General features: G+C 54.6%; 92 protein-coding genes, 1 tRNA gene and 2 pseudogenes (2 of these 95 cut by a window edge). 51 read left to right on the forward strand and 44 right to left on the reverse strand.

Annotation, left to right across the window (positions count from 1 at the left end):
* Window positions 1–443: the 3' portion of a CvfB family protein gene (locus Pla52o_RS05360; protein ID WP_146593596.1), read on the forward strand. It extends 385 nt beyond the left edge of the window; the window shows 443 of its 828 coding nt (coding positions 386–828); its start codon lies beyond the left edge, outside the window; the stop codon is at window positions 441–443.
* Between the two features lie 298 nt (window positions 444–741).
* On the forward strand, window positions 742–1,236 hold the full coding sequence (locus tag Pla52o_RS05365; protein WP_146593597.1) for a hypothetical protein: 495 nt from the start codon (window positions 742–744) through the stop codon (window positions 1,234–1,236).
* A gap of 53 nt (window positions 1,237–1,289) precedes the next feature.
* Here Pla52o_RS05365 and Pla52o_RS05370 read toward each other — a convergent pair whose 3' ends face one another.
* A complete protein-coding gene (locus Pla52o_RS05370; RefSeq protein WP_231612174.1) occupies window positions 1,290–1,703 on the reverse strand; it encodes a CoA-binding protein in 414 nt (137 codons plus the stop codon).
* Between the two features lie 589 nt (window positions 1,704–2,292).
* Window positions 2,293–2,652 carry a four helix bundle protein gene (locus Pla52o_RS05375; protein ID WP_146593598.1) on the reverse strand — a complete coding sequence of 120 codons (360 nt, stop codon included), beginning with the start codon at window positions 2,650–2,652 and terminating at the stop codon, window positions 2,293–2,295.
* A 412-nt stretch (window positions 2,653–3,064) separates the two neighbouring features.
* Here Pla52o_RS05375 and Pla52o_RS05385 point away from each other — a divergent pair, with 412 nt between their 5' ends.
* Window positions 3,065–3,229, forward strand: coding sequence for an SEC-C metal-binding domain-containing protein (locus tag Pla52o_RS05385; protein WP_011123265.1), 165 nt, complete (start codon window positions 3,065–3,067; stop codon window positions 3,227–3,229).
* Between the two features lie 68 nt (window positions 3,230–3,297).
* Here Pla52o_RS05385 and Pla52o_RS05390 read toward each other — a convergent pair whose 3' ends face one another.
* Window positions 3,298–3,657, reverse strand: a complete 360-nt coding sequence (locus Pla52o_RS05390) for a four helix bundle protein (protein WP_146593600.1) — start codon at window positions 3,655–3,657, stop codon at window positions 3,298–3,300.
* A 274-nt stretch (window positions 3,658–3,931) separates the two neighbouring features.
* On the opposite strand from Pla52o_RS05390, the gene Pla52o_RS05395 reads away from it, so the two are divergent.
* Window positions 3,932–4,129, forward strand: coding sequence for an SEC-C metal-binding domain-containing protein (locus tag Pla52o_RS05395; RefSeq protein ID WP_146593599.1), 198 nt, complete (start codon window positions 3,932–3,934; stop codon window positions 4,127–4,129).
* Here the strand turns inward: Pla52o_RS05395 and Pla52o_RS05400 are convergent.
* Window positions 4,095–4,556: a four helix bundle protein gene (locus Pla52o_RS05400; protein WP_315852935.1), complete on the reverse strand. Its 462-nt coding sequence runs from the start codon at window positions 4,554–4,556 to the stop codon at window positions 4,095–4,097. The two genes, Pla52o_RS05395 and Pla52o_RS05400, sit on opposite strands and share 35 nt — an antisense overlap.
* Window positions 4,557–4,991: 435 nt before the next feature.
* On the opposite strand from Pla52o_RS05400, the gene Pla52o_RS05410 reads away from it, so the two are divergent.
* Complete coding sequence (locus Pla52o_RS05410) at window positions 4,992–5,354, forward strand: hypothetical protein (RefSeq protein WP_146593602.1); 363 nt, start codon at window positions 4,992–4,994, stop codon at window positions 5,352–5,354.
* A gap of 143 nt (window positions 5,355–5,497) precedes the next feature.
* Here Pla52o_RS05410 and Pla52o_RS27805 read toward each other — a convergent pair whose 3' ends face one another.
* The 6 genes and pseudogenes from Pla52o_RS27805 to Pla52o_RS05440 all read right to left on the reverse strand — a co-directional run bounded on the left by Pla52o_RS27805 (window position 5,498) and on the right by Pla52o_RS05440 (window position 12,939).
* Window positions 5,498–5,626 carry a four helix bundle protein gene (locus tag Pla52o_RS27805; protein WP_146593603.1) on the reverse strand — a complete coding sequence of 43 codons (129 nt, stop codon included), beginning with the start codon at window positions 5,624–5,626 and terminating at the stop codon, window positions 5,498–5,500.
* Window positions 5,627–6,363: 737 nt separating this feature from the next.
* Complete coding sequence (locus Pla52o_RS05420; protein ID WP_146593604.1) at window positions 6,364–7,101, reverse strand: hypothetical protein; 738 nt, start codon at window positions 7,099–7,101, stop codon at window positions 6,364–6,366.
* Window positions 7,102–7,353: 252 nt separating this feature from the next.
* A pseudogene (locus tag Pla52o_RS28000) lies at window positions 7,354–7,816 on the reverse strand (transposase); the annotation flags it as partial.
* Between the two features lie 544 nt (window positions 7,817–8,360).
* Window positions 8,361–9,470, reverse strand: a complete 1,110-nt coding sequence (locus tag Pla52o_RS05430; protein WP_146593605.1) for a DNA methyltransferase — start codon at window positions 9,468–9,470, stop codon at window positions 8,361–8,363.
* A complete protein-coding gene (locus Pla52o_RS05435; protein ID WP_146593606.1) occupies window positions 9,467–10,816 on the reverse strand; it encodes a DNA double-strand break repair nuclease NurA in 1,350 nt (449 codons plus the stop codon). The genes Pla52o_RS05430 and Pla52o_RS05435 overlap by 4 nt, the downstream gene beginning before the upstream one ends.
* Window positions 10,817–10,818: 2 nt before the next feature.
* Window positions 10,819–12,939 (reverse strand): ATP-binding protein, encoded by a 2,121-nt coding sequence (locus Pla52o_RS05440; protein ID WP_146593607.1) that lies wholly within the window; start codon window positions 12,937–12,939, stop codon window positions 10,819–10,821.
* Between the two features lie 370 nt (window positions 12,940–13,309).
* Here Pla52o_RS05440 and Pla52o_RS05445 point away from each other — a divergent pair, with 370 nt between their 5' ends.
* Complete coding sequence (locus tag Pla52o_RS05445; RefSeq protein ID WP_146593608.1) at window positions 13,310–13,612, forward strand: serine hydrolase; 303 nt, start codon at window positions 13,310–13,312, stop codon at window positions 13,610–13,612.
* Window positions 13,613–13,802: 190 nt separating this feature from the next.
* Here the strand turns inward: Pla52o_RS05445 and Pla52o_RS05450 are convergent, their stop codons facing one another.
* From Pla52o_RS05450 to Pla52o_RS05460, 3 genes are all read right to left on the reverse strand, one after another.
* Complete coding sequence (locus Pla52o_RS05450) at window positions 13,803–15,074, reverse strand: hypothetical protein (protein WP_231612122.1); 1,272 nt, start codon at window positions 15,072–15,074, stop codon at window positions 13,803–13,805.
* Window positions 15,075–15,149: 75 nt separating this feature from the next.
* Window positions 15,150–16,262, reverse strand: coding sequence for a squalene--hopene cyclase (locus tag Pla52o_RS05455; protein ID WP_231612123.1), 1,113 nt, complete (start codon window positions 16,260–16,262; stop codon window positions 15,150–15,152).
* 184 nt (window positions 16,263–16,446) lie between these two features.
* Window positions 16,447–17,445: a metallophosphoesterase family protein gene (locus Pla52o_RS05460; RefSeq protein WP_146593609.1), complete on the reverse strand. Its 999-nt coding sequence runs from the start codon at window positions 17,443–17,445 to the stop codon at window positions 16,447–16,449.
* 384 nt (window positions 17,446–17,829) lie between these two features.
* On the opposite strand from Pla52o_RS05460, the gene Pla52o_RS27820 reads away from it, so the two are divergent.
* Window positions 17,830–18,297: a c-type cytochrome domain-containing protein gene (locus Pla52o_RS27820; protein ID WP_390620840.1), complete on the forward strand. Its 468-nt coding sequence runs from the start codon at window positions 17,830–17,832 to the stop codon at window positions 18,295–18,297.
* 603 nt (window positions 18,298–18,900) lie between these two features.
* Window positions 18,901–19,941, forward strand: a complete 1,041-nt coding sequence (locus tag Pla52o_RS05470) for a hypothetical protein (protein WP_146593611.1) — start codon at window positions 18,901–18,903, stop codon at window positions 19,939–19,941.
* Between the two features lie 140 nt (window positions 19,942–20,081).
* Here Pla52o_RS05470 and Pla52o_RS05475 read toward each other — a convergent pair.
* A pseudogene (locus tag Pla52o_RS05475) lies at window positions 20,082–21,379 on the reverse strand (IS256 family transposase).
* A 66-nt stretch (window positions 21,380–21,445) separates the two neighbouring features.
* Between Pla52o_RS05475 and Pla52o_RS05480 the strand changes: the two are divergent.
* Window positions 21,446–22,009 carry a hypothetical protein gene (locus Pla52o_RS05480; RefSeq protein ID WP_146593612.1) on the forward strand — a complete coding sequence of 188 codons (564 nt, stop codon included), beginning with the start codon at window positions 21,446–21,448 and terminating at the stop codon, window positions 22,007–22,009.
* A 1,046-nt stretch (window positions 22,010–23,055) separates the two neighbouring features.
* Here the strand turns inward: Pla52o_RS05480 and Pla52o_RS05485 are convergent.
* Complete coding sequence (locus Pla52o_RS05485; protein ID WP_146593613.1) at window positions 23,056–26,550, reverse strand: hypothetical protein; 3,495 nt, start codon at window positions 26,548–26,550, stop codon at window positions 23,056–23,058.
* Window positions 26,551–27,534: 984 nt separating this feature from the next.
* Here Pla52o_RS05485 and Pla52o_RS05490 point away from each other — a divergent pair.
* The 3 genes from Pla52o_RS05490 to Pla52o_RS05500 all read left to right on the forward strand — a co-directional run bounded on the left by Pla52o_RS05490 (window position 27,535) and on the right by Pla52o_RS05500 (window position 34,397).
* The gene (locus Pla52o_RS05490; protein ID WP_146593614.1) at window positions 27,535–31,035 is read left to right on the forward strand and encodes a hypothetical protein; all 3,501 of its coding nucleotides are present in this window, start codon (window positions 27,535–27,537) and stop codon (window positions 31,033–31,035) included.
* Window positions 31,036–31,683: 648 nt separating this feature from the next.
* Entirely contained in the window at window positions 31,684–33,468 is a 1,785-nt protein-coding gene (locus tag Pla52o_RS05495; protein WP_146593615.1) for an exo-alpha-sialidase, read from the forward strand.
* An 80-nt stretch (window positions 33,469–33,548) separates the two neighbouring features.
* A complete protein-coding gene (locus tag Pla52o_RS05500; protein ID WP_146593616.1) occupies window positions 33,549–34,397 on the forward strand; it encodes an SGNH/GDSL hydrolase family protein in 849 nt (282 codons plus the stop codon).
* Window positions 34,398–34,759: 362 nt separating this feature from the next.
* Here the strand turns inward: Pla52o_RS05500 and Pla52o_RS26660 are convergent, their stop codons facing one another.
* Window positions 34,760–34,921: a hypothetical protein gene (locus Pla52o_RS26660; protein WP_197169023.1), complete on the reverse strand. Its 162-nt coding sequence runs from the start codon at window positions 34,919–34,921 to the stop codon at window positions 34,760–34,762.
* Between the two features lie 493 nt (window positions 34,922–35,414).
* On the opposite strand from Pla52o_RS26660, the gene Pla52o_RS05505 reads away from it, so the two are divergent.
* From Pla52o_RS05505 to Pla52o_RS05555, 11 genes are all read left to right on the forward strand, one after another.
* Window positions 35,415–36,500, forward strand: coding sequence for a hypothetical protein (locus Pla52o_RS05505; RefSeq protein WP_146593617.1), 1,086 nt, complete (start codon window positions 35,415–35,417; stop codon window positions 36,498–36,500).
* Between the two features lie 2,733 nt (window positions 36,501–39,233).
* A complete protein-coding gene (locus tag Pla52o_RS05510; RefSeq protein WP_146593618.1) occupies window positions 39,234–39,701 on the forward strand; it encodes a hypothetical protein in 468 nt (155 codons plus the stop codon).
* Between the two features lie 483 nt (window positions 39,702–40,184).
* Window positions 40,185–41,687: a type I restriction-modification system subunit M gene (locus tag Pla52o_RS05515; RefSeq protein WP_146593619.1), complete on the forward strand. Its 1,503-nt coding sequence runs from the start codon at window positions 40,185–40,187 to the stop codon at window positions 41,685–41,687.
* Window positions 41,688–41,782: 95 nt separating this feature from the next.
* Window positions 41,783–42,763, forward strand: a complete 981-nt coding sequence (locus Pla52o_RS05520) for a nucleoside 2-deoxyribosyltransferase (protein WP_231612124.1) — start codon at window positions 41,783–41,785, stop codon at window positions 42,761–42,763.
* On the forward strand, window positions 42,760–44,247 hold the full coding sequence (locus Pla52o_RS05525; RefSeq protein ID WP_146593621.1) for a type I restriction-modification system subunit M: 1,488 nt from the start codon (window positions 42,760–42,762) through the stop codon (window positions 44,245–44,247). Before Pla52o_RS05520 ends, Pla52o_RS05525 begins: the two co-directional genes overlap by 4 nt.
* The gene (locus tag Pla52o_RS05530; RefSeq protein ID WP_146593622.1) at window positions 44,244–45,455 is read left to right on the forward strand and encodes a restriction endonuclease subunit S; all 1,212 of its coding nucleotides are present in this window, start codon (window positions 44,244–44,246) and stop codon (window positions 45,453–45,455) included. Before Pla52o_RS05525 ends, Pla52o_RS05530 begins: the two co-directional genes overlap by 4 nt.
* Complete coding sequence (locus tag Pla52o_RS05535; RefSeq protein WP_197169024.1) at window positions 45,452–45,643, forward strand: hypothetical protein; 192 nt, start codon at window positions 45,452–45,454, stop codon at window positions 45,641–45,643. Before Pla52o_RS05530 ends, Pla52o_RS05535 begins: the two co-directional genes overlap by 4 nt.
* Window positions 45,634–47,043, forward strand: coding sequence for a phosphoribosyltransferase-like protein (locus tag Pla52o_RS05540; RefSeq protein ID WP_449289956.1), 1,410 nt, complete (start codon window positions 45,634–45,636; stop codon window positions 47,041–47,043). The genes Pla52o_RS05535 and Pla52o_RS05540 overlap by 10 nt, the downstream gene beginning before the upstream one ends.
* A complete protein-coding gene (locus Pla52o_RS05545) occupies window positions 47,044–48,231 on the forward strand; it encodes a reverse transcriptase family protein (protein ID WP_146593624.1) in 1,188 nt (395 codons plus the stop codon). It begins immediately after the preceding gene.
* Window positions 48,224–51,190, forward strand: a complete 2,967-nt coding sequence (locus Pla52o_RS05550) for a type I restriction endonuclease subunit R (RefSeq protein WP_146593625.1) — start codon at window positions 48,224–48,226, stop codon at window positions 51,188–51,190. Before Pla52o_RS05545 ends, Pla52o_RS05550 begins: the two co-directional genes overlap by 8 nt.
* A gap of 33 nt (window positions 51,191–51,223) precedes the next feature.
* Window positions 51,224–52,270: an FRG domain-containing protein gene (locus Pla52o_RS05555; protein WP_146593626.1), complete on the forward strand. Its 1,047-nt coding sequence runs from the start codon at window positions 51,224–51,226 to the stop codon at window positions 52,268–52,270.
* A 257-nt stretch (window positions 52,271–52,527) separates the two neighbouring features.
* On the opposite strand, the gene Pla52o_RS05560 is transcribed toward Pla52o_RS05555, so the two are convergent.
* Window positions 52,528–52,869, reverse strand: a complete 342-nt coding sequence (locus tag Pla52o_RS05560; protein ID WP_146593627.1) for a hypothetical protein — start codon at window positions 52,867–52,869, stop codon at window positions 52,528–52,530.
* A gap of 327 nt (window positions 52,870–53,196) precedes the next feature.
* Window positions 53,197–53,856: a hypothetical protein gene (locus Pla52o_RS05565; protein ID WP_146593628.1), complete on the reverse strand. Its 660-nt coding sequence runs from the start codon at window positions 53,854–53,856 to the stop codon at window positions 53,197–53,199.
* Between the two features lie 410 nt (window positions 53,857–54,266).
* Here Pla52o_RS05565 and Pla52o_RS05570 point away from each other — a divergent pair, with 410 nt between their 5' ends.
* The 5 genes from Pla52o_RS05570 (at window position 54,267) to Pla52o_RS05595 (ending at window position 60,118) form a co-directional block, all read left to right on the forward strand.
* Window positions 54,267–55,301, forward strand: a complete 1,035-nt coding sequence (locus Pla52o_RS05570) for a hypothetical protein (protein WP_146593629.1) — start codon at window positions 54,267–54,269, stop codon at window positions 55,299–55,301.
* A 254-nt stretch (window positions 55,302–55,555) separates the two neighbouring features.
* Window positions 55,556–55,846, forward strand: coding sequence for a helix-turn-helix domain-containing protein (locus Pla52o_RS05580; protein WP_231612125.1), 291 nt, complete (start codon window positions 55,556–55,558; stop codon window positions 55,844–55,846).
* 146 nt (window positions 55,847–55,992) lie between these two features.
* Entirely contained in the window at window positions 55,993–56,307 is a 315-nt protein-coding gene (locus tag Pla52o_RS05585) for a hypothetical protein (protein WP_146593631.1), read from the forward strand.
* Window positions 56,308–57,045: 738 nt separating this feature from the next.
* Window positions 57,046–58,365, forward strand: a complete 1,320-nt coding sequence (locus Pla52o_RS05590) for a replicative DNA helicase (protein WP_146593632.1) — start codon at window positions 57,046–57,048, stop codon at window positions 58,363–58,365.
* Between the two features lie 388 nt (window positions 58,366–58,753).
* Entirely contained in the window at window positions 58,754–60,118 is a 1,365-nt protein-coding gene (locus Pla52o_RS05595) for a tyrosine-type recombinase/integrase (protein WP_146593633.1), read from the forward strand.
* Here the strand turns inward: Pla52o_RS05595 and Pla52o_RS05600 are convergent.
* Window positions 60,092–60,165, reverse strand: a tRNA-Arg gene (locus Pla52o_RS05600). The two genes, Pla52o_RS05595 and Pla52o_RS05600, sit on opposite strands and share 27 nt — an antisense overlap.
* Window positions 60,166–60,256: 91 nt before the next feature.
* On the reverse strand, window positions 60,257–60,628 hold the full coding sequence (locus Pla52o_RS05605; RefSeq protein ID WP_146593634.1) for a DUF2237 family protein: 372 nt from the start codon (window positions 60,626–60,628) through the stop codon (window positions 60,257–60,259).
* Between the two features lie 805 nt (window positions 60,629–61,433).
* On the opposite strand from Pla52o_RS05605, the gene Pla52o_RS05610 reads away from it, so the two are divergent.
* From Pla52o_RS05610 to Pla52o_RS05620, 3 genes are all read left to right on the forward strand, one after another.
* On the forward strand, window positions 61,434–63,818 hold the full coding sequence (locus tag Pla52o_RS05610; protein ID WP_146593635.1) for an ATP-dependent helicase: 2,385 nt from the start codon (window positions 61,434–61,436) through the stop codon (window positions 63,816–63,818).
* A 93-nt stretch (window positions 63,819–63,911) separates the two neighbouring features.
* The gene (gene purE / locus Pla52o_RS05615) at window positions 63,912–64,418 is read left to right on the forward strand and encodes a 5-(carboxyamino)imidazole ribonucleotide mutase (RefSeq protein ID WP_146593636.1); all 507 of its coding nucleotides are present in this window, start codon (window positions 63,912–63,914) and stop codon (window positions 64,416–64,418) included.
* 7 nt (window positions 64,419–64,425) lie between these two features.
* Window positions 64,426–65,613 carry a 5-(carboxyamino)imidazole ribonucleotide synthase gene (locus Pla52o_RS05620; RefSeq protein WP_261343336.1) on the forward strand — a complete coding sequence of 396 codons (1,188 nt, stop codon included), beginning with the start codon at window positions 64,426–64,428 and terminating at the stop codon, window positions 65,611–65,613.
* Between the two features lie 296 nt (window positions 65,614–65,909).
* On the opposite strand, the gene Pla52o_RS05625 is transcribed toward Pla52o_RS05620, so the two are convergent.
* The 6 genes from Pla52o_RS05625 to Pla52o_RS05650 form a co-directional block, all read right to left on the reverse strand.
* On the reverse strand, window positions 65,910–66,818 hold the full coding sequence (locus Pla52o_RS05625) for a CBS domain-containing protein (protein WP_197169025.1): 909 nt from the start codon (window positions 66,816–66,818) through the stop codon (window positions 65,910–65,912).
* 309 nt (window positions 66,819–67,127) lie between these two features.
* A complete protein-coding gene (locus Pla52o_RS05630) occupies window positions 67,128–69,221 on the reverse strand; it encodes a TolC family protein (RefSeq protein WP_146593638.1) in 2,094 nt (697 codons plus the stop codon).
* Window positions 69,222–69,615: 394 nt separating this feature from the next.
* Window positions 69,616–70,146, reverse strand: a complete 531-nt coding sequence (locus Pla52o_RS05635) for a DUF6580 family putative transport protein (RefSeq protein ID WP_146593639.1) — start codon at window positions 70,144–70,146, stop codon at window positions 69,616–69,618.
* A gap of 292 nt (window positions 70,147–70,438) precedes the next feature.
* Window positions 70,439–71,449 carry a hypothetical protein gene (locus tag Pla52o_RS05640; RefSeq protein ID WP_146593640.1) on the reverse strand — a complete coding sequence of 337 codons (1,011 nt, stop codon included), beginning with the start codon at window positions 71,447–71,449 and terminating at the stop codon, window positions 70,439–70,441.
* A 585-nt stretch (window positions 71,450–72,034) separates the two neighbouring features.
* A complete protein-coding gene (msrB, locus tag Pla52o_RS05645; protein ID WP_146593641.1) occupies window positions 72,035–72,616 on the reverse strand; it encodes a peptide-methionine (R)-S-oxide reductase MsrB in 582 nt (193 codons plus the stop codon).
* Between the two features lie 307 nt (window positions 72,617–72,923).
* On the reverse strand, window positions 72,924–73,832 hold the full coding sequence (locus Pla52o_RS05650; protein WP_146593642.1) for a cysteine peptidase family C39 domain-containing protein: 909 nt from the start codon (window positions 73,830–73,832) through the stop codon (window positions 72,924–72,926).
* 309 nt (window positions 73,833–74,141) lie between these two features.
* On the opposite strand from Pla52o_RS05650, the gene Pla52o_RS05655 reads away from it, so the two are divergent.
* Entirely contained in the window at window positions 74,142–75,245 is a 1,104-nt protein-coding gene (locus Pla52o_RS05655; protein WP_146593643.1) for an ABC transporter ATP-binding protein, read from the forward strand.
* A gap of 15 nt (window positions 75,246–75,260) precedes the next feature.
* Here Pla52o_RS05655 and ilvE read toward each other — a convergent pair whose 3' ends face one another.
* The 4 genes from ilvE to Pla52o_RS05675 form a co-directional block, all read right to left on the reverse strand.
* On the reverse strand, window positions 75,261–76,121 hold the full coding sequence (gene ilvE, locus Pla52o_RS05660) for a branched-chain-amino-acid transaminase (RefSeq protein ID WP_146593644.1): 861 nt from the start codon (window positions 76,119–76,121) through the stop codon (window positions 75,261–75,263).
* An 87-nt stretch (window positions 76,122–76,208) separates the two neighbouring features.
* The gene (locus Pla52o_RS05665; protein ID WP_146593645.1) at window positions 76,209–77,048 is read right to left on the reverse strand and encodes an enoyl-ACP reductase FabI; all 840 of its coding nucleotides are present in this window, start codon (window positions 77,046–77,048) and stop codon (window positions 76,209–76,211) included.
* A gap of 170 nt (window positions 77,049–77,218) precedes the next feature.
* Window positions 77,219–77,647 carry a 3-hydroxyacyl-ACP dehydratase FabZ family protein gene (locus Pla52o_RS05670; protein WP_146593646.1) on the reverse strand — a complete coding sequence of 143 codons (429 nt, stop codon included), beginning with the start codon at window positions 77,645–77,647 and terminating at the stop codon, window positions 77,219–77,221.
* Window positions 77,648–78,037: 390 nt separating this feature from the next.
* On the reverse strand, window positions 78,038–79,855 hold the full coding sequence (locus Pla52o_RS05675; protein ID WP_146593647.1) for a phospho-sugar mutase: 1,818 nt from the start codon (window positions 79,853–79,855) through the stop codon (window positions 78,038–78,040).
* A gap of 255 nt (window positions 79,856–80,110) precedes the next feature.
* On the opposite strand from Pla52o_RS05675, the gene glmM reads away from it, so the two are divergent.
* The gene (glmM, locus tag Pla52o_RS05680) at window positions 80,111–81,463 is read left to right on the forward strand and encodes a phosphoglucosamine mutase (RefSeq protein WP_146593648.1); all 1,353 of its coding nucleotides are present in this window, start codon (window positions 80,111–80,113) and stop codon (window positions 81,461–81,463) included.
* Here the strand turns inward: glmM and Pla52o_RS27825 are convergent.
* On the reverse strand, window positions 81,457–81,678 hold the full coding sequence (locus Pla52o_RS27825) for a hypothetical protein (protein ID WP_390620837.1): 222 nt from the start codon (window positions 81,676–81,678) through the stop codon (window positions 81,457–81,459). The two genes, glmM and Pla52o_RS27825, sit on opposite strands and share 7 nt — an antisense overlap.
* A gap of 319 nt (window positions 81,679–81,997) precedes the next feature.
* Between Pla52o_RS27825 and Pla52o_RS05690 the strand changes: the two genes are divergently transcribed.
* Window positions 81,998–82,564: an OsmC family protein gene (locus Pla52o_RS05690; RefSeq protein ID WP_146593649.1), complete on the forward strand. Its 567-nt coding sequence runs from the start codon at window positions 81,998–82,000 to the stop codon at window positions 82,562–82,564.
* Between the two features lie 215 nt (window positions 82,565–82,779).
* Here the strand turns inward: Pla52o_RS05690 and ispG are convergent, their stop codons facing one another.
* From ispG to Pla52o_RS05705, 3 genes are all read right to left on the reverse strand, one after another.
* Window positions 82,780–83,916 (reverse strand): (E)-4-hydroxy-3-methylbut-2-enyl-diphosphate synthase, encoded by a 1,137-nt coding sequence (ispG, locus tag Pla52o_RS05695; RefSeq protein ID WP_146593650.1) that lies wholly within the window; start codon window positions 83,914–83,916, stop codon window positions 82,780–82,782.
* 55 nt (window positions 83,917–83,971) lie between these two features.
* Entirely contained in the window at window positions 83,972–85,690 is a 1,719-nt protein-coding gene (locus tag Pla52o_RS05700; RefSeq protein WP_146593651.1) for a hypothetical protein, read from the reverse strand.
* 258 nt (window positions 85,691–85,948) lie between these two features.
* Complete coding sequence (locus tag Pla52o_RS05705; protein WP_146593652.1) at window positions 85,949–86,839, reverse strand: serine/threonine-protein kinase; 891 nt, start codon at window positions 86,837–86,839, stop codon at window positions 85,949–85,951.
* Between the two features lie 670 nt (window positions 86,840–87,509).
* Here Pla52o_RS05705 and Pla52o_RS05710 point away from each other — a divergent pair.
* The 12 genes from Pla52o_RS05710 (at window position 87,510) to Pla52o_RS05760 (ending at window position 98,962) form a co-directional block, all read left to right on the forward strand.
* Window positions 87,510–88,949 (forward strand): Gfo/Idh/MocA family protein, encoded by a 1,440-nt coding sequence (locus Pla52o_RS05710; protein ID WP_146593653.1) that lies wholly within the window; start codon window positions 87,510–87,512, stop codon window positions 88,947–88,949.
* A 348-nt stretch (window positions 88,950–89,297) separates the two neighbouring features.
* Window positions 89,298–90,470 (forward strand): GTPase family protein, encoded by a 1,173-nt coding sequence (locus tag Pla52o_RS05715; RefSeq protein WP_197169027.1) that lies wholly within the window; start codon window positions 89,298–89,300, stop codon window positions 90,468–90,470.
* Window positions 90,467–92,011 (forward strand): GTPase family protein, encoded by a 1,545-nt coding sequence (locus tag Pla52o_RS05720; protein ID WP_146593655.1) that lies wholly within the window; start codon window positions 90,467–90,469, stop codon window positions 92,009–92,011. Before Pla52o_RS05715 ends, Pla52o_RS05720 begins: the two co-directional genes overlap by 4 nt.
* A gap of 385 nt (window positions 92,012–92,396) precedes the next feature.
* A complete protein-coding gene (locus Pla52o_RS05725; RefSeq protein WP_146593656.1) occupies window positions 92,397–92,963 on the forward strand; it encodes an RNA polymerase sigma factor in 567 nt (188 codons plus the stop codon).
* Window positions 92,956–93,390 carry a hypothetical protein gene (locus Pla52o_RS05730; RefSeq protein WP_146593657.1) on the forward strand — a complete coding sequence of 145 codons (435 nt, stop codon included), beginning with the start codon at window positions 92,956–92,958 and terminating at the stop codon, window positions 93,388–93,390. Before Pla52o_RS05725 ends, Pla52o_RS05730 begins: the two co-directional genes overlap by 8 nt.
* A gap of 20 nt (window positions 93,391–93,410) precedes the next feature.
* Window positions 93,411–94,379, forward strand: a complete 969-nt coding sequence (locus Pla52o_RS26665) for a hypothetical protein (protein ID WP_197169028.1) — start codon at window positions 93,411–93,413, stop codon at window positions 94,377–94,379.
* Window positions 94,380–94,408: 29 nt separating this feature from the next.
* Complete coding sequence (locus tag Pla52o_RS05735) at window positions 94,409–95,434, forward strand: type II secretion system F family protein (RefSeq protein ID WP_231612126.1); 1,026 nt, start codon at window positions 94,409–94,411, stop codon at window positions 95,432–95,434.
* Window positions 95,434–96,549: a type II secretion system F family protein gene (locus tag Pla52o_RS05740; protein ID WP_146593659.1), complete on the forward strand. Its 1,116-nt coding sequence runs from the start codon at window positions 95,434–95,436 to the stop codon at window positions 96,547–96,549. Before Pla52o_RS05735 ends, Pla52o_RS05740 begins: the two co-directional genes overlap by 1 nt.
* On the forward strand, window positions 96,549–96,962 hold the full coding sequence (locus tag Pla52o_RS05745; RefSeq protein ID WP_146593660.1) for a prepilin-type N-terminal cleavage/methylation domain-containing protein: 414 nt from the start codon (window positions 96,549–96,551) through the stop codon (window positions 96,960–96,962). Before Pla52o_RS05740 ends, Pla52o_RS05745 begins: the two co-directional genes overlap by 1 nt.
* The gene (locus tag Pla52o_RS05750; RefSeq protein WP_146593661.1) at window positions 96,959–97,492 is read left to right on the forward strand and encodes a PulJ/GspJ family protein; all 534 of its coding nucleotides are present in this window, start codon (window positions 96,959–96,961) and stop codon (window positions 97,490–97,492) included. The genes Pla52o_RS05745 and Pla52o_RS05750 overlap by 4 nt, the downstream gene beginning before the upstream one ends.
* A 77-nt stretch (window positions 97,493–97,569) precedes the next feature.
* The gene (locus Pla52o_RS05755; protein WP_146593662.1) at window positions 97,570–97,992 is read left to right on the forward strand and encodes a hypothetical protein; all 423 of its coding nucleotides are present in this window, start codon (window positions 97,570–97,572) and stop codon (window positions 97,990–97,992) included.
* Window positions 97,993–97,996: 4 nt separating this feature from the next.
* Window positions 97,997–98,962 (forward strand): DUF1559 domain-containing protein, encoded by a 966-nt coding sequence (locus Pla52o_RS05760; protein ID WP_146593663.1) that lies wholly within the window; start codon window positions 97,997–97,999, stop codon window positions 98,960–98,962.
* Between the two features lie 18 nt (window positions 98,963–98,980).
* On the opposite strand, the gene tmk is transcribed toward Pla52o_RS05760, so the two are convergent.
* The 3 genes from tmk to Pla52o_RS05775 form a co-directional block, all read right to left on the reverse strand.
* Window positions 98,981–99,601 carry a dTMP kinase gene (tmk, locus tag Pla52o_RS05765; protein WP_146593664.1) on the reverse strand — a complete coding sequence of 207 codons (621 nt, stop codon included), beginning with the start codon at window positions 99,599–99,601 and terminating at the stop codon, window positions 98,981–98,983.
* A 183-nt stretch (window positions 99,602–99,784) separates the two neighbouring features.
* Complete coding sequence (locus Pla52o_RS05770) at window positions 99,785–101,362, reverse strand: phytoene desaturase family protein (RefSeq protein WP_146593665.1); 1,578 nt, start codon at window positions 101,360–101,362, stop codon at window positions 99,785–99,787.
* A gap of 59 nt (window positions 101,363–101,421) precedes the next feature.
* Complete coding sequence (locus Pla52o_RS05775) at window positions 101,422–102,861, reverse strand: aldehyde dehydrogenase family protein (RefSeq protein WP_146593666.1); 1,440 nt, start codon at window positions 102,859–102,861, stop codon at window positions 101,422–101,424.
* Between the two features lie 42 nt (window positions 102,862–102,903).
* On the opposite strand from Pla52o_RS05775, the gene Pla52o_RS05780 reads away from it, so the two are divergent.
* Entirely contained in the window at window positions 102,904–103,527 is a 624-nt protein-coding gene (locus Pla52o_RS05780) for a nitroreductase family protein (protein ID WP_146593667.1), read from the forward strand.
* Between the two features lie 575 nt (window positions 103,528–104,102).
* The gene (locus Pla52o_RS05785; RefSeq protein ID WP_231612127.1) at window positions 104,103–105,377 is read left to right on the forward strand and encodes a PP2C family protein-serine/threonine phosphatase; all 1,275 of its coding nucleotides are present in this window, start codon (window positions 104,103–104,105) and stop codon (window positions 105,375–105,377) included.
* Between the two features lie 168 nt (window positions 105,378–105,545).
* On the opposite strand, the gene Pla52o_RS05790 is transcribed toward Pla52o_RS05785, so the two are convergent.
* A complete protein-coding gene (locus tag Pla52o_RS05790; protein ID WP_231612128.1) occupies window positions 105,546–106,211 on the reverse strand; it encodes an NAD(P)H-hydrate epimerase in 666 nt (221 codons plus the stop codon).
* A 94-nt stretch (window positions 106,212–106,305) separates the two neighbouring features.
* Between Pla52o_RS05790 and Pla52o_RS05795 the strand changes: the two genes are divergently transcribed.
* Window positions 106,306–106,533 (forward strand): FmdB family zinc ribbon protein, encoded by a 228-nt coding sequence (locus Pla52o_RS05795; protein ID WP_146593668.1) that lies wholly within the window; start codon window positions 106,306–106,308, stop codon window positions 106,531–106,533.
* A 93-nt stretch (window positions 106,534–106,626) separates the two neighbouring features.
* Here Pla52o_RS05795 and nadA read toward each other — a convergent pair whose 3' ends face one another.
* From nadA to Pla52o_RS05820, 5 genes are all read right to left on the reverse strand, one after another.
* Window positions 106,627–107,775 (reverse strand): quinolinate synthase NadA, encoded by a 1,149-nt coding sequence (nadA, locus tag Pla52o_RS05800; protein WP_146593669.1) that lies wholly within the window; start codon window positions 107,773–107,775, stop codon window positions 106,627–106,629.
* A gap of 279 nt (window positions 107,776–108,054) precedes the next feature.
* On the reverse strand, window positions 108,055–110,343 hold the full coding sequence (locus Pla52o_RS05805; RefSeq protein WP_315852936.1) for a multiheme c-type cytochrome: 2,289 nt from the start codon (window positions 110,341–110,343) through the stop codon (window positions 108,055–108,057).
* Between the two features lie 84 nt (window positions 110,344–110,427).
* Complete coding sequence (locus Pla52o_RS05810; RefSeq protein ID WP_146593670.1) at window positions 110,428–110,883, reverse strand: hypothetical protein; 456 nt, start codon at window positions 110,881–110,883, stop codon at window positions 110,428–110,430.
* A gap of 111 nt (window positions 110,884–110,994) precedes the next feature.
* Window positions 110,995–111,732: a HisA/HisF-related TIM barrel protein gene (locus Pla52o_RS05815; RefSeq protein ID WP_146593671.1), complete on the reverse strand. Its 738-nt coding sequence runs from the start codon at window positions 111,730–111,732 to the stop codon at window positions 110,995–110,997.
* Window positions 111,733–111,750: 18 nt separating this feature from the next.
* Window positions 111,751–112,299, reverse strand: a complete 549-nt coding sequence (locus Pla52o_RS05820; RefSeq protein WP_146593672.1) for a DUF2617 family protein — start codon at window positions 112,297–112,299, stop codon at window positions 111,751–111,753.
* A gap of 374 nt (window positions 112,300–112,673) precedes the next feature.
* On the opposite strand from Pla52o_RS05820, the gene Pla52o_RS05825 reads away from it, so the two are divergent.
* Both Pla52o_RS05825 and Pla52o_RS05830 read left to right on the forward strand, forming a co-directional pair.
* A complete protein-coding gene (locus Pla52o_RS05825) occupies window positions 112,674–113,252 on the forward strand; it encodes an anthranilate synthase component II (protein WP_146593673.1) in 579 nt (192 codons plus the stop codon).
* Window positions 113,253–113,274: 22 nt separating this feature from the next.
* A complete protein-coding gene (locus tag Pla52o_RS05830; RefSeq protein ID WP_146593674.1) occupies window positions 113,275–113,568 on the forward strand; it encodes a DUF167 domain-containing protein in 294 nt (97 codons plus the stop codon).
* Between the two features lie 53 nt (window positions 113,569–113,621).
* Here the strand turns inward: Pla52o_RS05830 and Pla52o_RS05835 are convergent, their stop codons facing one another.
* On the reverse strand, window positions 113,622–115,343 hold the 3' portion of the coding sequence (locus tag Pla52o_RS05835; protein WP_146593675.1) for a Tex family protein. Its footprint extends 450 nt past the window's final position; only the last 1,722 of its 2,172 coding nucleotides appear in the window; the start codon falls outside the window, past its right edge — the gene reads right to left on this strand; its stop codon occupies window positions 113,622–113,624.

Below are 115,343 nucleotides of genomic sequence, written 5' to 3' on the forward strand. Positions count from 1 at the left end.
CAAAGATTGATAAAGTTGTGCTGGAAGATGACGAACACGATTTTTATCCGCAGCAGAAGGTTGATTTGATTATCGCAAACAGTACAGAACTGGGGTTCAAAGCGATTGTGAATCACAGCCATTGGGGATTGCTGTACAAAGCGGACGTTGATCAACGGCTCAGTTTTGGGCAGAGCATTCAAGGCTACATCAAACAGGTTCGCGAAGACGGCCGAATTGACTTGAGCCTGAAAAGCGGTCAGGAAATCCGTGACAACTATAGTCAAGTGATTCAGGATTACTTACGCGATCACAACGGGTTTGCGCCCGTTCATGACAAGTCTCCTCCTGCTCAAGTTTCCAATCTGTTGGGGATGAGCAAAGGACAGTTCAAAAAAGCGATCGGTGCCCTGTATAAACAGAGGATCATTACGATTGAAAAGGAGGGAATACGATTGGTTTGATCAGCTTCTCAAAGGGACGGTGTCGAGAGCATTTTGCAAATGGATGTGGGATGATTGGCCGGTTCCCACCGGGCCATCACAAACGAGCCGGTTGAAACCGGAGCTACGATCTATTGAAACATGTTCGAGAGGGATGATCGGTTTACGTGGATCGGTAGCGGTGCTTATCCATCACGATATTTTCGCTTTTCGACGCGATGCAGAAAAGGAACGCGGACCTAATTGTTAATTCGAGTCCTGGAATCACTTTCCCATCGGACGACCGCCCGCCTCAATCTTTCACACGGCAATTGTCATCATGAGTCATTTATACCTTTACGAAAAAAGGCAGCGGCGAACCGCCATGCTGCTACTGCTCAACATGGGCGTACTGTTGGCAATGTATTTGGCAGCCCGTAAGTTTATTGAGCCGACCGAGGCGGGCGAACAGTTGTTTTATTGGTTGAACATTGCCTTGCCGTTGGCTGAACTCTGTCTGTTCGTTGTGGCCGTTCTCTTCTGGGTTCAAAATGGAACTTTCAGGATAGCGGTGGACGGCGACCGCTTTGAAATTTCCGATCCCCTCTCAAAGGCGGCTTCGTTTTCTGTCCCGGTAAGTGACATTGTTGAGATCAGTCAAACTCACCAGACGCATACCGGGTTCAGCAAAATCACGATGCACATGAAGTCGGGCGAAAGGATTCAGATCTTACAAAACTACAACTACAACCGAGGCAAGCTTTACGCAGCATTAGCGAAAGCAAATTCAACCATCCGTTTGCCGGAACATGCCCTTCGATTCAAGCAAGTGTGACGAAAAGAGTGTGTCCGGTATCGATCTGCGTTTAGCTGATACGAGAACACGAATTATAGAAAAACAGTTGCGAGGGGGCCCCAGCACAAAGAAATCAAAGTGGAATATTGGTGCCACGTGGCGTGCATCCAGATGCGTTTCACACCTGCCGCGGTCGCAACGATGGCGAATCGGCGAGTAACCTTGTCCGGTGTAATTATCGACGAGGCTTCGGGGACCAGAGGCAAGTCAGAGATCGACGGGGACTCTCGATGGCCTTCGATTTCGTCGAGGGCTGGATTGACCGGGGTTGGCTTCGCGACCGGAGGCGAGCAGGGCTTTGAAGACCTTGTATCCGTATTTGGGCATGCCGATCCGTGTGCAAACGCATCGGTTTTTGCAGCGAGAAACTTTTCAGTTGAAGTTATTGTGGCGAGTATCTTTTGACTTGCTCGGCGTTTGTGAAATAGGAACACGATTCCGCGCATCTCTATTTTTATGAATGCGAGATTTGACGCGAACCATTGCAACGCCAATGCGTCTATCTCTCCGAACACACAAGTCACATTCACGCCGCGAGCGAGTAACGAGCTTTCTGATGTTTTGCAAATGAAAATCCAATCCAGTCGACTCGCATAGATACACGAAGGCGATCCATTCGGCGTCCCTATCCATAGTGACAGCCCGTTGAATACAGATAATGCCCCGGCGTATCCGCGTTTGATGTGACACTCGCTTTCATTAGCGAACGACTTCTTTATGAAGGCACTGTTCCAAAAGGCGCGGGGGTCACGCCAGACACCTTAGCCTTTTTTCGTGTCTGCATCGAACGGCGGGCGACCCCACGACGAACCCAATTTGGGCTGGTAGCTGAGACGGTCTAGCGGCGGTCTGAAGAACCGCAGACGAGGATTCACACTTCACCCATCTTACTTCAAACTTCCTAAATTGTTCTCGGAGTGTGCCGGATTCGCACGCGACTTTGCGAAGGTCGTAGACCAGGTTCGATTCCTGGCGAGAGCACTTTGGAGTCGTGAGGGATGAGTCCTGAGGGATGAGTTCTGAGGGATGAGGGGATCAGGACGACGAGCGAAGTGAGCGGATGAGCCCAGCGAGCACCCTTGCTGTTTCATCCGCTTGGCTTGCAAGTTGTTCGGCGGTCTCGCCGGTCGTGTATTCGAGCCGCCGTGCGATTGTCAGCTGATACTCGACCTCGCGAATGGATCCGAATGCCATGTCGAGGAAACGCAGGAAATCTGGTTCAGAGTTCCGAGCGCAACCTTCGACGATGTTGGAGGCGATTGATACGGATGCTCGGCGAAGTTGCGACGTCAGACCGAACATTTCATCCTTCGGGAATGTCCTTGTTGCTGAGTAAATCAACATGACAAGTTCATCTGCCAACTCGAACGCTCGTAGCTTTCGATGATCTCGCATAACTTCCCCCTTCTTCCTCACACCTCACACCTCACACCTCACACCTCACACCTCACACCTCACAACTCACACCTCACAACTCACAACTCACAACTCAAGACTCAAGACTCAAGACTCAAGACTCAAGACTCAAGACTCAATACTCAAGACTCAAGACTCACCCCTATCTTAACGCTGAAGCCAGATGGCCAAGCAACCGGCCCCAACTCGGTTGAAGTGGGGGCAAATCCTACCAGCGATTCTGACTGATCGACTGCAGGCTCGGGTTACATCTTGAAAAGGTGAACCATCTGAAGTGTCCCTTCGTTGGTCCGCTTTTGCACAACCTCAACACTTTCACACTCATACTGGAGCAGACCAATGCGACACGACAACCAACATGACTGCGACGAAGACCTTTGCTTTCGAGCCGATGAGCAAACGTCGTAAGGGCTACCCGTCGGAAACGAAAGTTAAACGCGGAGTCCGAATCATCCAAGGCAAACAACTCGAGGAAAAGCTCGGGCGCAACGACCTTTGCCCTTGTGGCAGCGGCCAGCGATTCAAGCGTTGCTGCCTACGATCGGGGCGTCTGTGATGGCGTCAATCGCGATGACTACTTTTAGGGAATGAGTCGTGAGGGATGAGTCGTGAGTCGTGAGGGGATCAGGACGACGAGCGAAGTGAGCGGATGAGCCCAGCGAGCACCCTTGCAGTTTCATCCGCTTGGCTTGCCAGTTGTTCGGCGGTCCCGCCGGTCGTGTATTCGAGCCGTCGTGCGATTGTCAGCTGATACTCGACCTCGCGAATGGATCCGAATGCCATGTCGAGGAAACGTAGGAAATCTGGTTCAGAGTTCCGAACGCAACCTTCGACGATGTTGGAGGCGATTGATACGGATGCTCGGCGAAGTTGCGACGTCAGACCGAACATTTCATCCTTCGGGAATGTCCTTGTTGCTGAGTAAATCAACATGACAAGTTCATCCGCCAACTCGAACGCTCGTAGCTTTCGATGATCTCGCATAACTTCCCCCTTCTTCCTCACAACTCACAACTCAAGACTCGAGACTCGAGACTCACCCCTATCTTAACGCTGAAGCCAGATTGCCAAGCAACCGGCCCCAACTCGGTCGAAGTGGGGGCGAATCCTACCAGCGATTCTGACTGATCGACTGCAGGGTCGGGTTACATCTTGAAAAGGTGAACCATCTGAATTGTCCCTTCGTTGGTCCGCTTTTGCACAACCTCAACACTTTCACACTCATACTGGATCAGACCAATGCGATACGACAACCAACATGACTGCGACGAAGACCTTTGCTTTCGAGCCGATGAGCAAACGTCGTAAAGGCTACCCGTCGGAAACGAAAGTCAAACGCGGAGTCCGAATCATCCAAGGCAAACAACTCGAGGAAAAGCTCGGGCGCAACGACCTGTGCCCTTGTGGCAGCGGCCAGCGATTCAAGCGTTGCTGCCTACGATCGGGGCGTCTGTGATGGCGTCAATCGCGATGACTACTTTTAGGGAATGAGTCCTGAGGGATGAGTCGTGAGTCGTGAGGGGATCAGGACGACGAGCGAAGTGAGCGGATGAGCCCAGCGAGCACCCTTGCTGTTTCATCCGCTTGGCTTGCAAGTTGTTTGGCGGTCTCGCCGGTTGTGTATTCAGCCGCCGTGCGATTGTCAGCTGATACTCGACCTCGCGAATGGATCCGAATGCCATGTCGAGGAAACGCAGGAAATCTGGTTCAGAGTTCCTCGCACATCCTTCGACGATATGGGATGCGATTGATACGGATGCTCGGCGAAGTTGCGACGTCAGACCGAACATTTCATCCTTCGGGAATGTCCTTGTTGCTGAGTAGACCGACATAACAAGTTCATCCGCCAACTCGAACGCTCGTAGCTTTCGATGATCTCGCATAACTTTCCCCTTTTTCCTCCGGACTCACAACTCAAGACTCAAGACTCAAGACTCACAACTCAAGACTCAAGACTCAAGACTCAAGACTCAAGACTCAAGACTCAAGACTCAAGACTCAAGACTCAAGACTCAAGACTCAAGACTCAAGACTCAAGACTCCCCCATAACACGAATGACTGCCTAATTGGATTACACGGATGAAGTTTGAAGGGTGAGGTGTGAAGGATTGCGATTCCCGGTTTCAGACTTCTAACTTCACTCTTCAAACTTCCGATCGCTTTGTCAGCCGCGTTTTCAACAATCGTCTCGAGAGACTGAACTATGCGTGTTTTACATTCCTGTTTCGCCATTACGACCGGCCGCGAGTAATCAAAAACTCGCTGCCCAACAGAGAACACACATGCACAATTCATTCTTTCAACGACCAGCGGAAACATGAAAACCACAACCGAAACAAGATCCAAATCCGTGACCACCGTCGCGGCCCGGATCGCTGGCGAAGACATCGCCAAAGGTGACTACGTCACCATCCTCAGCGAGATCATTGAGCTTCCCTCCTACTTATGGAGCTGCTCGGGCATCTCACAACCCATCGACGAACCCGTACGGACTCGCTACCTGCCGCGTGCAGTTGGCGAACCGCACAAAGTCGTCGCGGTTTGCTTGCCATTCGTTTACGCAAAGCGACCCAAGGGCAACCTGGTCGCTTTCGACACACGACAGCAACAACTTGTCCGGCTTGACCGAGACAACGGTCGTTCGCTTTGGAAACAAATGCGAAAAGCAAAAAAGAAGTAAGAAGAGTGATGGGTGAATGGTAAAAGTTAGTCGCGAAGCTTTTTGACGATTGAAGTCAGAATCGCGACCAGTTCGTTGCATTCATCCATCATCGGTTGGAGTCGGTCAGCTGGAACCAAATCGGTTTCAGCGATAAGGCGGAGTCAATACAGCGTCTGGCGTGCTTCTTTGCACGCGATGTTGTATGTGAGCCGGAAATCTTTTCGGCTCTGGCACGCTTGACCCTCTTCAACATTCGCACCGACTGACGTGCCCGAACGGATCGATAGCAAGCCTCGGGGACAGCAAGCCTTGGGGGCAGAGCACTTTGTTGGCTGGTTTGAGGTCCACTGTGAATTGGGTCCAAGTCACACCGATTGGCAATGCCCCAGCCGTGCAAACGCCATCGCTGTCCCCAACCGGGCGTCGCTGACTTCCAATCAAGGGCTCTGTCCCTGGGGCTCAGTCCAGTGTTTTGCGAATGGTGAGTCACGAAGTGACGACATGCAAAAGCCACGGACGTGAGTCCGTGGTTTGGGAAAACCAAGCGAACCGGAGTCGCAACGCGACGACAGGAAACGCGGATGCCCGCGCAAATGGACCACCGGGAATCAAAACCGGTCGCCGCTTCGCGACTTGGATTGCGTCGGTGTCGCCAGTTACGCAGTGAGTTTCTTTTTCAGAGCAAGTCTATCCGTGACAACAACGACGGGGCGAAAAACACCGATCAAGAAGTTGGCAAAGCGCAAGTGGTTTCGCCGGTTCGTTCAAGCAAAAAAGGCGATTGCTGAACAGGAAACGAGTCCGCGTAACTTTTCTTTTCGTCGTGTTGATCACAGACGATGCGTGTCTGGAAAAGCGTCCCTTGCTTTTGTAGGTTCGCGTGTAACTCCAACGAGAAAATGGTACCTGTGCCTCGCTCTCACAATATTCGCAAACTGTGTGGAAAGGCTTAACGACGCTTGGACTTCAACATGGAAGAAACGAAAAACAATTTACTTAAGACGCATTGGGACGCGACTGAGTAAGCTTACTCAGCTTGCTTGCCGGCTCGCAGCTTGCGAAAGGCGACCACTCCGCCTAGGAAAGCGAAGATGCCACACGTTGCGGGCTCAGGAACAGGAACCGCGTCGCCAGTGAGCAGAATTCGGTCAAACGCGATGTCTTCGTCGCTACTCGTTAGGTTGTCCATCACAAAACGAATGTCTAAAGCTCTTCCGTTACCAATTGGCGCATTGAACTGCGTAAACACGTTCGTGATCGCGGCACCGTCGCCAGTTCCATCGAAATCGGTGTCGACCAGCGGTTCGGTATTGCCGCCAGTACCTTCGACTGCAAAGATCGGGAAGAATCCGCCACCATCGATATTCACTTCAACGCGAAAGGACGTATCCGAGTCCCAGTCCTCTCCGGAGATTGCGTCGTCTTCGGCGATAAAGAAGCTGAGGTTCAGGTTGTTAAAAGTCGAAATATCAATTCCAGCCCAATTCATCATGAACGGATTGGGGCCACCAGCACTGTCGATGTCCTGGGCAGCGTAGAAGTTGTTTTCGGTGTTGTTAAAGAAAATCGAATTTCCATTGCCCAACTCATTTTCATTAAACACGCCAAAATAGTCGTTGCCGGCTAGACTTCCGGCATCTGGTTGGCTGGTCGTGAATTGGACACCGACCGTTCCTCCATCAAAGTCCTCCGACAGGAGAATCCCAGCTTGTAGGTTTTGGCTTTGTATAAACGTGAGTAAAAGTGTTGCGAGCAAAAATCGCATCGAAAGATCCAGTTAAATGTTACGACCCACAATGTAGGGTGACAGGGATAAAGCTTGACAGCCTAGTCACTCTCCCTTCCCAGATCAAATTTTTCGGACAAATCCGCATTTTAATTGTGCAGACAATCACTTTCAAGTTGCACCGAACAAAAGTGGCTGGGCGTGCTAGAGCACGTCTCTATGGAGGTGGTGTCGCGTCGCAACTTTCAAATGCACTTCGTCTCTAACGCATCGGAAACGCAGTTGGGAAGTTGGGTTAGTCGTCCGAAGATGACTCCAGTGCTCCGCAGCGAAGTCGTAAAACGTCAATAAGATGTCGCGGTCTTTGCGGAAGCACTCGCATGCCGCTGCGTCCTTGACGCTGAATTTTTCTATGAACGCATCGAACTCTGTGTTGGCATCCTCTTTCGTTTCCGCTTGGCAGACCTCTGCAAATCGCCTTTCAATCTGGGCTGAACGCTGTTAGACACCTTGTTCAGCACATTGGCCGTCTTGTGTACCCAACAGCGTTTTCTTGAGTCTCAGAAAACACTTTACGAAGTGCCGCCCAGAAGCCCAGGGCACCGTCCCCCACGGCGATCTTGGGAGACGTCGCAAGTCCGCATTGCTTCAGATCGATCAGAAGTTCGCTCCAGCTTTGTTCACTTTCGCGGTAGCCATCGAGCACCGCAATGAGATCCTTTTGGCCAGTGGGAGTCGCGCCCATCAACACCAGCGGGGAGCCTCGGGGACAGTGCTCACTTTCACGTGGTTTGAGGTCCACTGAGAATTGGGGCCAAGTCACAGCGATTGGCAATGCCCCAGCCGTGCAAACGCCATCGCTGTCCCCAACCGGGCGTTGCTGACTTCCAATCAAGTGCTCTGTCCCTGGGGCTCAGTCCAGTGTTTTGCGAATGGTGAGTCACGAAGTGACGACCTGCAATAGCCACGGACGAGAGTCCGTGGTTTGGGAAAACCAAGCGAACCGGAGTCGCAACGCGACGACAGAGAACGCGGATGCCCGCGCAAGTCGACCACCGGGAATCAAAACCGGTCGCCGCTTCGCGACTTGGATTGCGTCGGTGTCGCCAGTTACGCAGTGAGTTTCTTTTTCAGAGCAAGTCTATCCGCGACAACAATGGCGGGGCGAAAAACACCGATCAAGAAGTTGACAAAGAACAAGTGGTTTAACCGGTGCGATCAAGCAAAAAAGACGATTGCTGAACGGGAAAAGAATCCGCGTAACGTTTCTTTCCCGATGTCGCTAGAAAACGTTGAAACTACCTTGGGTACAGCACCACATCTGTTTCCCCTCGCTCCGCCGGAAGGTTCGCAAACAAATCCGTCTGAGTCTTTTCAGGCGAAAGTCTGGTATAACTTCGCATCCGAAGATGTGGGAATACTTCCTGAAGTACTTCTTTTGTTATCTCCAGGGTCAATTTGCGCCTATCAGTTCTCACATAGACGATTGCATCGTCGGCAAGTGTCCGGCTTGCATTCCGAAACACATCGAGAAGCAGTTTTTTGTACTTTTCTCGATCAATAAACTTTCCGCGCAGCGAGTCTTGTGGCGCGGATGGCGAAGGCTCTCCACCAAGCATCCAAAGCCTTAGCCACTGATCGTAATGATAGTCAGTTACGCCACAGTATGGCGGCGAAGTAAAAAGCAACTTTACATTCTCGCTAGCGGCGGAGAGTTTCTTTGCGATGTGGCCGAGACGAACAATGCTGTTCCCAAGGTAGACTTCGCTGTTGGACGTGACCGGGCAGCCTCGCTTGTATCTCCAATCGAGTTTTTTCTGCATAAATTTGACGGGATCAATCTGCGGAGGCTGTTGGTTATTTTCCTTCCACCAGCGAATAGCGTATGGCGGAGACATCGACTTCGCCTGACGCATTTGGTTAGAAAATGAGTCAGTGCGTTTTCCATGTAGGTGCACAAGCAGAAGTGACATCAATGTCCAGTCTGTCTTAGACTGCCTCCAATTTAGCCATGAACGACATGTCAAGAGAAAAGAAAGTACATCCTCAGTGTAACAATGCCTGAAGAAAGGGGGCATTTCAGCAGTTGCCCGACGGTAGCGAAAAGCATTTCGACCAATTTCTTCAAGTCGATTCTGAACACTCGATTTGCCTGCGGGATTCAGCTTTGCTTTTGAGTACACCCACCCGACAGGATTGATCTCGATTCCGATTCCGATTCGCTGATTGATGGCCGCGCTGTAGATTGAGGTTCCGCGGCCTGCGAAAGGGTCAAGAACGCGGTCGCCGACTGATGTATACTTTAGTATTATCTGTTCCGCGAAGCTACTTGGGAACATTGCATAGTAAGGTCCCACGCCAGACCAACGTTTTTCAGCCGTGGAATATCGTCCAGTCAAGGTGGTCATCTATCTCCCATCAATGCATTCGCCAAACGCTTCAGTACTTTCGTGCCTAGATGCAGAGGTATCGCAGCGTGGGAGTGTGCAGCTACCAGTGGTGAAACGGCATTTTCAAATCGCGACGAAACCAACTTGTCGAGAAGCTTGCAGATGAGAGCAAACTCAGGATATTGGTCAATTGAGCCAGTTGCGATTGTATCTTGCTCCTCAGTGAGAAATGGCATATTCGCAACGATCCTCGCTCCGCATGCGGTTTTGTAAAAGAACTTTCGTCCGAAGTAGGTGTCAGCTCCAAATTGCTTTTCACTTTCGGAAAAAATTATCCTTCGCTTGATGTAACTGTCCGTCAGGAGTTGATAAGAACGCCGCGGGAATCGTTGCTCGCCAGGCTCTTCAGTAGTATCAATTTCCTCAAAGTGGGAAACAAAATTCCCGGATTTCTCAATCCCCACTATCAGCAGATCTCTTTGGGTTTCCTCCCGCACCTCGCGATTCAGCCTCATCAATTCAATCGAAATTGCTCGACTGAGCCATGCTGGTGGCCCGAATTGAGCAAGGGGCCCATCCATGAAAAAACCAAGCCGCGAGATCTTACCTAATATTCCTTGCCGCTCGAAACATTGGAGTAGGTGAATCATCAAAATTCGTTCCCATACCTGCATGACAAGCCCAAACGCTTCACCGTTTGTACCAACATCATTAAAGCGTTCGTGGATCCGAAGTGCATCCGTTGAATAAACGGGACGTCCACAGCAGGGTGTCGAACTGCACCCTGCGGCAACAATGAAGTTTCCATCACACCCATGAGACTCACGGTAGGGGCATTCTTGTCCTCTGCTTGTCGGCTTATGAGCGAGCAGTGATTCGTAAGTGCTTAACAGTCGCGTATGGTTGTCGTCATCGAACATTGTGTCGTGAAAACTCTCAAACAATTGCTGTCTGAAAGACTCTCGGGCGTTCGTGTGGCTAATCGTAACAACGTTGGAGCCTGGTAGTGCGGCGTCAATCGTGTCGGCCTGTTCCGTTTTCCGAAACTCACGTGGATCGACAGGCCTTTGTTCGTCAAGTTCAGTAATCTTTGCTAAATCAAGCAGAACACTCGCAACGGTTACATAGCCAACTTTCGCCCCAGGGTATCCAGTCTGCACATCAACCTCTTGGTAGCTTCCGTCGATGGCTAAAATATAGGCTGGCATAGGATCACAACACAAAGGTGCCTCACAGGGCTCTGTGAGCAGTTCGATCGGATGTTTGTTTGCAATCCGAGAACGATTCAAAAGCTTTTGGACCTGCTCCGCATCAGCGATTCGACGCAGCGATCGGTATCGCGCAAACTCTCCTTCGTACGGCATTATTAAGCCTCCGATTCGATGGCAAATTTTTCCACTTGAACTGGAACAACAAATGGGTTTGACAAAGTCTTAACGCGAAGGAACCCTTTGTTTTGAGCTCGCAGAATACTGCCTTCGAAGTCGGCGAAATCGTAAAATTTCCGAAGCTCCTTAGTTTCGTCCGTATTGTTTAGATGTCCGATAAACCAGTTTGATGTGTTTCGTAGAATGTTTCTTTGAATCGAACTCACTTCCTGTGTCGCATAGATTAGACCGATATTGTACTTTGCTCCTTCCTTTGCAGTTCGCACCCAGATATCAGTCGTGTCTAGCTCGCTTGATGATGGAAGAATATTGTGAGCTTCTTCTACGTAAACCAAAATATCGGGTGGAGTCTCCGCGTTACGGAATAGTTGCTGATTCGTCTCAAAAATGCGTCTGACGACACGGTCAGCCGCAGACTTATTCATCTCAGGGCTTCCGCTTGATTGGTCAACGATTACAAGTTTGCCAGCTTCAAGCGCACGGCAAATGTCTTCAGCGTAGTCTGATGAAGTCGTATGCGTATGCTGTTCGGCGATCCGTCCGATAAGTCGAGGACCATTACTATATTCCCACATGCCCAATACTTTGAGCAAATCTGGGTCAGCCCATGGCGTTGGGTCTTTTCTCTTGCGTTCCTTGTCGTCCATCTGTTCACGGTCAAACGCTTGGTAGCCGCTTGTCTTGTCGCTGATGAATTCACGCAGAGAACGAAGTGCGTTTGCGAGTTGCCGCCAATTGCTCGGTCGTTCTAGCGTGCCCGCCGCTGCAAAGTACTCATTTGCTTTTTCGGATTCTGAATTTCTCATCGCTTGAAGCAATGGTTTGCCAAACAGCCCTGTCGTTTTCGGCTGCATTGATGTCGGAGGTTTAAGGCCGGCGTCTGCGAGCAGCGCACGGTAACAGAGCGTCCGGCGATTAAATCTAGTCGCAGCTGATCTGTCCGCTTGATCTGGAGCGTCAAAGCTCACGTCGCAGAAGTTCTGGGCGTATTTCGATGCTTCCCCACGGAGGGCTTCGTCAATTATCGTCTTGCCAATTTCTAAATTGTCATCCAGGTAAAAGTTGAGCAGCATTAAGCGCCGGTTTGGATCACTCGGGTGCGATGTAATTCCGAATGTCTCCACATCGGTTTTGAGAGCATCTTGTTCCGCTGCGGGACCACACGCCCATACGTTTTTGATCGCCGTGGGCGTAAGCTTGCTCGACGAGTCTTGAACGTTCTCGTTTGCATACTCCCCATTTGGGTCGAAGACGATCTGGCCTATCCTTCGTGGCTCAGTGGCATCCCATCGCAACGCAAATATCGATTTTAAAATAATCTTGGTTGTATTAGACTTTCCCGTTCGCGTCATGCCAAACAAAGCCGACTTCTGACCGAGCAAGTCCGTCGGTGTTATTCCAAATTTGACATTCCCAACTTGCTGAAACGGCCGGTTTGTAGATGCGTACCGAATTGCTCCAATCGGAACAATAGTATTGCTCGATCTAGACGCCCCTTCACGAAAGTTGACGATTGCTTCCAAGACATCACCACGCGGTTTAAACACCTTCAGGCCGCGGTTCGGGTAGTAATTGCTCAAGTCGGACCCGAATGATAATTCGTAGCCGGTGCCTTCATCAGTTTCGGACTCTGCAACATAAAATGTCCCAACCACCCGACATCGAACCCCAGCGTAGCTGAGCAAATGATGCGTCGTGGAATCCATGACGTCGCGATGGTCCCAGTTTTTTGCAAGCTCCCCACTTACTTGCTGTGCGTTCTCAACGCGAACTCTTAGGGCTTCCGATGCATTCGGGAGGTCTGCTTGGTCGAGTACACGCAATAGAACAATCGAAGAGTCCTCTTTTGTCGGATCCGTTTCCTGCTGTCCATCAATCCTTGTCGCAATCAAAAACGACAAAGCTGGTATTCCACCCACATCCATCCGGTGGCGATCATGCACTTGGACCAAAGCAGATTCGTATGAGAGTGAATAAACTTCACCAACGTATGCAGTGTTTTCGACAAGCTGCGAAAGTAAGGAGCCAGCGGACTTTAGCTCTGCTCGCAATGGCTCAGAACCCAGCTGATCACCAACGGTACCCACGATGCCGCTCATTCAGATCTCCTTAATGTAGCGAAGTCACTTCGGCTGCCACCGCTCCAGAAAATAAGTACGACCGGAAAGCTCCGATCTAGGCCGTGCTCGATTCACCGCCATGAGGGGGAGATGATAACAAGTATATTGCTATCTCGTGAAGGACGGTGACCTCCCGATCAGTTCTTTGCAGGGAGTTGTGAAAATTGGTGCCACCAGTGAAAATTGGGAAAATTGGTGCTAAACACCCACCAACAAACACTCACCAACCTGTCCAACCTTTGCGGTTGCGCTGCAGAAAGGCGCCTCGGGGACGAGCCTCGGGGACAGGGCACTTTTTCGGGTGGTTTGAGGTCGACTGTGTATTGAGGCCAAGTCTCGCCGGTTGGCAATGCCCAAGCCGTGCAAACGCCATCGCTGTCCCCAACAGGGCGTTGCTGACTTCGGATCAAGTGCTCTGTCCCCAGGCTCGTTCCTGAAAGCTTGTGGTCTTGGATTCGATCTGGGAAGTGATTTAAAAGGCTCCGCCCGAGACAATGTCTTCGGGCACAGCGGTTCGACAGGTACGATTTGCTGGGCGGATCCCACCACCGATTCCGTCTGTGTCGTGCTGACGACGCTTCCTGGCCGTGCGATCACGCCGCAGCCTCGCGAACTGGTGTCCCGTCGTGTCGTCGAAACGCTGGACTCCTGATTTCAGATCTGACGGGTGATCTCAGGTCCCCATCGGTTTCACCCTTTTCCACTTCCGGTTATCTCCGGCGACACGGAGCAATTCGTCTCAAGCAGATTTCCCATTCTCGTTGGACAAGCAAACAGCCGTCCAGGATCGTGAAGGCAAAGTCATGCTCAGGGCGTTTGCGTGAGGGTGCCGCAACAGGCACTTAAGGTTTCGGTTTGATGAACAGGACATCCGCGTAGTCGATCCAGCCTTTCCTGAGATCGACGCGGAACCAGCCGTCGCTGTTTTTCTTTGAAAAGCGACATCCCGATCGTGGCCCGAGTTCTCGCAAGTCGTATTCTGCCCACGTTTTCCCCAGGTCCGGGGAATAGACAAAGCCGCAGTTCGATGTTGAAGCAGGCGCGTACAGCGCCGCCAGGATCACGTCATCCTGAATGATCATGGTGGCGGATTCGAATTCCATATCGTACACCCGTGTGTGGGCGGCCTTGTTCGCGATGTCCTCGGGAGCACAACGGAAAATTCCTCGATCATGTTTTGGGCCAACCTTGGGACCATTCGCGTCCGCCGCCCAATACAATTGGCCATCGACAAAGTTGATGCCTCCGGATTTGAAGCGAGAATCCGAGTTGACCGACACGAGCACCTTCCAATCCCAGCTATCGGACGCAGCATCATAGGTGCCACGCAGCCAGTGGCACTCGTTGCCAAAGCCGCGATCAATGTCACCGGTGCAGGTGTAGAAAGCGTTTTCCTCGGGATTGTAAGTCACCCCATGAATGTGGCGGGCGATGAGCGGATTCTTGGCATCACCGAGCATCGCGTTGGGGGCGGTTCCTTTTTGTTGAAACTTTGGATTTTGTCCGAACGAATATGCGATCTTGACCGTCTGTCCATTGTCGGTCGAGTAGTAGATATTCACTGGGACAGCGCCGCCGACGACGTTGCAGTAATTGCCCCACACCAGCATTTCCTTGCCCTCGACGTCCCAGGTGTGTTCGCCGTCGAGCGGATGGAAATACCAGCCGGGTTGATCGGGATCAACGGGCGTATGAGGAAGGTAGTCCTGGCCACTGGGATCCGTGACAGTAATCGGACGGTAGGTCGCGAGATTGTCGGTGCTGAGAAACAGTTTCTGGCGGGTCGCAAACAGAATGTTCCCGTTCTTGAGGATGGAACTGAACGTGATGTTTCCGGCATCCGGAACCGCCGCGTGGTGAGCCCACGTGTGGCCGTTGTCTTCGGACAGAAAAACGTTCTCCTGGTCAAATCCAAACGCCTTGTTATCCCGCTGTGAATCGATGTAAGGGGCGATCGGGGCCAGCCGGTACCAGAAGTGATCGGTTTCACCGGTCGCATTCGCAGGAGCGGCACGGAGTTGGGCGAGACTGGGGTTCAGCAGCGCGCCGCAGGTGGCGGTGGCGGCGGCGGTCGTCAAAAATCGTCGGCGATTGTGAGGTTGAGGAGGCATCATGATGTTCGCTTGGTAGGACGTTGAAGGAGGAAGGAAAGGAAAGGAGACGAAGTCGGAGGCGATTCTTGTTGCAGGTCACTGTCCGTCAGGTTGGGCGGAAGAGAACGGCCAACCAGGTAGCTCACCACACGCTTGCAACGCCAGGACGACATACGCACTGCCAACATTGGAGATCAGATTGCCGGCATCGTTGACGGGAGATTCGGTGAACCACATGCCGTTTTCTCGTTGATTGTCGTAAATCCATTGGATGCCCTTCCGCAGCCGAGGATCGTCGGCCGGAACACCAAGTTCCCGGGCAAGCACAATGTTCAGGCCAGTGCCATAGCCATCACTGGTTTTGGTCTTGAGTGGTTCACCGTCGCCTCGCGCGAGTCCTTTCCAATCGGTGAGGAAGCCGGCCGTCGACCAACCGCCGTCATCAAGTTGCAGGGCCAGCAGTTCTTTCAACGTTTGTTGCCGTTCTTCTTCCGTGGCGATCCCGTCAATTCGGACGGAACACCACGCCAGCATCGCTCGATGGTGCAGCGACAAAGGAGGATTGTTTTTGAAATAGGTCCGCATCTTGTCCAGACCCGCCACCGACTGTGCCGTGTTCTGATAGTCGTCCGGGGCGATTCCAATCGTCAGTGCTGCGACAGTCACACCATAGTGATCATCGATTTCCATCGGTGCGTAATCACAGTGCGGCCAGTTCCATCCGCCATCGGCGCGCTGCACCGTCCACATCAGATCCAACACGTCCTTGGCGACGTCGCTGAGTCGACCGGTTGTCTGAACATCGTTAAACGTCAGCCCGGTTCCGACCACGATTGGCCAGAAGCCCGCAGCTTCACTCGGTCCCTTCTTCTGCCAGCGAACCTTGCGATAGTCTTCGTAGAAGTTGCGGACCTCGCCCGAATCCGGCAGGATGGTGTGCAGCGCCGGTCGCGCCACCATGTAGAACAAGTTGGTATGGCACGTGGCACACTTTTTGGTTTTCACCCAGTTCAGAGCGGAACGATCCAAATACTCAGCCGCCTTTGCTGCGGAAAAATCGTCCGCCATCGGCTCGTCCGCCGAAATTTCCGGCAAGCCTTCTGGGACATCCTGTAGTGTAATGAGCTGCTTCTCTTGTGCTTGTTGTGCAAGTCCGATTGTTGGTTGCAAGACAGCCAACAGCAACAGGGTGCGAAAAATGACGCTCATTGATTTCCTTTGATCGCGGGCGGCAACTCTAAACTCAATTGAACGAGTATGATTGGGCATTCGCGAGGAACGTCAAATCAATGACTGGAGTAGTGGATCTTGTTAAAGATCCTATCGTGCAGGGATCTTTAGCAAGATCCACTACGTTGAATGTTTCAGAAATAAAATCGACGTCCCAAGCGAATCAAACTTGCGGTTCAAAGCGTATGTCCATGAACGCTCCAACGGCATTCGCATTGGTCACAAACTGAGGAATTCCGTTGACGACATCCACGGACTGCCGATGAATGTGACCGGCAAAGATTCCCATCAGGTTGTCGGCGTCAAAGACCTCGCGATGGAAGTCGAGCGTCGTCTGAGTATGCCCGGATTCCGGCCACTTGGGGCGGCGCTCGATTTCGAAGTTGCGATCCGTCGCGGCGGACCATTCCGGATTTCCGCAACCAAATCCCATGGAACGTCCCGGCGCCGATAACGGAATATGGATTAGTAGAACCAGAGGCTGGCCAAGACTTACCTGCGCCCGGAAGAATTCGAGCTGTTCCGGTAGAATCTCGTAGTTCGAATTATCGATCGCCAGAAAGCGAACTCCGTTGATATCGTATGTTGCCATCAGAGGATGTTTCCCCTGATACATTGGTTTCAATCGGCGTTCAATCCACTGGGCTCGCAGTTCTTCCAACGTCCCATCCATGCCTTCGTAGTGCCAGTCGTGATTTCCCGCCACATACAACCATGAAGTTTCAATAGCGGCAAGTCGCTGAGTAACCCACTGGATTGCAGCCTCCGATGGAAAACTGAAGATGTCTCCAACAAGTGCTACCAGATCAATGTCTCCTGTTTTCGTGCGGGCGAGAGCTTCTTCAAAACACTGTTCCGGATTGGTTGGCTTTCCGGTTCTGACGTGAGTCGTCGAATTGTACGCCTTCGCCATTCGGCCACTGAATTCCTGGTACGGTTGGCCCCGTTCGTCATCCGTGAACAAGTGAGTGTCAGCGACAATCATGACATTGACCGGGCGAGTCACGGCGTTGGTGAAAAACGTGACTTTGTTGTCGTCAATCGCAAACGATCCCCCACGGATTGCTTTGTGCCTGAGAGCCGGATGAGCAGCAGCACCCGTGGGCGCGAATCCGGCAACCGAAGCAGCGGCGGCTGTTTGAACGAATGTACGACGTTTCATCGAATGAACTCTCGATTGATTGGCTAGATCAGAGCGGGACAACGATCCTTGCGATTGCTTTTCAGCGAAGCTTGATCATTGCGGTCCGTACTATACCAGATCCTGACTGAGTTGGCGCACGACGATGGGGGGGCATCCGTGCTAAAGTGTTGCAGGAATGCTCGCTTGTGAAATTGAAAAGCGGAGTTGGAACTAGAACGGCCGTGATCGGTGTTTTACCGATATGGACGGCGATATCATCGTGGAGATACTCGCGTGCGAGGTAGCACAGACGTCGCCCAAACGAATTGCTTGAATTGCGGCCTATTGAATTGCGGCTTGTTGCTATTGCTCGGCATGCTGACGCAGTCGCTTGTTGCTGGCGACGTGCCGGAACCACTGGGCGTGATCATCGAAGACAACTGTCTCGACTGTCATGACGGGGCTTCGGCGGAAGGTGGTCTTGATCTGACGGCGCTGGATCGAAATCTGGATGACCGTGCCCTCCGCGACCGCTGGATTCAGAGGAAGCCTCGGGGACAGGAAGCCACGGGGACAGAGCATTTCTTTGGTTGGTTTGAGGTCAACTGTGGTTTGGGGCCAAATCACACCGATGGGCAATGCCCAAGCCGCGCAAACGCCATCGCTGTCCCCAACAGGGCGTTGCTGACTTCCAATCAAGTGCTCTGTCCCCGGGCTCTGTCTCCGGGCTCGCTGTCCAGTGTATTGCGAATGGTTAGTCACGAAGTGACGACATGCAAAAGCCACGGACGTGAGTCCGTGGTTTGGGAAAACAAAGCGAACCGGAGTCGCAACGCGACGACAGGGAACTTGCAATTTCTTTCCGGGCCAAAGGCCCAGCTCTTTACATAGCCCAGGGCAAGTCAACGCGAGTGGAGCGAACGTTGACGTCGCCCTGGGTTGCGTTTGCGCCGCACGCGTCGGCACCCGCGGTTTTGGCGGCTATGCCGCCAAAACCGCGGGTGCCGACCATGTACATTGGGCCCGAACCCAGGCCTGCACTTCGCTCGCAAGCTCGCTACATTTTGCCTGGCTATGCAAGCGGCTGGACCTTCGGCCCGCCAAAACTTCCGCAACTTATAAATCGCACGTTGCTTCGCGACTCGGAATGCGTCGGCATCGTCTGTTACGCAGTGAGCTTTCTTTTTCAGAGCGTGTCCATCCGTGACAACAATGGCGGGGCGAAAATTGCCGATCAAGAAGTTGACAAAGAACAAGTGGTTTGACGGGTTCGGTCAAGTAAATAAGGAGCTTCGGGGACAGGAAAAGAGTCCGCGTTCCTTTTCTTTCCGTCTAGTGCGGTGATGCGGAGCGTTGGTATTGGGGGCCGGGTGTCCGCTGTCGCGGTGATTCCGATCGGGTACACTAGTCCGACAGTACTCGACACCCACCTATTCGAACTGGCGCAACGACAAACCAGATCTGCGAAAATATTACCTTCTTGGCTAGACAGATATGAGTGACGCCGAAAGAGCTGCCGGAGGAGCGGCAGGGGGCTGCTTGACTTTGATGCTACTATGTGGCGGATGCCTTGGCATTTCCGCATTGTTCAGCCCAAGCGACTACGATCAGCATACTACACCAGTAACAACACAATTGCGTGTGGTTGACGAGGAAAAGGAGGAAAAGGAGGAACCCAAAGATGCGGCACAGATCTATGCAGAATCGATGTATGATCTTGAGGTCTTAACGTATGAACAGGAACACCGAGAGTGGGAGGAGCTCGCAAAGAACGAAGATGAACTAGCACAAGAGTTGGAGGTTAAGAAATACGAGCTAGATTCCCTCCCAGTTCCAGAAGCTCCAAAGCCGCAAACAGAACGAACGTGGACGGCACTGGGCTCCAACATCACAACCAAAGCAACCTTGGTCGATACGGACAACGAGAATGTCACGTTGCGGAAGACAGATGGTCAAACAGTTTCCGTAAAGAAAGAGATTTTAGTCGGAGGAGACAGGGCATTTGTCCAAAGCTTCTGGGAGAAGAGAAAAAAATCAGAGGAGTTGTTGGCCGAGTATCACACCGAATCGAATTCATTGTCAACGATGATCGAGGAGTTGGAAGCGAAGCTCAGTAAAGCCGGGTCCAAGCCCGTTCCGCCCGACAAAGAACGAATCTTCGAAGTAGTGCAAGCTGAATTTCGGGAGCGAGAACAAGAGGAAAGGAGACTCCAAGCAGAAATGAAGCGCGAGGCTGATGCGAGAATCGCCGTAAGGCAACGCGAGGCCGATGCAAGGAAGGGACGCGAAGACCGCATAACACGTCAGTTTAATTCCTGGAACGGTTCACATATCAATGTTGTGAAGGCCGTGAAGCGGCAGATGAATGACGCTGGATCATTTGAGCACGTCGAGACTCGCTATCGTGACCATGGGGATTCACTCACGATATTCATGGAATTCCGTGGGAAGAACGCCTATGGGGGAAAGATTCTAAGTAACGTAACCGCCAAAGTTGACATGAAGGGTAATGTTCTGTCGCTTAGCAGTTTTTGACGGTCGGAGGGGATGTCCCATTAATTGTTAAAACTCTTGATGGTCTCTCTGGTGAAAGCGTAGGTGGTTGGGTTTGAGTTTGCAACAAGTTCTCCCCTCGTGACTTCGCCGTAGGCGAAGTCACGAGGGGAGAAGACGGTTTACTTGGAAACGGCGATGGGGCGTGCCAGGGCTGCGATCAGTGCGGGCAAGGACGAGTGGCCAGAGATCCGACGGAAGCCCTTCTCCGCCTCCAGCAACGCATACGAAAGCCAACGACTTGCCTGATCCGTCTCAGCCCGAAACCGCGTCACACGGCCAAGCTTGCGACGCGTGTTCAAGAACGAGTTCTCGATTGCGTTGGTGCTCAGCAGTGAACGGTGAAGCGTGCTCGGGACGTCCAAGCGATGCAACGCTAACAGGTCATCACCGGCTTCGTGCAGGCTCCGATACGCTTCGGCGTTGATCGGTTTGAGAAACGACTTGAGCTCCCCAAAGACTTCCTCGGCAGCTTCGATTCCCTGAACGCTGCGAAGACGTGTGAACAGACGCGATAGCTCGCCCCAATGACGCTTCGAGAGTTTCCCTTTGATGTTTCGTTCCTTGTGGACCAAGCAACGCTGGACGACCGCATCGGCAAAGAACGCAACCACCGCTCCGCGAAGGGCATCGCTGCCGTCGAGAACCACGTACAAGCGGTGCTCACAAGTGAATCCGCGGTTGACGATTCGACTCATCAGTTCTCGCGAAACTACCAGGTTTTCGCTACTACCGAGTGCAAAGTCCAGGACATGCTTGCAACCCTCGCTATCGATCCCAGTGCCACGACAGCGGTCTGATCCTTGCTCAAACGGATGCCATCGAGCATCAATGCACACCAAGTGATTGTGCTGAGATCTTTACCTCGCAGCCGTTCAATGAACTTACTGCCAGCCTCTTGCCAAAGCCGCGAAACGTTGGACTTTTTGACACCAGGGGAATTTGGCTTGATCTGTTCGACGCCCCGGGCGCTGACGCCTGAGACGATCGCTTGAACGATCTGTTCCTGCAGCTGCTGGGGATCTTTAGCAACGCGGTAGGTGCTCAACTCGACTTCGTGACTGGAGCCGTCGCAGGACTTCTGACGTACTCGAGGCCGGACGACTTCTTCTCGCTGGCCCTCGTACAGAACGCGGCCTGAACTGGAGCCCGCACGATAGTGATCGCTCGATGATGGATCGTGCTTAGGGCCACAAAGCTCGGTGACTTCGGCGGCCATGACTTCACAGATCATTTCACGCACGTGACCTCGCAGGAAGTCACGAAAGATTTGACCGGTTTCCGAGGCAGAAACTTGCCCGAGTGATTCTAAATGACTAACTTCATTCATGATGGTCTCCCCGTCGGTTGCAGCCGACGAAAATTGGAAAGTTGCGGAGAGCAGAGTCTGCTCTCCGGGAGACCATCTTTCAACTTTCAATAATTATTGGGACGCTTCCCGGTCGGATTTGCGAACCGACGCGGGAAAAATACGGTCTATTGCCACATGAATATATCAGCAAACATTACTTTTGGAATTAGCGACTCATTTGATTCGGCAAACATAGCGTGCATTGGTTACGCACAAGCTGAGTTGATCGCGGAAGGATTTCGGGATGCTGCGAATATCCTCGCCTTTCAAGCCCTGGAAAATGAATCATCCTTGGACACACTAATCTTTCCCATAGCGTTCAGCTTCCGACATGCTTTTGAACTTAAACTTAAGACTGCGCTATTGCTCTCATCCTTGATCGAAAACTGCCCTAAGCTGCCTGAGATGAGCCACGATCTAAGTATGCTATGGCGTAGACTCAAACCACACGTTGAATCTCGATTTGTCTCGCACCCTGAATATCCAAGGATTCCCGAAATCGAGGAAATCTTGAAAGATTTTCAGACAGTTGATTCAGGATTCTTATTTCGTTACGCCACGGACCCGAAAGGAATTGCAAATCTTCAAAGGCTTCCGAACGTAGACATTGAACTCCTGCAAAGACGGGCGAACCTCCTTTATTCATTGCTGGACCAAATTGAAGGGGTGTTCGATGGCGATTGGAGCGGGTGTGACTGATCTGGCATGACGGCGTTCCGAAGGTTTCCGTTTTACCGGCTCCCGTGCTCATAAAAAAGGCTTCGCCGGGTGCAGGTCTTGTGTTCGGTGTTCAACGCTATGAAAATTGGACGCAGCCTCGGGACATAGCACTTTTTCGCGTGGTGTGAGGTCAACTGTGTTTTGGGGCCAAGTCACACCGATTGGCAATGCCTGAGCCGTGCAAACGCCATCGCTGCTCTTCAACAGGGCGTTGCGGACTTCCATTCAAGTGCTCTGTCTCCGGGCTCGCTGTCCAGTGTATTGCGACTGGTTAGTCACGAAGTGACGACATGCAAAAGCCACGGACGTGAGTCCGTGGCTTGGGAAATCCAAGCGAACCGGAGTCGCAACGCGACGACAGGAAACACGGATGTAGGCGCGAATGGACCACCGGGGATCGGCACCTGTCGTTGCTTCGCGACTCGGGTTGCGTCGGGCGGGCCTGTTACGCAGTGAGCCTTCGTTGTCAGAGCAAGTCTATCCGTGACAACAACGGCGGGGCGAAAAACGCCGATCAAGAAGTTGACAAAGAACAAGTGGTTTGACCGGTTCGGTCAAGCAAATAAGGCGATTGCTGAACAGGAAAAGAGTCCGCGTACTTTTTCTTTCCCGTGCCATTCGTGTCCGCCGCCGGGGCGTGCTAGTCAGCTGGCGAAGCCCACTGCGGCCTGAGAAGCTTGTCCAGTTCCGTCGGCTCACGGTGCCTTGCCTTAGGCGGATCCTCGCGTGATTGCCTGTTTTTGAGTCTTGGAACATTTTCTTCCTCAAGCTCAAGCGAATCCGAATTCCAGCGTTCACTTACTCAAAACACCTCATCGCTTGGATAGGTCAGACAACTGGCTGGGGTGTCAAGCAACGCGAGCGTGAAGTCGCTATAGCCATCCCAAAGGCGGACGAACAGTTTGCACCAGCGCGAGTGCAAGCTCGCCGGGATAGCTTCCCAGTTCGTCGAGAATCACGGCGTATTGTGGACCCTCACGCTCTCGGTGGACCTCAGGGCTCGATCACTAATTGTCGTGATTCTACTACGAGTACCTGAAATCACGTTCCTCTTCGATTTCTGCTTGTTCGATTTCATGATCGAGAGATTCGATATAGTCCTCGATCCAGCCGATGACGATTCGATCACGTTCGTCCTTGAGCCATTCACGGGCTTCGTCGCGTAGTTTGCGGCAGTTTTCGCTTGCCTTGCCACACCAACTTCTCGATCTAAAATGTGATAGGAGGGAATTGTGGTCGCTTTCGTCATCGCAATACCTCGCTACGAAGTCACGGGTCAAACGTCCAGCAGGCGACTTATCTAATGTCTTTGGCAAGGCTTGGCATAGCCAGTACGATCGACCGTCTCGGTCCACGTCAACCCACGAAAAAATATCGGCGGAAGGGAGGTGTTGAATTGGTCCGGAAACGCTATCTCCCCAACTGCTTGTCATTGCACCTGACAGCCACGACGTGATGGCCCATCTGCCGTCTTCATGCTTGTCGAGTACTTCGGTAATGCACTCCCATGCCTTGCTTGGATCGTCCGCCATCCACTGCGCCATCAATCCTTCACGGTGATGTTCGATGCAGCGCAGCATTCGGCGTTCTTGCGACAAAACTCCCTTGAAAATGTCCCATTTACGACTTGGGTAAGCCTCAATAAAACGCGTCGCTAACTCAGTCCAATAGTACCCAGCCGAATTGCCAATCCTTGAATCATTGAACTCTGGCTCAGCAAGCAACTCGAAAATGAGTGACTCTGGTAGCACCAGGTCATCGACGTAGTACTGATTGCACATTCTCAGTGAATTCTCCCAACGTCCCTCGGTCGCATTCGCAATCTGCATTTCAATGAGCTGGCGAAAGACGGGCTCGCTGATTGACTTGAGTGCATCTGTGAACCACCAGTTCTCAAGTTTCACTTTCGGCAAGATGCCAGATTCGCACAGTTCGATGACTTTTAGAACGACACCATCTGTCATTCCCGAGTGAATCACGATCTCGGAAAAATGCTCGGCGAAGCGCCGCTCTGCGGCGAGTTCAAGTACGATCGCCTCCCACTCGTCTAGGTTTGTCCAGCCGATCGAGGAGAGATAGCCGCATAGAAGCGTTGTCGACTCGATACGATCTTGCTTTCGATACGCATCAAGTATCAACGGCAACAAATCGCGATCCGGATCATTGTCGCACACGCGTCTTGCAAACCAGAATGCAGCGTTCGATGTCTCGCAAATCAGCCAAGGCAACTCCGCTTCGAGTTCCCTAGGGTTCTCGATCGCATGTGATGCAAGCCAGTCGAGCTTTTCGTCCAGACGTTTCTTCCCATCGTCGTCATGGCAGTCCTCCCAGGTCAAGTCGCGGATAAAACGCTTTGATATTGTTGGGAAATCGTCTCCATCAAGTCTTGCCAACAAGCTGCGGAACTGGGCGGCAACGCCGCTCGGCAGTTTTTCGCTGTTACGCTGCAAGTAGAATTGGAGAAACGCAATGATGTTCTTTGCGTCTGCGTCGTTGTCACGCGAAAGTTTGTCAAAGGTCGGTGCGATCTTCGATGCGAATCGCGGCAGGTGAGTCATCCAGTGGCTTCCCTTGACAATTGCCGAGACAACCTTTCCTCGCTCACTGCTTGGGCAACGCGAAAGGTAGTCGTTCAGCAGAGTCCAAACAGCAAAATAACTGTCCCAAAGCTCGCCATAGGTTTCAGGCATCCAAAACCGTATTTTTGGTCGATGCCCCTGGTGCTCTGGTCCGATAATTCGTGAATTAGGTCCAGTGGAAAGCGCCGTCTCGCATGCCTTCACGGCGATGTCGCTTTCCGCCTCGGATTTGGAATTCAGCGCAGACTCAAGAACTCTCAATCGCTTTTTCGGTGATGCTGCGGTTGCCCCAAGCCCCGGAGTGAGGCGGAACAAACCAGTAAAAGTTCCTACGGCGTTGTTCGAAAAATTGGTTTCATCAACGGAGGCAATCCGAAGCAGCAGTTCAGCAGCACGCGTGAAATGGTCGTCCCAAACGGCAATTCTCTCAAGTGTCCAGACAATTCTCTGTCGCACAGTTACCAGTGTCGCAATGGAACCGGAATCCATCTCCCCAATCGTGCGTCGAAGGCAGGAAAGCACTTGATCCGGACAGGACTCTGATAATGACATCAGCAGTTTTCCGTCGCTCTCGGTATCTGGGAACGAGCCGTCTGGGTAGATGCCTTTTCGCCCCAGAAGTTGGGATATCGAATCAATCGCTGGTTCGCATTCGTGGGCATGCTTTAACATTTCAGCAAACCAACGTTGAAGGGCCTCGGGCATCCGATTCATTTCGCCAGCAATGTCAAATGCATTGCCGTATCGCTTCCAAAAGTCTTTGAAAAGGAAAACGTGTAGTAATCGCGGTGTTATATAAAGTGTCGTCGAGCCTTGAATGACCTTGCGATCTCGCCAGAACTTGATGGCCTCACAAAACTTGCCCCATGTGACATCGCGGTCAGCAGTGCGTTGGATCATTTCCTGAATAAAGCGGGCTTCACTCTCTACAGGGGCGCTGAAGCCAAATCGTTCAAAAAGAGCAACGTGGCGTAAGATAAGCTTTCGCGTTTCGTGAAGATCGGTTTCAGTCTTTTCGTAGCCATCAAGGAATCGGTCCCAAACCAGTGACGCCGAGGGTGACGTCAACACGTCCCCGGACTTCGAGTGAAGGTTTGCTCCAACTGCATGCGCCACTCGTGGGCACCCGTCACAAAACTTCGCCCATCGACGTGCTTCGTTCTCCCCAACTCCGTGGTCCTTCAATATGGCAACGACTTCGTTTTCATCTGTCCGTGGTAGTTCGACACGGCGAGTCTGGTCGTCGCGGGTTCTGTCTTCGCCGTGGTAGATCGAGACTAGCTTAATGCGTTCAGATTTCGCTTTGAGAACATTCCAGATACTGGCAACGTCCGCCTGCGAGCATTCATCGACAACAAAAAGCACAACACGGTGATCGTCTGGCTGGATCAACTCACTAAAAAGCGAACTCTTCAACATTGCATCGCCGCCCCTCGCGAAAATCGTCACAGGGGCAAGATCGTCGGCACTGGTCAACTCCAGTGCAAAGCGAGTTTTACCGATGCCTGGTTCGCCTAGTAGTCGCAGGTGGCGCACCTCGCCACTGCGTAGCTGGTCCCGCAAATCTTCACAGAGTTGGGCCACATCAGGGCTTTGCCGAAGCGTTTGGCTCATGTCATCGAAATCGGCCCATGCGTCGCGAGAGCAAACTCCGTCAAACTCACGTCCGCGAAGGCGAAGGCAAAGCGACGGGTATTTTGCGAACAGGCCGAGTAGTTCGCTCTGGCCCCAAACGTCGACATTCGCGTTGGCGTATCCGCATTTTGCAAACGCCTTTTTGATGTGAAGGACGGCATCTGCACGCTCTTTCGCAAGCAAGTCAACTCCAAAGCAAACCATTACGTATCGCTGCCGCTTCTTTAAAAGCTTCTGAACTTCCGAGCCGAGGTTTTGAAGCTCAGCCTTGGTTTTGCTGGTTCCAAACAGTTCTTTGTAGATCACTGATGGCTGCCAGGGAGAAAAATCACCTGTTTTGATCTGAAAACCAGTGCTCACGCCGAAAATGTCGTCGCCCCTAACGTGTTTCTTATGCGTAGAGCGGACGGATGCGTCGACACCCCCGTCTGCTACGAATACTCGCTTAGAGACATTGACCGCAGTTGTGGGCAAACCACGGTCGTGCGCTCGTGCCCAACACAAAAGGCGAAACGCCTCAACGGCCCCAGTAGCTGAAAGTCGACGCAACGAGAATTCGTCGACATGAAACGGCGAGAGCAGCCGAGGCCCTTCAGACGCGTCGGCAAACGCGCTGCGTTCCTTTGCAATCCTGCGAAAGCTCGCACGCAACGCTTTCAGGTGCCCTGCAGTCGCAGGCCTTTCAAGCTTCTTGATTCTGCTCACGTGACTGGGTGACACCCTGAGAGTTCCTGCGATCTGCTCTTGGGTCTGCCCTAAATCCTTGAGTCTTTGAACAAGCTTGATGAATTCTGAGTTTCGTTCACCTTTAGCGGGGATACTCTGGCTCATTTCGCAATCTCAGGTTCGCTTGACAGATCAAATCCGATACGCAATTATTATTGCGGCACGACACCTTGCGTCAAGCCGGTGCGGTTCGCTTCGTGAGATTGGATGTGTAAAGACCGAAGGCAAGCCATCGGGAAAACGCGATCACCTTATACCCATAGCGAACCCACGCTCACGCGAATTGGTCCAACAATGGTGCTGATACCAAGGATGCGACGATAAGACCGCAAAAGTCGTCATAAACGTTTGTTGCCAAGCAATTCACAGCGAAACTTTCGCTATGATCGCACAAGCAAAAGGGTTTACATAATCACAAACAACCTATCTGAATACGACCTGCGCGACCTCGCTCAAAAGGTTGGCGGAGCGCAATTACTCCCGGAAAACGCAGACTACTACGTTGAGCTGACGCGTGCAGCAGCCGTCATTGGTTCGCTCAAGCACGAGTCTGCATTGTTCCAGATGACCAGCAACGATTGGCGGTCGTGGATCAACTCGGGCGAAGCAATGCACGGTGGTCCTGAAATGCCTGGCGATCCGCATGAAGGATTGTTCATCGCTGAAATTCCTTTCTACGGTGGAGGGTCCTTCACGATTCCCAGTGCGAATCCGGAAGACCCGTTTATTTTGGAACTGCTTGCCGAAGCGACAGTTGACACAACGCTCATAGGCGATTCGATTTTTAGGCGAGAGGCTGCGGGAATTATTCAAACCGGCCTATACCTTAGCCATCAGTGCATCGTCCGCGCCGGGCTGACGCGAACCACCAAACCAGCGGAATCCGAGAATGACGAAATTCGCTGGCCTAGCACGGAGTTGGCCTCGAAACTGCAGGAAGCGGTCACGTTCAACAGGGCAGAGGTTGTCGCCAAGCTGAAACGACGAGGATTTGGGCCGATAGGCATCGAGCGACTGGCATTCGAGCTTGGTATTATCTCCGCAGACTATGCACACTCGCTGGCCAATCCCACCCTTTCGAGACCTATCGCGACAACCGACGAAGAATTGATCGTTGTCGCTCCAACGAACTTCTTGCCAGCGATCCGTGATGCTGTGTTTCAATTGGCAGAGGAACGAGATGTTCTTGCGGAATTTATGAAATCCGTCGAGGTACGCGGTTGGACGCGACTCATGCGATTCTTTGAAATTCAAAAGTGGGCGATGGTTGGGCGGCTCCGTGCGAACTCAAACAACGGCCTAGAGGTTGGCGTTTTCCAATTCGATGACGACAAGATTGCTGTCGTGCATCTACTGGTCGATGACCTTAAGGAAGGAAGTCGAGAGCCTGAGAAATGTCATTGGGATTTATCACGCGAATTTGAACGAGTGCGGGCATCCGCTACAGGCGTGGAGAAAGACCTGCGAGCTCGCGCGGACGGCGTCACTGAGATTATGCACGTTGTGGTGATACATGGCTCCGGGCGATATCACATTTACTCGCCTCCGGAGTTATCGTCGTCTGGATGTCCTACCGTGTGTTTGACCCTCGATGAATTGCGGGTCTTTTCTCAACTTTCATCTGGTGACCCACTAGCGCTTTGGCAGTTTGCGCAAAGCAAGCAATCGAAACACGGTATGGTTAGCATGCTGGGAGGCGGATTCCTCGATCAGTATGCACAGTACCGACAACGCGATTCATTTTACTTTGGGGACGGTGGCACCCCAGACATGGTCATTCTTTCTGGCGCAGGTGTAAATGTGCGTCTTGAAGCTCAAAAGGCTCTCGACCCGCACTTGGTTCGGATGCCTGATCGAAACGCGCATGGACGAGTCTATCGAGCACAAAGCATTTCAGACTATCCGATTTTCATGACGGATCCTCTGCAAGCTGGTCCAGTTCGTTTGCTGGTCGAAGAGCTTCCGGTGCCCGTTTGGGTGATAGCGCCAGGAGATGGGGCAGACGTCACTGACGAGAACTCAAGCGTGTGCTTCCACTTGGCGGACGTGATCGCGTTCTGGATTTGGCAGCTTACACCAACGATCATTGAGTGGTGTGAGGCAGCAGATACCCTGCCGAATGAAATTGTGATTGGTGTCCATGTTGAGAGTCCGGAGGCATTCTTTGACACCGACTCGGCTGTTGGTGCGACCGGCTTTAGGTCATCCGTGGAGGAGAATCGAATTTCGATTAAATTCGATTCCGCGTTCGCCCTTGGTGCTTCTGAAGCGAACAATCGCGTGGAGCGAGAATTGGCGCGGAGCCTTCTTGTTGACGTTTCATCTTGTCTCGCCTGTCCCGTGAAACCAAGAGAAATTGACGAGGCGATAGCGACCCATGCACCACTTGGATTGAAACGCCGAATGAAAACGCTCAGTGAATCTGATGCATTGATCCTTGACAGCAGTGGGCTTCCTCAGGTTCGTCGCGTTCAATCGTTCGAGATGGAGAGAATTCGCGATGAGTCCGGCGAAGTAGCAACGAAGCGGGCAGCCGTAGACCAGCAACTTAGTACACGTGATTCGCACAAAATCCACAACGACATCGTGGGAGAGATGTTCAACAAGCTGGAAGCCGAAATCGCGAGATTTGATGACAAAGAATTGCTTCCCAATTTGATCTCGCGACACGAATCGCTTATCGCAGAACTCCGACGAACCGAAAGCATTGTTGGTTCGCATCTTTCCGCGATGGGAGACACCGTAGAAAATCGTCAGTCGTTGCAAAAGGACTTTGAAGAACTGAGAAAGGCCAGCTTGGCGAGTCGATTCTTGATGGAATACGTGTCAGCGATCCCACCTTCGGGTTCTGATGTATTCTCGACTTCTGCTTATGACCGCGTTCTGGCAATCGCGGCTGAGATTGTCGAGTGTGGCATGTTGAGCGATGGGCTGAACCACAATCTATCTGAGATCGAAGTCAATATGACCGCATCGCAACGACTGAAATTCGGCGAGTCGGCATACGCGAATGCTGCCGAAAAAATCCGCAACGACTTCTACAATTCAAAGGCGGATGCGAGCCTAAATCGAGACACCAAGGATCACGAAAGTGAAACGCAAAGACTGCCCGATGATGAAGACAAAATCGACAAACTGATTGACGACGCATCCTTGGCTGAGTTTGGCATGCTTCTAGAGGAAGTTGGAACCCTAATCGGTGGAATCGGCCGTTCGAAGTTCACCAACGCAAACGGCATTGGGTCGGCCAGCGAAGTGGAACTTATTGACTATCTTGACGGTGCGTCCTGTATAAGCCGAGATTTGATTGCGCAGGTCGTCGAACAATTTGCCGCTTCGCCGCGAAAGGCGTTCCTGAAGCCGCCTAAGCCATACACGACAAGCGAACTATGGCCCTGGAAATTCAACCGGGCACTATCCTATCTGCGAAAACCCTTAATAAAGCGGGGAGACACACTGACGTGGGGGCGACGGTCATTGATTCAATCTGTTGGCTACTTGTGCGATCTCGTCACGTCGGGCCGCATCAAATCGCCGAAGAGTGAAGCGATGGAGAAACTGGGCGGAACGCTCGCGAATCGGCGAGGAAAACAGTACGACCGAGAACTGGCGGGCAAAGTGTCAGCACTCAGCGGATATACGGCTCGGCCATCCATGACCGAGTTTAGTGGAAATCGCTTAAAACGCGCCGATGGAAATCCGATTGGCGATGTCGACGTATTCGTTCTTGACGCCAACACGCATACGATTTTTCCGATCGAGGCCAAAGCCTTTACTTTGGCCAAAACTCCGAGCGAAGTGAAGAACGAATTCGACGCGTTATTTACTGACACCGAAGATGAGATGTGCGCGGTCAGTCACCACCTTGAGCGCGTCGCTTGGTTGCAAAGCAATCTTGGCGACGTTCTTTCGGAATTTGGTGTCGATCCTGGTGAAGCTGACAGTTGGAAAATTGAACCGCTACTCGTGCTAGACTCCGATCTGCTTTCGCGTCACCTCACTGCCCCGCCGTTTCCTGTGATGACGGAGAAAGAGCTAATTCGATTCCTGACGTCGCGAGCGTAGTCGAAGCAACGCATCGGCGAAACTGCGAAGCAGATCGCTACCACCTTTTGATCCTGACGCACAATGCTCGGGGTCGCAACCGGATCGAGATTCGAGCCTTCGCCGGCACGCTCATCAAAACCAAACTGCTCGGCTACATCCAAATGGTATTGGGCTGTGAGTCTTGTTAACAGCTTCGGGGACAGAGTACTTCGTTAGGTGGTTTGAGGTCGACTGTGGATTGGGGCCAAGTCACACCGATGGGCAATGCCCAAGCCGCGCAAACGCCATCGCTGTCCCCAACAGGGAGTTGCTGACTTCCAATCAAGTGCACTGTCCGGGCTCGCTGTTGAAGCGAGCTGATTCTTATTCTTTGCCGGTGCGGGCACCGCGGGTTTTGGCTTTGGAGCCGCGGGCTAGCGGTAGTTTCCCTAGTAGCTCCTGTCCGATTGGGGATGCGTTACACTGCAGCGGTTCGAAAGCGGACCGATGACGCTCGACTTCGACCTTGAAAAGTCAATGCGTGACGGCATTTGATGATGCTGGTCGGCGGCTAACCCAGTAGGCGTTCGTGATCCGCCCGCTTGCTGAAACGCAACATGAATATTTTCCTGCCCCATTTCTCCCTGCCCAATTTCTTCCCTCCCTTTACCACCAGGTTCGAATCCGATGATGAAAGTGCGTCTCTGTTCAAAATTTTGCCTGCGTACGGTCGCATTGTGCGTCGTGATCGCCGCGTCATGTAGCATCAGCGCCGGCAGCGTGACGGCCGGCCCGCTGCAGCTGCATCCCAACGGCAAACCATTGCCAACGGATCAACAAGGGCCGTTCGTTACGACCGGTGACGGCGGCATCCTGTGCATCGATTCCAAGCAAGCCCATCACAGCGTCGACGAGGGAAAGACCTGGTCAGCGGTTCCGCTCTTTCAAGACCCGACGAAGTTTGACGTCAGCAATGAGCGAGCGCTGCTGAGAACCAAGGAAGGGACGATCATTTCCGCCTGGATGAATTTGAAGGAGCGGCGCAGTCCCGCGGGATGGGACTGGGGCGGGGCGGACAAGAAAATTACCGATTTCAATCTGCCGACCTACGTTTGCCGTAGTTTGGATGATGGCAAAACCTGGGAAGAGCCGATCCGGTTGCAAGATATCTGGTGCGGCTGCATTCATTCGCTGATTCAAACCCGCAGCGGACGCATTGTGTTGGTCGGTCAAACGGTCATTCCGCAGTGGCGTCATGCGACGGTGATCTACGTTTCGGACGATCAAGGGAAAACCTGGCAGACGAGCAACATCTTGGACTACGGCGCCGGCCGGCATGACCATGCAGGCTCTTGCGAAGCGACGGTGTTGGAACGTGCCGACGATTCATTGCATTTGTTGTTGCGGACGGAATCGGGCTATTTCTACGAAGCACAATCGGAGGACGGATTGAATTGGGTCGACCTCCGAAAGTCGAACGTGCCTTCGGTGACTTGTTGCGGAAATATGTACCGACTCGCGGACGGTCGAGCGGTGCTGTTGTGGAATCATCCGCTGCGGAGTCAGCCCACGAATCGTCGAAGTCGCGAAGAGCTTTCGATCGCCTTTTCAAACGATGACGGCAAGACCTGGGAAGATCGCACTGTGATCGCAACGCGGTATGAGCGCGGCGGCGAAGGCCCGAACGAGACGCGAGTCTCTTATCCCTATCTGTACGAACGACAACCTGGAGAACTTTGGATCACGACGATGCAGGGAAATCTGCGCATGAAGATTCAAGCAGCCGACATTACCAAAGCCGAATTTCCGCTACCGGAATCCATCGTGATGCTGGGCGACTCGACGACCGCCTTTCGTCGTGGGGTGAAGCTGGTCACGTCCAATCTGGTGTCCCAGGCATTGGGCAAAACGGGGTCTCCGCTGACCGTGATCAATCGAGGCGTGCCGTCTTCGACCACTGCCGGGGGCTTGGCGCGACTTCAGGCCGAGGCGAGTTCGCTAAACGCGAAATTGGTGGTGGTCCAATTTGGCATCAATGACTCGATTGTGGATGTTTGGAAGAATCCTCCGGCGACAGCACCTCGTGTGGCGCTGAAGGCTTACGAAGCGAACCTGCGGAAGATTGTCGAAGTGGCTCAGCAAAATGACTTAAAAGTGATCCTGATGACGACCAATCCGATTCGCTGGGGCGAGAAGATGAAGGAGCTTTATGGCAAGCCGCCGTATGACGTGAATGCGGAAGATGGTTTGGAGAGTCTGTTTCTGCCGCAATACAACGCGGTCGTCAGAGATCTGGCCAAGGAAATGCAGGTCCCCCTGATCGACGTGCATCAAGCCTTTCTGGATGCGGCGAAAGCGCAGGGGACGTCCGTCAGCGATTTGTTGCTGGACGGCGTAAATCCTAACGACGCGGGGCACGCCGTTACTGCAAAAGCATTAATCCCGGTGATTCAGCAAGTGCTGGAACAATAGCGGACGTCCGTGTCGTTGAATGCCGTTTGCTGACGGCATTCAACGACTTTAAAAAGTAACTCTGAAGAAAGACGTGACTCATGATTTGTCGTTTGCTTGTGACCCGGTGCCATTTTTCTCGGCTGCTGACGCTGTTCGCGGCGATCGTTATCGCAGCGGGGCTGTCGCTTCCTGCGCAGGCCGAGCACGAGGGAAAGCTGCAGATCCTATTGTTGGGAGATAGCACCACCGAAGGCGGGATTCCACGTCTGATTAAACCGACAGCGCCGCAGCTAGAGCAAGTGATCGAACAATTGTTGGCCGCCGAAGGGGATCTTCCCCCGACGCATGTCATCAACAACGGGCTGAGCGGGGATACGATCGATCGGTTCGTTGAGTCAGGCCGATACGCCGGAGAGGTTGCTGGATTAGCGGGGATTGATTACGTGTTCGTTCGCTATGGCATCAATGACTATGGTCGTTGCAAAAATTTCGCCACGGACTTTCCTCGCGATTATTACGGGCTAATCGCTCGGCTTCGCAAGGATCATCCGCACGCCAAAATTGTGCTGATGACGGTGATTCCTTACCAGAACGCTGCGATCGGCGAAGCGATCAACATGCGTATTCGCGAAGTCGCAGAGCAGGAACAGCTTCCGCTGTTCGACATCTACCCTCTGTATGACCAAGTTCTAAAATCGACGGGACACAATTCTCTGAATTACCGGCGTTATCCCATCGAGAACGTGCCTGAAAAGTTTCATGCCTTTGTCGCTCCTTACGTTCATGACGGCCGCGTCGTGGTTCTCGATAACGAACTGGACGGAATCCTCGGGCATTTACCTCGCTGGTACGGCGACCGCCATCCCAATCTGGCGGGCTACAATGTGATCGCCGCAGAAACGGCAAAGTACCTGGCTGAAGACCTGCGCAAGCGTAAAACGGATTAAAGACGCTGATGCAACGGTAGGTGACGGCTCTCCGAAAATTCGTGCCACCCATCAAACTCTTCAATTACTCCAGTCTCCTCTCAACCTGTCCAATCTCTGCGGTTAGCGCTGCAGAGGATGGATGAATCATGGGGCCCTGTGAGGCGAACGCAGCGGAGCTGGCACTCGACGATCTAGTGGGATGGATGGAGCAGGAATGGTTGACTTCGGGTGATGCTTCCAGGAATGGTTGCCCGCGAAGGACGCGAATCGACGCGAAGGGTTCTGTTCAGCCGGTTTGATTCGCGTTGGTTTGCGTCATAGGCGGGCCAACTGACTTTGAACTCTCAGTAGACAGCATCAGCCAAGAGGCAGCGTCGATATCAAATCGGCGATCTCTTGTCGTCGCGATGCGACTGGCGGACTGGAAATTCGCGAAAGCGATAACCGGCATTGGCCACGGCAAATGAAGTGTTTCGCTCGGTGGCCAATCCGTCGAGGTCTCGCGTGTACGGCGATGACTCTTGCCAGAAGCTTGCTCTCATGGATCGTAAAGGATCAATGAGTCAGGGGGCGCCGGGATAAAAACGGTTTCGGAATTGAGAGGAGTTGACCGAAAGGACTTTTTGCCGAATTGTTGCCGAAGTGCAGGGCACCAAACCAGATGACGCATTCATCCGAACATGCGTGGCAAATCACGACCGGCGCGTAGCGTCCATGTGATGCGATCGTTTGACCTAACGGAGCAGCCGTAAGGTGCAATCCTTCCAGTACGGATCTGCGTGGGGACGACTGACAACCGCCGTCCCTACCGTGAACCTCTTTTCCCGTTTCAGTTGGATTGACGCGAGACGACGTGATAAAATCTCACATCCCGAATGTCGCGTCATACAGCATCACAGGCGATTGCGATGAAGTGCAAAACGGAGCATACCGATCGGTGGTGTGCCGGTGTTGGGTGTCGGTTCGCTGCCAACGAACGACTTCCTTTGGTTGGTCAGAAAGGGGGCACGAACATCGCAAATTCGAGGAGCTGACGTGGGTGGTTTCAACCAGATCGAGTTTGTTCGCGATCGAATCAAAAACCTTCGACACATCGATGAGAAGCCGGTCGGCGGACTCGGAGCCTTTGGTTCACGAATCGGCGCCGCGCTCATGCTGATGATGAAAGAGCCGGAGATTCTCTTTTTTTGCCTGCTCCAATGGGCTTCGATCGGAGCCGCCTACCTGCTTTGGATTCAAATGCTCGACTGGATTCCAGAGGAAGTATGGCGGAGCACCGATGAATCGAGCGAGGGATCCATTGCCGATATCGTGTTGCTGGTTTGGTCGTTCATTTGTGTTGGACTTGCTGCGTTTCCGGTTGGCATTTTTACAGGATGCATCGGGGCGGCTCATTTCTTGCATCGGCAAGGGCGGGAGTCCAGCGTCGCCTCGTGCATGCGGTTGGTGCTACCGCAAAGTGGGGCCCTGTGGATGTTCCATTGGTTGGATGGCTGGATAACGGTGCGTCAGATCTTTCAGCGACTGCCGTCGGACGATGAACCGAATTCCATCGCGGATCGCGTGACGCGAGAAAGTCTGTACTACGCCTGGAAGCTTGGGGTTTCTGGGATTCTTCCCAGTATTGTGACGGGCAACAATCTGCGGCAGTCCGGCCTGAACTCGGTCGACTTCGTGAAGAAGAACTTCAGGGAAGTCGCCAAGCTCCGAGCTGGGTATTCAGCCGTTTGCTGGATTGTTGGAATCGGAACCTACGTCGGCACAATCTTGATGTTCAGTTTTTTCGATTTGGTACCAAGGCACGAGCGGGTCGAAAGCCATATCTATACGATTTACTTTTGGGTCGCAGTTCCTCTACTGACTGCCGTCGCTGTCGTGATGCTCTTCCTGAGACCCGTGTTCGTGCTGGCCCTCTGCGACCTCTATGCGGAGCATCTCAAGAGGCGACGTAAAGTTGCCGCGTTGCCCGAGAATCTGCCAAAATCGGTAAGCGTTTTGGTCGCGTTCGGTTGCCTGTGCCTGGTGGTTGCCGTCGTCTTCCTTCTCCGTGACACGCTAGGGATCACGGAGATGTTATCGACGCCGTACGGGGAAGAATATGGAGCCGACAAGGGAACATGATTCCCGTGCCAACCGCCCCGCGACTCCAGCCTGATCTGAGCTTTCGTTGTCATACGCTGCAGAGGATGGATGAATCATGGTTGCCTGCGAAGCGATCGCTGCGGAGCTGACGATCTGCGATTTTGCGGAATGGGTGGAGCAGGAACGATCGCTTTCGGGGAATGTTCTGAAAAGGATAGCCCGCGAATGACGCGAATCCACGCGAATGGTTCTGTTCAGCCGGTTTGATGCGCGTTTGTTCGCGTGATTCGCGGGTCAACTGACGTTGGACTCACAGTAGACAGCATCGGGCAAAGATGCAGCGTCGATATCAAATCGGCGATCTCTACTTGATACGATGCGACTGGCAGACCGGAGAGCCGCGAAAGCGATGGCCGGCATTAGCCACGGCAAATGAAGTGTTGCGTGCGGTGGCCAATGCGACGAGGCCTCACTCGAGTGGCAATCATTCCTGCCGGAGTCGTGCTCGATTGGACACGGGCACCGCAGCCGCTACGGTGCTTGCCAAAGGAGACGGGCTGGCATGGGATCTGATCAGAAAAACGGTTGATTCCCGGATGAGCGCACAAAAAAAGCCATAAACCGATTCGGTTCATGGCTTTTCAGCAAGTACACCCCAGAGGACGCGACGCCACAAACGCAGGCGTTGTCCGATATCGAAAAAGCGTGTTTCGAGGGGCAATGGGAGGGGCAATCAGTGGTAATCTTGAACGATCTGCAGTCTGAAACGCTTGCGATAATGAAGTCTATGGACATCGGCACTCAAGCCGATCTGCTGGCGGTCGCGAGGGGCTTAGCAAAGAGGCCTCCTCGATGACGCAGTTGCAACATCACGCGTCAGTCCACCAAAATTGTGGCAACTGACGCTAGGGAGTTTCACCGTAGCCCTCGATGCAGGCTGCGGAGCCTCGGGCGACTTGGGGTAACCAAACGCGTGATGGCGAACAAAGTGCGTTTGGGCGAAAACATGGGGCGCTGTGACTGCCGTGTCCGTCGATCGTGCATATGGATCCGCTTTGGGGTCGGGATGTCATCGACCTCCTCCCTTCCTTTGGTGAAGCGATACCCTGCTTCGATGGTTTAGGATTCTGGTCCCTTGAGTATCAGTCTTTGACCGCAGCCCCCAGCTAAGGATGCACTAGGAAGTTAGAACTACCTTGACGCTAGTTCTGCAGAGGGTGAGAATAGGATTCGCGATCGGCCGTTCTGAAAAGGGGGGACACCGCAAGATCAGGTCGTACTTCGTGGTGAGACCTCCCTACAACGACTTATTCTCACCCTCACCCACCGCAGAAATATAAATTCGCCGACTGAAATGATCGCTAATCGTGACCTGCTGGCTACCCTCCAATGACCGCTAGGCGTGCTCACAGGCGACGTGGCTGCGAAGTAAAACCCCACTGGCGAGGAAATGCCTGGATCAGGCCAAAGCGACGCCGCGGTTCGGTCGTCGCGGAGAGCGAGGAGATGGCTACCCAGCGGCTTACTGCTCAAGTTGGGAAAATCACTGATTTTTCCACTCCTTTGGCGTTCAATACCACATGTCGCAACTGTGGCGACAACGTATTCTTCTATCGTGATGAAAACGGTGGATGCGCAATGTTCGATTACCCCGGAAAGCCGTGGCCGATCCATGCTTGCTGGGAACGTTATAGAATTCACGTGACACGATCTGTTGCACAGGAACTTGCATCACTTGGGTTTAATGGCAAAGCATATTTCAGACCACGTGTAAAAACGCTCAAGAACCGGAACGAGGCTTTTCTGGAAGTCCGTGGGTTCGTCGACCTGGGCAATTACATTAACGCAAAAAAATTCCCATCAAATCGACGCGGAAAGACATGCGACTTCCACGAGATGCGGTTCGTTCCGTTCGATGATCCCGCACGATACTATCCTATCCTCTTTCCTACTTATCTAGACGACGCGATGTCACGCTATTCAATGCATGAGGTTGAATGTCAGTGGCTCAAGCATTCCGGACGATGGAACTGCTTTCTAACTTCATTTCGACGACTTCGTGGGCAAAAACGCGCGGATCGTGTTGTAAAAGATATCGTGTCATGGAGCAATTGCGGATACTGCGGAGAGGACCTTACTGCCGGGATACGCTGGGGTTTTGACACCGACTATCACGCTGAATGTTCATTTTGCGGCAATGCAAGAGGCGACCTAGACACCACACGGTTCCGCGAATATCTCGCTAAATGCCAAAAAATTGCGAGACGGAATAAACGCAAATAACCAATAGGCGATTGACTTCGCGTGCTGCGTAGATCGAGCCTCGATCTGATGAGATGGTTTGCGTCTGATGAGCATCTGCCGGCGGGAAATTCGTCGATAATCGGGCCCGGTGGGTCCACGGTTGGCCTTCATCCTTGCGCAAGCCATCTGCATGTTGAATTCATCGACAATCGCTTCCATCAGATTGTGAGCATCATCGCCAAGGCTGGTTTCTCGATGGCCGGCGGAGCTGAATCATCCTTCGGGATGGTTCTTGCCCGCGGATTGTCACCTCCCCGCAGTTGCCCTCGCCTCGTACTCTCTTTCTTTAGATGATCATTTGGTACACTGACTCCTTGAAAGAAACCGGAACTAAGTACAGGGGACTTTCACCCCACAAGATCACGCCCATGCTAGGCGTACTGCACCGGGGCCGGGCTTGCGGGCTCTTTTCTATTGGTTGACTTCACTCTCCCCGTCCAGTGAACGCGGACTTTCGCCGACTGAAACATGACACAATGGATTGAACTTACCGTTAAGCTTACGCCGGCGCTTATAACGTTGGTGTTGGGCTCTATAGGTGTATACATCGCGTGGCAGCAGCACAGAATAAATCGTGACAAGCTGCGATTCGATCTTTTCGAGAAGCGGATAGACGCCTACGAGATTTTGCAGTCGTTCTTCAACGAAATCGTGCGAGAGGGGACCGTCACTGCACAGACAATCTCGGTGCTTTCGGAAGCACGCTACAGATGCCTGTTTATCTTTGATGAAGACATTAATGGGCATATCGAAGAGGTGTGGGGCAAGGCGTTAGAGTTGATGGGAACGCGAGAGCAACTGTTTGGCGCCGAGGAATTGCCGGTCGGTCCAGACCGCACGTGTGTTTCCCAGCGAAATACGGATTTGCTGAAATGGTTTCGCGCGCAGCAGAAAGAATCACCGCGCAGATTCGCGAAATATCTACGATTCGGATAGTCCAGTGATACGGACTTGAAAGTTGTTATTCACCTTCGGATGGCACGATAAACTGAGTGATTGTTCGCTGCATCGGGTTGCGTAGTCCATAGCAAACGACGAGCCATGGGTATCGGGATATCCAAAAGGCAAGAAACGCGGTGTAAATTGTCGTAACGCTTGATCCAGGATTTGGAAAGACGCTACTTATTGACAAGTGCCGCAAAAAGCGTGGACAATGCCGCCTTGGGAGTACACGTCCCAAGAGGATGAGCTACACTGGTTCATCTTGTTGCAATGTCGTGCAAGACTAGCACGGCAAAACGCAACTGAGTAGCGGTTTCGAATCCCCCGAATCGTCTCTCTGTTTGCGAACGCAATATGGAAAGCTACCACCCCAAAAGAACGGCAAAAGCTCGCGATTGACGCGAAGCATGTCACCGTTCGTTGGATAATTCAATGACTATGGATTATTCCAAAACGAATCGAGAATGATCGACATCTGTGACTGGCAACGACCTAGAGCTGAAAACTCTTTGCAATCACCTTTGGGAATCCGCGAATATCCTTCGCGGGCCGGTTGATGCTGCCGATTTCAAGACCTACATCTTTCCGCTGCTGTTTTTCAAACGCATCTCGGACGTTTACGACGAGGAAATTCAAAACGCGCTTGATGAATCCGATGGCGACCAGCAATATGCTCAATTCCCCGAGAATCATCGCTTCCAGGTGCCCGAGGGATGCCACTGGGACGACGTCCGCAAAAAGACATCGAACGTTGGCAAATCCCTGCAACGTGCGATGCGAGAGATTGAAAAAGCTAACCCCGACACGCTCTACGGCATCTTCGGCGACGCCCAATGGACCAACAAAGATCGTCTTTCCGACGAATTGCTCTGTAACCTCGTGGAGCATTTTTCGCTGCTTCCGCTCGGTAACGATGCGGCCAGAGCCGATATCCTCGGTGGTGCTTACGAGTACTTGATTAAGAAATTTGCCGACGCGACTAACAAGAAAGCTGGTGAGTTCTACACGCCGAGAACAGTGGTCAATTTGATGATCCGCATTCTCCACCCAAAAGAAGGCGAGACGATCTACGATCCGGCATGTGGAACAGGGGGTATGTTGATCGAGGCAATTCAACATGTCAAAGAGCACGGAGGAAACGTTCGCAAGCTTTGGGGCAAGCTTTATGGCCAAGAGAAGAATCTGACCACATCATCCATCGCTCGTATGAATTGTTTCCTACACGGCGTCGAGGACTTTAAGATCGTTCGTGGCGACACGCTACGGACGCCCGCATTCCACAGCGGCGATGCGTTATCTAAATTTGATTGCGTCATCGCCAATCCACCCTTCTCGCTCGAGAAGTGGGGTGAAGACGTTTGGGCGAGCGATCCATACGGCCGTAACTTTGCTGGCATGCCGCCGTCCAAGAGCGGCGACTTCGCTTGGGTCCAACACATGATCCAGTCGATGTCACCTCGCAAAGGGCGCATGGCTGTCGTGCTTCCCCACGGCGCACTCTTCCGGATGGGCAAAGAAGGAACCATCCGCAAGAAACTCTTGAGCATGGACATCCTCGACGCCGTCATCGGCATGGGACCGAACTTGTTCTATGGAACCGGACTCGCCGCCTGCATCATGGTCTTCCGCAAGACCAAGCCGGCCAAGCGAAAGAAGCAAGTTCTGATCGTTGATGCATCAAGACAATTCAAGAAAGGCCGCGCCCAAAACGAGATGAATTCGAGCCATGTGGATCAAATATTCGAGTGGTATCGCGACTACAAGGATGTCGAAGGCGTTGCCCGCTGTGTCCCACTCGATGAGATCAAGGAGAACGATTGGAATCTGAACATCCCGCGATACATCGAACCGATCATTGAAGAGGAAACGATTACCGTCGCAGAGGCAATCAGGAACCTTAAGGCGAGTCTAGATGCCGCCTACGTTGCCGAGGACAAGCTCAAGGGATTGCTTAACAACGCTGGCCTGCTGAACAACTAAGAACTCCACCAATGCCAATCGAAATTCAAGACCCAACGCTGTTACCCGACGATTTTGCAATCTTTTATTGCTGGCAAGATCATCTTGATCGTGCATTGCACCGCTTTTTGATTCGTGACGCTCTAAACCGGGCGATCGAGCGAGTCCAAGAAGACATACCTTCAGATGTCAATTGCGTTTTGCGAGTAGACTCCGACACGAGTGGGCGAAGTGGAACTTTAGCAATCGCAGACACAATCATCGACAAGATTCGCGCCAGCTCGATGATGATTGCGGACGTGACGCCTTGCCTAAAAGATGAGGAGCACGGCAGATATTACCCGAATCCGAATGTCATGCTTGAGGTCGGCGTGGCTGCCCAGGCGCTTGGCTGGGGAAAAGTGGTTTGCTTGTTCAACGATGACGCGTGCACGACCGAGCAATTGCCGTTTGATATAAGACATCGGAGAATCAGCAAATATCACTGCGAGAGCCGCGAGCAGCGCAGCACCGCTAGGACCGAACTTGAAAGCCTGCTAGCCGCAGCGATTCGAGTAACGCTACAGGATGTTAGCCGCGGTGTGGTTGACCCAAGTCTTTCTGGTTCTCAGCTTCGGCATGAACGCGACTCCAGACTATTGAGAGAAACACTTGAAACAATACACACACCTACGCTATTCAGGTTTCTCGAGCGTGCCGCAAACTACAATTTGCATTACGACGTCATATTCTTTTGGCATTCGTTTCGCGCTCTAGTTTCATCTCCAGATTTTCGATTTTATGACCAAGTTCTCCAGGAACGGACACTTCACTTGTGTCGGTGCTGGGGCGAAGCGATCGACCTTGGCGATCAAGTCTTCCATCCAGGCGGCAATGGGCAATTTGCCCGACGAGAGATGGACCAGGAATTTTACTCGCGATATGACAATGCACACGAGCGTTTGGACGCAGCGTTGAAGGCGTTTCTTGAGAGAGTTCATTCTGATTTTCAAGAATTGGATACACGGGCAACAGATGAGGTGGCGTGGAATTATCACTATCGCTTCATCGCAGGTGAACTGACCGATGATCCTGCGGAGGCAACTGCGGAAGAATGACTCACATAACCCAATCCCAACTCGAATCTTACCTCTGGGGCGCGGCGACGTTGCTTCGGGGGTTCATTGATGCGGGCGACTACAAGCAGTACATCTTTCCGCTGCTGTTCTTCAAACGCATGTGCGATGTATACGATGAAGAATACGCGACTGCACTGGCTGCATCCGACGGCGACGAAGACTACGCCTCGTTCGCCGAAAACCATCGCTTTGTGATCTCCGAGGACGCCCACTGGAACGTCGTGCGGGAAACTGGCAAGAACGTCGGCAAAGCGATTCAGGACGCGATGCGCAAGATCGAGTCGGCCAACACCGACAAACTGTATGGCATCTTTGGCGACGCCCAGTGGACCAACAAAGACCGCCTGCCCGATCGCACGCTCAAGGAGATGATCGAGCACTTCAGTTCGCAAACGTTATCGATTGCCAACTGCCCCGAAGACGAACTCGGTGTCGGCTACGAGTACCTGATCAAGAAATTCGCCGACGATTCCGGGCACACGGCAGCCGAGTTCTACACCAACCGCACCGTCGTGCATCTGATGACCGAGCTGCTGAAGCCGAAACCGGGCGAGTCGATCTACGATCCCACCTGCGGCAGCGGTGGCATGCTGCTGTCGGCCATCACGCATCTGCAGCGTCAGAAGAAAGAGTGGCGGAACGTGCGGCTGTACGGGCAGGAGCGGAACCTGATGACATCGGCCATCGCCCGTATGAACTGCTTTCTGCACGGCGTCGAGGATTTCGAGATCGTCCGCGGCGACACGCTCTCCGATCCGAAGTTCGTCGAGGGCGACCGGCTGCGGCAGTTCGACGTGGTGCTGGCCAATCCGCCGTACTCGATCAAGCAGTGGGATCGCGAAGCCTTCTCCGCCGATCCGTGGGGCCGCAACATCTACGGCACGCCGCCGCAGGGCCGAGCCGACTACGCCTTCTGGCAGCACATTATCCAGAGCATGCATCCGAAGACGGGCCGCTGTGCGATCCTGTTCCCGCACGGCGTGTTGTTCCGCAACGAAGAACGCGAGATGCGGCAAAAGCTGGTCGAGCACGACGTGATCGAGTGCGTGCTCGGTCTGGGGCCGAACCTGTTTTACAACTCGCCGATGGAAGCCTGCGTGGTCGTCTGCCGGATGAACAAGCCCCGCAAGCGGAAGAACAAGATTCTGATGATCAACGCGGTGAATGAGGTTGGTCGCGAGCAGGCACAAAGCTTCTTGGCTTCGGAACACATCGCCCGCATCCTAAAAGCATACAAATCGTCAAATGGCATCGACCAGTTTTCCCGCTTCGTTGAAACAGGCGAATTGGAGCAACATGAATACAAACTAAGCATCCCCCTGTATGTCAGGCCCGATGATGACTCAACTGAGGTCGATGAAGTCGATGTCGCTAGTAGCGTCGCTATTTGGCAATCTAGTTCTGCAAAGCTTCGTTCGTCCATGTTTTCAATGATTTGCAGTTTGGAAAAAGGCCATTCATGACATCTGACACTACGATCGACCTAACTACCGACACTGAATGGAAAAGCGTCACATTTGGCGAAGTCGTAAAAGACGTCAAGGAATCAGAACGCGAACCTGTTGCTGCTGGGCTTGAGTTCTATGTCGGCTTGGAGCACATGACACCCAACAACCTCGAACTTTCCGAGTGGGGAAGCTTGTTTGAAGATGATGTCTCTTTCACGAAGAGATTTCGCAAAGGCCAAGTTTTATTCGGGAAACGTCGCGCCTATCAACGCAAGGTAGTCGTTGCGGATTTTGACGGCATTTGTTCCAGTGACATTTTGACGTTCAAGCCACTGAACGCAGATTTGATTCCAGAACTCTTGCCGTTCATCGTTCAATCCGATGCGTTCTTTGATCATGCACTTGATACGTCTTCTGGTTCATTATCGCCTCGTACGCGATGGAGCCAACTCAAGGATTTTCCGTTCCTGCTGCCCCCTAGAGACATCCAACATAAGATTGCCTCGATCCTCAACAACACTGAATTGACGATTCGCGGCTATGAACAATCCGCTGAAAGGCTGTTGAAAGTAATCGACGTCATATCGGTAAATTATTTGCGCCAAGGTTGGGACGGAGTGCAACTTGGCGAACTGCTGACCGACTTACAATACGGCAGCTCGAAAAAGATGTGTAGCGAGTCCGAAAAAACAGTTCCTATTTTGCGAATTCCGAATGTCGTTGATCGGTCGATTGATCTTTCCGACCTATCACACACAGAATTGTCGGATACCGACAAAGACAAGTACCACCTCGAAAACGACGATGTACTTATCGTCAGGACCAATGGAAATCCTGAATACGTGGGGCGTACTGCTGTCGTTCGAGAACTGCCTCCCAATACCGTATTCGCAAGCTACCTGATTCGACTTCGATGTGACAGTTCAAAACTTTTGCCTACTTTTCTTCATGTGGCACTGGCATCACCAAGAGTTCGACGCACGTTGCGACACGAAATACGGTCCAGCGCTGGAAACTACAATCTGAATACGAAGGGGATCAAACGTCAGGTGCTTCCGTTGCCGCCGCTAAAAGACCAGCAGGACTTCGTGGATGAAATCGAAGGACTTTACACTAAGCACGCCGAATTAAATTGTCATGCCGAGGCATGCAAGACACTTAAGCGTTCACTCTTGAACCATCTTCTTAGCGGCAATTGTGATCTAATGGGAGCCGATGCGTGAGTCGGTATCGCGTCTTCATCAGCTCGGTTCAAAAAGAACTCGAAAACGACCGGATCGGGGCGCAGGAAATTCTGTGGACCGATCCCTTCCTGAAAAATCACTGCGATCCAGTGATGTACGAGTTCGAGCCTACTTCACCCCACGATGCCAAGAGGGAATACATGGGAGTCGTCCGCAAATGTCACTGACCCCAAAGTCGCTTTCTTATTCGCAAGTCCTCGGAAGCGATGAAATACAGTCATGGTTGGATCAGTTTGACAGCGAATTTCGACCGGTTGCGATTGAAATGCTCTGTCGGCTTAATTTCATCTCTCGTGACACCTACTCATTGTGGCTCAAGAGTAGTCTCGAAGAATTTGCAGGTGAACCAATGGCATTGTTCGCCGTGCGGAAGTTCGATTCCGAAACGACGTGCATATGGGACGATGACGGCAACACTCAGCAACGACCGGCCGAGTCTCAGGGTAGCGAAGACCTCGTGCAATCCGTCGTCGCGAACTACCTGAAAAAGAACGCCCACACGGTGCTTGATCATCCAGGAATCGAGACAATCCGATCGAAGCGAATCAAGAAGATCGTTTTGCTAGATGATTCTATGGGCAGCGGAGATCGCGTTGCCGGATTCATTGAGCGAATGATGAATCACAAGTCGTTCCTAAGTTTGTGGAGCTACGGAAAGGTCCGCATTGAAGTGCTTTCGTATGCCCGAACGTTTGAGTCTGAAACGAGAGTTCTGGATTCCTTGATTGGCTCAGTTCACCATAAGCGAGTTTATCCAGCACATACAAAGATTCGATTTCACGGGCACATCGCATACAAACGAAACAACTACAGTCAGCGATGGGGGCATGGTTTTCGACGGATTCTGGATCTGTGTGACACAGTCAAGAAAGTGCGCCGGGACCGTCGCCGCGGATATGGTGAGACGATAGCGAACGTCGTCTTTTATCACAGCGTCCCCAATAACATCCCGGGAGTTTTCTGGTTTGACTCGCCTCGCTGGAACGCACTTTTCCCGAGACGAACGTTTCCATCTTGGCTGGATGAATTACTCGAAGGGAAAACGCCTACGCGGCAACTTAGAGATGATTCCGACGATGTTCGCGCGGAAAGTGAGTTGCTCATGATCCTCTCAGCCGTCCAACGAGGCGTACGCAACGAATACTCGATCGCCTGGAATATCGGTCTTGATCGGAAGGTGGTTGCAAACCTTATGCTTACATTGCGAAGTCGCGGCTTGCTAACCATCAAGAATCGGCTGACAAATGCGGGAAGAACTTATCTGCGCCGCAACAAGGATAAGCGAGAAGATCCTTCAACCGAATTTTCGTTATACATACCCAAATCATGGTGTGCTGGCCGGGAGACCGTTCAGCCGACTGGCTTGGATCGCGAAAGCGGGCAAGTTCAGTCAGAATCGGAAACTGGCTTGCCAGTGGAAGATGGGGAATCCGGAATGGGTTCTCTGGAAAGAACTGACGCAAAGACGGCTCCGCCGTCCTTGTCTGTCATGACGCAAGTTCCTTCGACGTTGCCTCCTCGGGAGCGCCATGACAGACATGGCCCTTTCGGCTCAAGTGAGACGTGAATGGAAACTTGGTCAGCACACCAGCTTTACACAGAAGCAGAGTCGTCGCTTGGCGAGGCTGCTGCGCGAAACTTGCAGGCGTATTCAGAGCAACTGCGCGCGAAAGGGCTCCCAGTCATTTTTTCTCTGCGGCATCTCGCGGAACTTTCGGGCGTTCGGTATTGGTTTCTTCACGAGACGGTCAATCGAATGCGGGAAGTCGCAAACTACAGGATGTTCGCGATCAAGAAGAGATCCGGCGGTCGACGGCATATTCACTCTGTGAGTAACGAACTCGGAAGAGTCCAGCAATGGATCAATCAGCATCTTCTACAAAATTGTAAACCTCACGCCGCGTCGTTTGCCTTTCACAAGGAGGGAGGCATACGCCAGTGCGCAGAACGCCACTGCGGTGCACGATGGCTGTTTCAGTTCGATCTCGTGGACTTCTTCTACGATGTCTCAGAAAGAGACTGCTTTAATGTGTTCAAAGGGCTGGGTTATCGTCCGCTTTTAGCATTTGAGCTTGCCCGGATCTGTACGACGACGCGTCTACCGGCGTGGTGTCCCCGTGCCGAATTCCATGGAGAACAATTGCGGTGGGAAAATATTTGGTGCGAGGATGACTTGAACCCGGTCAATCCCAACACGTCTAGGAACTTTCCCTACTATGAGCGTTTTGGACGATTGGGAGCATTACCTCAAGGGGCACCAACGAGTCCAATGTTGTCAAATCTTGCAGCAAAATACTTGGATGAGTCACTCCAGCATTTCGCAAACAAAAATGGGCTAATCTATACGCGATACGCGGATGACATCACGTTTTCGGCATGTCGCTTGGGCGTAGCGCGAGGACGTGTGCTGTGGCAGGTCAAGGACCTGATCAAACGCGCCCATTTCGCCGTGAACCCGAAGAAAACACGGATTGCTGGGCCTGGCTCTAAGAAGCTAGTGCTGGGCCTTCTAGTTGATGGAAGTACGCCACGCATTTCTCGAGAGACTTATAAGAGAATCGAGAGGCTGCTGTACGGTGCAAAGCAGTTTGGGTTTGAAGCGGCCGCGTCACACTTCAAATTTGATTCAGCCTACGGTTTCCACAATCATTTGTCAGGACTCGTCGCATTCGTAAAGGATGTGGATCGTAAACGGTGGCAGGAGTTCAATGCTGTTCTTTTAAATGCAAAATCGAGTTGGGGTAACGATGTTTGATGAAGCCAACACTGTCGAGCAGATGATCCTCGACGCCTGTCAGGGGCTCGGCTGGCAGTTCGTGCCGGGGCCGCAGTTGCCTCGTCAGGCTGCGGACGTGTTCGTCGAGTCACAGCTTCGCGATGCGCTCATCCGACTCAATCCGGAAATCGCCGCTCAGCCCGATCGCGCCGATGAGGTGATCTACAAGCTCAGGGCCACTCTGCTGGCAGTTCAAAACGACGGTTTGGTTCGTAGCAACGAAGCACTCGCCGAATGGATGCGGAACGACAAAACAATGCCGTTTGGCCAGAACGGCGAACACACCACGGTTCGACTGATTGATTTCGACGATCCCGCGAACAACGAATTGATCGCTTGCAACCAATGGACGTACAAAGTTGGCAAGCTAGAAAAACGCTTCGACATTGTCCTGCTAATCAACGGTTTGCCCGTCGTGGTCGGCGAGGCCAAGACGCCTGTGCGGCCGGCGGTAACTTGGGTCGATGGCGCCAGCCAAATTCACGACGACTATGAACAAAGCGTTCCAGCGATGTTCGTGCCGAACATTTTCAGCTTCGCCAGCGACGGACGGGCTTACCGTTACGGTTCGATTCGGATGCCGCTGACGATCTGGGGTCCGTGGCGAGTGGGCTCGCAGCCGGGTCAAGCGGGTGGCGTTCACGAAAAGCCTGCAGACTTTGCCAAGAGTGGCTTGCCCAAGACCGATGCCGCGTTTGAAAAGGGATCGCTGGCCGACGTTCGCAAAACGGTCGAAAGCATGCTGCGACCGGGAGTCGTGCTGGACATTCTGCAAAACTTCACGGTCTTCGCAACGGACAAGAAACACCGACGCATCAAGATCATCTGCCGCTACCAGCAATACGAAGGCACGAACCTGATCGTCCAGCGCGTGATCGACGGGCGGATCAAGAAGGGGCTCATTTGGCACTTCCAGGGCAGCGGTAAATCGTTGCTGATGGTTTTCACCGCACAGAAGCTTCGGATGCATCCCAAGCTCGGCAACCCGACTGTGTTGATCGTTGTCGACCGGATCGACCTGGATACGCAGATCACCGCGACGTTCAACGCGGCTGATGTGCCGAACACGATCAAAGCGGAAAGCCGCAGCAAGTTGCAACAACTGCTGGCCAAGGACGTCCGCAAGATCATCATCACAACGATTCACAAGTTCGGCGAGGCCGATGGCGAACTGAACGCCCGTGACAACATCATAGCTCTGGTCGACGAAGCTCACCGTACGCAAGAAGGCGATCTTGGTCGCAAGATGCGGGAAGCCCTACCTAATACGTTCCTGTTCGGTTTGACAGGCACGCCGATCAATCGAGCCGACAAGAATACGTTCTATGCCTTCGGTGCCGACGAAGACAAATCCGGCTACCTGACTCGCTACTCGTTCCAAGAATCGATCCGCGACGGGGCGACGCTGCCGCTGCACTTTGAGGCTCCCGATGTCAAGCTACGGATCGACCAAGCCGCCATCGATGAAGCCTATGCCGAAATCACCGGCCAACTAAGCGAACAAGATCGTGATGACCTTGGCAAGCGAGCAGCCAAGATGGCGGTGCTTGTGAAATCGCCTGAACGCGTCGACGGCATCTGTGAACACATCGTCAACCACTTTCAATCGAAGGTCGATCCGAACGGTTTCAAAGGGATTGTGGTCACATTCGATCGGCAGTGCTGCGACCTCTACAAGAAGGCGATTGACCGGATCACCGAAGACCCCGACATGTCGGCAGTCGTGATGTCGGTCAATTCCGGCGAGACGCAATACGACGACTATCGTCTCGACCGCGACGCCGAAGAAAAACTACTTGACCGTTTCCGCGATCCAACCGACCCACTGAAACTGCTGATCGTGACGTCGAAGTTATTGACGGGTTTCGACGCGCCGATCTTACAGGCCCAGTACCTCGACAAGCCAATGAAGGATCGCAACCTGCTGCAAACGATCTGCCGCACGAACCGTGTCGCCGATGGCAAGTCGCATGGCTTAATTGTCGACTACATCGGTATCTTCGACGACGTCGCCAAGGCACTCGCCTTCGACGAGAAAGCGGTCCAGTCGGTCATCACGAACCTGGACGAATTGAAAGCCGAGTTGCCCGAAAAGCTGAAGGTCTGCTTGGCGTTCTTTCCGAATGTGGATCGCACGCTCGATGGCTACGAAGGATTGCTGCTAGCCCAGGACTGCTTGCCCGACAACGAAACCCGCGACAAGTTCGCTGGCGAGTTTTCGGTTCTCGCACGTTTGTGGGAAGCCCTCTCGCCGGACTCATGCTTAACACCACACGAAGTCGACTACCGATGGCTTGGCCAAGTCTACGAGTCGGTGAAACCGGCCAGCGGAAACGGTCGCCTGCTCTGGCACGCCCTCGGTGCGAAGACGATCGAACTAATTCACGACAACACCCATCTCGAAAGCGTCACCGACGACCTCGACGCATTGGTCATGGACGCGGACCTAATCGAAGCCGTGGAAGAGGCCAAAGGCCGAGCCCGAAAGATCGCCCTGCAATTGGTTGCACGACTACGCAAGCACGCTGGCGACCCGAAGTTCGTCGAGCTAGGCGAACGCCTGGAAAAACTGAAAGAACGTCACGACCAAGGCCTCGACGACAGTCGCAAATTCCTCAAAGAGATTTTGCGTCTGGCTCAAGACGTCGTCCACGCGGAAAAGGAAACACCGCCGGAAGAAGTCCAAGGACAGGGCAAAGCGGCGTTAACAGAGTTGTTCGAAGAGATTCGTAACGACAAGACACCGATCGTGGTCGAGAAGATCGTCGCCGACATCGACGACATCGTACGAATCGTCCGTTTTGACGGTTGGCAAGCGGTCGGCGCTGGTCAACGAGAAGTCAAGAAAGCACTCCGGCGTACACTTCTAAAATACAAACTCCACGGCGACCAAGAGTTGTTCGACCGTGCGTATGGCTACATCGAGCAGTATTACTAATACATCATTTGGACACTTAACAGAAACGCAACTATGAGCGATGAGCCAGAACCGACATCGTATCAACTCGTCAAATGCAATACGGTTGAAGATTTTTATCGAACTGTCACAAGGTACATGGCTCCACGCGAGACGAATGCTGGCGGACGCTCCGTCTTTCGCGGGGTAGGAGACTCAGATTATCTTTTGTGCCCGTCAGTATTCCGCCAAGATCCTGCTCGAAGTGATGTCGACTTAGAAGTCAGTGACCTCATTTTTTTCCTTCGTCAGTGTTCTATTTCTGGCATGCCTTTGCCTCCAATGCACGACGACTTGAATTCAGCAATTTACGTCCACAACGATATTGCCTTCGATTGGAAGGCCAATCACGCATGTTCCTGGCCGTGTCAGCATGTGCTTCCATTCCTCGCATTGGCGCAGCACCATGGCGTTTCAACACGGCTTCTTGATTGGACGTACGATCCAATGATCGCAATATACTTCGCTGCAACGAGTTCAATGGAGCATGTCGCAACCGCCTTTAAGCTCAAGCACGGCGAAGACTTGCTAGGTTTCAATCGCGATCGTTTTGATCCATTGCAATTGGCATATAAAAGCTACCTTCCCTGGTCTGATTCGACTGTTCCGAAGTCACTCGCAGTGTGGTGTACTTCGGTTGCTGCCGTAAAAGCAACTGGGGGCAGTAACGAATCTAACCTCAATACGGTTGAGCTAGTTCATGTCCCTCGATCCTTGGCGCCGAATATTTTGGCGCAGAAAGGTCTCTTCACCTTAGTGCGAGGTTTTCTGGGCAACACACCCATTCTTTGTGTAGACGAAGCAATTGCTGCTTGGCGGTGTGAAAATGAGGATGCCTTCAATAAGATCCATCCAACAGAACATCGAGAAGTTGTGAAGGTAACACTTCCGACCAAATTGGTCGCTGGCCTTTGCGAGTTGCTCTGGCAGCTCGAGATCACACCCGCGACGGTAATGCCGGGCTTCGCTGGTGCTGCTAAGGCTCTACGTTGGGCGCAACTTGCTTATGCACTGGACAAGCGGGCGCAACCTTATCTTCAGAAGGGTGACTCACTACTCTGATTTTACTCTTAGTTGCATTAGCGGATATGTCACGGCTTTCTTCCAACCCATCGATTCACCCAGCCAGCCGACGCATGCGACGTTGCCGTCGTGCAGCCTTGTCGCGAGCATTTTTTTTGACCGTTGGCCTCCGTTTGCACGCGTTTTGTCTACGGCAATAAGTTCTGGGAATAACTCCAGAACAGCGCTGGATGTGTTTTCGAGATAACGGTGACTGTGTGGTCGCGTTGATCCACTAAGCCAAAAATTGCAACTTATCAGACGCGCCAACGCCCTACGATTACCATCGCGTCGACTACGACGGAGTGGGTAAAGGGATGCGCCGTATTGAACGCGGCGAACCACTCCATGAAAATGCCTCGGATGCGAATCCGGCTTGCGGGAATCGAGCGGTCGGCCACGACAAGGACTCTGTCGCATCGCGTAACGCGACTACGAGCCAAATCCGCGTCACTATCGAGCTGACCACTCGATGCGTTAAATCGCCGACAGGAATCATCAGGGCTAATCAAAGTACCCAAGTCGCCCCTGCGGTTCAGATGTGCCGGCGGAAAGTTGGCACGGTTTATTAATTCCAACGTCATAAGAACCGTTGCCATGCTTCGGCTCTTGCTGGACGCCGCTAGCTTCGGCTTCGCGAGCTGAACGAGTGCTGGAAACCCGTCCGATGCCTCAAGCTGCGTCTACGGAAGCAGCCTGACCAGTTATCGATGACGTCGAGCGTCACTCCCCGACGAGAATCCGTGTAACGCGATTAAAAAGTGGAAGGCTGGCGCGCGGGTAGCTGAACGAAACTGGAAAAACGTACGTCGCCACCAAGTGCGAGCGAAAGTGAATGGCTCGTGGTTGGGCCGTTAATTTGCGGGCTCAGGCAAGTCAGTAAGACTCCACTTGCTTAGGACGAATCCACTCCCGTTTAGCTTCATTCAGAGCTTCTCTCGTGTATTTGACTCAATATCCAAAAAAACGCGTACGAGCTCAGATAAAATTATCATTCCACCCCCGGTGACCAAGCTTGAGAAAATCGTAAGAAAAGCGCTTCCTATCAAAATTTCGTTTTCGGTTCCTAACCCTCGCATAAAGGCAAGTGATCCACCTAAAATCCCGAAAACGATTGTTAAAACACCGAGAATCCAAAGGAGCCTGATGTACGAATGGAGGGCCGGATACCGTTGTCGCGACGCCTGTTCCGCGTTGCTTTGCTTCAATCCTACAGTTGTTTTGGACTTACGCTGAGCCTCTTGAGCCTCTTTTTGCTCTTGCATCTGCGCTTCTAGGATTTGCCTCTCGTTTTCCTTCTGAAGAGCTTCTTTTTCGGCTTGCTCTTTAGCCTGTTCAGATGCAACTCGAAGTTCCTCTTGTTTGGCTGCTTCTTTCTTTTTGGCTTCCAAAGCCATTAGTTCTTTATGCCGATTCCACTCATCAAGTTTTTCTTTCCCGGGCACTTGGAACGACGCTGAGCACTCGGGGCAATTGTCTGGTTGACCAGCTTCTTCAAGCGCCGAGCTCAAGCCGATTTTGCATTTAGGACATTGATACTTGGTGGTGTATCTTCCCAATACCGATTTTTTTAATTGAAACTTCATTGGTTTGTTCTGCATTTCTTCGACGTATGGCTGGCGGGGGTAAAGGCGGGCACTCTCTGGATCACTAAAGGATACTTGCTGCGACCTGCTCTATTGCCAGACGTGTCTATTCGCCGCACGTGGAAACCGTCTCAGGTCAAAAGGCTTGCCACGCAAATGCTCAGATTCCAACTTGGCATCTAGGATCTCAAAGCAATCAGAATGACAAAGGTCGCACTTGCCACGGCCCTGGTGGCTTGGAAAATGGGTTCTGTGGTCCTATTAACCACACATAACCGCAATGTCACCACTGATCCGGTGACGCATGTGGGTAAGCGACTGATCCTCGCTGAACGACCTGACCGAGTGATGGGATTACCTTGCGTTCGCTCGGTTGGGTCGGCCCTTTCCTGAAACAAGGTAATTCTCTGATGGCTGACAATGATGTAGAGCTAAAACCGCGCGAACTGACGTGGCGAGACCTCGCTGCCGACGCATACAAGACTGCCGAACTCGTCGTGGAATCGCTGTCAAAAAACTGGATGCCCGAGCCCAACACCTGGTGGATGCGAGACGGTAAGCCGCTGTCGATCGACGAAACGGCTGAGCTACTCCAGGAACGCCTGGATTGGCTGGAAGGCCGGTACGCCCACCTGCGGAGCATGTTCGATCGCATGCAGCCGCTGTTAGACGATATGGATGAATTCACGATTCCGTCCCACCCTGTTTACTACACTTGGCACCCGGGGATGGAAACCGTCATCGTCCCTGAGTCTGAGTATCAAGCAGCATGGCAGGCTATCGCTGACGTAGAGAGCCGCATTGCGTTCTGGAACCTGATGGCGCCCGACCACTATCGTGATGCAAGCTACATCGCTGAGAAGCCGGAAGAGGAGCGAACACCGCAAGAGATCGACCGATTGCAGCGGTACCGAGACCGCCAATCCAATAAACCATTTCCGCCACACGTTCAGAAGTTGATTCTTGATAGGTTGCGAAAAGAGCAGGCCAAAATCAGAAGAGACTTTGCGATCGGACTGACTGATGAGCTACCACCGCCTGCACTGGATCCGATCTACGACACGCGACCGACGCGAAAAGGTGCGGCTAAGGCAGACGAGCCGATCGGCGATGAGTCGGGTGAGCCCCGACTAGAAACGCCAGAAGAGAAGAGGCTGGTCGCGTTACGCGAATTTGCAAGGCACAAATGGGCGGTCGGAACAGACAGCTATCGGCTGGCGGATTCAGTAGCGAATGGTGTGACTGACTACGGCGATATCTTGGATGCGTTAATCCCGGGTGTAGATCGATCACCCCAAACAAAGCGATTTGCCGCCATTAAGAAGGTCGTCAACGATGCGCTGCGAGAGAGCAAAAAGAACATGCACATCGACAAAGACGGAGCGAATGACGTGAGGCTCTGCTATGGCTATCAGGAGAAAAAAGCAAGGAAAAGAAAATCCTGATAACTCCGTGGGAAGATTCTGATAACTCGCCTGCCATAGCATTCCCCCATAACGCCACAGATGGAGGACACCGATGGCAAAAAATCAGAAAACCGGATGCGATATCGTATCGATCCCCAGCGAGCAGACGCTCCGATCCAAACTTAGGGTCATCGTTGCGGAGGCAAAGCGGCTAGAGCTACTGATTAGCACTGCACGTGAGCTTGAGCGCATCGAGCTAGAGGCAACCACCCCCGAGTCGACGGAGGTGCCCCGTGGCTGATCTATCTATCACTGCCAGCGTCAGTCCCGAGGACCGCGCGGCTATTGTGGCGGACGTGGTAGCTGCAATGCGTCCCCTGCTATCCGAGTCCCATGAGCCCAGGCTCGTGGACGGAGACCGTATGGCCGACCTGCTGGGCGTATCTCGTCCCACCGTGGACAGACTACGGGCTGCGGGAGAAATCCCCAGCGTACTGCTCGGCCGACGACGACTGTACCAGCCGGCCGCCGTTGTCGCGGCATTGGCGGCAGCCAACGAAAATGGGAGCGACAGCCCATGTTAGTCGACCGTCGCCCCCACAAAGATCGCTCTGGCAGGCGAGTACCCACAAATCATAGCGGACGATCTGACCGAGCCAAATCCAAAAATGGACCAAGCTCGGTCAGGATCGCAGGACGCGTGCGTGAAATCGCCCTTCATATAGCCGAAATGGAGGCATCTGATCGTCTCGCGATACGCCAGGCACTGCATCGCCGCCGACGGCAGCTACTGACCGAACAAGGCTATTCTTCCGACGAGATCGACCACATCGAGGACATTCGTTTGGGCGTCACGTATCACGTGCTTTGTGCGATGGCCCAATGTTCGAATGTTTGGGGCGACGATGAAGGCTTGCTACACGTAGAGGGCACCCGAGCTGAGCACTTTGCCAAACGACTGCACCGCTACAACACGGTCCCAACTGGGCACGATCACAGCCTAGCCGCCGTGGTCTATACACGACTGACTGGGGGTGAGGCATGAGCGACTACCCAGAGCGTCCGCCCTACTACGCAATGCGCTACATCCGGTGGATTAGCGAGTCCGGAATATCACACGAGATCGGTGTTAATGGGTTCGCTGTCCTCGTGGCAGTCGTGGCGATGGAGGATGAGCTGCGATACAGCCGACCTCCTAACTTTTACAATGACCAGCTTGCCCGGAGATGTGGCCTAGCATCAGAGCATGCGTTGATTCGCGCCAGAAAAAGGTGCGAGGCTGAGGGGCTGCTCGTCTACGAAAGGGGGGCAAAGCGTAATCCAGGGGTCTACTACGTAACAGGATTCACTGCGCCTAGCGCAGTGAAAGCGAAGGCAACGGACCAGGATTCACTGCGTCTAGCGCAGGGAAATCGCAGGCATAGCGCAGCGAAAGCGGCGCCCTCCATACCTAGTCCTATGCCTATGCCTAAGAAGAAGCCTGAGCCTACTTTTGATCCTGCGAAAATGGATCTGCCATTTAGCTCTGACGCGTTCCGAGAGGCATGGATCGACTTCTGCGATATGAGGCGAGAAGAGAAGAAGCCGATGACACCTACTGCCGCCAAAGTAGCGCTGAGGAAGTTACTCGGATGGGGTGAGGCTGTCGCGATTTCGTCGCTCGAAAACAGTACGGCTAATCAGTGGAAGGGATTGTTCCGACCGGACAAGCAAAGAGGACAAGCGGGCGACCACGAGCAGAGGACACCACCGACACCACCACCACGACACGCGAGAACCGACAATGAGTGACCATGACCATGTAGCAGAGACCGAGCAGTGCCTACTGGCTGCCATGATCTCTGATCCCGATACGATCCAAGAGGTATCCGCAATCGTCGATGCCAATGACCTCGCGAGCTATCACCATCGTCGGCTGTGGGGGATCGTCACGGCAATGGCCGACGCCAATGAGTCGACGGACGACATCCGACGGCTATTGTCTCACGTCCGAGAGACAGGGCTGATGGAGGCTCTTGGCGGCCCAAAATCATTCGCCAAACGATACGTGGATAACGAGGTGCCGGCTAACGCGACAGCCTACGCCCTGGACGTCCGTCGGCACTCGGTAAGCCGACAACTCAAGGCAATCGCCAAGCAATTTCCCGATGACATTGAGGCGGCCGACGATCCGATCAAGGTGGCCAACATCATCCGAGCCAAGATCGACGATGTGGTAGCCTACGCATCGACGACCACGGACACGATGAGCCTGTACGAGGCGGCATTGCAGCGGCTGCAGCTGATCGAGAACCCAGAGGCATCAGAGCTTGGTCGACTGGTCCCGACTGGCATACCTTGCCTGGATGAGTCGTATGGAGGACTGCGGTGTGGTGGGTCCTACGTGATTGCCGCTAGACCGGGGCGAGGCAAGTCGGCACTGCTGAAGCAAATCCTCAACGCGCTCGATGACAGCGGCAGGGCTGCTCTGTGCGTTTCGCTGGAGATGGAGCCTCATGAGTTTGCATCGCGAGTCCTCTCAGAGCGTGCGAAGATCGACGGACGACTACTAGAGGTGGACGACACCGGTCGCTGCCCCTTGGATACCGATGACCTCGATCGGCTGCGCGCGACTGTCACCGACACACAGCACAGCGTGCTACACATCGCCGCGCCGAAAGGCAAAGCAGCAACGATTGAGGCCATTTCAGCGCAAGCCCGATTGGCCAAAGCAAAGTGGGGCATCGAAGTGCTGGCGGTGGACTACCTGCAGATCATGGCCAAGTCATCGCCACGACAAACAGACTACGAATTCGTCACAGCCAACTCGAAGGCGTTCAAGCAGCTTGCCCGCGAGCTTGGCATCGTCGTGATTGTCTTATCGCAACTGAATCGAGGCGGTGAAGCGGGTGGCAAGGCAAGACTTCCGAGACTGTCGGACCTACGAGACAGCGGGGCGATCGAGCAAGATGCAGATGGTGTGATCATGCTCCATCAGACCAAGGAGGGTTCGGCAGACTATCTGCTGATCGTCGCGAAAATGAGAAACGACTCAGAGGGCTCGTTCCCCGTTGAGCTCGTCGGCAAGTACACCATGTTTCGATCGCGGGAGGTGTCACGATGACCATCGCCGCAAGCACAGAGACCGACGAACACTCGCAGGCTAGCGTGGGCAATGCCGGCGGACAACGACGCAGAGCGACTCTTGGCAATGGATGAAATGGATCCGGCTGAGATACCAACATGTCCACGATGCGCCCCCTAGGCCCGGGATATATGCCTGTGAGTACAGCGAATTTTGGTTTGGCCACGACGCAAAAGTGATTGCTACATTTCTCGCGTGCGCGAGAAATTCCGATTTCGGCCAAACACTAACCGAAATACGAGCGGGCCTTTGGCTTGCTAGACGAACCAGCACAACGGCTAGGGCATGCATCCCGAAAACCGGTTTTCATCCGCCGGCCCGCCGTTGCTTTTTTCTTCTTTTGGATGATCGTGGGAGATGACACGAGATGGCTGCATTGGAGCATGTTAATAAAGGCGGACGCGACCACTACCGGTTGCGAATTCTTCTAGACAAACGCCGCAAGGCAATCGGATTGAGTGATCTTGATGAAGCGGGGGCGACCGAGGCCAAGCGGCACGTTGAGCATTTGGTGCTACAACGCAAACGGCAACGATCACCGCTGGGGCCTGCTCTCGATTGGCTAGAGTCGATCGATACCGACATTCATGATCGCCTTTCGAAGTTGGGGTTATGCGAAGCACGGCAACGATCCGAGCTGCCTCGCGACATGCTTGGCTACATGCGGGCTTACGTTAAAAGCCGGACGGACTGGAAGAAACCGGAGAACTACAAACAGTCGGTTGACCACCTTGAGACGTTCTTGAAGCGTGACATTCCGTTGGCGGCCATGACCAAGGGCGAGGCGGAGCGATGGCATCGGTGGATGATGGACGCCGAGAATGGCCCAGGCTTGTCGCCTAATACGGCTGGCCAACACATCAAGCGATGCCGGCAGATGACGAAGCAAGCGATTGACGATCGTTTGATTGAATCGAACCCGTTCAAGGGGATAAAGATCGACCTGCGGAGCGACACATCAAAGAATCGGTTCATCGATGAGATTTCCGCCGTAGCAATCTTGGAAGCTTGCCCTGATCAGGAATGGAGAACGCTCTACGCGCTAGCCCGATACGGTGGACTCCGCTGTCCGTCCGAGGTGCTGCGATTGCGATGGAGCGACATTCAATGGGACCGCGGCCGGTTCAAAGTGACGGCCCCCAAAACCGAGCGATATGGGAAGGGGCAACGCATCGTGCCCTTATGGCCTGAACTGCTGGCGGAGCTTGAAGATCTAGCAACTATTGCTCAGCCAGGCATCAACTGTGCGGTAGATGCCTATGTGATCCAGCGTTACAGAGATTCCGAATCCAACCTACGGACGACGTTCAACAAGATTGTTGAGCGGGCTGGCGTTGCCGTGTTCCCCAAGCCGTTTATGGCGCTGCGGGCCAGTCGCCGAACCGAGCTCGAACGAACCGGGCGGTTTGCGAACCATGTGCTAAATGATTGGTTTGGGCACTCTGGGGCGATCGCCGAGACGCACTACCTCCAGACGACTGAGGCGGACTATGCAGAGGCAACAGGCTTGGAGCGTCCAACGCCCTTAGCGATCCCAGCGAAAACTCAAGGACCGCCCCCGCCCGAGGAGCAATCTGGTTCGGAGGGGCAACGTGAGGGACAATCCCGAGGGCAGCAGGAATCCCCTACGCCGATCAAGACACAAAAAAAGCCCGGCAAAACCGGGCGTTTGATCGGTGCTTATGGTTGTAGAAGCACGCAAGAATACACCCCAGAGGATTCGAACCTCTAACCTTCGGTTCCGTAGACCGATGCTCTATCCAATTGAGCTAGGGGTGCCCAAGTCTGCGAGACACGCCCCGAAGGTGTGTCCTCGTCAGATGTCAGGGATTCTAGCAATCGAGCCCGTCGCTGCAAGCCCTATCTGAAATCATTTTTCTGCTGAGATCGCGTGCTCTTGAAGCTCTTCCAACGAAGCAAACTCCAACGTGCTGATATGACACGCTTCTAACACCACCGCCGGGGCCTTGCCCGCGTCGTAGGCTTCTTTCCATCGCGCCGCACACAGACACCAACGATCTCCCGGCTTTAAGCCCGGAAATTGAAACATCGGATTGGGAGTGCTCAAATCATTACCCCGAGATCGGCTAAATTCCAAAAAATCTGCCGTCATCTGTGCACAGACCACGTGTAAGCCCGTGTCGGAGCCTCCCGTGTTGCAGCAGCCGTCACGATAAAATCCCGTCATCGGGTCGGTGCTGCAGGCAGCAAGCTCGCCACCTAAAACATTCTTTCCAGCCATTGTTGTGTCAATTCCATTGCGAGAGGTTGTCGATTCACACTCAGCCAGCCCTATTGTAAGGATAATTCCAAGCGGACGGGGCGAGCCTTGCGGACAACGCCTAGATCCTAGCCGCCACGCTTGCTGCGAATAGCCCCGACCGGTTCGCCCCGACCGAATAGCCCCGACCGGTTCGGCGGACGAGCACCTCGACGCGGTCTTCACTCGACTCCCCCGCCACTCACCAATCTCTCCCCCCGTCCGATCGCGATTTCCCCCCCAAAGCCGGCGTTCGGTTATGGCGTTTGGGTATTTTGCCCCCTGGTCCGGAATGGGCTCGCAGCCGAAGCAATAGCGGAGCTGCGGAAAGAACGTCGCCATTTCGCGGCGGCTAGTGCCTTTTCACTTTTGATCTAGCCAGTGTCGCCGACGGTGGGCCGCGTGCTTGCGAACGCAGCTACGGTCTGAACCCTATGTCATTTTTCAAAACACTGCTGTCCTGCTCTGATTTTCCTGACTCGCCGACAATCCCAATCAGCCGACTTGCCCTGCGTGGCTGCCTCGTCGAAATGTGGCGGTGATTTCCACACGATTTCGACGAAAACGGGGCCGATTTGCGGTTTGCTTTATGTCACCATGGGACATCCCGCGGTGGCGGCGACCGATCGTGAGTTCGGGGGCGGTGGGTAACGTTTTCCGCTTGATTCGGTATCATAGGCGACACGGGAAAAATCCTCGGGCTTTCGCCGTTTCGGTCGCCTGAATTCGGTTCCTTTTTCGCACGCTCTCCTCACGTTTTACGCTTTTCCACCGCGAGATTTCTGACATGGACGCCATCTTGAAAGGACTCACTGAGTCGCAAGTTCAAGCGGTCACGCATATCGATGGTCCGCTGTTGATTTTGGCGGGCCCTGGCTCGGGAAAGACTCGCGTGGTCACGCACCGCATCGCCTACATGATCGCCCAGGGGGTTTCGCCGTCACAAATCGCGGCGGTCACGTTTACCAACAAGGCGGCTGATGAGATGCGGAATCGCGTCGGCGAGCTGGCCCCGGGCAAGCCGGTTTGGATGGGCACGTTCCACCGATTTTGTGCTCAATTGCTGCGTCGCTACGCGCCGTTGGCCGGATTGTCAGAGAACTATTCGATTTACGACAGCTCGGATTCGAAACAGGCGATGAAGCGGGCGATCCAGGCCGCCGAGGTCTCGATCAGCCATACCTCGCCCGAGCAGATCGCGTCGACAATTAGCAACGCAAAGAATCGCTTGGTCACTCCCGAGATGATGGCCTCGGGTTCAAGCCGCACCGGGGACGTGGTCGCCGCAAAGGTTTACCCCATCTATCAACAGCAGTTATTGACGGCCAACGCGGTCGACTTTGATGATTTGCTTTTTCATGTGGCAATCATGTTGCGAAACAATCCGGAGCTGCGCAGCGATCTGGATGCCCGTTTTCGCTATATCTTGGTCGACGAGTACCAGGACACGAACTTGGCTCAGTATGCGATCGTGCGAGGATTGTCGATCGACAACGCAAACTTGGCGGTGACCGGCGACCCGGACCAATCGATCTACGGTTGGCGGGGAGCGGATTTGAACAACATTCTCGATTTCGAAAAGGATTACCCGGCGGTCAAAACGGTTCGCTTGGAACAGAACTATCGCAGCACGCCGAATATCCTGCGTGTGGCGGACCAATTGATTCGCCACAACCGTCAACGAAAACAAAAGGATCTGTACACGCACAACCAGGAAGGGGACGCCGTCGTACTGAGGATCTTCGAGGATGGTTACCAGGAAGCGGATGGAATCGCCGACGAAATTACCAATGCGATCCGTGCCGAAGGGATGCGGCCTCGCGATTTTGCGATCCTGTGTCGCATGAACGCATTGACGCGATCGTTGGAGCATTCGATGCGCAGCCGCGGGCTGCCCTACCAAATCATTAACGGGGTGGAGTTTTATCAGCGAAAAGAAATCAAGGACTTGTTGGCCTATTTGCACCTGATCAACAACCCCAGCCACGATGTTGCCTTCCATCGCGTCGTGAACGTGCCCACGCGTGGCATCGGTGCGAAAACGATCGAGCGATTGCGGCGTTACGCCGACGTCAACCAAGTGCCGATGTTGGAGGCGGCTCGAAACGTTTACCAGGTCGAAGGGATCGCGAAACGTTCGGCAACCTTTGTGACCCGCTTTGTGGAGATCTACGACCGGTTGAGCAAGAAGGCGTCAGCCACGCTCGAAGATTTGCTGCGTTACCTGGTTGAAGAAACCAAGTACGAAGCGTTTCTCGAAAAATCGACGGTCGATCAACAAGACAGTAGTGCGATCGCGAACGTGGACGAGTTCATTTCGGCGGCGGTCGAATTCGACCGTCAACATCCCGAGGACGGGACACTCGAAGCGTTCTTGGAACAGGTCGCGTTGGTCGCGGATACCGATGCGTTCGAAGATTCGGATGACCGGGTGACGTTGATGACGTTGCACGCCGCGAAGGGGTTAGAGTTTCCCTGCGTCTATATCGTCGGCGTGGAGCAAGGTTTGTTGCCGCATTCGCGTTCGATGGATACCGATGCGGGGTTCGAAGAGGAACGGCGACTGTTTTTTGTCGGGATCACCCGCGCGATGCAGCGGTTGCAATTGAGCATTTGCAAGCGACGGACGGTGCGTGGGGATACTCGGCCAGCGGTTCCGAGCCCGTTTCTGAACGAGTTGCCATTGGACGAGCTACGGAAAGTGGAAAGCGTTGTCGATCGGGATTGGTTTGACGAAGATCCCGATGCCGACAACCAATATCCCGAGTCCTGGGATCTGGCGGACGAGAGTGATGACATCGTTATGAACGGGGACACGGGGAATGGCGACACTGGGAATGGCGACGCGGGAGAAGTGCACGAGACCGCGGCCCCGTTTTTTGACGAAGCATGTCAATTGCCCGAGTCGGAGTTGGCCGAAATTGTGCAAGTCAAGAAACGAAAACCGGCAAGCGTCCCAGGGCTGAAGACGGCCGCCGACATGCTTAACGGCGGGATGACTCCGGTGACCGCGTATCGCGAGGGAACTCAAGTGCGGCACATCGAATACGGCGAAGGCACGGTGATCTCGATTACTGGGCGAGGTCCGAAACGGACTGCGACGGTCCGCTTTGATGATGGCGAGCATCACTTTCGGCTGGCCTTTGCCAACTTGGAAGTCATTGACGTGTGATTGAAGACGGTATCTGAAAACGAGTCTAATTGCGGATCGACGGGCTGGCTGCCTGTTGCCCCGCAGAAACATCTTTACGAATCGAAGTGCTTGATGAACGAAAATGAATTTGAGCCGACCGAGGCTTTGGTTGGCGTGATCATGGGCAGTCGCAATGATTGGGAAACCATGAAAGCGGCAGCAGAGATCTTGGACCAGTTAGCCATTCCGAGCGAGCGTTTGGTGGTGTCGGCCCATCGCACGCCGGCTCGGATGGTCCGTTATGCGACAAGCGCCGCGAGCCGCGGTTTGAAGGTGATCATCGCCGGCGCCGGCGGGGCCGCCCATTTGCCTGGCATGGTAGCCTCGGAAACGAACCTGCCCGTGATCGGGGTACCGGTGCAAAGCCGCGCCCTGCAAGGACTGGATTCGTTGCTGTCGATCGTGCAGATGCCTGGCGGTATTCCGGTGGCGACGATGTCGATCGGCGCCGCGGGGGCAAAAAATGCGGGGATCATGGCAGCACGAATCTTAGCGTTATCGGATCCCGGATTGGCCGCACGTTTGGCGCAGTTCGTTGAAGAACAAACCGCCGCCGTGCTCGAATCAGCGGAGCTTTGAGACGAACGTGAGTGACACAACTACAAATGAAAAATCTAGCACCGGCGTGATCTTGCCGGGCGGGACCATCGGGATGGTCGGCGGCGGCCAACTCGGCCGCATGTTCGCGATCGCCGCAGCACAATTGGGCTATCACGTGGTCGTGTTTTGTGGCGACGAGAATGAACCCGCCGCGCAGGTCGCCCAACGCTGTGTGGTGGGGCGATTGGATGACATGACCGCGATCGAAGCGTTTGCGACACAGTGTGATGTGATCACGTTGGAGTTCGAAAACATTCCTGCCCAAACGATCGCCAAATGCAAGACCTACGCCCCGACCTATCCGTCGTCCGAAGTGCTGGCAACGGCGCAAGATCGACTGCGTGAGAAAACGAGTTTACAAAACGCGGGGCTTCCGGTGGCACCGTTTGCACGCGTGGTCGATGCCGCATCGCTTGCCGAAGCGGTCGCGATCGTGGGCTTGCCACTGATTCTGAAAACCACGCGTAGCGGCTACGACGGCAAAGGCCAGCATCGTTTGGAATCGCTCGAGGATGCCGCCAACGTGGATTGGTCGAACTGCGACGAATGGGTTGCCGAAAAACTGATCCGGTTTGATCGCGAGGTGTCGGTGATGGTGGCGAGAACGGTCGACGGTAGCACTTCGACCTTTCCTGTGTTCGAGAACGATCACGTCAATCATATTCTCGACATTACAATGGTGCCGGCAACCTTGTCCGAGTCGGTTCGTCAGCGGGCGTTGCAGATCGCAACGACCGCAGCGGAGACGCTCGACGTGGTGGGATTGTTGTGCGTGGAGATGTTCGTCAGCTCGGATGAGGACGGTGTTGAGAGTGTGTTGATCAACGAAGTCGCACCTCGACCGCACAATTCGGGGCACTTGACGATCGAGGCATGTCATACAAGCCAGTTCGAACAACATGTTCGCGCGGTTTGTGGACTACCGCTGGGCAATACCGAGCTGGTAAGCAACGCGGCGGCGATGGCGAACCTATTGGGCGATGTTTGGGGCCCCGATGGCGCGTCGCCAGCGTGGGATCAAGCGTTGGCAGTGGACGGCGTTGAATTGCATCTGTATGGAAAAGCCGAGGCCAAGGTCGGTCGCAAAATGGGGCATCTGACTTGCGTGGGCCAAAGCCGCGACACGGTCGTTGCGAAAGTGCGTGAAGCGCGTGAGCGTTTAAACGGCAAGTGATGCTTGTACCGTTGCCGTTTTCCCCAGCCAATCACAACTCGTTGTATTAGCGAGGGACGGTTTGCGAGAGACAGTTAGCGAGGGACAGTTAGCGAGGGACAGTTAGCGAGGGACAGGGTCAAGATTAACTTTCCCTCGCTCAGGCATTTTGAAGTTGCGATTTTCTTATGTGCTCCGGGCCGTCTTCGTGTCGCCCGACGATGGATCGCGTTCTTGCGAACGCAGCTACGGTTGGGGCAAACGCGATGCTGGGGCGGTTGCAGAATCGCAGACCCCCGGCCTATCCGCAGGAGCGTTTAGGGACGAATCGATTCAGGAGCCGTGCTCGAGACAAGGCTCAGGTAGAGGGTCTCGGCGCCGCGGCGTTTAGGTTTGGGGCGTAGGATTGCGGCGGCGACTTCCAGCAGGTCCCGACGGCTGATTTGTCCGACCAGTTTTCCATTATCGACGATCGGCAAGCGGCGGTACGGAGAATTGAGAAACATTTGGGCAATGCCGAGCATATCGGTGCTCGGAGATGCGGTGAGTGCGGCTTGGTCCATGTAGGGGCCAATCTTTCGCCGCGCCGCAGCCTTTCGCAACGTATGGCTGCCGCGATTCTCTCTCGCTCGCGTTACGACCTCACATGCCAAGCGATACTCGGCCCGCAGCACGTCACGCCGACTCACCTGCCCAATCAGCTTCTCGCCGCGGAGTACCGGCAGACGGCGATAGGGGGTTTCTTGGAATTTGTGAGCCACATCCAAAAGCGAATCATCTTCATCAATCAGCCGATTGCGATCGATATTCATGTATTGATGAACGTTCGTCCCCGGCATTTGGTCGTGCAGGGCGCCGATCAAGACACGCATCGCGGTCTTTTCTGAAAAGATACCGAGGTATTGTTCATTTTTGTCGACCACGGGTGCACCGGAGATGCGACGGCTGAGCAGATGATCGATCGCTTCAAAGACATCGATGGCGGGATCGAGCGTCACCAAGTGACACATCATGAACTCGCGAACTCGGATCAAATGGATACCATCGGAGTGGGCGGCTTCGACTGGTTCGGTTAATGCGTTCATGCAACATTTTTCGCTGAACACGCCGACATAGTTGCCGCCGGCATCAACGACGGGAGCCCCGGATATATTCTCTTTTAACAGACGTGCGACACTTTCCATTACATCGCAGTTCGGTGTCAGCGTCACTAGATTGCGACGCATGATGTCACTTGCAGTCTTCATATGAATCATAACCAAGCCCGTAGAGTGAGAAGAGTGACGAACACCAGAAGGGGGTTCAAGTCGAGGGTGCTTGGGTTCAACGTAACGCGTGCGAAGGTGTGAAGTCAAACTTTTAGCGTCATTCTGCTTGTGAAAGTTTACGCAAGCAACATCGCATGTGAGCTGGGAAAACGGGTGATTGCGAAGCGTTGACTGCAACGCAGGATCCAAACGCACACCAGCCCCGGCGAACGCCAAGGTTCGTCGGGGCTGGTGTGATTGCAAACGGAAAAGCGTAGGGATGAGACGCTATTCGGCTGCGGGTTCCGTCGGTTTCGCGGCGGGGTGGCTAGGCGGATTCGATTCTAACATCGCGTCCGTCGCCGGGGCGGTGATGAACGACTCGGCCTGTGGTGCCGAGGGATCAAACGGGCCGGTTGTCAGCGGTGCGGGAACGCTGACGTTGCCGGGATTGCGACGAGGAGTCAAGTGACGTCCGGTTTCGTAGGCATCCTGGTAAGCTCCCGCCGCCCATTGACCTTCGGCAAGTTGGACTTGGTTGTAAGCCAACAACGAACCTTTTTGGCGATGGAAGTCTCGGATCGCTAGGTTGTAGTTGGTAAGCGAGCGATAGAACTCGGCCTCGCTCGTTACGACTTGGCGTTGGGCTTGCAACAAGAAGTTGATGTTGTCGGTTCCGTCGCGGTAACGACGACGCAGCACATCGACTTGACGTTGGTCCGCCAGATAACGGTTGTAGTTGGTTTCGAGCAACTGGTGCGTCAACATGATTTGACGAGCGGCGTCCGAGAGATCGTGACTGACCCGCAGTTCGGTTTCCGCAAGCACCGCTCGCTCGCGACGCAAGTTCAACGTCGCATGGGCGACCGCCACACTGGCGGCTCTCAAGCCCACGGGAAAGTCCATTTCCACACCGGCTTGCCATTCTTGGAAATTGCCGCCGGTGATATCGCCGTACAGGTTATCAAATTCCCCATTGTCACCATCGCCAATCAGTTTATCACCCAATCCACGAAAACGGTATTTGCCGAGGAAGTCGAGACGCGGACGTCGGTTCAGACGAGCTGCCGTGAGTTCCATTTCACGACGCTTGGTGTTGAAACGTTGGCGGCGAATTTCGACGCGGCGACTGAGCGCTTGTCCCAGTGCACTTTCCCAATCGAAGACGACGCGAACGTCCGTCGGTGTCGTGGTTGGTTTTAGCAAACGTCCGTCGGTGGCGGGCAGTCCGATCAGATAACGAAGTCGTTGCTCACGGGCGTACAACCCTTCGGGGCCGCCGAGAGATGACTCGACTTGAGCTCGGAATTGGTAGTACTGAGATTGGGCTTGGGCTTCTTCGTCGCTTCGCCCTGCACCGGCTTCGAGTCGTACTTGTTGATACTGGAATGTTTGTAGCGCCGCATCACGTCCTTTGACGTTCGCTTCGAGGACCCGATAGCCCAGCGACAAATCCCAATAGGCTTGTTCGACATCGGCAACCAAGTTGAGAACCGCAGCCTCGAAGTCGGCCAATGCGACGTCTTCGTTGACCCGTGCGATCAAGACACCGTTGTATTGACCGATGCCGGAGTTGGGGCCGGCGATGCGGTTGAACGTCGTCCCCGCACCCTGCATCAACGGTTGACGATATTCCGCTTCGAGGAAGCCAACAAAGTCACTGCGAAACGCTCGGTTAGGCCGGTTGCTGTGGTTGTAGTCGACGTTGTGCCGCAACGCAAAACGAGCACCTTGTGCGGTTTGTTTGGACAATTCGGCGATGTACGTGCCGTGCGATTCCTGCAACGTCGTTGGGGTGAAAGCGGCAATGACGGGATTGATCGCAACGTTCTGGGGCTGGTCGACATTGCTCCAGAAAAGTTGTTGCGAGAATTGAGCGTCGAACGCGGACAAGGCCGCTTCGGTACCCGAGAGTGGATTGGCATGTGCCAATGCGGGGTCAAACGTCGTGCTAGTCCCCTGCGGATTCGAGACCACGGTGCCGCCGATCGATCGTAGCACCGGGCTTTGTTGAACCGCTAACTGAATGGCTTGCTCAAGTGTCAATTCAAACGACGGAACCTGGGACGGGTCTTCCAGAGCCAGAGGTTCGGTGGCTTGTTGTGCGGCTTCGGCGGGAGCCGTCGCACATTGCTGGACTTCGGGGTACTCGATTCGCATCGCGGCGTCATCATGATACGACGCTTTGGTATCGTGCGGTCCATCCTTGATTCGATCCATCACACTACAACCGACACTGGTGATGGAGGTCGCTCCGAGCAGCACGGCGAGTAGAGCGGCACGGCGGGATTTACGCCACGAGGATTTAAGACGATCGCTGGCTTGGCAAAGGGGGGATGCCGCAGCTTGCGTGGCTACTTGTTTGTCTCGGTTGCGTCGCATGACCAGGTTCACTTGAGTACGCCGCACCCTCTTTCGTCACTCGTACAACACGGGCGATCGCGCGAAAGATCATTGGCGGTACGAGTGATATCGACCGGATTGCCGAAACATCTGGAATGATCGGGCGATGAAATGCACCTGCAAATAGCGAAGAACCCTCACAGCCATCAAGGTCGTGTTGAACCTTGACGGTTAGCGAGACGCTCGCGGCATCCCTAAGAGTAGGGGGCGGCGTGGGGGACCCTAAAACCGACGTTTTTACGCGGGATTAGTTATTTGATCCGCAGAAGCAATCAAGCGTGCAAGTTAGGGTTCGCGTCGAAGATTGCTTTTTTGATGCCAACGGAAACGGTTGCCGAGTTTGGCAACGCGCCGATTTCAATGCCGCAACAGCTTAGGCTTGGGCAACCGCGGGAAGGCGCAAACGTGACTGAGACAGTTCCCAGGCACCAAAGACGACGACTGAGAAACACAGATCGCCTGCGATTGTGTAGCCGAAAAAGGGGATCGCGTTGACGTAACAGGCTGTGACGCCAGCAACCGTCATGGGATACCAACCGGCCACCAATAAGCCAAAGTTACTAAGTAAGAAGAAGACGCCCGAGGCGGCCAGCGATGCCGCAGGGACTTTCCACAGTCGGCTCTTTCCGCTCGCGTTGCGGAGCATACGACCGATTGGAACCGAAGCGGCAATCCCGAGGTAAACCAGCGCCATCGCAGCGGGGCTATAGAATCCCAGTCCGGGAATCCCCAGCGTGTGGCCCACTAGGTCACTGAGTCCCATCACCGCGATTGGCACCAAATAAGCTCGACGCCCGCTCAGGTAACTGCCGGCAAACAACCCCAGCGCGGCGACACAGGCAACGTTCGGGGGATGGGGGAGGAAGCGGCTCGCAGCAACGGCCAAAATCATTAGGTAAAACATCGGGCGAGTCCAAGCGTTGGTTTGGAAAACAGTCTAGGGATAAGCTTGTTTTAAACGCTTTGCCACGAAATCACCAGAGGGGAAAAGTGAAGGGGGGCGGGAAGGGCGTGATGGAACGGTGAGGTCGGTGTGATGGCGACGGCCGACCGCAGCGGATCGATGTGAACCGGTTCCTTTTGCTGTGGGATTAACGAAAAAAGGCCAGACTTCTGGGGGGAAACGCCCCCTCGAAGTCTGGCCCTTTGAATCAAGTGCGGCTTTTTAATGCACGGAATCGTGGATTCGCTATGCACTAAGGAAAAGCGATGATTGCGCCCGATACTGCGGCGGCTTCGGCGATCACGGCGCGACGCTCATACGGAGGGCGTTGCAAGTAGGCCGGCACACACGTACCGCTGCGATAATACCCCAACGTATATTCACAATCCAATGGATGATTGACCGTTGCCAGGTAGGGCAGCATTGGCACCGTGGTGAAGAATCGCATTCCCGCAACGACCGGGGTTAGGTGCGGGAATCGCTCGTGCCCGTGACGCTCGAGCATACGATCTTCGAAGTATAGCGGGTGGGAAAAAGTATTTGGGGCGTTCCAGGCCTTGAATGACCATCCCCAAGTCGGGGAGCGTTGGATGCCTTGCTCAGGGAGCGGCGAGACAGGCGAATCCTCCGTCGAGCGGAATCCGTCGGGGGCACGACCGTTGCCCACACTCGTGATCGAAGTGCTGGCGGCTTCGATCGCGGGCAGCTCGAGTCGACCGCCGACCACATCGGGAGTTCGGTGGGACATGTCGCTGTCCATCAAATTGATCCGTTTGGTCGACGGCTTTGTTTTGCTATCTTTTTGGTCAGGCTTCTGAAATGCGATTCTCGGTGACGTGAGATCGATGGGCGTGGCAGGGTTCAGGTGATTGATGGTGGCCGGTTGGAGCGGCGTTTGCGCCGTCGCCGCGTTCGCGGTCATCTCCGTGGCGGGGTCGAGGTCGCTGGGGACAACGACCCCTTCGTTTCGCTGTGCGATACGCGGCGACTCGGGGAAATAGGCCGGTGCTTCGAAATGGGCCGGTGCTTCGAAATGGGCCGGGGGCTCTGCGTCGGACGCTTCTTTAACGACCCCACTGCCAAACACCTCATCGGTCCAAGCGACGAAATCCTCATTGCGGCTGTCGTCAAAGGTAGGCAAGCCCTCCAAACCAGTGATTTGGCGCGGTTGAGGTTGATCAGCCACGGCGACGGAGCAAGCCATCATCAACCCTGACATGAGACTTTTGGTAAATAGGTTCCGCTTTGATCGTTTCGAATTCATCGGCTCGTTCCTTCGGCTGATTCGTTGACGGGCCAGTCCGTTTTGGCCTCGTTGAAACCTCCGCTTAAACGATAGGAGGTCCAGTTGTATGGATTCGACCTCTGGGAGCAAAAACAACAGTCGCACCGTGGTGTGTCGGCATAACCGGCACGATATGTACGAGCCGAACGGGGGCAGACGAGTGAGTCGGATTGCAGCGTTTCCGCTGACGAGCGAGCATTCCGGCGAAAATCGGGGCCGCGGTTGGCAGCGAGCGAGAAGTTGTCGCTTGCTCGCGGAGTAGGCTGTGAATTGATTCCGCGTGAGCGTCCGGACACTTGCCGCCGGTAGCGTGACGGGGCCCTTTGCCCAGGGAAAAACAACGGCTAGAGCAATTTGAGAAATGACGTCGGTCAAAAAAGTCGCTGCGTTCACCAGAACGTGGTCCACCACGAACGTGACGGTAGCTACGTCAAAGATGAAAATACGCCAGCACGCAGCTTGCACCTTCTGATTTGATTACGCCCCCCGAGCGCGAAAGCTCCTCCGCCGATCACAATTGGGGAGCGAAACGCGGCGACAGCGGCAATCCCAAATCGCGATCGTTTACTCAGCCTTCGCATCCTTGGGGAGCGGCGAATCACTTGGCGTTGCCGAGTCGGCTGGCGTTGCTTCAACAAATTTCAACGACGCACTGTTCATACAGTACCGCTTTCCCGTCGGTTCAGGGCCGTCATCAAAGACATGGCCAAGATGAGCGCCACAACGTTTGCAGTGGACTTCGACGCGTGTGTAGATCAGCCGCCAATCGTTGCGAAAGCCAACGACTTTTTCGTTCAAGGGTTGATAGAAACTGGGCCAGCCGGTTCCCGATTTGAACTTCGTTTCGCTGGCGAACAACTCTCGATCACAAACGATGCAGTGATAGGTCCCCGTTTTCTTGTTGTCCCAATACTTGTTACGAAATGCGGGCTCGGTAGCTTCGTTCTGAGTCACCTCGAATTGGATCCGCGATAGCGAGCGACGCAGTTCCACTTTGGACTTCGGGGTGTATTCGGCCTCGGCGTCGGATTGCTCCGCCGCAGCGGTCTCTGTCTTGCCACCGGAGTCATCGGCGAAAAGCTTGGGTGAAACGAGGCTCAGTAGTAGCACGGCGAGCGTGAGGGGAAAGGTGAGGTGGGGTTTCATCGCTGGGACTCCTGAAGATAGAAAGCAACCACCACCATTATCATCAAGCCGCTCGGTGAATGGCAACCTTTTCTGGCTGATTCCTCGCGGTTACCGGTGAGTCGTCGGAGCAATCGGTCGTAAATCAAACGTCATCCAGCGTTGGATCAGCTACTCCTGTGAATGGATGGGGGAATGAATGGATGGGAGCCGAGCGATCGTAGCACGCTCGGTCATGGTGCGGGCAGGAATTCGCCTCGGCCGGCCAATTGAACCGTGCGTGGGGACGCCAAGGCCAGAAAGAGAGAGAGGACGTCAGGACGCGTGGTCAGCGTTCTACCAATGCGATCCCTTCGCCTCGCCACAGGACTCGTAAATCGTCGTCGCTCCATCTTGCATATCCCGCGGAGGGGTCACCGATGCCGAGCCAGGCATCGTTGCAACGTCCGAATAACACAATCGAATGCCGGTAGCCAGGGTCCCAACCGTACTTTTTCGCATAGCCTGAATCGGCGCCAAAGCGGGGCACCCCGACGACCAACGCCACCGGCCAAGGGCCTTGGGTCAGAAGACTTTCGATGTCCGTGTGGATCACTTTCGGTTTAAGATGGCTTGACGATGTCGCGATCGACAATCCTCGCCACAACCCCAACGAGGGTGTGCCATGCGAGTTGGTTAAACACAACTTAACCATCTCGGCTTCGCTAAGATCGAGGCCATGGGCTTTGAGTAAGGTGGCGCCCGCGGCGGCGCTACACGTGTTGGCATTGGTTTGCATGCACACGCATTCTGCTTCCCAATGGTGGGTTACCATGACGGGACGAAGGAACCGCTGAACAAGCGGTTCATATAACGTCCCCAGGGTTAGGACCGCCAACAACGATCCGCTGATCACACGCCGCCATGAGGGGCGGTTTGGCAATCGAAATGCAGCACCACTGGCGACGGCCAAGGCAACGGCCGTCACTTCGGACCAGATAATCACTGCCGAAAACGGCAGGAACCGCGCCCAAAAAAGTCGGTCGTGCGTTGCGTACAAGATCACAAGGGCAGCCAGCACGGCGGCCGTTAACACGATCGAAGGGGCGCGGGACACCACCGCGGTGGTGCGCTCAGGGGGAGTGTCCAAGTTCATCTTGGTGGCGGTGGTTTGCGGCGGGCGCAGACGCCACGCAACCCATGCCATCACGCTGACACAGAGCAGTGTCATCACCGTCAGGGCGAATACCAAATCCATCAGCCGCTCGCTTGTTTACGGTGAAACGAGTGAGTTGAATCACGCCGTACATCACTTCAGCGGACAGGCTATTGAGCAGATAGGCCGTTCAGTGGATGGGCCATTTCGCAGGCAGGAAACTCCGCACTTTGAAACTCTGTACCCGAGACCTCCGCACCCTGAAACTCCGCACCTGAAACTCCGTAACCTGGCAATTCGGCGTCGCGAGGCGCCATCGCCGTTGTCTCTGCACGGCATGCCTTTTATTCTAGTGCATTGCGACTTCGTCACGACCCCAAAACGTTTCCTCATTGAAAAGCTTTCCACGTCATGCTAGCGGTTCAACTCGTCGACATCGAGAAACGTTATCACGATCGTGACGTGTTGCAATCGATTTGCTTGCACGTTGAGGCTGGCGAGTACATGGTGCTCCTTGGTGAAAGTGGCTGTGGCAAGACGACGATGCTGCGCACGATCGCTGGTCTAGAGTCTGCGGATGGGGGACGGGTGGAATTCGGCGGTGTGGATGTGAGTCGCATTGCAGCGCGAAAACGAGATGTCTCGATGCTGTTCCAACGCGATGCGCTGTACCCTCACATGACGTTACGTCAAACGATGGCCTTCCCCATGAAGGGGCTGGTATCCGACTCCGAAACCCAGCAACGGATCGAGCGTGCCGCGAAATTGCTTGGTCTTGACGCGATGCTCGATCGTCATCCGGAGCATTTCAGCGGCGGCGAACTGCGACGTGGAGGGCTAGCAAAAATGGTCGTGCGTCAAGCATCGATCCGATTGTTGGACGAACCGCTTTCGGCGCTCGACGGACCTGTTCGTCATCAATTCCAACAGGACCTACAGCGTTGGCACCGCGAAATACCGGGGACCACGATCCACGTCACTCACGACGGTGATGAAGCGATGCGGATGGCGGATCGGGTTGCCGTGATGCATCAAGGCCAGATTGTGCAAGTCGGGACTCCCGAGGAGATTTTTCATCATCCCTGCTGTCTCTCGGTGGCGAAATCGATCGGGTCGCCGCCGATCAATGTGCTCGGCGGCGAGCTGCGGCAAGGCGAGCTACGCGTGCATGCGAGTGATGACCCCATCGAACTGAATCCAGCGGTGGGGCCACGACACGACGGCCACGTGTTTGTGGCGATCCGGCCGGAAGGGTTTGGGATCGTCGCGTCCAGTGGAGCTAACGACGCAATCGCCTCGACCACCTCGGCAATCCGCTTTTCAGGCGTCTGCCGCTCGAGTTTGGTGTATGGCGGTCAATGCCACGCGAGTTTCGAAACGCAGAATGAGATCCTCGATGCCACCTTGCCGGCCGATTGTGGCGTGCAGCGCGGTGATCCGGTGACGATTGCCGCCATGCTTGCCGATGTGCATCTGTTTGATGGCGAAGGCAAGCGGATCGAAGTGGCGCGGTAAGCTCTGCGAGTGCGATTAGCGTTGGCGGACCAATTTGCGAAACGCTTCGTTTAGCTTCTGTGTCACGGGGCCAGGTTTGCCGTCACCAATCACTCGGTTATCGATTTCAACCGCGGGAATCACTTCGGCCGCACTGCCGGTCAAGAAGCACTCGTCTGCGATATAGATGTCGTGTCGTGTGAGCGGGATCTGACGCGTTTCGATGCCCGCGTTTTCGGCCAATTCCAAGACGGCATTGCGGGTAATGCCTTCGAGAATACCGGCGTCAATTGGCGGAGTGCTCAAGACGCCGTTTTTGACCAAGAAGAGATTATCTCCGGTGCATTCGGCCACTTCGCCTTTGTGGTTAAGCATCACCGCTTCGATACATCCGGCATTTAGACCTTCAATCTTAGCCATGATGTTGTTGAGGTAGTTAAGCGATTTAATCCTTGGGCTGAGCGCCGCGGGATGATTGCGAATCGTCGATGCGGTCACCAATTTCAAACCATCGGTGTAATGGCTTTCTGGGTACAACGAGATCGTGTCGGCAATGATAATGATTTGCGGATCGCTACAACGAAACGGATCGAGCCCGAGCGGTCCGGCTCCACGCGTGACGATCAAACGAATGTAGCCATCCTCGAGTCCGTTTTCTTTCACGGTGGCGTCAACATCCTTCATCAATTGCTCGATCGTGATGGGGATCGTCAACGCAATCGCACGCGCGGATTCCCATAAACGCTCAAGATGCTCGAGCAAGCGGAAGACCTTGCCGCTGTAGATTCGCATCCCTTCAAAGACACCATCCCCGTAGAGCAAACCATGATCAAAAACGCTGACTTTTGCGTTTTCGCGGTCGAAGTATTGGCCGTTGATATAGATTTTGCGATTCATAGATAGGAGCGCGAAAGGGAAGGGAATCAATGGGAGCGAAAATGAAATGGCACAGGGTAAATCTGGCGACGCGATGCCACCGTCATGCTAATCAATATCTTGGGCTGTGACAGCGCTGACAATGTCGGCATCGAAATAATTGATTTCCATCGCGGCATCGACGACGAGCGATTGGGCGGCGATACCACTGCTGCGCGGGCTCAACAAAAAGGCGGCGGTGTTGGCGACTTCGTCCGTGGTGATCGCGCGGCGACGTGGGATCACTTTCTCGGCGTACAGGTAGGAGTCGACATAGCCGGGAATTCCAGCCGACGCGCTCGTTTTCAACAGCCCGGCGGAAACGGCGTTGAATCGCACCTCGCTGAAACGGCTAAACGATTTCGTCAAAAACGCCAGCGATGACTCGAGCGCCGCCTTGATGGGAGCCATGAAGCCGTAGCTCTCGCTCGCCATCCGTGTCGTACTGATGCCAATCGTGACGACCGAAGCGTCTTTGGCAAAGCGATCGCGAAGTGCATTGCAAACACTGATCAACGAGTAAGCCGAAATATCGACAGCCTGCAAGAATTGTCGACGCGTGGTTTCGTGGAACGGACGAATACCCTCGGGGTAATCCGCAAAGGCGATGGAATGAACCAAGCCATCGATTGTAATGCCATCCGCGACGAGTTGAGCGGCGAGTTGGTCGATCTGGGCTTGATCTTCGACGTCGCAAACCAAGACGGTTTCGCCGTGAAGCAATTTTGCCAAACTTTCTTTTCGCGATTCACTGCGCACACTGTAGATCACGTTCGCCCCAGCACCACGAAGTACCTTGGCGATCGCAAAGGCCACGCTCTTTTTATTGGCCACCCCCATGATCAATATGGTCTTGTTGCGCAGAGACAAAAAATCCGCGACGGCGTCGTTTGAATCAGTCGAATTCACAGTGATTCTCGGAGGGAGGGTGAGAATGAATTGGGGAGAACGTTGCAAACAGGTTGCCGCTCGCCGAGTGGAGCGAGGTCAATCCGTTCAGAGCCGTTGCGTTTGAAATCGAGGCAGTGGATGGGGCGGCAGTGGATGGGGGCCATTGCTGGCTCCGTGGCGTGTCCCTATTATCCGGGTTGGGCCACGGTACAGGCAAAGTTCAATCGCGCCGTGAGCTTTCCCTCTAGCAGCATCTTTCCCGTCATGAAGAATGCATTACTGACCTGTTCGTCCAACGTGGCGTGAATTTCGACGGTATCGCCGGGGCGAACCATTTTCTTGAATTTGACGTTGTCGAGTCGCGTTGCCACGGGGACCGCCCCTGGGGCCATCTCAGCGATCTCCGCCAACAGAATCGCGCCGGCTTGCAAACAGCACTCGCATTGAATCACGCCGGGAACAATCGGATGCCCCGGGAAATGGCCTTGCACAAAGAACTCGTCTTCGTGGAACGTTTTACGGCAAACGATCTGGGTCTCGGTACGTGAAACGATTTCATCGACCAAACGCATTGGCTTGCGATGCGGAATCAGGCTCTCAATTTGTTCGATTGTCATGAAGAATCGTAGTGTTTAGATCCAATAGCGGAAATCGCAGCGACGTCGGACATTCGCTGTCATGGCGCCTCGGCCGTTGAGGGGGACCGGAACCGGCAAGCCCAAGGCTGCCCTGCCGAACGACAGAATACCAGCGAAAGCCGGGGCAAAGTAGCCCCATACTCGCGGCCGACTCGGCACCGTTGCTCCCCCGCAATTCGCTTGACGCAACTGGGGGGGAATTGGGCGCCATTAGGAATGGGATGCCACCGGGATTGGGACGCGTCCAGATTGGGACGCGCCGGGATTGGGACGCGCCGGGATTCGCGTTTCAAACTCTGGGCGATCTCGAAAGGACGCTTTTGAAACGGCAGTTTAGAGCACGAGTCCAGAGCAAGCGGGCCACGCCGCTTAGCCGTTCACTTGGGCAAACGCCCGCATGTCCTGTTCGATCCCTTGCAGACGCCGAGCGATCGTATCGGCGGCGGCATCCAAATCGAGCGACTCGGCGGGGGAGACTCGTGTGAAGACGTATAGTTTGATCTTCGGCTCGGTTCCGCTGGGCCGCGCCGCGACGTAGTTTCCTTCCTCATCCAAATCCAGGATGATCAACTCGCCGTGAGGTCCCTCGAGCGGTTTCGAATCGCCGCTGTTGGCATCGGTACAGGTTTGGTTTGAGTAGTCTCGGATTTGCGAAACCGCGATTCCGGCGAGCGACTTTGGCGGGGTTTCGCGAAATGCTTTCATCAGCCGCTGCATCGCTGCCATGCCTTCGCTGCCTTCCATGACCAAATTGATGAGCGTCTCTTTATGAAAGCCATGTTTGCGATGCAGGTTGGCAAGATGCGTATGCAACGAGATCCCTTGGGCCTTCATTTCGGCGGCCAATTCGCTCATCAACATACAAGCGACCGCGCCATCTTTGTCTCGCGCATATTGGCCGACCAAGTAGCCGTGGGACTCTTCGGTTCCGAACACGAAGTTATCGGGACCTTCGCGATCGATGACTTCGGCGATGTACTTGAAACCGACCAACAGATCACCAACGCAGCGGACGGAATAGCTTTCAGCAATCCGGCGAATCAGCTCGCTCGTGACAAGCGTCTTGACGACGTAATGAGCTGGCGACAACGTTCCCGCTGCCTGGCGTTTGCTGAGGATGAAGTCGGTGAGCAACGCCCCGATTTGATTTCCATCAAAGGTCGCCCACTCGCCTGCCGGATCGGTCGTCAGCGGCGCGGCGACCCCCAGCCGGTCGCAATCGGGATCGGTCGCTAAAATTAGATCGAAATTCGCTCCTTGGGCGTATTCGATTGGGGCGGCAAAAACCGCTTTGTTTTCGGGATTGGAGACGTGCCCGGGGACGTTGGGAAAGTCGCCACTGGGTTCTTTGTGAGGCCCGTAGACTTCGACATCCTTGAATCCGTCGCGTGCCAATAGCGGCATGACGGCGGCGGTTCCCACGCCGTGCAGTGGCGAATACAAGATTCTGGCATCGCGTGGTCCCGCAAACGCTTGTGCCGCAGCGGCCTCCAAAAACGCTTGGTCGATCTCTTCGGTCACCACTTCGACCCGGCCGTCGGCCAACGCCTCGGCGAACGGAGTGACCTTGATTTCTTGGCACGACATCACCCGTTCGATGATCGCCTTGTCATGCGGCGGCAATACTTGGGCGCCGCTTGACCAATAGACTTTCACGGCATTGTCGCTAGGTGGATTGTGGCTGGCCGTAACCATGATTCCACAATCACATTTCTTGTAGCGAACCGCGAACGACAATTGGGGCGTCGCGCGGTAATCGTCGAGCAAGTAGACCTTAAAGCCGGCGGCCACCATGATTCCGGCGCACAATTCAGTGAAGTGTCGCGATTGGTGCCGCGTGTCATAGGCGATCGCACAAGAGAGTTGCCCGCTACGGCCTTCGCGTTTTGCATACTCGAGGACATAGTTGGCGAGTCCTTGAGCGCTTTCGCCAATCGTCCGGTCGTTGATCGCGTTGGACCCGATCGGGTACATCCGGCCTCGACGCCCACCGGTTCCAAATGGAATGATCGTCCAGAATACGTCGTCAAGCTTTTGCCACTGGCCGTCGCGGATATGCTGGGCAACTTGGTCGCGATAGGGAGCATAGCGTTCTTCGGTTAACCATGACCGGATGTGGCCAGCCGCGGAGTTGCTAATTTTTGAGTCGCGTGCGGCGGAATCAACAGCGGATAAAAGTTCTTGCACGAATCGCTCCGGAAAGTATCAGTAGTCAAACGGGGAAGGCGAGATGCCGAGTGTGCTTTACAATCGACAAACGAATTGGCAAAGCACGCCTTAGATCGCTACGAGGTAGGAATCAGGCCCATTGAGTGTGCCCAGCAACCTTGATCGACTCGCTGGTTGTGATTCTATTTGTTTTCCGGGCTTACTGGCAACGTGGGGCGTCAAAATCGAGCCTCATTCTCTTTCTCGAACATTCACTCCGAACGAACTATCCTCATGAGCGATCTTATCATTAGTGTCAGCGGACTTCGTGGTATCGTGGGCACTTCCTTGACTCCGGAGGTTGCCGTTCGCTTTGTTGCTGCGTTCGCGTCAAAGTTGCCCGCGGGCCCGATCATTGTGGCCCGCGATGGGCGTGGTAGCGGTCGGATGCTGAAGCAGGCGATTATCGCGTCGCTGACCGCGTGTGGCCGCGATTGTCTGGACGCCGATGTGGCGGCAACGCCCACGGTGGGAGTGCTTGTTGGCGAGCGAAACGCCGCGGGCGCGGTTCAGATTTCCGCCAGCCATAATCCGCCGCCTTACAACGGGATCAAGCTTTTTGGCCCCGACGGACGTGTGCTCGACGCGGTGAGGGGAGCTTCGATTCGAGACGCCTACTTCGCCGGTGAAGCCGCTTGGTGTGCGTTTGACCAGATTGGCAGCGCCACGCTCGAAGCCGATCCCCACTCGGCGCACCTCGATAAGGTGCTCGCGACCGTCAATGTTGATGCAATCGCTAAGGCGAAACATCGTGTGTTGTTGGACAGCAACCACGGCGCGGGCGGCTTACTCGGCAAGCGGCTTTTAGAGGCATTGGGCTGTGAAGCGGTGATCGTAGGAGACGAACCGGACGGGAATTTTGCGCATGTGCCTGAACCCACGGCTGAAAACTTGACCGAGATCGCCGCCCAGGTTCGCAAGCACCAATGTAGCGTCGGCTTCTGTCAAGATCCTGACGCGGACCGCTTGGCTTTGGTCGACGGTGAAGGCCGCTATATTGGCGAAGAGTACACGTTGGCGTTGTGCATTAAACACGCGATGAGTCATGCAGCGACACGTGGAAGCATCGTGATTAACGGCGCGACCAGCGGCATGAGTGAACGATTGGCGGCCGCCGCCGACGTTGAATCCTTTCGCAGCAGTGTGGGCGAAGCGAATGTGGCTGACATGATGATCGCGACGCAGGCGAAATACGGCGGCGAAGGAAACGGCGGCCCGATCGATCCACGCGTCGGCTACGTCCGGGACAGCTTTGTCGGGATGGCCCAAGTTTTGGACTTGATGACCGCGACCGGACAAAGCTTGGCCGAATTGGCCGACGGATTGCCAAAGCTGCATATTCACAAATCCAAAGCAGAGGTCTCGGCCGAGAAATTGCCCGAGCTGTTCGAGGCCTTGATTGCGTTACATGACGATGCCTCAGCCAGCACCGGTGACGGATTGCGTTTAGCATGGGCCGACAAATGGTTGTTGGTGCGAGGTAGTAACACCGAGCCAATCGTGCGTTTGATCGCGGAAGCTGAAACCGAAGCGGAAGCGAAATCATTGTGTGATACCGCCGCGGCCAAGTTGGCCGAGATTCAATAGATCTTTGCGACGGGCGATTGACCGCACGCGCCGAGCCGCGTGCGATGAAGCATTGAGAATTGGGAGAATTCGTGCCGCCCGCCCATTCTGCCGTCCCCGCCGCAGTTAAATGCACTCGCCGCGCGACGGTCGATCTTGCAACGCACGCGACGAATGTACTCGCGTTGTTCCAGCAACTTGAGCATCGCTGGCACCGTGTTTCCGTCCGAAGCCATGTGGTCACTGAGTTCCGACTGCGTGATCCCATCTTCCTGCTGCCAGCAGCGACAGCAACGCAAATTGGTCAGCCGTTACATCGAATCGGGCGAAATTTGCTTGAGCCACCCGATGCATCGTCAGGTAAGCTCGTCGCAATTCGCATTGGGATGGATTCTGCAATGGTCATTTGTCATGTGTTCGTTCGTGAACAGGGTGTTCCGACGACGTCAAACTTGTCAGCAATCTTGGCCGTCCCACTTGAAACGTTACTACGTCCACGTGCTAATGGAGAGGAGATCGCTTGATAGCCCCTCTAATTGAACTGGAAACCCGTCCATGGCGTCACAAGAATCTGCCACGCCCATCGTCCGCAAAATCGAAGAAGCCTCCGATCCCGATGAGCATGGATCCAGTCTGAAGCCCGTTCAGAAGCGAGAAGTCGTATTGCGATTGGAGGCCGAATCGCTGGACAACATGCGGAAGCGGGCAACAGTTCGAGTTGATCAACCCAAAGGCAGCACCTTCGAAATCATCTGCGACGAAGGCCCGTACTTAGGCGGCGACGATTCCGCGCCACCGCCACTGGCCTACTACAGTGCCAGCATCGCGTTCTGTCTGTTAACTCAGCTTTCACGCTACGCGAAGGTCAAGAAACTGAATATCAGCAGCATGAAGCTTGCCCAGGAAACGCGATTCACGATGGAAGGATCCGTTATCAAAGGAACGCTAGAGGGCCGAGGCGTCGAAGTTGTCACTCATCTGGACATCGAATCTGACGAACCTGAAGAAGTGATTCGGCAGATGATCGAAGTCGGAAAAAACAGCTGTTTCATCCACCAGTCGATCATGAATCCAGTGCCATCAACGATTCAAGCAAAGGTCAACGGACAGCTATTGAGTTGATCGTGAGCTTTGCGAGCTCATGCGGAAAGCAACAAGAGGGTGCAAACGGAATTCCGCGTGGAAAGCGGCCAAAACCCTACCCTTAGTCGCAACTGCTTTTTGTGGACGCAACCAGGGATGGGCGATGGGGGCATTGCCGTGGGCCGCGTCCTTGCGAACGCAGCGACGGTTTGAATCCCACGTCATTTTTCAAAAGGCGCTCACGCGAGCGCCAGCTAGCTTTTGCTTGCGATCAAATTGTCGAGCTCTTGCTTTAACTTTGGCAGAATTTCGTCGTAGCCAAAGGCTCCCAACGCTTCGGTGCCCCGTTTGAGGTTGACCTTTGCCGGGCCACACCATAATCCGAGGTCGGCGTCGTCGGTTTCACCCGGCCCGTTGACTCGGCAACCCATCACGGCGATCGTAATCGCATAATCCTTCGCATATTCGGTCATCTCCTTGACGCTGGCGGCCAATTCGATGAACGCTTCGTTTTCGACGCGCGAACAACTGGGGCAACTGATGATATTCAGCGACGTGTCGTCAAAGACGACGACGCTTCGCACGCGGCCGCTGTAGATGTCCTCGACGATCGAATGTCCTGCGTCGATTTCTTCGGGCTTGCGATCGTTGGGAAGCGTCAACGAAACACGCACGGTGTCGCCGATGCCTTTGCCGATCAATTGCTCAAACGCGATGCGTGTTTTGACGATACCGTCGGGTGGCATCCCGGCTTCGGTGACGCCTAAATGCAACGGCACATCGGGACGAAGTGCCGCGAATCGTTTGTTGACTTCGATGACTTTGCGGGGATCGCTGTCTTTGAGCGAAACGACGTATCGCGTGAAGCCTAGCGAATCGACAAGCTCGCAATGTTCCCGAGCGCTTTCGATCATGGGCGTGATCGAATCGGCGGGGTCGTACATCTCTTTTTTGGCGGGATCCATGCTGCCACAGTTGACCCCAATGCGAATGGCACAGTCATGCTCTTTCGCTTGGTCGATGATAAAACGTACTTTGTCTTGCCACGGTTTATCACGTTGATGGTGATAGAGGTGACCGGGGTTGTAGCGGATCTTGTCGACAAACGGCGCGACCTTTTCAGCGAGCCGGAAGTTCTCTTGCAAATCGACGGCCAAATTGGCGGTCGTTTGTTTGCGAATTTCTGCGAGCGCCTCAGCATCTTTGTCACTATCGACCGCGATGCGAACGACGCCGGCACCTTGCGCTCGTAACGCCTCGGCCTGGGCGACGGTGGCATCGATGTTTTGAGTCTTCGTCGCGGTCATGCTTTGCACCGCGATCGGATGATTGGCTCCGACCGTGATCGAGCCGATCACGACAGGGCGAGTGGGGTTGCGTTGAATCGTCATCTATTTTGTTATCAGCAGTGAAGCAATGGGAAGTGGGGTCGACGCGGCTTGAGCACTAGCGTTCCAGTAGTGCCGCTCCCAACTGAGCCACAAACGGCACCATCTCGCGATGCGCCCGCTGCATCGACTCGGCCGATCGTGTGGGGATTCCGTTTCGTTGTAAATCGGTGATCTCGCGACTCAATTGTTCCCAGCCATCCATCAAATGACTTGCCTCACGTTGGAGTTCGCCGAAATCGGCTCGTGCGGACAACTGGGAATGGAGTCGCTTGGCGTGAATATAGAAGTCTTTGGAGCCATCGACCAGGGATTCACGTCGCGGTTGTGAGCTGATATAGCGACTAAACCGCTGGATATCGGCGTCGAGATATGCCGCTTCTCCCTCGAGCGACGCGGCGGCTTGGACTAAATTCGCTAAGTCGACGGGGGCTCCGCCAGCAGCGGAAACGTTCAGTGCGACGCGCAATTGTTCGCAAAGTTTATCGATTTCAAAGATCACGCCGTTGGCCAGCGTCCCCATTTGCAAGAACGAGTCTCGCAGCGAGTTCCAATCGCGATCGACGGTCTTAAAGATCGACGCCAATTCACTCACTGGTGCACTTCGGGCCGTCGCGGTTTGCAATTGACGACTTTGGTCATATAGACGTCGACTCGACTCCATCACGCGGATTTGATCGGTCGGTCGCAACGTCCCCATCGCGCGGAGTGTCAGTTGATCGAGCAGATTGCTAATGTTTGATTCCAAACGCAGCGAGGCGGCGCGCACGTCGACCGCCGTCGTCGGCGGCGGTATCCAAAGCAACGCGTAGGTCTGGTTCCCGACGTCGCGAATGCGGTCCAGGCGGCGATGCAGATGCCGGTCATCGATCGCCGAAATACGGCGGCCGAGGGAACTCCACTGGCCAACAAACTCGCTAAAACGCGAAACGACATCCTCGTAGCTGCCCCCGGCCACGTGCTCCGCTTGGCTCAACAATTTTTGTTGTAACAAACGGCAATCATGCGTCAGTTCTTCGGCCTGTTTACTTGGAATCGAGGCCAATTGAAGGTCGTCGATCAGTGTTTCCATACAGGTCGAACCGACGATCATCAAATCGCGCAACCGCGATCGATCAAATTGGGGGCCCATTTGCAGTTGTCGCTCCATCGCGGACACCAATTGGTCGCCGCGGCGAATCGAACGTTGGCAGGCTTCGTCGAGTTGATCCAGCGAACGCAGACTGAACGACAATTGTCGCCAACGAGTGTCCAGTTCTGCGTAAGCCGGCACGATGGGTTGCAGCGACGCGAGTTGGTCACAACTTTGAATCAAGGTCCGCGCGTCCGCGGAAATCCGATAGGCCTGAGGGAGCAGCGGTCGAAGGTTCGGATTCCTCGCGGAGTGTTCACGCAGATCGACGACCAAACGTTCCATCGTGACGTAGAAATCAACCAACTGTTGAGCAAAATCGGCGGCTTCACGGCTGCGCACGTTGATCGTGGGCACCTGAGCTCGAGCGATTGTCGGGTTGCCGTTGGGAAGGGGCGAAGGCGCGATGGGCACATTCGTCGGCCGGGCGGCATTGCCCGGCGGCCGAGGAGGCGGTTGCTGCGGACGCGTCGATCGCTCCTTTTGCTGCTCTCGTTCGAGTTGAGCTTCGGCGATCGTGCGAAACAGACTCTCAATCAATTCGCCCCGTTGCGCCCATCCGGTTTGTGGGAACAGCCACAACGTAGCCATGATCAAGCCAACGGTTGCCGAGCGACAAAACAGGGGGCGGTGGTACGGTGACATAAAAAATCCAGCGAAAAGAGCCAAACGGAGTCTTTGGATTGTAGCGCAATCGGCTCCAAAAGCCCAGTCGACGAGCGTTCTTTCCCCTCGGAAACATTGCCACAGTGCATGCAAAGTGGAGCCGAATTCGCGTGATTTTAGCGTGCTGCGGGCCGCCGTGGTTGCCCGCGTCAGGTCGCATCTCGGTTGGGGGGCGACGACGACAATCCCCCCACGCGGCCGGTTTCGAACGCTCCTGCCTTCGAGCGAGGGCTGGCGTTACGCGACTCGACGATGGCTGATTCGTGACGTCGTTTCCGAACGACCCGTTTGCGTCACGCTGCGGTCGCTTAACGGAAAGCGAATCCGGCGGACCGCATTTTGCATCGCAATCGCATCGCGAAAGCGGCGTTTGGGCGAGGGATCAATCGCCTTGCGAATCAAAGCGACAAACTCACTCGACAATCCGCGGCGAAGCTTTTGGTATCCCGGCAAGGGAGCTTCGAATGGATAATCGGGCAGCTCGCCTGAGAACAAGCGGTACAGCACCAAACCGAGCGAGAACACGTCGCTGCGGAAATCAGGATGCCCCATCGCTTGTTCTGGGGCCATGTAGCCGAGGGTTCCCGATGCCGACACGTGCTTGCCGGTGCGTTGCACGCGAGCCAAGCCAAAGTCGGTCAAGCGAACGATTTGATTTGGGAACAGAATGAAATTCTCGGGTTTGATGTCGCGGTGCAGGACGCGATGCTCGTGTGCGTATGACACCGCGTCAATCATTTGCAGCGCATAGTCGACCGCGTTGGCGCGAGCGATGCGGCGGCTGAACCGATCCAACAACGTTTCCTCCCCCATCGGGAACACCATCACAAAATGTCCCTCGACGAAGCGAGCATCTCGTAAGGTCAAAATCCCAGGATGGTTTAACATTGCCATGATCCGCACTTCACGTTGCAGATCGTCAACCGATTGCGGATTCGAGACATATCGGCTGTCAGGAATTTTCAACGCCACGCGGCGATCTTCGATCGTGTCGTGAGCGGCATAAACGGTCGCGAAGCCTCCTTCGCCCAACCGCCGGACGATTCGGTATTTGTCCAAGCGACTGCCGATGCGCAGCGTCTTGGGAACGCCCGATTCCTCGCTGAATAATTTTAACGACGATGCCACGGGCGTCCTTTCATGCAAAGCGGGGGGGCGTAAGTTTTAACGTCGCGCGATTGCCGATTTCTCGGCAATTCGTCGCCCGCAACGTCAGCGAGGGCCTGAGTCAAGCGTGATTCTCCCTTGCTAACGCGTCGGGTTCCAAAAAACACGCCACTCCAAAACGCGTAAGCTAGGCTGCGAGCCGGGACGTGTGACCGATCGAGCTCAAAACCGATCAAGTCCAGGTTGGCTGCTTAGACTACGCGTAAAATGCTCTACTTCGATTCCATTGCCAGCGAGCCAAGGCTCCGTGGCCAGCGGAAAAAACGGGGGGCAATCGCGAGCCCCCTTGGACGCGGTCCCCGTTGGGATCGTTGGCCGCTCGAAACCTTTTTTCTGAGCGGCAATGGAGGGTCATCCCTTGCCGTTAGCGAAGACTTCCTCGTCCACTAATTGAGATCATCGTCATGACCTAGGCATCTGGCACAATAATCCCGACCCCCATTGACCCTACTTTCTAACTGACGGCCACCGTAGCCCCGTTATTCGGCACAGTTTCGCCAGACCCCCTACTGTTCCATTCGCAACGCAGTCGAAGTGATACAATGAAAGCAGCCGCTCGATTCGGCAAACTTCTCTGGCAGGAACGGACTGCGACCTGCCCTCATTCTCCACCCCGTTCGAAGACAGACTCATGCAATTCAATCGACGCCAAACCTTAATCGCAGGCCTTGCCGCTGGAGTGACGACGGCAATCGCCCCTCAAACGCTACGGGCTGCCAACGCCAACGACGAGATCAATCTCGGCTTCATCTCTTGTGGCGGTCGCGCCGGCGCATTGATGGGGCAATTCAGCAAAGTGCCGGGCGTCAATATTGCCGGACTGTGCGACCCCGACGCCAAGCGACTCGGGCTTGCCAAAGAGCGTTTCCCCAAGGCACAAGGTTGGGCTGATCTTCGTGACTTGATCGCGAGCGATTCGATCGATGCAATTGTCGTGGCCACCTGTAATCATTGGCACTGCTTGGCCGCGATCTGGGCGATGGAAGCGGGCAAGGACGTTTATGTCGAAAAACCCTTGTCGCACAGCCAATGGGAAGGCCGACAAACGGTCGCCGCCGCGCGTAAGTACAATCGCATTTGTCAAATCGGAACCCAACAGCGTTCGGATCCGATGCAGGCGGAGATCAAGGAATTCCTGCACGGAGAAAAGGCTCTCGGTGAGATCACCTCGGCTCGGGTGAACCGATACGGGATCCGACCCTCGATCGGCAAACGCGACACGCCATTGGAGATCGATAAAAATCTAGCGTACGACCTGTGGCTCGGACCGGCGCAAGACGAACCGATTTATCGCAACGCACTGCACTACGATTGGCACTGGGATTGGAATACCGGTTCAGGCGAAATGGGCAACTGGGGCGTTCACGTTCTCGATGATTGTCGCAACAACGTTTTCCAAGACTCGATCGCGCTACCGAAACGAATCGTGGGTGGCGGGGGACGCGTGGCATTGAACGACGCCGGCAACACGCCGAATGTCCATTTTGCGTATTTTGATACCGGTTCGATCCCGGTGGTGATCGGGTTATCTAACTTGCCTTCGGCACCGGGTGCCAAACGCAGTCCCCGACACCCGGGACCGAGCAGCGGCTACGTCGCGTATTGCGAAGGCGGTCGGTACGAGGGGCAACGCGGTGGCGGAACCGCCTATGATGAGCAAGGCAAAGTGATGAAGAAGTTCAAAGGCAACAACGGCGACGTGCTTCATCAAGCTAACTTCATCGACGCCGTGCGTACGCGTGATCGCGATTCGTTGAACGCGGAGATCGAAGTCGGTAACGACAGCACCGGTTGGTGCAACCTTGCCAACGTCGCTTTTCGCTCTGGGGAAAATTATACCGCGGCGGCTGCGGCGGAACTTGACTCCCCGCTCTGGAAATCGTTGCTCGCCGAAATGGACACCCACTTGGCCGCACACGGGATTGCGATGCAAGGCGACCAAATCAAACTGAGCCCGATGCTCGAACTCGATCCTGGGACCGAGCAATTTGTGGGCGATCATGCGGCCGCGGGTAACGCGCTGCTGAAACGCCAATACCGCAAGGGTTACGAAGTCCCAGATTTGAGCTAGTTTAAAGGCGGGCGTATCGATGATGGGTTTGGGGGCGCGGGTGAGACGCCGCGCTAGTTTGGCCACGCTGGTTTACCATGCTGGTTTACCACGCTGGTTTGATCGTGTGGGGGCGAGACGCCTGCGCACCGTTTAGCCCAATCCCCCCTGAATGACACTGGATCCCCGGGACGAGACGGGCTTAGTGCGTCATGGAGGATCGGCGACTGCCATGTCGCCTTTGCCCATCCGCGGTGCGGTCAAATTCCCCCTTCGCATCCCTGATCGAACGTGGTCGCCAATTCCGTTACAATTCGCGAGAACCGTTGTCCCTTTTTCCCCGCACGCACCCGAATGGACGCGGCCCGAATGTCACTGGCACGATGGAATTGGCGTCGCTCGCAGCCGAGCAACGACGCGGACTATGAAAAGCAGATTCAGGAACTGCGTGAAAAAACGCCGGCGCCGGCGATTTGGTTGTTTGGCAAAACGGGCAGTGGCAAAAGTTCGGTGGTTCGCTTTTTGACCGGCGCCGAGGCCGCGACGATCGGCGAAGGCTATCGCCCGGAGACACGGACATCACGGCGATTCGATTTTCCCGACTCGCTCGAACCCTTGATGTCGTTTCTCGACACGCGTGGATTGGCCGAAGCCGACTATGATCCGAGCGAAGACATCGCGACGTTCTCCGAATCCACTCAATTAATGATCATGACGGTTCGCGTCACCGACCAAGCACTGAGTCGTGTGATCGAGCCGCTCCGACGGATTCGCAAAGCGTCTCCCGATCGGCCGATCATGTTGGTGTTGACGTGTCTGCATGAAGCGACCGGAGATCGCGATTTGTCGGACGGGCCGGATCCCTTTGTGCCCGACCGTGACGGCGAAGCGAGCAACGCGATCCCCGATTCGTTGCAGGCGATGATCGACCACAAGGTCCAACAATTCCATGGCTTATACGACCTCGTGATCCCCGTTGATTTGACGCAGTTGGAAGACGGATTTGCGAATCCCGATTTCGGCGGCGACCGACTCAAGCATGCCATCCTCGAGCAATTGCCGCATGCGTATCGGCAAGCGATCCTAACGCTCAATGAGGGAGAGTCCGACAGCACGAGCGCACGACAACAACGATCGCGATGGCAAGTCCTCGCATCGAGTGCGTTGGCGGGTACCGCGGGTGCGGTGCCGGTTCCCTGGGTCGACATTCCTGTCGTGCTTGGCATTCAAACGCATTTAGCCATGAAAATTGCCAAGATCTACGATCAAGAGATCACCCCCGCCCGTTGGGCTGCGCTCAGCAGTGCCGCTGGGACCCGCATCGCGGCGCGATTGGCAATGCGTGGCGCCTTGAAATTCATTCCCTGGGTCGGCATGGCTGCCAGTGCGGCGACTTCGTTCGCGTTCACCTATGCGCTGGGCATGTCATGGGATTGGTACTTCGCCGATTTACGCCAAGGAAATGTCCCCACCGCCGAACAGCTCAAGGAGATCTTTGCCGAGGAACTTAAACGCGGACACCAGTTGTGGAGAGCCCAATGAATTGGATGCGTGGCTTCAGTCTGCGATTCGTCGTGCTGTTCTTACTATGGACGTTGCCGGTACTTTGCTACATCGTGATCGGATCGGTTGCCATTTATCAAACCGGTTGGTTTTACAAGATCGTTTGGTTTTTGCCGGCGATGTGGGGATCGGCATGGATGATCGGAAAGATCTGGACGCCTCCGAAAGTGAACCGCACGTTCGAAGACAAGCCGCTGACGGCGCCCGCGTTTTGGACTCCCCAAGACAGTTCGGCGATTCAAATCGTGGAAACGTATCGCCGCGAGGTCGAGGACATCGACCAGAACTCGATCCTCGATTTCAATCGCTACATGGGTGATGCCCAAATTTTGGCGGAGCGTTTAGCCAAACATTATCACGACAAGAGCGGCGAGGATTTTTTTCACCCTTTGACGTTGGTGGAAATTTTGGCGGTGATTCATTTGGCGGTCGAGGATCTCGAAGCCTGGGTGATCAGCTCGGTGCCCGGCAGCGGGCTCGCCACGATCGGGCACATGAAGCGTTTGCCCAAAGTCGTCGACGCGTTTGATGTTATCCAGAAAGTCGTCTACGTTGGCTCGGCGCTACTGAACCCCGCGAAGATGCTCGCCTATCCGTTGTGGCGTAAATCGGCCAACGTCACGGTCGAACTCCAAAAGGAACTCGTACGCGGCTTCTACCAAAAATTCCTCGGCCAGCTTGGCTATTATTTGATCGAAATGTATAGCGGCCGACTGCGACGTGGGTCTCGCCAATATCGCTTGGAGTTTTCCGAGATGGCGAGCGTCGCTCACGTGTTCGATCGCGACAGCACCTCGATCAAAGATTTGCGTGACCTGTCCACGACCGTTGCGGTGATGGGGCAAGTCAAAGCAGGCAAGTCGAGCTTAGTCAACGCGTTACTTGGAAATCAAGTTACGACGACCAGTGCCTTTCCGCAAACGCGCCGGATCACACGTCATCAATACACGTTGCCGGGATCAAGTAACCAAATCACCCTGCTCGATACTCCCGGCTACGACGAAGCCGATGTCAGTCGTGCTCAATTGCGAGAGATCCGAGTGGCTGCGGAAGCCGCCGACATTGTGCTGTTAGTGATGGCAGCGAACGTCTCCTCCCGCGATGCGGACCGACAAATGTTAGAACAGCTAGCCAGTGTTTACGAGGCAAAACGCAGCCTGAAGCCTCCCGCGGTCATCGCCGTGCTGACTCACATCGATTTGCTTCGTCCGGTGCGCGAGTGGGAACCCCCTTATGATTGGCGACAACCTCACACCTTAAAAGAGGAGTCGATGGCCGCGGCAGTTCAGTACGTTGACGAATTGTTCGGCGATGCGATCTCGGGCTATGCCTGTGTCTACACCGGCGACACCCATCGCAGTGATCCAACCTCGCTCGATGACGTGGTTTCTGAAATGGTCGCTCATCTTGATCAAGGTCACGGGGCAGCGATTCTGAAGGCGTTCTATCAAAAGTTGAGCCGGGACCGTTTGTCCAACCTTAAAAAACAGGTGCTCAAGCTGATAAAAACGGTGCGTTAGGTTAAGAAATCGGCTGTTTCAGCAATGAAGATCGTTCGCTAATGGGGCGAGTGCCACGCTTTAGAGTGGCGTGTTCGTCATCGCTCGACGCGTTTTTCATAACCCGAAGGCTTTCATGACCCGAAGGCGTTGGTTTTGAAGTTGCGTATTTGTCGTTTTCTTTGCAAGTCATAACCCGAAGCGTTAGCGAGGGACTGCGTCAAAAGCGATATTCCCTCGCTTACTCGTCGGGTTGATGATACGCAGGAAAAGCTGCAATAACGCCAATTGCGAAATGCCGCTTCAGGGGGGAAATTGCCCCGAGGCCTCTCCAATACCCAAAAACTTTCCAAAATCATCGTGGAAGATTAGACAAATTCGCTGTCACCGCGCATCCTAACGCGTGATGGCTACCTACGATTCCTTTTCCGAACACGTCCGCCTCTGTGCGGTGCGGATTACCGAAAGCAGTGCTCCGGCATTGTCGGGGTTGTATGATCTGACCAGCACGCGGTTGGTGCGGTATGCCACCACCATTACTCGTCATCAACACGATGGCGAAGACGCGGTGCAGGCCGCGCTTGTGCAAGTCGCGTTGGAGCCCGAAAAATTGGCTCTGGCCGACGCGCCTTGGGGGTACTTGTTGAGGATGGTTCGTAACGAATCGCTGCTGATTCTAAGACGAAAAAAACGATGGTCGCTGGTCGGCAGCCTGTCGGATCTTTTGACGCGTCATTTCGTCGACAAAATGGAAACCGAGGATCAGCATCGCGCCGTATGGGCGGCGATGCGCACCTTGCCAGCCGAGCAAAGCGAAGTGGTGGTGTTGAAAATTTGGGAAGGGATGACGTTTGCCCAAATCGCCTCGGTGCTGGAAATTACGCCGTCGACGGCCGCCAGCCGATACCGTTACGCGATCGAAAAATTGTCCGTTAAGCTACATGCCTGCGACACGGAGGTGACTCATGACTGACTCCCCCCGCGATGGGAACGAGGATCACTTCTACGATCAGCCCGAGCTCGGCGATGGGTTTCAAAACGGTGACGACTTTCAGTTCACGGAGCAGATGATTCAAGCGGCAGGTGACTTTATTTGTCCCCGTGACGATCATCGACCGCGCACGCTAGAAACGGCTCGCCGAGAATGTGACGACTCGCTGTTGGAGCGGCGTGTGGGCGGATTCTTTGTCGCTGCGATTTTGTTGCTCTCGATGGCGTCCCCGGTCGCGGATTTGATTCGCGAGTATCCATCGCGATCGCCCGATAATTTGTCATCCGAGATACAGCAAAAAGCATCGGAGCTTTCACGACATTCCGGCATCGGCCCCCAATGGGCTACGTTTGAAGTGTTCAGCCAACTTCGGCAATCACAAGCGAGTCGTCTTCAACCACCGCAATAACTCTCGTGGTGATAGCCCCAATGTCCATGTCTGCCCTCGATCAAATCATCGCATTCAACGAGCAATTGGTACTCGTCGCTGCAACCGGGTTGCCAATCGATCTGGACCAGGACGGCGCGGGACAAGCGGTTGAAGAAACCACATCGCAATTCGCTGCACGCATGGGATTGCGTGTTGCTCGAGGAGAATCGGTGCGTCAAGCGATCGATAACGACATCGAGATTTCGCCTCGCTATCGTCAAGCATTGATCTCGTTATTGACCACGGGCGATACGGCCGTCGCATGGGAAGTCGCCAGCGGTTCGGCCTGCTCCGAACGCAACTTGAAACGGAATGTCGGCCAGTGGTTGTTTCAAACCGCAATTTTAGTCGTGCTAACTCTGATCGCGTTCCTCTTCACGCTGAACTTTACCAGCCCCAAGTTGGAGGCGTTCTACGATGAGATGTGGCTTGAGAAGAGCCGCACGTTGGATGGGTTGGTTACCATTCGCCACGGGTTGCCGATTGCGTTGCCGGTGATCGCGATTGGATTCGGCTTGGGATGGATCGCATGGACGCGTTACGGCAACCGGCTGCGATGGGCCCGCATCCCGGGCGGAACGAAGTATGCGCACATGGAAAAAAACGCGGTGATCGCCGGCCAATTGGCTGGCTTGATGGAACACGGAATTTCCCCTTCCGAAAGCCTAGCGGTGTGCGGCTTCGCGAATCCAGTCGCCGATACGGATGTCCCTCCCGAGCGGATGACCGTAGAGTCCTTGCCTCCATTGTTGCGTTGGGCAATCACAGGCACGAGCCACAGCGAATCACGGTCCGCTGTGTTGCGGCATATCGCTGGAATGTATCGCCAGAAAGCCGACCGCTACGCGACGCGTTGGCGGTATGTGGTCCCTGCGATTTTAACGGCCGCGGTCGGTGGCATCGTGGTGCTGCTCTATGCGTTAGCACTCTTCCTGCCCTGGGTCGGATTTCTCGAAACGCTCTCCTAAACCAACTCGGATGCAAACACCGAACCATGATGCAACGCGTTCCTACTTCCGATTCCGCGATCCTCAAGCATGTCGAGCGGATGTTAGCGCATCGCAGCGAGTGGATGCCGGCCTTGACGGCGTTGGCCGAAGAGATGCCGCCCGGTCGTAGTCGTCGGGAACTCAGTTCGCTATTGCAGCAATTAAAGCGGGATCCTTCGGCGTGCGACTTGATGGCGGACCCCGTCACCGCAGTTTGGATCACTTATCTGGGAGCCGCGACGGACTCTCATCCCAGCGCTGCAAAGTTGGCCGACGCGATCGGCTATACCAACGCGGAATCGGATGCTCGATTGCAACGACGGAATGCTTGGTTTTACCCGCTCGTGGCAATTGTGATTGCGACGATCGTCTTGGCATTTATCTCGTTGACCGTCGTCCCCGTATTCCACCGCATGTTCGAGGAGTTTGGCATTACGTTGCCTGCCTCGACCCGCTTGTTAGTTGGATTGAGCGACACGCTAACGACAAATCCAATGGGCTGTTTACTGGCGACCGTCACTGCAACGATCACGCTTTTCGGGCTCTATTGGGGTTGGACCCGATACTCGTTGACCACCCGCATTTTTGGACGCATGGCTGCGGGAAATTCAGCGAGCGTCGGTGTGATGGCAAAGTTAACGGCCCAGATGGCGGAGTTACTCGATATGGGGGCCAGCGTGCCGGAAGCACTTTGGTTTGCGGGGCGGGGGTGTGGTGATCGACACTTTCGTGAGGTCGCGATGTGGTTAGCCCAGCACGCCGCGGAAACATCGACGCCGTTGGATCACTCGTCGTACGCGGTGCAATTACCGGGTAACGTCATTTATGCGTTGTCGGCCGGTAGCCATGGGCAACCAAACACCACCCTGCTGCGCGAGCTTTCAGCGATGTATCGCGAACGAGTCCGTCAACGAACCAATTGGACCAGTGGCATCTTCTCTCAATTCGCGATCATCGGCGTCGCCTTGGTCGTCGCGTTTGTGATGTTCGCGTTGTTCATGCCGCTGATTCAACTCGTGACGGGGTTATCGTAATGATCGACGAAGGGTTCACCGCGATTTTGCAATGGGGAAGACGTTGGAAGACCACGCCGTGGTGGCCCAGCGACACACCGGATGCATGCCAGCAATCGTTGTTGCGACTTTTGTCGGTCGCCATTTCAGAGCGCCTCGATGTGGCGTTGATGGTACAGAATTTTGCGTGCGAGCAGCGTGGACGCTTTCGTCGGCGATTGCAACGAATGGCTAAGCGACTCGCCGAAGGGATGTCGTTGATTGACGCCTTGGAACAGACCCCAGACGTGCTGAGGGATGACACCGTATTGGCGATTCGTTTTGCGACTCAAAACGGAACACTCCCCAAAACTTTGCGACGTTTGGCGTTAGAAAGCGATGATTCACGCGGCCGACGGCAAACCTACCTTCGTCAATTGCTTGTTTATCTGTCGCTGCTCGCATTCGTTTCGACGTTGGTCCTTGCGATGCTACTGTTCAATACGTTCCCGATGCTGCAAAAGGTTGCTGAGGAAACGAATCTCAGCGGCGCTCCCCAGAGTTTGCCAGCGTCGTTCGTGTTGTTGCAGTCGTTCGGCACTGTGTTAGGCAACGCGTCCCCTTGGATCGCCCTTGTTTTCGTGCTTGCGATCGTCGTGATCAAGACGCCATTGGCGGGGATGATCCGCCGCAGTTTTCGCCGCCGCTTTCCCATCTCGATCGCGGCAGATCGAAATGCCGAGCTGTTAATTCTATTGGCGGATAATGCCGATGCGGGGCGTTCGCTCTCCAGTGGTCTGTCCACTTTGGCGAGATACCACTTCGATTCACGCATGCGTCATCGTCTATTGTTGGTTCGCAATGAGGTGGAACAGGGAGCCGACGCTTGGGACAGTATGGCTGCGGCTGATCTGATCACCGAGCGTGAAGCCAAGGCAATCGCAAGTCTTGATTCGGCCTCGTCGATCGCTTGGACATTGCGGCGATTGGGCCTCTGGAAAGCAGATCGTTTAGATCGACGTGATGACAAGCTGATCGCACTGATCCATCCCACTTTCGTGTTCATCGCCGCAGCGGTCGTCACGCTGATGGGCGTGGCGTTCTTTCAATTGATGACTCAGGTCATGTCGTTCGCTTCTCACCCAGGAATCCGTTGATGAACATCGTGCATTGGCGTCGCCCGCGCCGAAGGCGACGAAACGGCGCCACGTTGATCGAATTGATGGTGTCGGCAACGCTGCTGGCGAGCGGCGTTGGCATCGTCGCTCCGTTATCGGTTCGCTGCGGGCGGCTGTGGCAACAAACACGTCACCACCAATTGGCGTTGGACGAATTGTCAAACCAAATGGATCGGCTGACTCGGCTGCCGGCGGGGGAGATCGCCACGGCCTTGGATTCAATCGAGGTTTCGCAAGCCGCTCAAACGATGTTGGCAGAGGTCGCGATGGAAGGGAGGATTTTACGTGCAACAAGCGAAGCCCGTTTGCAGTTGTCGATCGATTGGAAACGCCGCGGCAATCCCCCACCGTTGACGTTGGTCGGATGGATCGAATCGGAGGACCCCGAATGATGCGTCGGATGTTTGGACATACGTTGGTCGAATTGGTGGTGTCGATGGCCGCTGGCACAACCTTGATGGTGCTCGCTTTGGGGCTGGTCCACGAATCGATGACGATGTCGGCGCTCAGCAAGGAGCGAGCCAGTCACGATCGCAACTCGCAGCGTTTGGTCGATCAGTTTCGTGCCGACGTCCATCGCTGTGAAACGATCGAATGTGACTCCAATGGTTGCCGGTTAACGCTGGCCAACAACCATACGGTCGAATACTCGATTCAAGATGCGTTGGTGATTCGCAACGAGAGCCGCAAAAAGCAACGCGATTGGCGTGAACCGTACTCGATGGCGAAGTCCTATCGCGTTGCAATGTCGGTCGTGGATACCGCGGACGAAGCGCTGCTGGAAATCCGCTTTTCCCCTGCCCAAACCGGATACGAATCGAGAGTCGATCGTCGAGTCACTGCCACCATCGGTCGCCGGAAACTCATGCGTCAAACGAGTCCAGCGGAAACCGACTCGGATCGTAGCGAGGAGTCACCATGAAGTTGAATGTTTCCAATTCGCAGAGGCGTGAGACTCAAGCATGCCTTCACCCACGGCGCGACTCACGGTGTGGCACGGTGCTGATTTGCACTTTGGTTTGTTTGCTGGTGGCTTCGAGTCTGGTTCTCGTCAATGTTGCCACGGCGGTGCGAGCGCAGCGTGAGATCCGTCAACGACACCAAGTTTTGCAGACGGAATGGTTGCTCGAGGCTGGAATCCGACGGGCCGTCAAAAGCATCGAAGCTTCCGCCGGCTATGCAGGCGAGACTTGGATTCCTGAGCCGGAGTCGCTCGAGTTCGCCGAGGCTCAAGTCACGATCCGCGTCGAGCGACTCGAGCGTGATGAAGACGAGGACTTCGATTGGCACGAAGTCACCGCAGTCGCTACCTTGTGTCGCTCGGTCGCCACCCCTGCGATGCGGATCGCCACCCGTACCCAGAAGAGCGACACGCTAGAAGTTTCAACGTCCAAACCTTCGCCAATCACCGATAACGAGTAAAACCATGAAAACCACGACAAAACAAACGCTCGCTCATGAGTGCGTACGGCGTCCGGAAACGCCGCTCTACGTTGATCGTTCTCATCCGACGAGACGATTTCACGGCGGGTTCACCTTGGTAGAATTATTGGTTGTGATCGCGATCATCGGCGTTTTAATCGGATTGCTATTACCCGCGGTCCAGGCGGCGCGCGAGGCGGCACGGCGATCGGCATGTTTGAATAACATGATGCAACTCGGGCTGGCCGTGCATCATCATGACTTTAGCCACGAACGGTTGCCCGCCGGAGTGATTAGCGAGCAAGGCCCGATCCGCAACGAACCGATCGGGCAACACGTCAGTTGGACGGTGCAGATTTTGCCATTCCTTGAACAACACGCACTGTTTGAACATTTTGATTTGAAAGCGGGCGTTTATGCGGCCGCGAATGCTCCGGTCCGGGTCAGTCGCGTGCCTACATTCAATTGTCCCTCCTTTCCTTGGAGGGAATCCGAAGTCACGGTTCCGGTGGACAACCAGCGGGGCGATACGCCCTTCGCGATTTCGAATTACGCTGGCTGTTACAGTTCCACCGAAACTCCGATCGACACCGACAATGACGGATTGTTGTTCCTGAATAGCCGCATCCGATACAGCGACATGTTTGATGGGAGTTCTCAGACCATCCTGATCGGAGAAATGCTCCCCGATCGCAACTCGCTCGGTTGGTGTTCGGGGACACGTGCGACGCTGCGAAACACCGGTTCGCCGATCGAGGCTTTCAGCTATCACAATGACCCCGCGGAATCACTGGAACCGCCAGTGGGCTCCTTGGAGGTGGGCGGATTTGGAAGCGCTCATACGGGCGGTGCTAATTTTGGATATGCCGACGGCTCGACTCGGTTTCTTTCGATGACGATTGATCCCGAATTGTTTGCCCAATTGGGAAACCGTGCCGATGGTGAGATTTTAAAGAATGAAGCTTGGTAGAGCGGCAGTCGTCGCGAACTAAAGCACGCTCTGAACACGCGAGATAACATTCTCGGCGATCTCGTCCGGCGTGGGGGTACAATCGACCACTTCGACTTCAGCACATTGAGTCGCCATGTGGTGAAATGATTTGCGAATCTCGGTCAACGCGTCTTCTTGTTCAAACTCGTTTGGCACGTCGCCTCGATGTTCGGAGATTCGTTGCAAGGCGACGTCGACCGGCAAATCGAAAAACAACGCCAAGTCGGGAGCCGGGAACTCCCCACGCATCTCGGACAATAGCGATCCGGTATCGGCCCCTCGCAGTCCTTGGTAGGCCACGGTGGAGTAGAAGTAACGGTCGACGACGACCACGTTTCCTTTCGCCAATGCGGGCTGGATCAACGTTGCCACATGTTCGCGACGGTCTTCAATGAACGCGTTCAATTCGTCTTCTGCCGACAATCGGCCTGTCGTGGCACTAGCGCGAATCATTTTTCCCCAGCGACCGTCGGTCGGTTCACGCGACTGAGTCACTTCGTAGCCCTGACTTCGCAACCATACACACAATCGATCGACTTGCGTCGATTTTCCGGCACCATCGATGCCGTCGATCACAATAAAAACGCCGCGAGCAGCACGAGCAGAAAGATCAGTCATAGATACGAACGGTTAGCGATGAAAGAAATATGAAACGATGATTCTGACGTCTGAAACCAAAGCTGACAAACGGGGGTCGGCCTCAGCCATGCTTGCCGGAGTAGTTGAGGAGCGATTGTCGATCGCTCGCAGCAGGCGTCTGAGGATGTCGTGAGAGGATTTGAGTTGCGATTCAGTGCGAAATCAACGCCTTTGAGCGTGCTTCACATCCTCGTCGAGTGCATCGGCCGCGATCCAGCCACTCATCAAGACCATTGGCATCCCAGGGCCTGGGTGAGCTGCGCCGCCCGCCAAATACAAACCTGCGATATCACGTCGCCGGTTGGCCGGTTTGAACGCGCCAAGATATTTCCCATGACTGGCCAAACCATAAATTGCACCATTGAGAACGCGATAACGATGGTGGATGTCCTCGGGCGTGAGGGCCGACTCATAAACGATCGCATCGCGGATATGGTCCAAGCCTGCGGCCGATTCCAACTTGTCTAAAATCGTCTCGCGATAGGACGCGAACATCGTGTGCCAATTGTGGTTGGGGCGGAGGTAGGGGGTGTGGACCAGCACATACAATGCTTCGCATCCATGCGGAGCAACACCCGGTTCGCTGATCGCCGGAGCACAGACGTAGGCTGAGGGGTCGGGCGCGGGTTCGCCTTTGCGATAGATAAAGTCGAATTCTTGTTCTGGGTCGCGTGAAAAGACAAAATTATGATGCAACAGTTGCTCGTAGCGTCGATTAAGTCCCAGGTACAGAACCACGCCGCTGCATGCGGGTTCGTGTTTCTGTGATTTTTCAAAACGGTGCGAGGGCACCGTACCGGCCAGCAGTTCGCGATAGGTTCGCACTGCGTCGCAGTTACTAACGATTGCGTCACAGTGAATCGTCTCGCCGCCCGCGGTCACGACACCGCTAACTTGCGGCCTCCCTTTCCCGTTGGGCTGCGACGTGGTGATCCGCATCACGTCGGTACCGGTGTGGATTTCAACGCCAAGTTCATGAGCCAGCTTTAAGAGGGCTTCGGGGATCGCCCGCGTGCCGCCGATCGGGTACCAAATGCCTTCATCGGTTTGCATGTGCGCGATCCCGCATAATACGGCCGGTGACGCCGCCGGTGACGAACCCACATATTGAGTGAAGTGATCCATCATTTGCGCAACGCGGTCGTCGGCGACGTGCGAACGAACCACCGAAGCGACGCTTTTTCCCATGCGCAGCGACATCACATCTTTTAAAACGGCGGCTGAAAAGGCCCCTCCGATTTGCATGGTGTCACGCAATCCACCGACGCTCCGCCAGAAAAAGAAGCGATCCGAGACGCGATGTAGTTGCTCGCTGATCTCCATGAACCGCCGATATCCCTGAGCGTCGGTTTCGGAGTCGGTGAAGTGACCGATCTTGGAGGCCATCGCATCGACATCCGCGACCAGGTCGAGCACGTGCTGATCACCGGCACTTTCTTGTTCGAAGAAACACCGCCATTGGGGATCCAACGGAACCATCGAAACGTAGTCGTCCAGATCGCGACCTGCTTCCGTAAAGATACGCCGGAGAACACTTGGCAGGGTCAAAATCGTCGGCCCCATATCGAATCGGTAGCCTTGCGCGTTCAATACCGCGGCTTTGCCACCGACCCAATCGTTTTTTTCCAATATGGTCACAGCGTGACCGCGTGCGGCCAGCACACAGGCAGCGCCGAGCCCGGCTAAGCCACCCCCTACGACGATCACTTTCTTGGTCGTTGTATTTGAATCGCTCATCATCCCGACTTTCTTGATTCTGCCATGGTTGGTTATTCCTAACTACGTATCATGCGGCCGCGTCAAGAGAGCATGCGTCGCAGCGCTAGCCAAAACATTTTGAGTCCTTGGGCGTTCCGCAGTTGGAGTGCGCCAATCAATCGTTCACGCGTTACATCATTTTGTGGCATGTGATGCAGTGCAAAACGTCCCCGTCGCTCGCTGACCACGACCGGGACCGTCATCGCCAGCAACCCCTCGTCGCCGCGAGTTACCCCAAATCCGCTGCTGCCTCGGCCTCCGAACGGGACACGTGGATCGGCGGTGGGGGTGATCATTTCGTTGATCGCGACGGAGCCCACGTTCAACTGGTTTGCCATCGCGATCGCGGCTCGACGGGGGCCAAACACGGACGCCGCTAGACGGTAACGGCACTGATTGATGGCCGCCACCGCATCCTCGCTGTTTTTCAGACGAACCACGCTAATGACCGGAGCGAACAGATCCGCTGACACAATTTCTGCGTCCATGGGAACGCGATCGAGTACCAACGTGCGCATCTCGCCGGTCGCCGCTAATCGTTCCGCGTCGTAATGTTGAGTTGCGTCGATCGCACCGCCGGAAATGGCTTCGTCAATCGTCTGGGCAACGCCGGCGCGGGCGACCGGGTGGATGACGAAGTGCTTGTCTGTCTCGTCAAGCCGTTGACAAAGCCGCGTGACGACCGCGTCGGCCATGGGGGAATCTTCGACGAGCAATCGTCGCGGCCCGATACAGGTCGCTCCGCTGTTCAAATTCAAACCAAATTTGACGAACGAGCAGACGCGGTCGAGATCCGCGCCGGGCAGCACGACGACCGCGTCACAGCCGCTCAGTTCCATGATCGCAGGGGTAAGCGTTTTGGCCGTTTGTTCAAGCACCTTGCGGCCAGTGTTCGCCGAGCCGGTCAGTACAACCAAATCGACAGGTTGGGGCGTGGTCGTCGCGTTTAAGATGCTGGCCGCCGCTGTGGGTGAGGAATCGAGTTGGAGGAGTGCCTGCTCGGGAACACCCGCATCGTAGAAGCAACGGACCAACATCCGCGTCAGTGCTTCGCACCCTTCGGCCGGCTTGAGCAACACTCGATTACCCGCGGCGAGTGCCTGAGCCACTTGAACCCCGGTTAACAACAGCGGGTAGTTCCATGTTCCGATGATCAGTACCGTGCCATGGGGAGCTCGACGAACCGTGCTGCGAACGCCCCACAACCACAGCGGTCGTCCTCGCACACCGAGTTGGCGAGACGCCAAAATGGTTGCCCCTTTTTTTGCTAGGTATTTCAAAGCGTCGCACAGCGGGATCAGCTCGGCGGTGACGGTTTCAAAAGCGTCGGTTCGCTGTTCACTGATACACAACCCTGATAAATTATCCGCTTGGCGTGCGATTGCAAATCTCGCTCCCGCCACGATTTTGCAGCGTTGGCGGAGCGTCAAGCCGTTCCACGGGGTCGCTGACTCGATTTGCATCCGAACTGCCTTTCCCATTGTGATCCTGAAAATCTAATCCACTGACGTGTGTCGAGTCTTATGAATCCAACTCAATCTAACGTTCTTGATGCAATCCAAAATCGATATAGCCCTTATCGGTTCGAGCCGCGTGAAGTGGAAGATGACAAAATATTAGCGTGCTTGGAAGCAGCCCGTTGGGCCGCCAGTAGTTTTAATGACCAACCTTGGAACTGGATCGTAGCGCGGCGCCAAGACACGGTCGAATTTGAAACGATGATTGACTGTTTGATGGAGGCAAACCAAGATTGGGCTCGCCAAGCCGGTGCGTTATTGATCACGGTCAATCGGACCACTTTTCGGCGAAATCAGAAACACAACCGAGTGGCGCTGCACGATCTCGGGCAAGCCTCGGCCTATCTCGCCCTGCAAGCGGCCGAGCTCGGATTACAGGCTCATCAAATGGGCGGTGTCAATTTGAGTCGGCTTCGACAACAGTACGAGATTCCCCAAGATCACGAGCCACAAACCGCGATCGCGATTGGCTATCCCGATCGCAGCGAACCGACGAGCGAGCAAGGCAAGGCGTGGCAAGCGAGAGAAAACAGCGCCCGTCAACGTTTGTCGTTGAGTGAGCAGACGTTTGTCGGAAAATGGGGCGTTCCCGCCGAATTTGTCAAAAGAAGTGAGGGAAAAGTGAGCTAGATTCAGTCCCCCGCAAACGCGTCGGATGATGATTGGCTCGGAATCGCGGTAACAACGGCGCGTGGAAACGGGTCAGCCAACATGGATGGACGCTGGGCTGGGTTACTGAACAAGGCGGCAAACGCTGGACGCGAAGGGTAACGGCGTGCCTTTCGACAAGCAACGTTTGGATAGACGCGGATGATGAGCCCGTGGGCTCCGTCCCCGATGGGCCCGCGGGCTTCGTCCCGCCTCATTTTTGCTAGTGGACGGGGAGTACAGCAACGAAGCGAAACTCTGTAGACTAACGTCTACCGATGTTGCGAGGCAATGGCTCACCTCGTTTCAGGCGGATTCCGTGATCCTGGTCGCAGCAGGGCGTGTTCGCCATGGGGGAACATGACGGTTACAACAGATGACGGAAACATTTTCCTTTTTTTGGGGAGGCGCAACGTGTGTGTTGCCCCAACCTCCGCACCGACGCGGGGTTACAATATAGGCCTGTTCAAACCGTGCAACACCTCGACCCGAGTCAACAATCAGTGTCGGAATCTTGGAACTCTGGTATTACGTATTCGCAGCTGACGGATGTCGGCATGCGTCGTGCGAATAACCAAGATTCGATGGCGGTGTTGATGGCCGGAACCCTCGATCGATTTTATCATCACGGCCATTTGTTTGTTGTCGCCGATGGAATGGGAGCTCATGCCGCCGGAGAATTAGCAAGCCGATTAGCGGTCGAGCACATCGCGATGCAGTACTTCCGCTCGGCGGAAGAGGATTGCCCCGAAGCCCTGAGGATTGCGGTTCGCGAATCTAACGCCGAGATCCACCGCCGCGGTCAACAGAATCCTGAATTCTACAATATGGGAACCACGGCGAGCAGTTTGGCAATCCTGCCCGTCGGCGCGGTGGTCGCTCACGTAGGCGATTCACGCGTCTACCGTTTACGTGATCGTGTGCTCGAGCAATTGACGTTCGACCACTCGTTGGTATGGGAGATGGAGGCGAGCGGGCAAATTCATCCTGACAGTGTGCTTGGGCAATCGATCCCCAAAAATGTCATCACACGCTCGCTTGGCCCGAATGCGAACGTCGAAGTCGATCTTGAAGGCCCGTTTGAGATTCACGCGAACGACCAATTCCTGCTCTGCAGTGATGGTTTGTCGGGGCAGGTCGAGGACGAAGAAATCGCTGCGATCATGGATTGTTTGCCTGCCAATTTAGCGACCCGCGTGTTGGTCGATCTCGCCAATCTGCGCGGCGGTCCCGATAATTCGACGGTGATCATTGTTCGCGTTGAAGCGGACTTCGCTGAGGTCTCGGGAAAATCGACCGTCGCCAAACGTCCGCGACGACGGAGAGAACCGAGTGCGGTTTCGCCTCTGTTAATGGGGACCGCAGCGATTTGTTTCCTGGGGTCGCTGGGGTTGGGACTCGCCATGGCGGTGCTCAACACCCCGGTTAGCAAAGCATTGGGGCCAATGATCATTGCCTTCATCTTGGGGATGATCGCGTCGGCGTTCTGCGTCGCCCAATACATTCAGAGTAAGCCGAAATGCAAAGCGAAGCCACTGCCCAAAACGCCTGGCGGCAAAGGCCCTTATCGAAGGTACAGCGCCAATCCCAGCAAAGAACTCTTCGACCGGCTGGGAAAAACGGTGGAAGAATTGCGATCCGCCGCATCCCAGAGAAATTGGATGATGGACTGGGGCAAGATCGATGAATTGCAGCAGAAAGGCAGCGTGGCGGTCGCGCAAGCTCAATTCAAGACAGCGATTCGCTTGCAAGCCGAAGCGATCATCGAAACAATGCATCAACTCCGCGAACTCAATAATCGAGCCGCCAACGAAACCGATATTGAACGTTAGAGCCGTTTGACAAACGACGTGGGATTCACGTCGTAGCTGCGTTCGCCAGAACGAGGTCCACCGTTTGGCGACGTGTGGGCTACATGAAAAATTTAAAAGGCTCTAAGCGGTGCCGCGTGGATGGCGAAGCATCCGTCGTTCGGTTTTGACGCGGGGGCGACTGACACGTTAAACGCCATGTTGACGTAACAGTTTCCTCGGGACGCCAATCGAGACAAGCTCGATCTGACCTAGAAATTGGCTGGCTTGCTGTAATCCAAAGCCAATTTTTTCGGCGACAAACGTGATCGTTAGATCGGCATTGAAGGTGTGCAGGTCGGCGGTTCCCGTGTCCACATCGATTCCGGTCGGTACATCGATTGCGATCCGCGTCGCCTGAGTTCGGTTAGCAATGCGGACCGCATCCGCGTAGAGACCTCGCAACGGCCCGGTGGCTCCGGTGCCGAGCAGACAATCGACGATCACGTCAGCATCGCCGACTAGCTGTTCGATTTCCGCTTGATTTTCGACCACGTGAACATCAAGGTCGGCTCGGAGGGCGATATTTGCGTTCGCCGCCGCATCCCCCGAAAGCGCATCCGTAGGGACCACCGAAATGACGCGGACGTCCCGCCCCATCAGATCGAGATGACGTGCGATCACATAGCCATCACCCCCGTTGTTCCCTTTGCCGCAAAGCACGATGATGCATCCACTCGAGGCGGACCGCTGGATCACCTCGGCGGCACCGCGGCCGGCGTTTTCCATCAACACCAGCCCCAACATCCCGTATTCCTGGATCGCTCGCTGGTCGACCGATTGAACTTGTTCACGAGTCAGGGGGAGACGTTTCATGGTTGGCCGCTCCGGGAATGGTTTTGCGGAAATCGAAGTCGCTTGTCTATAATCCGTTTGGATCAAACTCACCCTTTTCAAAGTTTACCAGAACATGCCACTCTACGAATACGAATGCAAACCGTGTAACAAGTTGGTCGAAGTGTTGTTACGTCGCAGTGACGAAATTGCCGAGTGTCCCCACTGTGCTAACCGAGACATCGAACGCCAATTGAGCGTTCCTGCATCCCCCGCTGTTCGTAGCGGTGGTTCGTTGCCGGTAGCGGGCGGTGGTGAAGCGTGCGGGGCACCCCGTTGTTGCGGTGGTGGTTTCCAGATGTAAAGCGTCTCGCACCAAGGATCGCCCGGCCGTCGCCTGAACAAGGCGATTCCGGCGCCGGCAGCGGCAATCGACTCAGCGCCCGCGATGGTACGATTACTTGACCGCCAGCATGCGCTCGAGCGCGACCAAACTCCACTTCGAAATTTCGTCGCTCACCTCGATCCGATTGACAATCGCACCGTCGCGAAGATTTTCAAGCGTCCAACACAGGTGTGGCAGGTCGATGCGATACATCGTCGAGCACATACAGATCACAGGGCTCAAGAAATGAATCTCTTGTTCGGGATGTTCGGCCTTCAAGCGATTGACTAGGTGCAACTCGGTTCCGATCGCCCACTTGGTTCCGGCAGGGCTATTTTGCACCGTGTCGATGATCTTCCCCGTGCTGCCGGAAACATCCGCAATGTCATTCACTTCGCGAGGGCATTCGGGATGGACGAGGATCTTGATTCCCGGATGGTTTTTGCGGAAGCCGTCGACGTGTTCGGGACGAAACATTTGGTGGACGCTGCAATGTCCCTTCCAAAGAATCACACGACTGTCTTGGAGTGCTTTTTCGGTGTTGCCGCCTAGTTCAAGTGCATAGGGATCCCAGACCGGCATTTGTTCTTCGCCAATCCCCAACCCCAAGGCGGTGTTACGTCCGAGATGTTGGTCGGGGAAAAAGAATACTCGATCTCCTCGCTCGTAGGCCCATTCCAGGACCGCCTTGGCATTGCTGCTGGTGCACACGATTCCACCGTGGCGACCACAGAAAGCTTTTAGTGAGGCCGCGCTATTGATATAGGTGACCGGGATCACCCGCTGGGTATCGATAACCTCGGACATGTCTTCCCAAGCCGCTTCGACCTGTTTGATCGCTGCCATATCGGCCATCGAACACCCGGCTGCCATATCGGGAAGCAGGACGGTGACCCGGTTGCCATCGCGTTCGGCTAATTTCTCCGGCCGGTTCGCAAGAATATCAGCGGTCTCGGCCATGAAGTGAACGCCACAGAAAACAATCGTGCGGCACGTCCGGCTGGCCGCGGCCATTTCACTTAACTTGTAACTATCGCCACGTAGATCGGTATGGGCGATCACTTCGTCTTGTTGATAGTGATGTCCAAGGATCAAAAGCGAATCGCCAAGTTCGGCACGCACCGCTTCGATACGGGCCTGCAATTCGTCCGGTTGAAGCGTTCGGTAAGACGCTAACGGATGAAGGGCATCTTTGTCGTGTTGGGTGATGGTCGCGTTCAACGGTGGTCCTTCGGTATCAGAAAAAACGTTTGCGTAGGAGGAAAACTTGCTCCCGTCCCTGGCAACGTGATTATCGTTTTCATGTTTAGTAGGCGTTTTCTATGCCAAGGGCGTCAAATCCCATAGCCCAGGCAAATCCTATAGCCCAGGCGTTTTAGCTCGCTTCGCGGTACCTTGTTGGGCAATCACAACCATTTTGGGCCATCCCATTGGGTGCCGAGCGAAGGCAGTCTTCCTTGATTGTACCCGTAAATCACTGAAACGAGCGATGGCCCCTTGTCACGACTCGTTTTCCGCGTCGGCAGCCATCTTTTCCTTCAAATAGCGCAGCGCGGTTTGATAATCCTCCACCGCGGGCGCTAACTCGACTGCTTTTTGCAGTTGCACCAGTGCCTCATCGTCCTTCCCGTTTAAATACAACGCCAATCCATAGCGGTATTGCACATGGGCGTTGTCGGGAACCAAGGCGGCGTCCCGCGCGATCAGCGGTAATTCCGCACGACGCAGCTGTTTCGCCAACGCAGTCATCTCGGCGGCTTGAGGCCCACCGGCCTGAGCAAGGGAGTCTAAGAGCTCCGCAAAATTGGATCTCGCCCCGGTGCTGTTCGGTTCCACGCGAATCGCGTCTTGATACGAGTCGATCGCTTCGCCGTAGCGACCGAGTTGTTCGCACAGCGCCGCCCACGCCAGATGGGCTCCCGAGCGATCCGATGCGTTCATCAACGTTCCCTTGACACTACGGGCGGCGAGTTCCACTTGACTCCGTTGCGAATCCTCGAGCTCTCGCACCGCTCCGGTGGCAATCATCACACGTGTCGCTTCGTCGCGTACGGATTTGGACTCGTCCTCGAGCAACGGAAACAAGTCCTTGGCTATCCGCTCGGCCGAAGCATTCATGTAAACCGTGACTGCCGCGGTTCGCAGGAGCGGATGGGCATCCATGTTTTTGATCAACTCACGCGAGATCGGCAACGCTTCGCGAACGCCCGCTTGGCCGAGTTCCGATAACGCGGTGGCGCGGGCGTAGGCCGGTGCAACTTCGTCAGGCTCGTTGACCAGCCGAAGCATCGCTTCGACTCCGCCGGGATCCCCCGCACGAAACGCTGCAAACGCTTCCCCGAAATGAAACGGTTGATGGCGTTCCTTGCCATACCACTGCTCACACGCATCGTCACACCATTGATTCGTTTTGGCCAACATCTGGGCGATTTGCTCGTTTCCTTCGTCGGCTAATCGCAACCAATCGGCGTAGTGCTTGGCTTGTTCACTTGTCGCAGAATCCAAATCCTTTCGGAGGTCTTCGATGTGACAACCGCTGCACGCGTTAGGCGTCCCCAGTTTGACCGACAAATCGGGGCGAGGGACGCGGAGACTGTGGTCACGACGGGGATCGACCTCCATATAAGTCGTGTGCGGCATGTGGCAATTCACACACATCGCACCCGCAGTTCCAGGGACATGATGGTGATGAGAGGGGACATCGTATTTGCCTGCGGCGTGTTGATGACACGAGGTGCACGTTTCATTGCCCTGGTGTTTTAACTGCAGCGAATGAGGGTCGTGGCAATCGCTGCAGCGGATGTTCTTGTGATACATCTTGCTTTGAATAAACGAACCGAAAACGTAGACCTCGTCCTTGATCTGGCCATCGGCGTGGTAGGTCGCAGGGCTCATCAGCTCTAGCGCATAGTGATCAAAATAGGAATCCCCGCCGCGGAAATGAGGATCCATCACCCCGCGTCGACTGTGGCAGGGGGCGCACGATTGGATCTCCGCTTCGTTGCTGTCGCCCTTCAACTTGGACAATCCGTAACCGTAGCGACGGTCCCAAAACAGCGACTTGTTGTTGGCGAGTTCCACATGCATGCTGCCAGGTCCGTGACAAGCTTCACAGCTAACGTCGATCTCAGAGAACGTCGTGTGGTAACGATTCGCCTTGGGGTCGAAGTTCGTTTTTAAATCGGTGGAGTGACAATCTGCGCACATGGTTTGCCATCGCTGGGCAATCCCGGTCCAATGCAGCGGGTCCTCGGGTTCGAGTTTCTCGTTAACGTCCGGCGGACGTAGGTAGAACCAACGTTTGCCTTGGGTATCCCAGCTGATCCGGAGCACCTGTAGCCGTGACAATTCGTTCTCCGGCATGTCGTCGCTGCGATCGAATTCAACCATATATTGTTGAAGCGGATCGACTCCGAAGACGTACTTCACTTCAAAGTCTTCCATCGCGCCACTGGGGCCTTCGGTGTGCACCATGAATCGTTTACCGTCTCGGTACATGCGATTGATCAAACCATCGTGCTCGAAGGTGACGTTCTGGAAGTCGCCCAAGACGGTTTCATCCGTGGCAATATCCATCGCCAAATCGTGATGCGATCCGCGAAATGCCTCGGCTTGTTCGCGGTGACAATCGATGCAAGCGGCTCGCCCAACAAAGTGCGCCTCGGTTCCCTCCGGTTTGGCGATCCAATAATCGGCAAACACGGCGCTGCCGATCATCAAGATAACGACGCCAATCAGGTGCGGAGCAAACCGGCGAGTGCGTTTCGTCGTGGAGGGCGATTTAGACAAGGTGAGTGCGTGCAGCGGGAGGGAGAGGAATCAAGGATTGGCATGGCGTGGGATCGATGGAGTCCAATCCATCCTGAACGGATCTCACTTTGTCGGCGGGCCCGCTTCGGTCAGCAAGCGGCCCGCTTCGTGTCGCATTTTTGTGACCAGCTCGTTGCGCGATGCACTCGGTGGCCCGAGCCGTTGTAGCAATCGCGCCGAGCGAAGCAAGCACTCCGCCGCGCGAGCTCGGTTGTCGAGATCGCTTGGACCTTGCTCCGAAGCGAGCGGGGTCTCCATCGCCGGGTCGAGCGAAGAACCGTCAAGAATGCTGCCGCGTGATTGGATCAACCCAAGCACATCATCGAGTAGCGGATCGGAGGAATTCACCCCGTCGGGGGCTCCGTCTAAGGCACGACGGATCTTGGTTTCGATCGAGTTGGCTTTCGTTTCCCCTTGCGTCGGAGGGGCATCACTCGGTGATTGGGCAATCGCAACCCCAAGCGTCACGACAAACAGCCCCGTGGCCAAAACAATCAGTCGCTTGGAAGGTTGAAACATCAGTCGCTCTTGGGCTAAAGGGCAATCGGCAAAGTCAAGGAAAGTTCAGACGCGTGGGCACACGGTCGTTGGCTTTTGCTGAGTCGTTGATTGGCACACGCTCACGCATGCTTAGCGTGGCAACAATGCGGTGGCAACGAGGCAGTGGTCGCAGCCGGAATCCAGCAGTAGTTTAACGTCAACTGCGTCGCGAACTCCACCGCCCGAATAAAGTTTCATGTGGGGCACCCAATGGTGAATCCGTTGGCAAGTTGCGGCAATCGATGGGCCACGCGACGTTCCCACCGTTGCTGTGTCTAAGATGACCGATCGATCGATGCCGAGCCGATCGGCTTGCTCGAGCCAATCTCGCTCCGAATTTTCTCCTCCCAGAAAAACCCCATCGTGGTAATCCATTCCAAGGACGGTTTGTGAGGCGGCAAATTGGCCATGAACTTGCCGCAACGAGCGGGTTCCCGCGGCGCATTCGGTCGGAAAAACGACGAACACGTTTTTGTGTTCGCGTGCATACGCCAAGAAGGATGTGGTCAAACTCGACTCGCTCCATCCGATATCGACGATGACTTGATCCCAGCGAGGCTCGCTTGAAATCAACCTTCGTAGCAAATCGCTTTGGGGGACGCCCCCTTGGATCGAATCGAGGTCGGCGATGTAGAGTGCCCGCAGTCCTTGATTGGCGTAGTAGGAGACCAAGGCGAAGGGGTCGCCGCCTTTTTCGCCCGCCAGCGAGATCGGTTGATAAGCGTGGCGATGTCCGGCGACCGCGTGAACGGCGAATCCTGATTTTAGATCGACCACGGCAACAAGATGGGCGCACAGGGTCGGATCGGAAAGCGACGAAGTCGGCATCGGTTGATCACGGACTCGCTATTTTGCGTCGCCACCGAGCGAGAAGAGCGATTCCACTTTGACGATCGCGTAATCGTCTGGGAACGTATGGATGGCTTGAATCAAAACGCTTTGGCGTCGAGTTTCCACGTTGACGTAGCTGAGGGCGCCGAGTGCCATTCGGCCGCTGGCGTCAAAGCGATGCAACAGCCCCTCGGTTTGCCCGTTGCCTAGTTGTTGTTGCACCATCCAAAACATGTCCGGCGCAACCGGTTCCAATTGGAAGTGGGTTTTGTATTGCACCCCGCCACGGCACTCCGCTCGCTCGGTACGGCTTCCTTTGAGCGGACGCGACAACAAACAACGGCGTTTGGGCAAGGGTTGTTGAGCGCTAGTGGCGACTTCACAGATCGTCATTCCGCCGCCTCGCCAAGTGACGACATGCCCACAATTGGTAATGTCGACTTGAACATCGTAGAGCGTGCGTTCGATACGACGTCGTTGATGAAGCGCGTAAAGCTCGGGGTGAAGCGAACGGCTAAATACATGAAACGCCAATTCGGCGACTTTGGGGCGAACCGAAAGCATGAGAATTTATCTATGAAGAAGAGCGCGAGTAAAAAATTTGGGTTGTCAAGACTGATTGCCAGAGGGGGTTGATACTCAAATGAAAGAATTTTCACTAAGATATCGCGAGTCCTTGGTCGCTCGGTCCCTTGCCACGAACGTCTGTCGATACGTGTGAATCGCGTTTCGCCGTATTTCCACTCGCCCAGCGTTTCCGTAACGAACTCATTATACGCTGGTGATCGTTTGGAGCCAAAGAGCGTTTACGTGGATGATGACAAAGAATATTCTTTTAGTTCGGGGCGTGGAATTCCCATTGACATTTTCGCGCCACTGAACGTTTACCGTCCTGGATTTTCGTCCCCGTCACTCTTGTTACTCGTGTAATTTTCTCCATGGTTATCGTCGTCGACAATTACGATTCGTTTACTTACAACCTCGTCCAACGCTTGGGCGAGATCGACGCAAGTGTCGATGTGCGTGTCTTTCGCAATGACGAGTTATCGGTCGATGAGTTGCAAGCTTTGGCACCCCAACGCGTCTTGATTTCTCCAGGGCCGTGCACCCCCAACGAAGCGGGCGTGAGTGTACAGTGTGTGAAACAGTTTGCCGGTAAAGTGCCAGTGCTTGGAGTTTGTCTTGGCCATCAATCGATCGGGCAAGCGTTCGGGGGCGAGATCGTACGTGCGCCCGAATTGATGCACGGCAAAACCGATACGATCCATCACGATAACGAAGGATTGTTCGCTGGATTGGCAAACCCGTTTGTCGCGACACGCTATCACAGTTTAGTGATTGAGCCGAACAGTTTGCCGGATGAATTGACCGTCAGCGCATGGACCGACACAGGGGGCCAGCGTCAAATCATGGGGGTGCGTCACAAAAAGTACAAACTCGAAGGATGGCAGTTTCATCCTGAAAGTTTTTTGACCGAGCCCGGCATCGAACTCTTAACGCGATTCCTCGCCTGGTAAACTCGTTGGTGTAACAAGTCCTGTGATCACGATCAAACAACACGACGATCGATGTACGATCGACGTGCATGTAACGCCGAAGGCAAAAAAGGCATCGATCGGAGGATGCCACGATGGTTCGCTACGCGTCTCGGTTACCGAACCCGCCGACAAAGGGAAAGCGAACAAGGCGGTCGAAAACGCTTTGGCGTCGCTCGTCGGCGTCGCCAAGTCCAAGGTCGAAGTGATTCGCGGATGCACCTCACGCCGCAAGACCGTGGCGATCTTGGGGGTCAGCGAATCGGCGGTGCGATCGATTCTCGAACCGTTGCTTTGAACTTGGTGACGATGAGCGTGGTGATGACGAGCGTGGTGCGTTGACCACCCCGGTTAGAACTTTCGGGTTACCGAGATGCGTTTTCTGGGCAAATCGATTTCCAGCACCTTGACCTTGGTCACATCGCCGACCGCGACGACCTCGTTTGGATCTTGGACAAACGTGTTGGCGAGCTGGGAAATGTGGATCAACCCATCTTGATGAACGCCGATGTCGATAAAGGCGCCGAAGTGGGTCACGTTGGTGATCACGCCTTCGAGCACCATCCCTGGCTTCAGGTCTTCCATGCAATTCACGCTGTCGTCGAACTTGACGGCTCGGAATTCGCTGCGGGGGTCGCGGCCTGGTTTCCCTAGCTCTGCAATGATATCCGCCACGGTGGGAAGTCCAAAGCGATCGTCGACGAACTCACTCGGTTGGAGCTTTTGGCTCAAACTCGCATTGCCGACCAAGGCGTGAGAGTCCGCGCCGAGCTTCTTTGCCATTCGGCTGACGACGGGATAGCTTTCGGGGTGCACCGCGGAGTTGTCCAATGGCTCGTCTCCGCCTCGAATTCGAAGAAAACCAGCCGCTTGCTCGAACGCTTTTTTGCCTAACTTAGGAACCTTGCCGAGCTCCTTGCGATTTTTAAATTGACCGTTTTGGTCTCGATATTCGACGATATTCGCCGCCAATTTGGGGCCGATCCCCGCGACGTACGACAACAACGGAACGCTCGCCATGTTTAGATCGACGCCGACGTTGTTGACACACGATTCGACGGTGCGGTCGAGACATTTGCGAAGTTGGGTTTGGTTTACGTCGTGTTGGTATTGGCCCACCCCGATTGACTTTGGATCGGATTTAACCAATTCAGCCAACGGATCTTGCAAGCGGCGAGCAATACTAATCGCACCCCGCACGGTGATGTCCAAATCGGGGAACTCTTTGGACGCTAATTCGCTGGCGGAATAAATCGACGCCCCCGATTCGCTGACCATCACCTTGGTGACGGCGAGTTTGTGCTCGCGAATCAGATCGCCAACAAAACTGTCCGTTTCCCGCGACGCGGTCCCGTTTCCAATCGCAATCAGTTCGACGTCGTGCTTTTGGATCAGCGCCAACAACGCCTTGCCCGCCGCCGCAGTGTCGCTTTTGGGCGGTGTTGGGTAGATCGTTGTGTTGGTGAGAAACTTGCCGGTCCCATCGACCACCGCAACCTTGCACCCGGTGCGAAATCCAGGGTCGATCCCAATCGTCACGCGTGGTCCCGCCGGAGCCGACATGAGCAGCTCTCGTAGGTTCTTTCCGAACACTGCGATCGCTTCCTCGTCCGCCTTTTCCTTTAACGCTTGCATGACGGTCGATTCGGTCGCCGGCATCAATAGCCGCTGGTAACAATCTTCGACCGTCGCGAGTAACTCGTTGCGAAATTCAAAGTCGCGATTCGGCACGAGCTTGGGCTTCAACTCGGCGAGCACTTGAGAGTCCTCGAGTTGAATGCCAACCTTCAGGACCCCTTCGGACTCACCACGCATCATGGCCAATAAGCGGTGCCCCGGAATCCGGTTGGCCGATTCTTGATGGTCGACATACTGCTCGAACTTTTCCGCTTGATCCTTCTTGCCCCGTTTGATCGAGGAGGTGATTCGGCCTTGCGAAAAGGCGTGCTTTGACATCCACGTTCGCGTCGGGGCGTCTTCGGACCATTGCTCGGCAACAATATCGAGCGCGCCTTGTAACGCGGCATCCGCATCGGGAACGTCTTTAGCTGCGTCGACAAACGCCTTGAGCAC

Source organism: Novipirellula galeiformis (assembly GCF_007860095.1).
Lineage (GTDB): Bacteria > Planctomycetota > Planctomycetia > Pirellulales > Pirellulaceae > Novipirellula > Novipirellula galeiformis.

Coding starts and splice junctions, on each gene's coding strand:
- Pla52o_RS05795 (WP_146593668.1), top strand. CDS start 106,306: ATGCCACTCTACGAATACGAATGCAAACCGTGTAACAAGTTGGTCGAA.
- Pla52o_RS05450 (WP_231612122.1), bottom strand. CDS start 15,074: ATGATGCCTCCTCAACCTCACAATCGCCGACGATTTTTGACGACCGCC.
- Pla52o_RS05780 (WP_146593667.1), top strand. CDS start 102,904: ATGAATCCAACTCAATCTAACGTTCTTGATGCAATCCAAAATCGATAT.
- Pla52o_RS05370 (WP_231612174.1), bottom strand. CDS start 1,703: ATGCGCGGAATCGTGTTCCTATTTCACAAACGCCGAGCAAGTCAAAAG.
- Pla52o_RS05390 (WP_146593600.1), bottom strand. CDS start 3,657: ATGCGAGATCATCGAAAGCTACGAGCGTTCGAGTTGGCGGATGAACTT.
- Pla52o_RS05730 (WP_146593657.1), top strand. CDS start 92,956: ATGACTGACTCCCCCCGCGATGGGAACGAGGATCACTTCTACGATCAG.
- Pla52o_RS05435 (WP_146593606.1), bottom strand. CDS start 10,816: ATGCCGTACGAAGGAGAGTTTGCGCGATACCGATCGCTGCGTCGAATC.
- Pla52o_RS05710 (WP_146593653.1), top strand. CDS start 87,510: ATGCAATTCAATCGACGCCAAACCTTAATCGCAGGCCTTGCCGCTGGA.
- Pla52o_RS05445 (WP_146593608.1), top strand. CDS start 13,310: ATGCCCAAGCCGTGCAAACGCCATCGCTGTCCCCAACAGGGCGTTGCT.
- Pla52o_RS05725 (WP_146593656.1), top strand. CDS start 92,397: ATGGCTACCTACGATTCCTTTTCCGAACACGTCCGCCTCTGTGCGGTG.
- Pla52o_RS05440 (WP_146593607.1), bottom strand. CDS start 12,939: ATGAGCGGCATCGTGGGTACCGTTGGTGATCAGCTGGGTTCTGAGCCA.
- Pla52o_RS05555 (WP_146593626.1), top strand. CDS start 51,224: ATGAGCGATGAGCCAGAACCGACATCGTATCAACTCGTCAAATGCAAT.
- Pla52o_RS05410 (WP_146593602.1), top strand. CDS start 4,992: ATGAAAACCACAACCGAAACAAGATCCAAATCCGTGACCACCGTCGCG.
- Pla52o_RS05550 (WP_146593625.1), top strand. CDS start 48,224: ATGTTTGATGAAGCCAACACTGTCGAGCAGATGATCCTCGACGCCTGT.
- Pla52o_RS05595 (WP_146593633.1), top strand. CDS start 58,754: ATGGCTGCATTGGAGCATGTTAATAAAGGCGGACGCGACCACTACCGG.
- Pla52o_RS05510 (WP_146593618.1), top strand. CDS start 39,234: ATGACACAATGGATTGAACTTACCGTTAAGCTTACGCCGGCGCTTATA.
- Pla52o_RS05775 (WP_146593666.1), bottom strand. CDS start 102,861: ATGGGAAAGGCAGTTCGGATGCAAATCGAGTCAGCGACCCCGTGGAAC.
- Pla52o_RS05760 (WP_146593663.1), top strand. CDS start 97,997: ATGAAAACCACGACAAAACAAACGCTCGCTCATGAGTGCGTACGGCGT.
- Pla52o_RS05745 (WP_146593660.1), top strand. CDS start 96,549: ATGAACATCGTGCATTGGCGTCGCCCGCGCCGAAGGCGACGAAACGGC.
- Pla52o_RS05400 (WP_315852935.1), bottom strand. CDS start 4,556: ATGCGAGATCATCGAAAGCTACGAGCGTTCGAGTTGGCGGATGAACTT.
- Pla52o_RS05385 (WP_011123265.1), top strand. CDS start 3,065: ATGAGCAAACGTCGTAAGGGCTACCCGTCGGAAACGAAAGTTAAACGC.
- Pla52o_RS05460 (WP_146593609.1), bottom strand. CDS start 17,445: ATGAAACGTCGTACATTCGTTCAAACAGCCGCCGCTGCTTCGGTTGCC.
- ispG (WP_146593650.1), bottom strand. CDS start 83,916: ATGACGATTCAACGCAACCCCACTCGCCCTGTCGTGATCGGCTCGATC.
- Pla52o_RS05490 (WP_146593614.1), top strand. CDS start 27,535: ATGACCAGCAACGATTGGCGGTCGTGGATCAACTCGGGCGAAGCAATG.
- Pla52o_RS05605 (WP_146593634.1), bottom strand. CDS start 60,628: ATGGCTGGAAAGAATGTTTTAGGTGGCGAGCTTGCTGCCTGCAGCACC.
- Pla52o_RS05480 (WP_146593612.1), top strand. CDS start 21,446: ATGAATATATCAGCAAACATTACTTTTGGAATTAGCGACTCATTTGAT.
- Pla52o_RS05590 (WP_146593632.1), top strand. CDS start 57,046: ATGAGTGACCATGACCATGTAGCAGAGACCGAGCAGTGCCTACTGGCT.
- glmM (WP_146593648.1), top strand. CDS start 80,111: ATGAGCGATCTTATCATTAGTGTCAGCGGACTTCGTGGTATCGTGGGC.
- Pla52o_RS05700 (WP_146593651.1), bottom strand. CDS start 85,690: ATGTCACCGTACCACCGCCCCCTGTTTTGTCGCTCGGCAACCGTTGGC.
- Pla52o_RS05720 (WP_146593655.1), top strand. CDS start 90,467: ATGAATTGGATGCGTGGCTTCAGTCTGCGATTCGTCGTGCTGTTCTTA.
- Pla52o_RS05625 (WP_197169025.1), bottom strand. CDS start 66,818: ATGCGTCGCAATCTAGTGACGCTGACACCGAACTGCGATGTAATGGAA.
- ilvE (WP_146593644.1), bottom strand. CDS start 76,121: ATGAATCGCAAAATCTATATCAACGGCCAATACTTCGACCGCGAAAAC.
- Pla52o_RS05365 (WP_146593597.1), top strand. CDS start 742: ATGAGTCATTTATACCTTTACGAAAAAAGGCAGCGGCGAACCGCCATG.
- Pla52o_RS05530 (WP_146593622.1), top strand. CDS start 44,244: ATGACATCTGACACTACGATCGACCTAACTACCGACACTGAATGGAAA.
- Pla52o_RS05715 (WP_197169027.1), top strand. CDS start 89,298: ATGTCACTGGCACGATGGAATTGGCGTCGCTCGCAGCCGAGCAACGAC.
- Pla52o_RS05525 (WP_146593621.1), top strand. CDS start 42,760: ATGACTCACATAACCCAATCCCAACTCGAATCTTACCTCTGGGGCGCG.
- Pla52o_RS05610 (WP_146593635.1), top strand. CDS start 61,434: ATGGACGCCATCTTGAAAGGACTCACTGAGTCGCAAGTTCAAGCGGTC.
- Pla52o_RS05500 (WP_146593616.1), top strand. CDS start 33,549: ATGATTTGTCGTTTGCTTGTGACCCGGTGCCATTTTTCTCGGCTGCTG.
- purE (WP_146593636.1), top strand. CDS start 63,912: ATGAACGAAAATGAATTTGAGCCGACCGAGGCTTTGGTTGGCGTGATC.
- Pla52o_RS05735 (WP_231612126.1), top strand. CDS start 94,409: ATGCAACGCGTTCCTACTTCCGATTCCGCGATCCTCAAGCATGTCGAG.
- Pla52o_RS05750 (WP_146593661.1), top strand. CDS start 96,959: ATGATGCGTCGGATGTTTGGACATACGTTGGTCGAATTGGTGGTGTCG.
- Pla52o_RS05690 (WP_146593649.1), top strand. CDS start 81,998: ATGGCGTCACAAGAATCTGCCACGCCCATCGTCCGCAAAATCGAAGAA.
- Pla52o_RS05540 (WP_449289956.1), top strand. CDS start 45,634: ATGTCACTGACCCCAAAGTCGCTTTCTTATTCGCAAGTCCTCGGAAGC.
- Pla52o_RS05770 (WP_146593665.1), bottom strand. CDS start 101,362: ATGATGAGCGATTCAAATACAACGACCAAGAAAGTGATCGTCGTAGGG.
- Pla52o_RS05825 (WP_146593673.1), top strand. CDS start 112,674: ATGGTTATCGTCGTCGACAATTACGATTCGTTTACTTACAACCTCGTC.
- msrB (WP_146593641.1), bottom strand. CDS start 72,616: ATGAAACCCCACCTCACCTTTCCCCTCACGCTCGCCGTGCTACTACTG.
- Pla52o_RS26660 (WP_197169023.1), bottom strand. CDS start 34,921: ATGAGAGCAAGCTTCTGGCAAGAGTCATCGCCGTACACGCGAGACCTC.
- Pla52o_RS27825 (WP_390620837.1), bottom strand. CDS start 81,678: ATGGCTTCGGACGGAAACACGGTGCCAGCGATGCTCAAGTTGCTGGAA.
- Pla52o_RS05640 (WP_146593640.1), bottom strand. CDS start 71,449: ATGAATTCGAAACGATCAAAGCGGAACCTATTTACCAAAAGTCTCATG.
- tmk (WP_146593664.1), bottom strand. CDS start 99,601: ATGACTGATCTTTCTGCTCGTGCTGCTCGCGGCGTTTTTATTGTGATC.
- Pla52o_RS05560 (WP_146593627.1), bottom strand. CDS start 52,869: ATGGCAACGGTTCTTATGACGTTGGAATTAATAAACCGTGCCAACTTT.
- Pla52o_RS05635 (WP_146593639.1), bottom strand. CDS start 70,146: ATGTTTTACCTAATGATTTTGGCCGTTGCTGCGAGCCGCTTCCTCCCC.
- Pla52o_RS05670 (WP_146593646.1), bottom strand. CDS start 77,647: ATGACAATCGAACAAATTGAGAGCCTGATTCCGCATCGCAAGCCAATG.
- Pla52o_RS05455 (WP_231612123.1), bottom strand. CDS start 16,262: ATGAGCGTCATTTTTCGCACCCTGTTGCTGTTGGCTGTCTTGCAACCA.
- Pla52o_RS05420 (WP_146593604.1), bottom strand. CDS start 7,101: ATGCGATTTTTGCTCGCAACACTTTTACTCACGTTTATACAAAGCCAA.
- Pla52o_RS05375 (WP_146593598.1), bottom strand. CDS start 2,652: ATGCGAGATCATCGAAAGCTACGAGCGTTCGAGTTGGCAGATGAACTT.
- Pla52o_RS05395 (WP_146593599.1), top strand. CDS start 3,932: ATGACTGCGACGAAGACCTTTGCTTTCGAGCCGATGAGCAAACGTCGT.
- Pla52o_RS05810 (WP_146593670.1), bottom strand. CDS start 110,883: ATGTTTCAACCTTCCAAGCGACTGATTGTTTTGGCCACGGGGCTGTTT.
- Pla52o_RS05815 (WP_146593671.1), bottom strand. CDS start 111,732: ATGCCGACTTCGTCGCTTTCCGATCCGACCCTGTGCGCCCATCTTGTT.
- Pla52o_RS05650 (WP_146593642.1), bottom strand. CDS start 73,832: ATGGATTTGGTATTCGCCCTGACGGTGATGACACTGCTCTGTGTCAGC.
- Pla52o_RS05585 (WP_146593631.1), top strand. CDS start 55,993: ATGGAGGCATCTGATCGTCTCGCGATACGCCAGGCACTGCATCGCCGC.
- Pla52o_RS05630 (WP_146593638.1), bottom strand. CDS start 69,221: ATGCGACGCAACCGAGACAAACAAGTAGCCACGCAAGCTGCGGCATCC.
- Pla52o_RS05655 (WP_146593643.1), top strand. CDS start 74,142: ATGCTAGCGGTTCAACTCGTCGACATCGAGAAACGTTATCACGATCGT.
- Pla52o_RS05790 (WP_231612128.1), bottom strand. CDS start 106,211: ATGAAACGTCTCCCCCTGACTCGTGAACAAGTTCAATCGGTCGACCAG.
- Pla52o_RS05570 (WP_146593629.1), top strand. CDS start 54,267: ATGGCTGACAATGATGTAGAGCTAAAACCGCGCGAACTGACGTGGCGA.
- Pla52o_RS05740 (WP_146593659.1), top strand. CDS start 95,434: ATGATCGACGAAGGGTTCACCGCGATTTTGCAATGGGGAAGACGTTGG.
- Pla52o_RS26665 (WP_197169028.1), top strand. CDS start 93,411: ATGTCCATGTCTGCCCTCGATCAAATCATCGCATTCAACGAGCAATTG.
- Pla52o_RS05470 (WP_146593611.1), top strand. CDS start 18,901: ATGAGTGACGCCGAAAGAGCTGCCGGAGGAGCGGCAGGGGGCTGCTTG.
- Pla52o_RS05495 (WP_146593615.1), top strand. CDS start 31,684: ATGATGAAAGTGCGTCTCTGTTCAAAATTTTGCCTGCGTACGGTCGCA.
- Pla52o_RS05820 (WP_146593672.1), bottom strand. CDS start 112,299: ATGCTTTCGGTTCGCCCCAAAGTCGCCGAATTGGCGTTTCATGTATTT.
- Pla52o_RS05430 (WP_146593605.1), bottom strand. CDS start 9,470: ATGACCACCTTGACTGGACGATATTCCACGGCTGAAAAACGTTGGTCT.
- Pla52o_RS05785 (WP_231612127.1), top strand. CDS start 104,103: ATGCGTCGTGCGAATAACCAAGATTCGATGGCGGTGTTGATGGCCGGA.
- Pla52o_RS05545 (WP_146593624.1), top strand. CDS start 47,044: ATGGAAACTTGGTCAGCACACCAGCTTTACACAGAAGCAGAGTCGTCG.
- Pla52o_RS05565 (WP_146593628.1), bottom strand. CDS start 53,856: ATGAAGTTTCAATTAAAAAAATCGGTATTGGGAAGATACACCACCAAG.